This window comes from Streptomyces spiroverticillatus, assembly GCA_014650415.1.
GTDB classification, from domain to species: Bacteria; Actinomycetota; Actinomycetes; order Streptomycetales; family Streptomycetaceae; genus Streptomyces; species Streptomyces spiroverticillatus.
Window position 1 is genome coordinate 630,310 of record BMUX01000002.1, and the last position, 112,099, is coordinate 742,408.

Sequence of the window (112,099 nt, forward strand, 5' to 3'; positions counted from 1 at the left end):
AGGGTGCGTACGCGCTGAAGCCGGAGGAGGGCAGCGCCGCCGAGCAGGCCGCCGCCCTGCTGCCCGACTCGCGGGTCACCGCCGCCTTCCACCACCTGTCCGCCGTACTGCTCCAGGACCCGGCGGTCGAGGAGATCGACACCGACGTGATGGTGCTGGGCGAGGCGCGCGCCGACACCGACCTGGTGCAGGCGCTGGCCGGCCGCATCCCCGGCATGCGCGGCATCTTCGCGGGCCGCCTGCGCAATGCCCACCAGGTGGAGTCGCTGGTCGCCAACCTGATCTCGGTCAACCGCCGCTACAAGGCGCACGCCGGTCTGCGCGTGACCGACGTGTCGTGACCGATCGCGTCGTGACCGATCGCGTCGTGACCGATCGCGTCGTGACCGATCGCGTCGTGACCGACGTCTCGTGACCGACGTCTCGTGACCGACGTCTCGTGACCGACGTATAGCGCGATCCGGGCATGGGGGACACTGGACGGGTCCGACGAGGACCACGCGTCTTCGTCCGCCGTCCGTCCTGACAGGAGTCGTCCCCCATGCCCCGCCTCGCTCTGTACGCCCTGGTCGTCTGCGCCCTCTCGGTCGTCGCCGCCGTGGTCTCCTTCGTCGAGGGCAACCTGCTCGGGATCGTGTGGATCCTGCTCGCGGGCGTCTCCTCGAACATCGCCTGGTACTACCTGCGCAAGGCCAAGGTCGAGAAGGAAGCCGCAGCCGCCTAGGGCACCGTTCAGGGCGCTGTGCAGACCGGGGCGTCGGCCCGCCAGAACTCGAACAGCTCGCGGCCGCAGGCGGCCTCCAGGTCGTGCACGCCCAGGCCGCCGGTGATCGTGTAGATCAGGTCGAAGAAGACCCGGTTCACCTCCGGCACCCACAGCAGGGCGAAGACGAAGAGCAGGCCGAAGGGCGCGTACGGCTCGATCTGGCGACGGATCTTGTACGAGAGCCAGGGCTCCAGCACCCCGTACCCGTCGAGACCGGGGACCGGCAGGAAGTTGAGCAGCGCCGCCGAGACCTGGAGCAGGGCCAGGAAGGCCAGTGCGTACCGGAAGGGCGTCGGGACGCCGTCCAGTGCGCCCAGCCAGAACGGCGCGGTGCACACGATCGCGAAGAGTACGTTCGTCAGCGGCCCCGCCGCCGAGATCAGGCTGTGCTTCCAGCGGCCCTGGATGCGGCCCCGCTCGATGAAGACCGCCCCGCCGGGCAGGCCGATGCCGCCCATGATCACGAAGATCAGCGGGAGCACGATGCTCAGCACGACGTGCGTGTACTTGAGCGGGTTGAGGGTGAGGTAGCCCTTCGCGCCGATGGTGATGTCCCCGCTGTGCAGGGCGGTGCGGGCGTGCGCGTACTCGTGCAGGCACAGGGAGACGATCCAGGCCGCCACGACGAACAGGAACACGGCGAAGCCGGTGGAGGACGCGAACCCCGTCCAGACGGCCCAGCCGGAGACCGCCATGACGGCGACGATGCCGAGGAAGACCGGGGAGATGCGGCGGTCGCGGCGGCTGATGGCGGTGGTCATGGGGCTCCCAATGGGGCGAGGGGGGCGTGGTGCGGGGCGTCGACCGTACCCGTGCACGGGGTAGAACGCCCGGAACCGGGGCGGGGGTTCCCCACCGGCCCCCTCCCCGCACCGCTGAAGGGGAACGGACGAGCCCGCGGCAAGGGCTTTGGCCCAGGGGCCGCTAAATGGAGTTGCCTCGGGCATTCCGGGCGCGGAACATGGCACCTCGTGTCCCGAAAGCTCTCCTCCCTCCTCCCTGATCTCTCCCCCTGGCGTTCCTCGGCCGATTTCCGGCTGTTGTGGGTGCAGGGGATCGTCGCCTTCTTCGGCAGTTCCATGGCCCTGGTCGCCATGCCGCTCCAGATCGCCCACCTCACCGACTCGCCGCTGGCCGTCGGTGCCATCGGGGCCGTCGAGCTGGTGCCGCTGATCGTCTTCGGGCTGTACGGAGGGGCACTGGCCGACGCCGTCGACCGCAAGCGGATCATCCTGCTGACCGAGGTCGGGCTCGGGGTGCTGGCCGTGGTGCTCCTGGTCAACGCGCTGCTGCCGGAGCCGATGCTGTGGCCGCTGTACGTCGTCGCGGCGGGCGTCGCCGCGCTGTCCGGGCTCCAGCGGCCCGCCCTCGACTCCCTGATGGCCCGCATCGTCCCGCACGACCAGCTCACCGCCGCCGCCGCGCTCAACGCACTGCGCTGGCAGATCGGAGCCATCGCGGGCCCGGCGCTCGCCGGTGTCGTCGTCGCCTATGCCGGGACCCCGACCGCGTACTCCGTCACCGTCGTCGGCTTCGCCACGTCCGTGCTGATGTGCCTGCGGCTCTCCCCCGCGCCCGCGACGAAGGACGCCCAGAAGCCGTCCCTGCGCGGCATAGCGGAAGGTGCGCGCTACGCCTGGAGCAAGCCGGTCCTGCTGGGTACGTACGGGATAGACCTGGCGGCGATGTTCCTCGCCTTCCCGACCGCGATCTTCCCCTTCCTCGCGAAGGACCTGGACGCCGAGTGGGCACTCGGCCTGATGTACGCGGCCATGCCGGTCGGCGCCTGCGTCGTCGGTCTGACCAGCGGCTGGGCATCCAAGGTGCGCCGGCACGGGCGGATGGTCGTGCTGGGCGCCCTGGGCTGGGGCCTGGCGATGGGCGCGGCCGGGCTGACCAGCAACATCTGGCTGGTGCTGCTGTGCATCGCGGTCGCGGGCGGCGGCGACATGATCAGCGGTCTGGGCCGCTCCACCATCTGGAACCAGACCATCCCGGAGGAGCTGCGCGGCCGTCTCGCCGGCATCGAGATCCTCTCGTACAGCTGCGGCCCCCAGCTCGGCCAGGTCCGCGCGGGTGCCGTCGCGAGCTGGACGGGCGTGCGGGGCGCGGTGTGGAGCGGCGGCGCGGCGTGCGTGGTGGCGGTGGGGCTGCTGGCGGCCGTACTGCCGAAGCTCATGTCGTACGACGCGGAGACGGATGAGGATGCGGTGCGGCGGCGGGCGCAGCGGGAGGCGGAGGCGGAGGGGGCCTCGGAGGGGGCTGTGGCGGCGGCTTAGGGAGGGGGCAGGGTGCGGCTCCGCCGGGGGCCGCCCCCTTGCCCGCCCGTTCCGCCCCCGGGGGGCGGCCCCGCCGCCCAAGGGGGCTACGGGGCTGCGCCGCCCAAGGGGGCTACGGGGGCTGCGGGGGCCAGGGGCTCAGCTCTCCGGGGTGCTCGCGGAGCCCCCCTTGTCGTGCCACTTCGGGTCGTTCTCCCACTCCAGGTTGCGCTCGCGGGCGGTCTCCATCGCGTGCTGGGCCTCCTCGCGGGTCGAGTAGGGGCCGAAGCGGTCCTTGGAGGGGCACTGGGGGCCCTCCTCGACGGTCTTGTGCTCCAGGCAGTAGAACCACTCGCCGGGCTTGCCGGTGGTGCGGCGCTTGAACAGGGCCATGACCTTGTACTCCTCGCTTCGGTGCGCGGCGTTCGCGCGCTTGTTTCTGCCGCCATAGTGCCCCCGGAGCGCTGACTACACTCGTCCGCATGTCTGGCCAGTCGCTGCTCGTACCAGGCGAGCTCTCTCCCGTCCGTTCCGTCCCCGGCAACATCCGGCGCCCCGAGTACGTCGGGAAACCCGCGCCGACCCCGTACACAGGGCCCGAGGTCCAGGACTCCGACACGATCGAGCGGATGCGCATCGCGGGCCGCATCGCCGCGCAGGCGATGGAGGAGGCCGCCAAGCACATCGCGCCCGGCGTGACCACCGACGAGCTCGACCGGGTCGCGCACGAGTTCATGCTCGACCACGGGGCGTACCCCTCGACCCTCGGCTACCGGGGCTTCCCCAAGTCGCTGTGCAGCTCGGTCAACGAGGTCATCTGCCACGGCATCCCCGACTCGACCGTCCTCAACGACGGCGACATCGTGAACCTCGACGTGACCGCGTACCTCAACGGCGTGCACGGCGACAACAACGCCACCTACCTCTGCGGCGACGTCGACGAGGAGTCGAAGCTGCTGGTGGAGCGCACCCGCGAGTCCCTCAACCGGGCCATCAAGGCGGTCAAGCCGGGCCGCCAGATCAATGTCATCGGCCGGGTCATCGAGTCGTACGCCAAGCGCTTCGGCTACGGCGTCGTACGGGACTTCACCGGCCACGGCATCTCGACGTCCTTCCACTCCGGCCTGATCGTGCCGCACTACGACAGCCCGCACGCGACGACGGTCATGCAGCCCGGCATGACGTTCACGATCGAGCCGATGCTCACGCTCGGCACGCACGAGTACGACATGTGGGAGGACGGCTGGACGGTCGTCACCAAGGACCGCAAGCGCACCGCCCAGTTCGAGCACACGCTGGTGGTGACGGAGACCGGCGCGGACATCCTCACGCTGCCCTGACCGCTGATCAGCACGGCGGATTTTTTACCGACAGGACGTCGGGAACCGGTTGACTTAGGTAAGCCTAAGCGGCGAAGATCGGTGGTGGCGGGTGCCATCGCTGCCACCACCGTTCTTTCATCCCGTCCCATCTGTCCCCGGAGGTCCGCTTTGGACACCCCCTTCTCCACCCAGATCCGTGTCGCCTCGCACGAGCAGCACACGGAGGCGGAGACCTCGACGTTCATGAGCGACCTCCTCGGCGGCAAGCTCGGCGTGGACGCGTACACGCGCTACACCGAGCAGCTGTGGTTCGTCTACAAGGCCCTTGAGGACGCGGCCCCTTCGCTGGCCGCCGACCCGGTCGCGGGCCCCTTCATACAGCCCGAGCTGATGCGCGTCGCCGAGCTGGAGCGCGACCTGGCGCACCTGCGCGGCGAGAACTGGCGGGACGGCCTCGTCGCCCTCCCCGCCACAGCCGCATACGCGGCACGTGTCACCGAGTGCGCGGCCACCTGGCCCGGGGGTTACGTCGCCCACCACTACACCCGCTACCTCGGCGACCTCTCCGGCGGCCAGATCATCCGCGACAAGGCGGAGAAGACCTGGGGCTTCGAGCGCAAGGGCGACGGCGTGCGCTTCTACGTCTTCGAGGGCGTCTCCAACCCGGCCGCGTTCAAGCGCAACTACCGGGAGCTGCTCGACACCATCGCGGCGGACGAGCTGGAGAAGAAGCGCATCATCGAGGAGTGCAAGAAGGCCTTCGACTTCAACGGGGCGGTCTTCCGTGAGCTGGGTGGCGAATTCCCGCTCAGCGCCTGATTTTTGACAGTACGTCAGTGAAGGGGCCCGCGCCGGGACGGTGCGGGCCCCTTCCGCTTCCCGTTACGGGTGTTCGGCGAAGCGGACCCGGCCGCCCAGCTCGACGATGCCGTCCGGGCCGGGGGCGGTGAGGAGCTGGGAGCCCTTCCCCTGGGTGATGTTGAGGGCGCGGCCGAGCGCGGCGGCGAGCTGGAGGGCGGCGGCGCCGGTCGCCTCGTCCTCGTCGATGCCGTCCCCGCGCCGGGGGAACCCCCGGGCCCGTACCCGCCCGGCGGCCTCGTCCTCCCAGGCCCAGGCGTACAGCCACCCCTCGCCGGGCGGCGGCACGGGCAGCGCGTCGACCTCGGCGGGGGTGGCGTACTGCCGGAGGGTGCGGGGCGGGGCCCAGTCGGCGCGGGCGGTGATCCAGGTGAACTCGCCGTCCTGGCGGGCGAAGACGTCCCCGACGGGCAGCTCCAGGACCTCGATGTCGAGGAGCCAGGCGGCGCCGACGACGGGGTACCCGGCGAAGGGGAGGCGGGTGGAGGGCGTGTAGATGTCGAGGACACCGCGCTCGGGGTCGTCGACGAACACGGTCTCGCTGAGGCCGAGTTCCCGGGCGAGGGCCTGGCGGGCCGCGGGGTCGGGGTGGGTGCGGGGGGCGTCCCGCACGACGCCGAGGGTATTGCCGTGGCGCCCGGCGGGGTCGCAGAAGACGCGGAGGAGGTCGAGGGTGTTCACGGGGGCATTGTGCCGGGCCCCTGCGCGGGGCGCGGGTGGGGTCCCGTGCGGGGTGCGGGCCCCCGTGCGGGGTGCGGGCCCCCGTGCGGGGTGCGGGCCCCCGTGCGGGGTGCGGGCCCCCGTGCGGGGTGCGGGCCCCCGTGCGGGGTGCGGGCCCCCGTGCGGGGTGCGGGCCCCCGTGCGGGGTGCGGGCCCCCGTGCGGGGTGCGGGCCCCCGTGCGGGGTGCGGGCCCCCGTGCGGGGTGCGGGCCCCCGTGCGGGGTGCGGGCCCCCGTGCGGGGTGCGGGCCCCCGTGCGGGGTGCGGGCCCCCGTGCGGGGTGCGGGCCCCCGTGCGGGGTGCGGGCCCCCGTGCGGGGTGCGGGCCCCCGTGCGGGGTGCGGGCCCCCGTGCGGGGTGCGGGCCCCCGTGCGGGGTGCGGGCCCCCGTGCGGGGTGCGGGCCCCCGTGCGGGGTGCGGGCCCCCGTGCGGGGTGCGGGCCCCCGTGCGGGGTGCGGGCCCCCGTGCGGGGTGCGGGCCCCCGTGCGGGGTGCGGGCCCCCGTGCGGGGTGCGGGCCCCCGTGCGGGGTGCGGGCCCCCGTGCGGGGTGCGGGCCCCCGTGCGGGGTGCGGGCCCCCGTGCGGGGTGCGGGCCCCCGTGCGGGGTGCGGGCCCCCGTGCGGGGTGCGGGCCCCCGTGCGGGGTGCGGGCCCCCGTGCGGGGTGCGGGTCGGGTGTTGGTTGCGGTTCCTGCCGGGGGCGCTGCCCCCGGGCCCCCGGTTTCGCCCCGGCCCCGCCCCTTCACCTAAACCCGCGGGGCTGTGAACGGTTCCGTGCGGGTGCGTCGTGGTTGCTCGCGCAGTTCCCCGCGCCCCTGAAAGGCGCGCCGGAAAGCCTGTAGGGCCGCGTCCCGGAGGGAAGGCGCGGCCCTACAGGGTCAGGGGGACCCGGGGATCAGGCCCCGTGGGCCGACTTGCGGCGGGCCGCGAAGACCACCGCACCGCCCGCCACCGCCAACGCCCCCGCCGCACCCAGCAGCGCGCCCGTCGGCGTCGACGACCCGGTCGCCGCCAGGTTGCCCGCGGTGGCCGCACCGCCGACCGAGCCGGCCGACCCGGCCGAGGCGCCGCCCGTCGTGTCCGCACCGCCGACGGAGCCCGCACCACCCGTGGTGCCCGCGCCGCCACCGGTCGTGCCGCCCTCACCGCCGGTGGTGCCCGTACCGCCCGAACCCCCCGGCTCCGGCAGCTGCGCGTCCTTGTCCACCGAGACCGCCACCGTCAGCGGAGCCATCTGCTCCCCCGCCGGGTACATCCCGCCGAACGCCTTCGACCCGTCCGCCGTCAGCTTCGCCGGGACCCCGGCCAGCTTGACGACGCCGTCGACCACGTCCAGCTTGCCCCGGGGCGACAGCTCGGCGATGGTCAGGGCCTTGTACTCGACCGCCTTGCCGGGCTTGTTGTCGGCGGTGCGCTCCTTGGTCGCGACGTCCGCGACCAGGCCCGCCCTGCCGCCCTTCACCTCCACCTTGAAGGCCGAGAAGCTGAGGTCGAGCGCGTAGACGCCGTTCGTCTCGTGGCCCACGAAGCGGATCTTGCCGTCGAAGGCGGCGGAGAGGTCCTGCTTCTCGGCGTCGAAGGCGCCCTTGCCCTTCGGGAAGCGGAACCCGCTGCCGGCCTTGGCCGCACCGCCGGAGAGTTCGGCCTTGCCGTGCGCGATGGGGCCGTTGACGTACTTCAGGAAGCGCTCGTGGACGCCCCAGTCGAGGTTGCCGTCCACGATGGCGCCCTTGACGTCCTCGACCGGCGGCTTCGGGTCGGGCTCGGGGTCCGGCTTCGGGTCCGGGTCGGGCTTCACACCCGGGTCCGGGTCCGGCTTGGGGTCGGGCTTCGGATCCGGCTTGGGGTCCGGCTTCGGGTCGGGCTTGGGGTCCGGGTCCGGCTTCGGGTCCGGCTTGGGATCCGGCTTCGGCTGACCCGTCGGCACCGTCAGCGTCGCCGCGTCGAAGGCCTGCTTCGGGTCGTACATCTTGTTGAAGGCGGCACTGCCCGCCTCCGTCAGCGCGGCCGGCATGTCCTTGAAGACCATGGCGTCCTTGCCCGCGGCGGGCGGCACCATCGTCAGCGTGACCAGCTCGACGTCGTTGCTCACGACCGGCTTGCCGTCCATCGCGGTCGACTTCACGTCGGCGGAGATCGTGCCGCCGGTGCGGGTCGTCTTCACCTTGAGGTCCGACAGCGTGAGGTCCAGCTTGCCGCCGTGCCCGGTGAAGCGGACCGCACCCTCGAGGGTGGTGGTGCTGGCGTGCGTGACCGTGTCGTACGCGGTCCTGCCGCCTCCGAAGGTGAACGCCCCGTTGCCCGCGGCCTGCTTGGCGCCGCCGGAGACCTCGACCTTGCCCTGGGCGATGGGCCCGGTGACGTAGGTGCGGAACTTGGTGAACACGCCCCAGTCCAGGGTCGCGCCCACGATCGGGTCGGCGGCCGGAGCGGCCGCGGTGTCGGCCGCGACGGCGGGGAGGGCGAAGGCGGTGGCGCCGACGGCTGCGGCCGTCGCGACGGCTGCGGCCAGGGTGATGCGGCGGCGGGTGGCTGCCATGGTCGGGGGACTCCTGTCAGACGGATCAGACGGAAAGGAACAGCAGGGAACGGGGGGTTACACGTGCAGGGGGAGAAAGGGGGGAGGCGCGGGCGTCAGCCCTGCGTGCCGCTCCCCCGCCTGCGGACCACGAAGAACGCGGCCCCGGCCAGCACCAGGACGCCCGCGCCGACGGCGGCGTACAGCACGGTGTTCGAGGAAGAGGAGTCGGAGGCCGCGACGGTCTTCGGCTCCGCTGAGGTCTTCTTGTCCGCCGCCGGTGCGGGCGTGGCGGAGGACTTGGTGTCACTGCCCAGGTCGGGCAGCGCGGGCAGCTTCGCCTTGTCGTCGACGGCCACGGCGAGGGACACCGGGTCCATCTCGGTGCCCGCCTTGTACATCGAGCCGAACGCCTTCGCGCCGCCCTCGGTGAGCGTGGCCGGGACCTCGGTCAGGTTGACCAGGCCGTCCTTGGCGTCCAGGGACATGGCCTGGAAGGTGACGAGCGGGACGGCGGTGCTCCGCACGTCCTTCTTCGTCGCCGGGTCCTTGCTCGTGACGTCCGCGACGAGGGTGCCCTTGCCGTCGGCGACCTTCACGCCCACCTTGGCGAGGGTCAGGTCCAGGTGCGCGCCGGAGAAGCGGACGCTGCCCGCGAAGTTCGCGTCGAGGGTCTTCTTCCCGCTGTCGTACGCACCCTTGCCCTGCGGGAAGCGGAACAGCGCCCCGCCGTCCAGCGCGCCCTCGGCGAGGTCCCACTTGCCCTTGGAGATCGGGCCGGTGACGTACTCGCGGAAGGTCCGCCGCACACCCCAGTCCACGGCCGCGTCCCGGATGTCCCCGGAGTCCCCGGCCTCGGGCTTCTTGGCGTCCGGTGCCTTCTCGGGCTGCTTCTGCGAAGCCGGAGCCGGGGCCTTCTCCTCGGACTTCGCGCCCGCCGCCACGTCCGCCGACAGGCTGACCGGGTCGAGCCGCGTGCCGGCCGTGTAATACCCGGCGAAGGCGCTCGCGCCCTGCGAAGTCAGCGTCGCGGGAACGTTGTTGAGGGCGACCGGGCTGCCGCCGCCCTTCATGTTGACGCCGCCGACAGCAAGCGAGGCGAGCGCGATCTGGCGGGAGCGGGTCACCTTGCCGGTGCCCTTGGCCTTGCTCGTCACGTCGGCGAAGAGCGTTCCCGTACCGCCGGATATGCGGACGGTGGGGCGGCTGATCACCAGGTCGAGGTCGTACGAGCCGTCCGGCTTCTGGTGGCCGGTGAAGCGCACCCCGCCGGAGAAGCCGGAGTTGAGGGCCCCGCTGTCCGGGTCGTACGAGCCGCTCGCGGAGTGGAAGCGGAACTGGCTGCCGCCGACGGTCGCGGCGCCGCCCTGGAGCGTGAAGGCGCCCTTGGCGATGGGCCCGGTGACGTAACTCTGGAAGGAGGACTTGATCCCCCAGTCGAGCCTGCCGCCCTGAACGGTGCGCGGTGCCGCGTGGGCGGCCGAGGCCGGGAGCAGTGCTCCCAGTACGGCCGCGACGAGCACGACGGCGTACGCGCGGGCCGGTCTGGACGACCGGGCCGGTCTGGACGGCAGCATGAGGGATCCCTCCGAGGTCTGGCGAGCAAGGTAAGGCTAACCTAAGCTATGCCTGACCTCGTCCGGAACCCATGGGCCCCTCCCGAAGGGCCGGACCAGCGAAACTCCCCCGCCACACCGGCCACTTCGGCCGCCCGGAAACGAACAGGACGGTGCGCTCCGTGCGAACGCCAGCCGTGTCCCCGCACTCCTCACGCCTGGCAGGTGCACTGGTCGCCGTGCTCGCCCTCGCCGTCGCCGCCACGGGTTGCGGCGGTACGACGACGAGCGCGCCCCCCGCGGGAAGCGGCGCGAAGACCAAGGCCGAACAGACCCCCGACCGCGTCGAACCCCTCGCCGCCACCCCGAAGCCGGCCCTCCCGGCGACGGTCGCCTCCGCCGACGGCAAGGAGGTGAAGGTCACGTCCGCCGACCGGATCGTCCCGCTCACCGGCAGCCTCAACGAGATCGTCTTCACCCTCGGCCTCGGCAAGCAGGTCGTCGCCCGCGACATCACCGCCACCTTCGAACAGGCCGAGCACCTCCCGGTGGTGACACGTGCTCACGACGTGTCGGCGGAAAGCGTGCTCTCGCTGAGGCCCACCGTCGTCCTCGCGGACACCACGACCGGCCCGGTGGAGGCCGTCGACCAGATCCGCGACGCGGGCATCCCGCTGGTCGTGGTGAACCCGGCGAAGGAACTCGCCGACGTCGACAAGCGCATCGACGCGGTGGCCGCCGCCCTGGGCGTGAAGCCGGCCGGCGAGGAGCTGAAGAAGCGAACGCAGGCCCGCCTGGCCGCCGTCCAGAAGGACATCCCGAAGCCCGCCGACGGCAAGAAGCCCCGCGTGACCTTCCTCTACCTGCGCGGCTCGGCCTCGGTCTACCTGCTGGGCGGGCGGGACTCCGGGGCGAGTTCGCTGCTGGAGGCGGCGGGCGCGATCGACGCGGGCAAGGACTCGGGCCTGGCCAAGGACTTCACCGCGATCACCAGCGAGGCGCTGGTGAAGGCCGCCCCCGACGCGATCCTCGTCATGTCCAAGGGCCTCGAATCCGTCAACGGCGTGGACGGCCTCCTCAAGGTCCCGGGCGTCGCCGAGACCCCGGCGGGCCTGGACCGCCGCATCGTCTCCGTCCCCGACGGCGTGCTGCTCAACTACGGCCCCCGCACGGACCAGGTCCTGAAGTCCCTGGTCGACCAGCTCTACCCCAAGGACAAGTGACCCGGTGACCGCAACGACAACCTCCGGCACGGAGCGGGCGGACACCACCGCCCCGGCCGCCGGGCCCCCCGCGAAGGGCCGCCGCGGCACCACCTTCACCCTCACCACCGGGCTCGCCGTCGCCCTCTTCGTCCTCGCCCTCGTCTCGGCCGGGCTCGGGACGTACCACATCTCGCCCGGCGACGTCCTGGCCTCCGTGCAGCACCGGATCGGGCTCGGCGGCGCACCGCTGGACCGGGTCGGCGAGAGCGTGCTGTGGAACATCCGGCTGCCCCGCGTCGTCCTCGCCCTCCTCGTCGGCGGCTCGCTCGGCTGCGCGGGCGCGCTCATGCAGGGCGTGTTCGGCAACCCCCTGGCGGAGCCCGGCGTCATCGGCATCTCCGCCGGTGCGGCGGTCGGCGCGGTGGCGTCGATCGCGCTGGGGCTGAGCTTCTTCGGGAACTGGACGGTGACCTTCTGCGCGTTCGTCGCGGGCCTGGGCACCGTGCTGCTCGTGTACGTCCTGTCCCGGTCGGGCGGCAAGACCGAAGTGGTCACGCTGATCCTCACCGGCATCGCGGTGAACGCCTTCGCCGGTGCGCTGATCGGCCTCGCCATCTTCTTCGCGGACAACGCGCAGATCACCCAGATCACCTTCTGGCAGCTCGGCTCCCTCGCCCAGGCCACCTGGCCCAAGGTCCTCGCCGTCCTCCCCTGCGCCCTGCTCGGCCTGCTCGTCGCCCCCTTCTACGCCCGCAAGCTGGACCTCCTCGCCCTCGGCGAGCGCCCGGCCCGCCACCTGGGCGTGGACGTCGAGAAGATGCGGATGGCGCTGGTGCTGGTGGTGGCGCTGCTGACCGCCGCCGCCGTGGCCGTCGCCGGCATCATCACCTTCGTCGGGCTGCTCGTCCCGCACCTGCTGCGCATGGCCAACGGCCCCGGCCACCGCTTCCTGGTCCCCGGCAGCGCACTGGGCGGCGCGATCGTCCTGCTCGCGGGCGACCTCGCGGCCCGTACGGTCGCCAACCCGGCCGAACTCCCCCTCGGCGTCCTCACCGCCCTCTTCGGCAGCCCGTTCTTCTTCTGGCTCCTGCGCCGGACCCGTCGCAAGCAAGGTGGTTGGGCATGAGCGCCTGGAAGTCGCTGTTCTCGTCCGGGCGTTCGCGCACGCTCCCCGCTCCCCTGCCCCCGGGCGCCGCCGCGATCGAGGTGTCCGGACTGCACGTACGCCTCGGCGGGCGCGAGGTGCTGGCCGGGATCGACCTGACCGCCCGCGCCGGTGAGGTCCTCGCCCTCGTCGGGCCCAACGGGGCGGGCAAGTCCACCCTGCTGGCCGCCGTCGCCGCCGACCTGGCCGCGACGGAAGGGACGGTACGCATCGACGGGCGTCCGGTCGGCGAGTGGACCGCCCCCGAGCTGGCCGTGCGCCGGTCCGTGCTTCCGCAGTCGGCCGCGCTGTCGTTCCCGTTCCCGGTCGAGGACGTCGTACGGATGGGCCGTGCGCCCTGGGCGGGCACCCCGCAGGAGGACGAGGACGACCTCGCCGTGGCCGGGGCCATGGCCGCCACCGAGGTCACCGCGTTCGGGCCGCGCCCCTTCAGTGCGCTGTCCGGCGGCGAGCGGGCCCGGGTCGCGCTGGCCCGCGTACTGGCCCAGCGCGCACCCGTACTCCTCCTCGACGAACCGACCGCCGCCCTCGACCTGCGCCACCAGGAACTGGTCCTGCGGATCTGCCGGGAGCGGGCGGCGGCCGGGGACGCGGTCGTGGTCGTACTCCACGACCTGGGGCTCGCGGCGGCGTACGCGGACCGGGCGGCCGTGCTGCACGGCGGGCGGATCGCCGCCTGCGGCCCGCCCGCCGAGGTGTTCGGCGAGGAGCTGCTCTCCCGGGTCTACCGGCAGCCGGTCGAGGTGCTCCCGCACCCGCACACGGGCACCCCGCTGGTGATCCCCAGGAGGACCGCACTCACGACGATTTGACCTCCTCTTGACCCGGCGACGGGGCGGCCATGGGACTCCCGTGACCGCCCCGTATTCATGGGGCGAAGGTGAGATCTGAATCACTGCACGGGCGGCGATCGGAGGAGTAAGGGGCGCTTAACTTAGGTAAGCCTCAGTAGACCTGTGGGCCTCGTAGATCTTTCACCCCGCGTGGAGTCCCCTTATGCGTCCCCTCCGTCTCACCGTCGTGACCGCGGCCGCCGCCGCGACCGTCCTGGCCGCCATGACCGGCTGCACCCAGAAGAGCAAAGACATGAAGGGCGACGGGGGCAGCGGCGCGATCCAGGTCGTCGCCAAGGACGACTCCTGCGAGGTGTCGAAGAAGGAGTTCCCGGCCGGCAAGATCGAACTGGCCGTGGAGAACAAGGGCTCCAAGGTCACCGAGGTGTACGTCCTGTTCCCCGACGACCGCATCGTCACCGAGCGCGAGAACATCGGCCCCGGCACCAAGGCCGACCTCACCGCCGAGATCAAGGCCGGTTCGTACGAGATCGCCTGCAAGCCCGGCATGAAGGGCGACGGCATCCGCCAGAAGATCACCGTGACCGGCGGCGGCGCGGCCGCCCAGCGCAGCCCGGAGAAGGACACCGCGGTCGCCGCGTACCGCACCTACGTGCGCGAGCAGGCCGAGCAGACCCTTCCCAAGGCGCAGGTGTTCGCCGACGCGGTGAAGGCGGGCGACCTGGAGGCCGCGAAGAAGGCGTACGCGCCCTCGCGCATCGGCTGGGAGCGCACGGAGCCGGTCGCCGAGTCGTTCGGCGACATCGACCCGATGGTCGACCTGCGCGAGGACGGCGTCGAGGAGTCCGGCAAGCCGTGGACCGGCTGGCACCGCCTGGAGAAGGCGCTGTGGCAGGACAAGAAGATCGGCGACGAGGAGAAGAAGCTCGCCGACACCCTGATGAAGGACCTCAACACCTGGGTGAAGAAGGTCGGCACCGCCGAGATCACCCCCTCCTCCATGGCCAACGGCGCCAAGGAACTCCTCGACGAGGTCGCCACCGGCAAGGTCACCGGTGAGGAGGAGCGCTACAGCCACACCGACCTGGTCGACTTCAAGGCGAACGTCGAGGGCGCGGAGAAGGCGTACACGCTGCTCAAGCCGATCACCTCGAAGACCGACCCGAAGCTGACGGAGTCCCTCGACAAGCAGTTCGCCGCGCTGAACAAGCTGCTCGACAAGCACCGCCCGAACACCTCCTCGTACGAGTTCACCTCCTACGACAAGGTCTCCAAGGCGGACCGCAAGGAGCTCTCGGACGGCGTGAACGCGCTCGCGGAGCCGCTGTCGAAGCTCGCGGCCGCAGTCACCAAGTGAGCGGCCGCAGTCACCAGGCAACACGTGCGGAAGAAGGCGGTCCGATGACCGAAGAAGTCAACTCCCCCTCCCCGTCCCGTCGTTCGGTGATCGGCTGGGGCGGGGTCGGGCTCGCACTCGGCGCCGCCGCGGCGGGCGGGACCGCCGTCGTGCTGACCCGCTCCACCGACGAGGACGCCCCGGAGACCGCCGCGTCCGGCGGTGCGGCCGTGCCCTTCCACGGCCCGCACCAGGCGGGGATCGCCACGGCCGTCCCGGACCGGCTGCACTTCGCCGCGTTCGACGTGACGACCAAGGACCGGGCGGAGCTCGTCCAGTTGCTGAAGGACTGGACGGCGGCGGCCGCCCGGCTGACGGCCGGCCACGCGGTCGGCGAGGGCGCGTACGGCGGCCAGCCGGAGGCCCCGCCGGACGACACCGGCGAGGCGCTCGGCCTCAAGCCGTCGCGGCTCACGCTGACGATCGGCTTCGGGCCGTCCCTCTTCGACGGCCGCTTCGGGCTGAAGGACAAGCGGCCGGCGGCCCTGGTCGACCTGCCGAAGTTCCCCGGCGACAACCTGGATGCGGCGCGCAGCGGCGGCGACCTGTGCGTGCAGGCGTGCGCCGACGACCCCCAGGTCGCCGTCCACGCCATCCGCAACCTGGCCCGCATCGGCTTCGGCAAGGTCGCCGTGCGCTGGTCGCAGCTGGGCTTCGGCAAGACGTCCTCGACGACGCCGGACGCGCAGACCCCTCGTAACCTCTTCGGTTTCAAGGACGGCACCCGCAACATCGCGGGCACCGACGACGCCTCGCTCGACAAGCACGTGTGGGCGTCGGAGAAGGACGGGGCGGCCTGGATGGCGGGCGGCTCCTACCTGGTGGCCCGGCGCATCCGGATGAACATCGAGACCTGGGACCGCACCTCGCTCCAGGAGCAGGAGGACGTCTTCGGCCGCGACAAGGGCGAGGGTGCGGCGGTCGGCAAGTCCAAGGAGCACGACGAGCCCCTGCTGAAGGCGATGCTGCCGACCTCGCACGTGCGCCTGGCCCACCCGGACTCCAACTCCGGGGCGCGGATGCTGCGCCGGGGCTACTCCTTCACCGACGGCACGGACGGCCTCGGCCGCCTCGACGCCGGACTGTTCTTCCTGGCCTACCAGCGCGACGCACGGGACGCCTTCATCCCCGTACAGCGCAATCTGGCGCGCTCCGACGCGCTCAACGAATACATCCAGCACGTGGGTTCGGCGCATTTCGCCGTCCCGCCGGGCGTCCGGGACAAGGACGACTGGTGGGGCCGGGCGCTGTTCTCGTAGAGCTTCACCGAAGGGATGCGACGTGTTCGCGAACTACCTGACCGGCCTGCGCGAGGGGCTCGAAGCCAGCCTCGTCGTCTGCATCCTGGTCGCCTACCTGGTCAAGACCGGCCGCCGGGACGCCCTGAAGCCGGTGTGGACCGGCATCGGGATCGCGGTGCTGCTCGCGCTGGGCTTCGGTGCAGCGCTCACCTACGGGTCGCAGGAGCTGACCTTCGAGGCGCAGGAGGCGCTCGGCGGTTCGCTGTCGATCGTCGCGGTGGGCCTGGTGTCGTGGATGGTGTTCTGGATGCGGCGCACCGCCCGGCACCTGAAGGCCGAGCTGACCGGCAAGCTCGACGCGGCCCTCCAGATGGGCACGTTCGCGCTGGTCGCGACGGCGTTCCTGGCGGTGGGCCGGGAGGGTCTGGAGACCGCGCTGTTCGTGTGGTCGTCGGTACGGGCGCTGAGCGACGGCACCCACGGGCCGCTGATCGGCGTGTCCCTGGGCCTGGCCACGGCGGTGGCGCTGGGCTGGCTGTTCTACAAGGGTGCGGTACGGATCAACCTGGCCAAGTTCTTCACCTGGACCGGTGCGATGCTGCTGGTCGTCGCGGCGGGCGTGCTCGCGTACGGCGTCCACGACCTCCAGGAGGCCCGCTTCCTGGGCGGCCTGTCGAACAAGGCCTTCGACGTCAGCGAGCAGATCCCGCCGGACAGCTGGTACGGCACCCTCCTCAAGGGCGTCTTCAACTTCCAGCCGGACCCCACCGTCCTCCAGGTCACGGTGTGGGCGCTGTACCTGATCCCCATGCTCGTCCTCTTCTTCGCCCCGGTAGGGTTCCGGTCGTCGGTGACGGCCGGGAGCACGGGGACGCAGAGGGCATCGGATGACAACGCGCACGCAGGGACCGCGGCTTCGGCGGGGACTTCGGCGGAGCCTGGCCGCGCTGGCGGCGGCGACCGCGCTGACGCTGACGGCGAGCGGGTGCGTGACGGTGCACGGCGAGCTGGAGATCGTACCGACGGCGACGAAGGCTGAGGCCGCGCGGGCGCTGAAGGACTTCACGGACGCCTACAACAAGGCGGACAAGGCGTACGACCCGGCCGCCGTCGCCGGCCGGGTCACCGGCGCACTCGCCGCCATCAACCAGGGCGGCCTGAAGGCCCGTCAGAAGCAGCACCCCGACGGCAACTCCTCCTTCACTCCACTGGAGTTGACGGACGCCCGCTTCCTCATACCCCAGAAGGCGGGCTGGCCGCGCTGGTTCGCGGTGGACGCCGACAGCAACCGGGACACCGACAACGGCGGCCGGGGCGACTCGCGCTGGCTGCTGGTGTTCGTGCGCGGCGGGGCGAACCAACTCTGGGAAGCCTCCCACCTGTTGACGGTGCGCACGGGCGAGGTCCCCGAATTCGCCGTCGACGGCAAGGGGTTCGTGAAGCCGGTCACCGACGACGACCCCGCACTCGCGGTGGCCCCCCGCCGGCTGAGCGCCGACTACGCCTCGTACCTCCAGAACAAGGGCAGGCCCCCGGTGTTCGCCCCCGGGCAGGACACCACGCTGTGGCTGGCGCAGCGCACGCGGGCCTCGCAGCGGGTGGGGCGGTCGATGCAGTACCTCGACCAGGAGCTGGTCACGGACGCGTACGCGCCGGTGGGGCTGGCGACGAAGGACGGCGGGGCGCTCGTCTTCTTCGCCTCCCGGCACTTCGAGAAGCAGACGGCGGCACCTGGCGTGCCGCTGCTGGACATCAACCCGGACGTGCGGGCGCTGATGACGGGCACGCCGAAGACCGCGCTGATGAAGGAGCGGGTCTCCAGCCAGGTGGCGCTGGTGCCGAAGAAGGGTGCGGGGACGGTGCGGGTGCAGTCGCGGGTGCAGGGGCTGGTGGCGGCGACGGGGTCGTAGTTCCCCAGCGGGGGCTCAGCGGCCGATCGGCCAGGCCACCGCATGCGGGTCGGTGTCCGCGCCCGCCTCGTCGGCCGCGGCGGCGTACCGGGCGCAGGCGTCGGTGAGGGTCTCCAGGAGGGTCAACGGGTCGGGCAGGCCGTGCTCAAGGCCGCGCACCCAGTGCACGTCCAGCTCGCCGGGCAGCTTCGCGGGCGGTACGAGGACGTAGCTGCCCCGGCAGTGCCAGCGCAGGCCCGGATGCTCGTCCATGGTCTCCGGATGGCAGTCCAGCTCGCAGGGCCACCACTCGTCCTCGTCCTCGGGGGTGCCCCGGGTCGCGGTGAAGAACAGCATGCGGGCGTCCGCATCGCTTCCGCCCTCCCCGAACACGGCGACCGGTCCGACCTCGATCCCGGCGTCGACCAGCCGCTCCAGCGCCTCGACGCCCGCGTCCAGCGGCACGTCCAGGACGTCGTGGACCATCCCCGTCGCGGTGATGAAGTTGGCCTGCGGCTGGGCGGTGGCCCAGCGCTCGACCTGGGCGCGGTCGGTGGTCGACTGCGTCTGCCAGGCGAAGGAGACGGGATGCCGGGCCGGAGTCGGACACCCGACCCGCTCGCACGAACACCGGTACCCGTTCGGATACGCGGCCGGGGCGAGCGGCAGTCCGGCCCCGGCGGCAGCGCGCAGCAGCGCGAGCCGCTCGGCGGCGGGGTCCTGGGCCCCGGCCGACCTGCCCTGGGCGCGGCGGCGCAGCCACTGGGCGATCCGGCCGCCGCCCGCTCCGGCCTTCGCACCGGTATTGCTGCCGCTGTTGAACTCCGCGCCCATCTGGCTCCTCACCCTCACGCCTCGGCCCCCGGGGACCCCACCATGCTCGCACCATCCTGCGCCCCGGGTGGCCGGTGTCCGCATCCGGGGTCGCCGGGACGGGTGCTGAGGGGGATCTCAGCGGGGTTTCACCGGGGCTCCAGGCCCTTGAGCGCGTAGTCGACGAGCCGGTCCGCGTACGCATGCGTCAGCGGCCCGGTCCGCATCAGCCAGCGCCCCGAGAGCGGCCCGGTGAACATCTCCACGGCGGTGTCGAGGTCCAGGTCGGCCCGCACTTCGCCGCGCTCGCGGGAGGCGGCGAGCCGGTCCACGTACAACTGCAACGACGGCCGGAGCAGTCGCTCCACGTACTGCGCGCACAACGCCGCGTCCACGACGCCCTCGGCGGTGAGGGCGCGGGTGGGGATGTCGTACGTGGGGTCGACGAGTTCGTCGACGGTCGCGCGCAGGACGAAGCGGAGATCTGCGGCGAGGTCGCCGGTGTCGGGGATGGCGGCCCCGACCTCGCCGACGGCCGCGGCAGCCTGATCGGCGAGGTCGGAGTAGGCGTCCAGCAGGACGGCGGCCTTGGAACTCCACCACCGGTAGATGGTCTGCTTGCCGACCCCGGCCCGGGCGGCGATCCCCTCGATGGTGGTCTTCTGGTACCCCACCTCTCCGACGAGCGCGAGCGCAGCATCAAAAATGGCCCGCCGGGACCGCTCACTGCGGCGGGAGGAGTCGGGGGTCTTGGTGGTTTCCATCCCCCCAACCTATCCACAACCGAGACGATACGAACCGTCTCCAGGCAGGCTGATGTGCCGCCCGAAGGGCAGGCACTCCAGGGGCGCCGGGAACTGCGCGAGCAACCAAAAAACAAGCCGCGCGGCGAGCGCTTTAGGTGAAGGGGCGGGGCCGGGGCGAAACCGGGGGCCCGGGGGCAGCGCCCCCGGCCTGAACCGCAACCACCCCCCGACGGCACCCACAATGCCCCCACCCCACCCCCCACGAACCACCCTTTCGGTGCACAGCGCCCGGGGCCCGCCAGGCCCCACCATGGCACCAGCAACACCCGCCCGCCCGCCCTCCGCAAAGGAGCCCTCATTGACCCCACGCACCCGTGACGCAGCGCCCCGCCGCTACCTGATGTGCCCCCCGGAGCACTTCAGGGTCACGTACTCCATCAACCCCTGGATGGACCCCGCCAAGCCCGTCGAACTCCCCCTGGCCCTCGCCCAGTGGGAGGACCTGCGCGACCGCTACCTCTCCCTGGGCCACACCGTGGAACTGCTCACCCCCCGCCCGGGCCTCCCCGACATGGTCTTCGCCGCGAACGGTGCGACCGTGGTCGACGGCCGCGTCCTGGGCGCCCGTTTCGCCTACGCCGAGCGCACCCCGGAGGCGGAGGCCCACCGCGAGTGGTTCGCCGCCCACGACTTCCCGGAGATCCACGAGCCCGAGCACGTCAACGAGGGCGAGGGCGACTTCGCCGTCACGTCCTCCTGGATCCTGGCCGGCCGCGGCTTCCGTTCCACGTCCGCCGCCCACGACGAGGCGCAGGAGTTCTTCGGCCGCCCGGTCGTCGGCCTGGACCTGGTCGACCCCCGCTACTACCACCTGGACACGGCGCTCGCCGTCCTCGACGACCGCACCGACGAGGTCATGTACTACCCCGGTGCCTTCTCGCCGGGCAGCCGGGCCGTCCTGGCCCGGCTGTTCCCGGACGCGCTGATCGCACAGGAGCCGGACGCGGCGGCCCTCGGCCTCAACGCGGTCAGCGACGGCCGCCACGTCCTCCTGCCCCAGGCCGCGCAGGGCCTCTTCGAACCCCTGAGGGCCCGCGGCTTCGACCCCATCGGCATGGACCTCGGCGAACTCCTCAAGGGCGGCGGCAGCGTGAAGTGCTGCACGCAGGAGCTGCGCCCCTAGCCCCTCTGCTCCGAGTCCGACGGGGGCGGCCACGCGTCGCCCCAGTCGGCGTCCCGCGCGGCCCGGTACAGCTCCCCGTGCCGCTTCTTCGACACGTTCTCGTGCACGAGCCCGAGCCGCCCCGAATCGCCCTCCGGCCGGCACAGCTCCAGCATGACGAGGCCCTTGCGGATCTGCGGCTTGCGCACCACGCGCCCGTCCGCCGGTGCCGCCTCCACCACGTCCGGCCGCACGGCCACCACGTACGCGAACTTCTCGTCCTCGTACGGCAGCGAGCCCCCCTTCACCTTCCGGTGCAGCGACGAACGACTGACCCGCGCCGAGAAGTGGCACCAGTTCGTCGCGTCGCCCGCGACCGGGCAGGGCCCGCTGTCCGGGCACGGCGCGGCGATCCGCATCCCGGCCGCCACCAGCCGCTCCCGCGCCGCGAGGATCCGCCGGTAGCCGTCCGGAGTCCCCGGCTCGACGAGCACGACGGCCCCCCGCGCAGCCTGCACCACCTGGTCGACCAGGGTGTCCCGATCCCCCTCGGTCAGCTCCTTCAGCACGTACGACACCGTGACGAGATCACTGCTCTCGACCGTGAGCGCCGCTCCGATACGAGAGCGCTGCCACCGCACGGTCTTCAGCGCGGGTACCCCCGACGCCTCCGCCAGCTCCCGTCCCAGCGCCAGCGCGGGCTCCGCCCAGTCGAGCACGGTGCTCGTCTGCGTCCCCCACGCCTCACTCACCGCCCAGCTGGCCGCACCCGTCCCGCCGCCCACATCCACATGCGTGCCCGGCACCCACCGAGGGGCGGCCTCCCGCAACGCGTCGAGCGCGGACCGTACCGCTTCGAAAGTGGCGGGCATCCGGTACGCCGCATAGGCGGCCACATCCGATCGGTCCCGCAGCACGGGCGCGTCGGTCGGGGTCGTCCCCCGGTAGTTCGCGATCAGCCGGTCGACCGCCTGGGTCGCCTGCTTGGGCGGCAGCCCGTCGAGCACCCCGGCGAGGGCGGCGCGCAGAACATCCGGAAGGGAGAGGGAGTCGTTCACCGGAAAAGTGTAGGGGCCAAAAAGGGACGCGGAGGGACGTGAGGGAACTGCTGCGCATCCAGGGGCAGTTGCATACGCTGACAACCGTTGACCGTTTCTGAAGGCCGCGTGGCGGTTCGTGCGTACGGGGATGAGCGCGCCCCGCGCCGCCACCGCGCGGCGCGCACGGATGCCGGGGGGTATGGGGATGGGGCAGCGCATCGGAATCGTACGGATGGCGCTCGTGGCCGGGGCGGGAGTGCTGGCCCTGCTGCTCCTCCTGGCCATGTGCGGCGGGGGCGGCAAGGACCAGAACTCGGGCGCCGAGAAGGCCGGGGGCACGGCGTCGGCGGCCCCGAAGCGCAAGGCGGCCCCGGAGCTGCCGCGCCTGGCCACCCCGGAGACGTACGACACCACACGCGGCTGGCGGATCACCGGCGGCTCGGCGGAGTACGCGATCTCCCAGGAGCCGGCGCTGGTCGCGCACGTCGAACGCGTCGGCGGCGACCGCTTCGCCGTCCGCGCCTACGACGCCCGCACCGGCAAGCAGGCGTGGGCGGGCAAGCCGTGGCGGCCGCTGTCCGACCCGGCGCACTTCCCCCGGCTGCTCGCCCTCCAGGACGGCGACGACCGCTTCTTCGTGACCTGGTCGTACGGCAAGGTCAGCGGCCCGGACGCGCTGTCGACCGGGGACTCGGTGGTCGCCCTGGACGTGTACGACGCCCGGGGCGGCGCCCAGCGCCACGTCGACCTGCCCTGGCAGGGCGTCCCGGTGGTCTCGGCGACCGGCCCCGACCTCCTGGTCACGGACGGCGCGGCCACCGCCACCACCGTCGACCCGCAGACCGGCCGCGCCTCCGCCCTCTCCCCGGGGGACCTCGCGCCGCCCAAGGGCTGCAAGAACTGCCGCTCCAAGACGGAGGTGCGCGGTCTGACCCCGAAGGGGCTGCTGGTCAGCGGCATCAAGGAGTTCTGGGTGCGCGGCGGCTGGTACAGCGCGAAGGTCGCCCCGCGCGGCACGGCCCCCGCCTCCGGCATCCCGACCTCGCTCACCCCCTCGGGGCACGTGCTGGCCAAGTGGCAGAAGACGAAGCCGGACGCCTGGGACCGCTGGGCGGTGCACGACGCGGCGACCGGCAAGGTCCTCGCCACGGCCGACTGCCGCAAGCCCGCCATCGAGCCCGGCACCTACCCGCAGGCCGTCGCCTCCCCGTCCGGCGACTACCTGGTCGCCGGGAACCTGGCCTTCGACCTGCGCCAACCGGCCCCGAAGGGCGCGAAGACGGGCCACTGCTTCCAGGAACGCGAGGGCGCCAAGCCGGTCACCCTCACCTCGGTCACCGACCAGGGCGTCGCGTACGGGACCACCTCCACCACCTCCGGCGGCGGCACCCCGGTCGCACTCCCCCTCGCGACGGCCACCCCCACCGCGCTCCCCGACACCACGCTCCTGCCGGACGCCGAGGTGGCGAACATCGGCCTGTTCCGCACCACCGACCGCCAGGACCGCCCTCAGCTCATCGGGTACACCCGGCGCTGAACCCCTGGCGCTCGGCCCCCAATTCCTCCACCCTGAACGGATGTTGCTGCCGCGCGCACACGAGCAAGCCGAGCTGGTCGAAGTCGTCCGCATCACCCCGGACGCGAACGATCCGCTCCCCAAGACCATGGCCGGCGAGGAAACGGCCCTCTGGGAGGCAGCCGAGGCCCAGTCGGCCTTCGCCCTGATCGCCGCCCTCCCAGGCAGCCAGCCCGGCCAGACCTTCCTGCCCGGCTGGGGCCTGCGCGCCCACGGCCCGAAGGGACTCCTCTTCGAGATCGCCTTCTCGTACGACTGCCACGCGGCGCGGGTCTGGGGCCCCTCCGTCCCCCACAAACAGGAGGGCATCTACCCCTTCGACCCGTCCAGCCCCCAGGCCGTACAGCTCCTGACCCTGCTCCGGGGCGACTCCTAGCGCACCTTCAGGGGCGCGGGGCTGTTTCGTGTGCGGCTCCGCCGCGCGGGCGCGAGCACCCCCCGCCCCAGCCGCGCTACACGTCCGCCGACCGCTTCCACGGCCTGCACAGGCCGAGGAAGAGTCCCCCCGCCAGCACCGCACAAGCGACCTGCACGACGGCCATCGGCACCGCCGTGTCCTCCCCCGCGATCCCCACCAGCGGCGAGGCCACCGCCCCGACCAGGAACGACGACGTACCGAGCAGGGCCGAAGCCGACCCGGCCGCGTGCGGCGTCCGCATCAGGGCCTGGGTGTTCGTACTCGGCATGATGAGACCCATCGCCGACATCAGTACGAAGAGCCCGGCCGCGACCGGCCACAGCCCGACCTTGCCGAACACCCCGGACGTCATGAGCAGCAGCGCCACCGCCGCCGCCAGGACGATCACCAGCCCGACCGCGAGCACCTTGTCCAGCCGGACCCGTCCGACCAGCAGCTTCCCGTTGACCTGGCCCACGACGATGAGCCCCACGGAGTTCACGCCGAACAGCAGGCTGAAGGTCTGCGGCGAAGCCCCGTAGATCTCCTGCACCACGAAGGGCGAGGCGGAGATGTAGGCGAAGAGCACCGCGAAGGCGAGCCCGCCGGTCAGCATGTACCCGGTGAAGATCCGGTCCGCCAGCAGCCCCTTCATGGTCCGCAGCGCCGCACCCACTCCGCCCGTGTGCCGGCGCTCCGGCGGCAGCGTCTCGTGCAGCCACTTCCACACCACGAGCGTGAGCACCACACCCACACCCGTCAGGACGTAGAAGACACCCCGCCAGTCGGTGATCCGGAGCACCTGCCCGCCGATCACGGGTGCGATCACGGGGGCCACCCCGGAGATCAGCATCAGCGTCGCGAAGAACCTCGCCATCTCGACGCCGTCGTACAGGTCGCGGACCACCGCCCGCGCGATGACGATGCCCGCCGCACCGGCGAGCCCCTGGAGCAGCCGGAAGGCGACCAGCATCTCGACGTTCGGCGCCACCGCACACATCGCGGTCGCGAGGACGTACACGAGCATGCCGATGAGCAGCGGACGCCGCCGCCCCAGTTTGTCGCTGAGCGGCCCGACGACGAGCTGCCCGAGCGCCATGCCGGCCAGGCACGCGGTGAGCGTGAGCTGCACGGTCGCGGCGGGCGACTTCAGGGCGTCGGTGACCTCGGGCAGGGCGGGGAGGTACATGTCCATGGACAGCGGCGGCAGCGCGGTGAGCCCGCCGAGCACGAGCGTGACGAGCAGACTGGTCCGGCGGACACCGGCGGAAGCGGCGGGCGCGGACTCGGCGGGCACGGAGACACCAGCGGCACCCGGAACCCCGGCCCCCGCCGTGGCCGCGGTGGCCGACTCGACCGCCGCCGTCACCTCCGCGCCCGCCGAGGGTATGTGGTCCTGTCCCGCTGCTCCCGCAGCCTTGGAGCCGCTGTCCGGCATCATCACTCCGATTCCGCTGAATTTCGTTGAATCCCGACCTATGCTCTCAGCTCGTCCGGAGTGATCGGAACAAGCGTTCGCCGCAGGTGGCACGGGAGCAGCCCGCGCCGGAACGAGAGGCAGAGCCCATGCAGACCACGGACGCACCCGTCCGCTGGGGAATCCTGGCCACCGGCGACATCGCCTCGGCGTTCACGGCGGAGCTGAAGAAGATGCCGGACGCGCGGGTCGCCGCCGTCGCCTCCCGCACCGCGGAACGCGCGAAGGCCTTCGCCGACCGCTTCGACATACCGAAGGCGTACGGGAGCTGGGCGGAGCTGGCGGCCGACGACGAGATCGACGTCGTGTACGTCGCGGCTCCGCACTCCGCCCACCGCGCGGCGGCCGGCCTGTGCCTGGAGGCGGGCCGCGCCGTCCTCTGCGAGAAGTCCTTCACCCTGAACGCCACCGAAGCGTCCGAGCTGATCGCCCTCGCCCGCACCCACGACCGCTTCCTGATGGAGGCCATGTGGATGTACTGCAACCCGCTGGTCCAGCGCCTGGCCGCCCTGGTCCGCGACGACGCGATCGGCGAGGTCCGCACGATCCACGCGGACTTCGGCCTGCCCGGCCCGTTCGACCCGACCCACCGCCTGCGCGACCCCGCCCAGGGCGGCGGCGCACTCCTGGACCTGGGCGTCTACCCGGTGTCCTTCGCCCACCTCCTCCTCGGCGAGCCCACCGACGTACAGGCCCATGCCCTCCTCTCCCCCGAGGGCGTCGACCTCAACACCGCAATCCTCCTCGGCTGGCAGGACCGGGGCGCCCTGGCCACCCTGACCTGCTCGGTCACGGCGGGCACCCCGGTCACCGCGTCCGTCACCGGCACGAAGGGCCGCATCGACGTCCCGCACGGCTTCTTCTACCCGGAGCGCTTCACCCTCCACCGGCACGGCCAGGACCCGGAGGAGTTCGTCGCCGCCCCCGACGCCCCGCACGACAGCCTGCGCCACGAGGCGGCGGAGGTGATGCGCTGCCTGCGCACGGGCGCGAAGGAGTCCCCGCTGGTGCCGCTCGACGGGAGCCTGGCGGTGATGCGGACGCTCGACGCGGTGCGAGGCCGCATCGGCGTCCGCTACCCCCACGAGCCCTAGACCGGCTTCAGCCCCGGATTCCCGGCCTCCGTCACCAGCGACGCCACGGTGCTGACCGGCGCCCCGGGCGTCGTCACCGCCGCGACGGTCCGGAAGTCGGCCCGCGCCTGCTTCTCGTCAAGGGAGACCAGCGCATACCCGCGCCGCCCGTTGTAGTGCTTCATGTGCGGGTTGGCGCCGGTCATCCGCTCCCAGTCGGCGGGCTTGTCGGCGCCGTCCTTGCCGCTCGCTATCGACGTGGTGACGATCTCGGTCCCCAGGGTCCGCGACGCCGGATCCCGGAAGTCCTTCTTGATGTCCAGCCCGTACGAGACGTGGACGTCGCCCGTGAGGACGAGCAGGTTCTTCACCCCCGCCGACTCGACTCCGGCCAGCACCCGGTCCCGCGAGGCGGGGTAGCCGTCCCACGAGTCCATGCTCAGCTTGAAGTCAGGAGTCGTACGACTGCGCCTCTCGGCGAAGGTCACCTGCTGCGGCACGACATTCCACACGGGCCTCGGCCCGCCCGGATTCCGCCAGCCGTCGATGAGCCACCGCTCCTGCGCGGCGCCGGTCATGGTCCTGGCGGGGTTCTCCGACTCGGGGCCGGGCGACTGCCACCCGTCCCCGTACGCCTGGTCCGACCGGTACTGCCGCGTGTCCAGGATGTCGAACTGCGCGAGCCGCCCGAACCGCAGCCTCCGGTAGAGCCGCATGTCGGGGCCGGTGGGCTTCTGCGGGGCGCGCAGCGGCTGGTTCTCCCAGTACGCGCGGTAGGCGGCGGCCCGCCGCAGCAGGAATTCCTCCGGCGGAACGTCGTTCTCGGGCGTCCCGCCCGCGTAGTTGTTCTCCGTCTCGTGGTCGTCCCACGTCACCACGAACGGGTGCGCCGCATGCGCGGCCCGCAGATCGGGGTCGCTCTTGTAGAGGGCGTACCGCAGCCGGTAGTCCTCCAGCGTGACCGTCTCCCGGTTGAAGTGCGCGGGCAGCCGCCGGTCGGTGTACTTCCGCTCCCCGCCGACCGCGTTCACCGCGTACTCGTACAGATAGTCCCCGAGATGGAAGACGACATCGACGTCCTCCGCCGCAAGATGCCGGTACGCGGTGAAGTAGCCGTCGTGGTACGCCTGGCAGGACACAACACCCATCCGCAGGGCGGCAGTTCGGGCATGCGTCCCGGGCGCGGTCCGGGTCCGCCCCACCGGGCTGAGCCACTTCCCCGCCCGGAACCGGTAGTAGAAGACCCGCCCCTCTCCGAGCCCCTCGACCTCCACGTGCACGCTGTGCTGAAACTCCGGATGCGCGACGGCACTCCCCCGCCGCACCACCCTCCGGAACCTCTCGTCGCCCGCGACCTCCCACTCCACCCGCACCCGCTGCTTGGGCAGCCCGCTGTCGCTCTCGTACGGTCTGGGAGCCAGCCGCGTCCACAGCAGGACGGAGCCGGGGCGGGGGTCGCCGGAGGCCACGCCCAGCGTGAAGGGGTCCTCGGCGATGCGCCGGGCGTCGAAGTCGGCGGCGTGGGCCTGGGGGAGGTTGGTCGCGAAGGCGAGGGTCGCGGCGGCACCGGCGACGGTCAGGAAACGGCGGCGGCCGTGCGTCAAGTGGCGTGCGGCGGCGCGGAGTTCGGGCGCGTGGGCCTGTACGGGGCTCGTCATGCGTGGCACTCCAGCGCCCCGGAGCGACCCCTTCTTGTCGCGTACACGTCCACCACATGACGGACAGATGAGTTCCTGTGCGTCGCAGGTGACTACCCTCCCTGCCCATGAGACTTCAGAAGATCGCGGTGGTGACAGGAGCGGGCTCGGGCATCGGCCGGGCGGTGGCGGTGGAGCTGGCGGCGTCCGGCTGGTCGGTCGCCCTCGCGGGCCGCCGCGCGGAGCCCCTCGCGGAGACGGCGGAACGGGCGGGCGGCGACACCCTCCCCGTCCCCACGGACGTGTCCGACCCGGACTCCGTCACGGCCCTCTTCGCCACGGTCCAGGACCACTACGGCCGCCTGGACCTGCTCTTCAACAACGCGGGCACCTTCGGCCCCGGCGGCACCCCGACCGAGGAACTCTCCCACGCCGACTGGCAGTCAGTCGTCGACGTCAACCTCACGGGCGCCTTCCTCTGCGCCCAGGCGGCCTACCGCCTGATGAAGTCGCAGTCCCCCCGGGGCGGCCGGATCATCAACAACGGCTCCATCTCCGCCCACGCCCCCCGCCCGCACTCGATCGCCTACACGACCACCAAGCACGCGATGACGGGCCTGACCAAGTCCCTCTCCCTGGACGGCCGTCCGTACGACATCGCGGTGGGCCAGATCGACATCGGCAACGCGGCGACGGACATGACCGCACGCATGCAGACCGGAATCCTCCAGGCCAACGGCTCCCTCGCCGTCGAACCCGTCATGAACGTCACGGACGTGGCCCGCACGGTCCGCCACATGGCGGAGCTCCCCCTGGAGGCCAACATCCCCTTCGCCACGATCATGGCGACGAACATGCCGTACGTCGGCCGGGGCTGACGCATCCCGTCCCCGGGCAGGGGTACGACTACGCCTGCCCGGTCTCGAACCGCGTGACCTTTCCCCCGTCCACGACGAACCGCCAGGCGGTCCGCATGGTCCCCCACGTGTCGTTCCGGTAGTCCACGACGAGGGCAAGACCTCCGTCCCCCTCCGACACCACATCCATGTGCCCACCGGACGAGAAGATCTCCTTCTCCGTCCACTCGGCGACGTCCCGCTCACTCCCGTCGTCGGACATGGTCACGCCGGGCGCGAGCAGCGCCTGGAACGCACCCTTGTCCCCGTCGTTCACGGCGGTGACGAACGCCCGCACGACGGGCTCACTGAGCTGCTCAACGGCTACGGCCATGACCCTGCTCTCCTCACTCGCCCAGGACCACTCCCGGGCCTCCCACCCTGCCCCGCCCCCACCCCCGACGCATCCCGGGCCCGGCGCATCAGGGGCGCGGGGCTGTATCGATTTGCGGCTCCGCCGCGTGGGCGCAAAACCCCAGCCACCCACCCAGCCGCGCGGCCAAGCGCTTTAGGTGAAGGATGGGGTCTCCCCTGCTCGAACGAAGTTGAGAGCTTGGGGAAGGGACCGGGGCGAAAACACCCCGGCACGGGCGCACACCCGAAGAAGGGGCCCTCGAAACGGGCCAGGGAGGCACGGCGCACCCCGGCACCGGACCTACCTGCCGCCAGGCAGGAGGGGCAGACGAGCCGGCCTGTACGCCGGGTTCTGTCACCCGGCCGCCTCGCGGCAGCCGGGGAGACGGCCATCCATCTAGGACCGGCGTTGCCGCCGGCCTCGTGCGGTCTACCCGCGAACATCGGGCGAGCAGCCCTCAAGCGTCCGCGCAGGACCGTCTCCGACGGTCCCTCTTGACCTTGCTCCGGGTGGGGTTTACCTAGCCGCCTGAGTCACCCCAGGCGCTGGTGGTCTCTTACACCACCGTTTCACCCTTACCGAGGGCCTTGCGGCCCCAGGCGGTCTGCTTTCTGTGGCACTGTCCCGCGGGTCACCCCGGGTGGCCGTTAGCCACCACCCTGCTCTGTGGAGCCCGGACGTTCCTCGGGAGCCCCCGAAGGGACCCACGCGGCCGCCCGGCCGACTCGTCTGCCGTGCCGACCATGCTACCCGGCGGGGCGGGGCGGTCGGGGCCGGGCGGCGGTCAGTCGAAGTCGGCAGTGCCCAGGTCGAAGGAGAAGGGGGCGGGGAGGGGGAGGGGCTTGCCGAAAGGGCGGGTGTCAATCTGGAGGTAGTCGTTGCCCTTGGGGTCACTGAAGAGCGTCACAGAGGACTTCCCCCGGTCGATCAGCAGGTACAGGGGAATACCTGCCCTCGCGTAAGCAATGCGCTTGGTCTCACGGTCGGTCCGGGGCCTGCCCGACGTGACTTCCGCAACCATGGCCACGCGATCCGAGGGCATCCACCACTCCGCGCCCCGGTACAGCCTCAGCTCCCTGGGGGCGAAGGTGAGGTCGGGGATGACGTGCTCGTCCGGCAGGGTGCCGTCGCTGGGGAGCTTGAGCCCTTTGTTCCCGGAGAACTGCATCTTCGTACGGGAGTGCAGGATCACCTGCTCGACGATCAGCCCGATGTAGTCCTCGTGATCCCCGTCCGGCGGCGGTGTCACAACGATCTCCCCTTCGATCAGCTCCGCCCGGAAGCCCTCCGGCGTCTCCAGCGCCAGGAAGCCCTCCAGCAGGACATCCGCCTGTGTGAGCAGTTCTTGCGGCATGGCAGTCATGTCGCTTCCCTTCCTCGGTCGCTCGCCAGGCTGGGGCATCGGGGGACCCGCCGTCCTTGAGAGGGGGTGGACTGTCCCTCGATCGTGGCACAGCGGATCGTTCCCGCGCTGCGGTACGCACCGAGCCGATCACGCTTGACCTTGCCGCAGCGTCAAGGTTTCTACTGGTCGTATGAACAAGGGCATGCGGATCGGGGAGATCGCCGCGCTCGTCGGGGTGACCCCGCGGGCGGTGCGGCACTACCACCACGTCGGGCTGCTGGCCGAGCCCGTACGGCGGGCGAACGGCTACCGCCAGTACGGCCTGCGGGACGCCGTCGTGCTGGCCCGGATCCGGCGGCTGACCGAGCTGGGCCTCGGCCTGGACGAGGTGCGGGACGTCGCACGGGACGACGCCGGGCGTGAACTGGTGGAAGTGCTGGGCGAGTTGGACGCCGACCTGGCCCGCCAGGAGGCGGAGATCCGGGCCCGGCGCAAGCGGATCGGCGGGCTGCTGGCGCAGGCGGAGGCCGGGGAGCTGACCGAGGAGGGGCTCGTGTCGGACGAGCTGGGTGCGCTGCTGAAGGAGCTTCCGGTGTTCTCCGGCGGCATGGCGGCCAAGGACCGCGAGATCCTCACGCTGCTGGAGACCGCGGCGCCCGACGAGGCGCGGGGCGAGCTGCTGGGGGCGATGCGGGACGCGTTCGTGTCGACTCCGGGGGCGGCGGAGCGGGTCCGGGAGGTGTACGCGCTGCTGGACGAGCTGGTGGACGCGCAGGCCGGGGATCCGCGGGTGGAGGAGGCCGCGAAGGCGCTGGCCGCGTGCATCCCGGACGGGCTGTGGGAGCCGGGGGCGGTCCCGGATGCGGGCCAACCCTTCCTCCAGGCGTTCTTCGCGGAGTTCTCCCCCGCCCAGTCCGAGGCCGTACTGCGGGCCATGCACATCGTCGAAGAGCGGGAGGGGTCATGAAGAAGGTGGTCAGGGGGGTCGCGTACGCCGTGCTCCCGGGGGAGGTCGCGCTGCTGGTCTGCCTGCTGGCGGGCGTGCGGGTGCCCGGGTACGTACTGCTGGCGGCCGAGGTGCTGGTGCTGTCGGTCGTCGCCGCCGAGCTGTTCCTCTTCGTACGGCTGAGGAAGCAGGGTCTTTCGGCGCGCGAGGCCGTGGCGGAGCTGGTGCCGGAGCCCGTGCGGCGGATGCTCGGGCACGAGCTGCGGGTGATGGCATCGCTCGGGCGGTGGGTGGCGCGGCGGCGGCACGGGGTGGGGCCGGGGGATCTCGCCTTCAGCCATGCGAAGGCGCAGGCGGCGCTGCTGTACGGGTTCACGTTCGTGTGCGTGGTGGAGACCGTGGGGCTGCATGTCCTGCTGGCGGGGCTGCCGGTCGTGCAGGCGGTCTTCCTGGTCCTGGACGTCTACACGGTCGTCCTGATCCTCGGCCTGCACGCCGCCGCCGTGACCCGCCCGCACGTCGTCCGGGCGGACGGCGGCCTGCGGATCCGCTCCGGGGCGCACGTGGACCTGGCGATCGGGGCCGGGCAGATCGAGTCCGTACGGTACGACCTGCGGCTGAACCCCGGGCAGGCCGGGGACGACGCGCTGGAGCTGGCGGTGGCCTCGCAGACCTCCGTCACCGTACGGCTGAAGGAGCCGGTGGAGGCGGTGTCGCTGCTGGGGAAGCGGCGGCCGGTGACGACCGTGCACTTCCACGCGGACGACGCGCGGGCGCTGGTCGCGGCGGTCTCCTCGCTCAGACCGGCTGGAACAGCACCTTCGCCGAGCCCGGGTCTGCCTGCGTCAGCCTGACCCGGATGCGCTCGCCGAGCGGCAGATTGCCGCCGCCCTCGACGCGGGCGATGACGGCGAGGTCGGCACTGTCCAACTGGACGGTGCCGACGGTCGGTTCACGGTCCTTGACGTCCACGACGTGCGCGTCGAAGAGCTCGCCGACGCGGTCCCTGAGCAGTGCCGCCTCGACGATGTCGACGCACTCCCGCTCGACGGTGTTCTGCCGCCGGGTGCCCTCCGCCATCTCCTTGGGCAGCTCGGGCAGCGCGGCCATGACCCACTCCGGGGGCTCCTGTCCCGCCACGGCGGACAGGCACAGCTCGCCCGCGTACCGGTCGACGAGGCGGCGCAGGGGTGCGGTGCAGTGGGTGTACGGGGCAGCCACGGCGGCGTGCAGGGCCTGCTCGGGCTCCTGGCCGCCGGTGAACACCGTGTACCCGGCGCCCCGCAGCAGGGACGTGCACTCCTGGAGGAAGGCGGCGTGGGCGGGGTTCGCCGGGTCGAGACGGCGGACGACGTCGGCGTACGAGGTGTGGTGCGGCCAGTCGATGCGCAGGGCGCGCGCGGTGCGGCGCAGGCGGGCGACGGCGCCGTCGGGGGCGGCGGGGAGGGTGCGCAGGATGCCGTTGCCGGCCTTCGTCATCAGCTCGGCGGCGGCCATTCCGGTGAGGAGGGAGATCTGGGCGTTCCAGCCGTCGGCGGGGAGCGGGGTGCGGTAGGCCAGGCGGTACGCGCCGTCGGCGAGGGCGATCTCCTGCTCGGGGACGTTGAGGGAGATGCCGCCGCGGGCCCGCTCCTGCTCCTCGCGGAGCCGCCCGATGTCGCGGAGGAGGGCGAGGGGCTCCTCGGCCGTCCCGTTGTCGATCTGCCGCTGTACGCCCTCGTAGTCGAGCTTGGCGCGGCTGCGGACGAGGGCGCGGCGGACGTCGGTGGCGACGGCCCCGCCGTCGGCGTCGAGGTCGATGCGCCAGAGGAGGGCCGGGCAGGTCTGGTCGGGGAGGAGGCTGGCGGCGCCCTCCGAGAGCAGCTGCGGGTGCAGGGGCACCTTCTCGTCGGGGAAGTACAGGGTCGTCACCCGGCGGTGGGCCTCGGTGTCGAGGGCCCCGCCGGGGGCGACGAACGCCGCCACGTCCGCGATGGCGTAGTGCACGCGGAAGCCGCCGCCCTCCCTTCTGGCCAGATGCATGGCCTGGTCCAGATCGGTGGAGGTGGGCGGGTCGATGGTGAAGAGGGGGATGTCGGTGGCGTCGTACGGGTCCGGGGGGAGGCGGGGCGCACGGGCGGCCCGCTCGGCCTCGGCCATGACGTCGGCCGGGAAGACCCCCGGGTCGGCGGGGACGTCCAGGCTCTCCCGCAGCGCGCGGAAGGCGTCGCGGAGGGGGGCGGCGTCGGCGGTGCCGGTCATGTGGATATGGCGGCGGGGCATGGGTCGAGCGTAGGGCCCTTCGGCCCGTCTCGCAGGGGGCGAGGGGCGTGACCCCGTCGTGGGCACCGGGCCCCGCCCCGGGGTGGGTCCGCAACCCACTACCGTTGGCTGGTCCGCGCCGGACGCCCCGCCCGCCCCTCCCTCCGAAGGAGACCCCGTGCTCGTCCTCCTCCCGCCCTCCGAAGGCAAGGCCGCCTCCGGCCGCGGTGCCCCCCTCAAGCCCGACACCCTGTCCCTGCCCGGCCTGGCCCCCGCCAGGAAGGCCGTGCTGGACGAGCTGGTCGAGCTGTGCCGGGGCGACGAGGACAAGGCCCGCGAGGTCCTCGGGCTGAGCGAGGGCCTGCGCGGGGAGGTGGCGAAGAACGCCGAGCTGCCCACCGCCGGCACCCGCCCGGCCGGCGAGATCTACACCGGCGTGCTGTACGACGCCCTCGGCCTGGCCACCCTGGACGCCGCCGCCCGCAAGCGCGCCCGCCAGTGGCTGCTGGTGTTCTCGGGGCTGTGGGGCGCGGTGGGCGTCGGCGACCGCATTCCCTCGTACCGCTGCTCGATGGGCGTGAAGCTCCCGGGCCTGGGCGCGCTCGGTGCGTACTGGCGGCCCGCGATGGCGGAGGTCATGCCGGAGGCGGCCGGGAACGGCCTGGTCCTGGACCTGCGTTCGTCCGCGTACGCCGCCGCCTGGAAGCCGCAGGGCGAGGTGGCGGGCCGCACCGCCACCGTCCGCGTGCTGCACGCGCAGCTGGTCGACGGCGTCGAGAAGCGCTCGGTCGTCAGCCACTTCAACAAGGCCACGAAGGGCCGGATCGTACGGGACCTGCTGGTGGCCGGTGCCGCCCCGGCGAACCCCGCCGAGCTGGTGGAGGCCCTGCGCGACCTCGGCCACGTCGTGGAGGCGACGGAACCCGCGAAGGCCGGGAAGCCGTGGGCCCTGGACGTGGTGGTCCGCCAGATCCACTGAAAGCCCGTATCCGCTGAAAGCCCGTATCCACTGAATGCAAGGAGGGGAAGGGCCCTCACCCTTCGGAGCACCGGGTCGATGCGCGTAGAGTGGACAGGTTGCAATACGCCAGAAACAATCCCGACCCCCTCCAGAGGAACCCCGTGCCCAGCTCTTTGCGCGACATCCTGACCTCCGTTTCGCAGGGGCAGTACCCGGCGCCCGACGGCCGCACCGTCGTGGTCCCCCAGCCGAGCCCCCGCGACGCGGGCGTCCTCGCGTTCACGGCACACTCGGTGATCTTCTCGGACCAGGACCCGGAGTGGATCAGGGAGACGCTGGAGCAGTCCTGCCCCGACCCCTTCTCCGCCTCCCTGCACCCGGCGTTCCTGGCCGCGCTGATGGCGCGGACCGGGCGGCGGATGGACACCGTGGGCTCGCTCACCCTGGCCCCCGCCCTGCCGGGCCCGCCCCCGCTGGAGCTGACGGAGATCGAGGACCCGGACCACCCCCGGGTGGCCCGCGCCCGCAAGTACCGCGACGACGTGCGGGTCTGGTCGTCCGAGGGCGGCGGCATCCTGGTCCTCGGCCGGGGTCTGGCCGGGCGCTGGGAGACGGCGATCGAGGTGGACGAGGAGTCCCGGCACCGGGGTCTGGGCCGGGCGCTGGCGGAGTCGGCGCGGCACCTGATCCCGCTGGGCGAGGTCGTCTGGTCCCAGCAGGCGCCGGGCAACGCCCGCAGCGTCCGCGCCTTCCAGGCCGCGGGCTACCGCCCGGTGGGCGCGGAGGCGCTGCTCATCGCGGCGTAAGGCCCGCAAGGCCCACACCGCACGGGCGTTGCATTCTCCGCAACGCTCGTTGCGCACAGCACCCCACCCCCGGCAGGATGCCCCCATGGCTTCCTCCGTGCTCGACCTTGCCCCCGTCGTCCCCGTCGTCGTCCTGGACGACGCCGCCGACGCCGTTCCGCTCGCCCGTGCCCTCGTCGCCGGCGGGCTGCCCGCCATCGAGGTCACCCTGCGCACGCCCGCCGCGCTCGACGCGATACGGGCCGTCGCCGACGGGGTGCCGGACGCGGTGGTCGGGGCCGGGACCGTGCTGAACCCCGCCCAGGTCGCCGACTCCGTCGCGGCCGGGGCGCGGTTCCTGGTCAGCCCGGGGTGGACGGACACGCTCCTGGAGGCCATGCAGAAGTCCGGCCTGCCCTTCCTGCCGGGCGTCTCCACCACCTCCGAGGTCGTCGCCCTCCTCGAACGCGGCGTCACCGAGATGAAGTTCTTCCCGGCCGAGGCCGCCGGAGGCACCCCGTACCTGAAGTCGCTCTCCGCGCCCCTCCCCCAGGCCCGGTTCTGCCCGACCGGCGGGATCTCCCTCGCCTCCGCGCCCTCCTACCTCGCCCTCCCCAACGTCGGCTGCGTGGGCGGGACGTGGATGCTTCCGGCCGACGCGATCCGGGACAAGGACTGGGGGCGCGTCGAGGCCCTGGCCCGCGAGGCCGCCGCCCTCCGCTGAGCACGAACGGGAGCGCGAAGGGGCCCCCGGTGCTCGCAGCACCGGGGGCCCCTCACTCGTACCAGCGGAATCAGCGCAGGTGCGACGTGTCGTTCAGCAGCCGCACGGACGCGTTGCCGTCCCCGTAGTACGCGACCGCCGACAGCGAGGCCGCCGACAGCTCCATCTTGAAGAGCGACTCCGGGGGCGCGCCCAGCGCGAGGCGGACGAGGGTCTTGACCGGGGTGACGTGGGTGACGACCAGGACGGTCTTGCCCGCGTACTCCTTCACCAGCCGCTCGCGCGCAGCCTCGACCCGCTCGGCCACGGCCGCGAAGCTCTCGCCGCCGCCGGTCGGAGCGGCGTCGGGGGACGCCAGCCAGTCGTCCAGGTCCTCCGCGTACCGCTGCCTGACCTCGGCGAACGTCAGCCCTTCCCAGGCGCCGAAGTCCGTCTCGCGCAGGTCCTTCTCGATGCGTACGGGAAGACCCAGCCGGGAGGCCACGGCGTCGGCGGTCTCGCGGCAGCGGGTCAGCGGGGAGCTGACGACCGCCTGGATCGTGCCGCGCGCGGCGAGCGAGGCGGCGACCGCCTCCGCCTGCTTGCGGCCGACGGCGGAGAGCTCGGGGTCGGAGCCGCCGCTGCCGGAGAAGCGCTTCTCGGGAGTGAGCAGCGTCTCGCCGTGCCGGAGCAGGACGAGGGTGGCGGGCGCACCGAGGTCGGCGGACGGACCCCAGCCGACGGACGGGGTCTTCTCCTGCGAAGCCTGTGACGGCATCTCGAAGAGGCCGTCGTCCGCAGCGGGCTTGCGGGCTCCCGCGAGCGCCGCCCGCGCCTTCGCCGCACCGGCGGTCGCGTCGCCCACCACACGAGGAGCGGCGGGCGCGTCCAGGGCGGCCGTGGAGCCGGACGGCTCCCACTGCTTGCCCTTCTTGCCCGCGTCCATCGCCTCGTTGGCGAGCCGGTCGGCGTGCTTGTTCTTCTCGCGCGGGATCCACTCGTACCGGACCTGGGCGCGCGGGAAGACCGTCGCCGCCTCGGCGGCCAGCGGCTTCATGTCCGGGTGCTTGATCTTCCAGCGGCCCGACATCTGCTCGACGACGAGCTTGGAGTCCATGCGTACGTGGACCTGCGCGTCCGGGAAGAGCCCGCGGGCGGCCCGCAGGCCGGCGATCAGGCCCTTGTACTCGGCGACGTTGTTGGTGGCGACGCCGATGTACTCGGCGGCCTCCGCGAGGGTCTCGCCGGTGTCCGGGTCGAGGACGACCGCACCGTATCCGGCGGGCCCCGGGTTGCCCCGGGAGCCTCCGTCGGCCTCGACGACGACAGTGCGCGCCATCGGGCCTAGATCCCCGAGTCCGACGTACGGACCAGGATGCGGCGGCAGTTCTCGCAGCGCAGCACCGTGTCGGGGGCCGCGGCGCGGACCTCGTTGACCTCGGTGATGTTCAGCTCCAGCTGGCAGCCCTCGCAGCGGCGCTGGTACAGGCGGGCCGCGCCGACGCCGCCGGACTGGGTGCGCAGCTTCTCGTACAGCTTGACCAGGTCGGCCGGGACGGAGCCGACGACGACCTCGCGCTCCTTGGAGACCGTGGCGACCTCGCCGTCGATCTCGGTGAAGGCGGCGTCGCGGCGCGCGGTGGCGTCGTCGACCTTGCCCTGCACCGCGCCGACGCGCTCGGTCAGCTCGGCGGCGCGCTCCTGCGCGGACTCGCGGCGCTCCATGACCTCCAGGACGACGTCCTCCAGGTCGCCCTGGCGCTTGGCCAGCGAGACGATCTCCTTCTGGAGGTTCTCCAAGTCCTTGGGCGAGGTGATCGCCCCGGAGTCCAGGCGCTGCTGGTCGCGGGTGGCGCGCTGGCGGACCTGGTCGACGTCCTGCTCGGCCTTGGTCTGCTCGCGGGCGGTGTCGCTCTCCTCGGTCTGCGCGGCGACCAGCAGGTCGCGGAGCTGGGTGAGGTCCTTGGTGAGCGACTCGATCTCGGCGTGCTCGGGCAGCGACTTGCGCTTGTGGGCGAGCTGCGACAGCCGTACGTCGAGGGCCTGGACGTCGAGAAGTCGGATCTGGTCGGCGGGCGCGGCGTTCAGTTGGGGGCTCCAGGAGAAGAGAAGTGGGATGTCCAGGGGTCGGTGACCGTGGCCGAGACGTGCACCCGCAGGTGCCAGCCCTCGCGGTCGGAAATCGCTTCGAGCTGCGCGGCGGCCTGCTCGCACCAGGGCCACTCGGTGGCCCAGTGCGCGGCGTCGAACAGCGCGGGAGTCGGGGCCGTCTCACGTGCTTCGGAGACGGGGTGGTGGCGCAGGTCGGCGGTCAGGAACGCGTCCGCACCGGCCGCTCTGACCTGCGCGAAGAGGCTGTCGCCCGAGCCGCCGGAGACGGCGACCGTACGAACGGTGGCGTCCGGGTCGCCCGCGAAGCGGATGCCCTGCGCGGTGGCGGGCAGCGACTTGGCGGCGTGCGCGGCGAACTCTCGCACCGTCATCGGGTGGTCCAGCTCGCACAGCCGCCCCAGGCCGCGACGCCCGTGCGGATCGCTCGGATCCGGTACGAGGGGGCCGGTGACCCGGAGGTCCAGGGCGGCGGCGAGCGCGTCGGAGACACCCGGGTCGGCGGTGTCGGCGTTGGTGTGCGCGACGTGCAGGGCGACGTCGTTCCTGATCAGGGTGTGCACGACGCGGCCCTTGAAGTGGCCGGCCGCGACCGTCGTCGTACCGCGCAGATAGAGCGGGTGGTGGGTGACGATCAGGTCCGCCCCGATGCGCAGGGCCTCGTCGGCGATCTCCTGCACGGGGTCGACGGCGAACAGGACCCGGTTCACCTCGGTGTCCGGATCGCCACAGACCGTACCGACGGCGTCCCAGCTCTCGGCCCGCTCGGGGGGCCAGAGGGCGTCGAGCGCGGCGATGACTTCAGACAGACGGGGCACGCCACAAGGCTACCTGGCGTACGTGCCGCGTCAGCCGGTCGGCCGGTTCCGGGGGGCCGTGAGCACAGTGCTCCGCGCGATACCGGTCGAACGACCGGACGGCCACCCGTATGTGTGAAGAGAGGTGACTCGTGTTGTCCGGCGATAAATCGGAAAACTAGCGTCGCCGACGAAGCCCCCGGAGAGGACGCACGAGGACGGATCCGGAGGGGACGGAGGGGACGGAGCCCATGACAGCCTTGGCCATCGAGACCGCCTCACAGGGCGGTGCGGCGCACCGCAGCGGGTTCGTGATCGCCTCGGACGGTTCGTACGCGGCACGGCTGGCCGGGGGCGGGGAGGCGTGGTACCCGGAGCGCTGGACGCTGGACGGGCCCGAGCCGTACGCGGTGCCGCTGCCCGCGGACCAGCCCGAGGAGCCCGGCACGGAGGTGCTGCCGCTGGCGGACGGGCGGGTGCTGATCCACCGGGAGGTGGCGGGACGGCACATCTTCTCGCTGCTGTACCCGACGGGGCCGAAGACCGGTGAACTGGCCCTGGGGGCGGTGGAGTTCGCGGGTCCGATGCGGCTGCTGCCGCCCGCGCCGGGCGGTTCCCGTGCGTACGCGCTGGCCGTCGGCCCCGAGGCGACGGCGGTGTGGCTGGTGGCGGGCGGCGCGTTCGGGCCCGAGCACGTGGCGCAGGTGCCGGGGCGGTGCGCGGGCGGGGTCTGGCTGGACCGGGCCGGGCGGATGCTGGCCCTGGACCGGGAGGCGCCGGGCGGCGGGGTGGTGAAGGCGGTCTCGGTCGACCTGGAGCGGGGCGGCGAGGTGACCCCGCTGCTCCAGATCGCCGAGCACAGCAACGACCGGCTGCTGCTGGCCGACCCCGACAGCGGGCTGATCGTCATCCGCTCGGACGCGCCGGGCGAGGACCGGCTCGGGTGGGGGGTGCTGGGGAGCACCCGCCCGGTGCGCTTTCCGGAGTGCCTGCGGCTGGAGGACTGCGTGCTGACGCCCTTCGCGGCGCAGCCCGGCCAGGTGCTGATGCCGGAGGCGTGTGCGGTGGCGGTACGGATCGACCGTGCGCCGGGGGCGGCGGGGCCGGTGCCGGGGAGCTGGGTGGGGGTGTGGCGTCCGGCGGACCGCAGGCTCTACCAACTGGCCCCGCCCGGCGGGTGGTTGGCGGGGGCGGGGCTGTGGACCCGGGAGGGGGTGCTGCGGCTGCCGTTCACGACGGGGGCGGTGCCGTGCGGGGTGGCGGAGGTGGGGGTGCCGGTGGAGCCGGAAGCTGCTGCTCCGGAGGTGGAGGCACAGGCCCCGCCCGAGGAGGCTCCGGCGGCGGCGCCGTGGCGGCCGGTGCCGTTGCAGCAGGCGTCGCTGACGGGGCGGATGCACCGGGTCGGGGTGCGGGTGAAGCGGGAGGCGGAAGTGGCCCCTCCGGAGCCGGAGGACGCGGTGCCGTCGGTGCCGTCGGTGCTGGGGCCGATCACGCGGGTGGTACGTCCGGCGGGTGCGCCCGGTGGGGGGTCCGGGGCCGAGCCGGTGGATCCGTCGGCGGCGCGGGAGGCGGTACCGCCGTCCGTGCACGCGGCGGCGCCGACGATGGTGCGGGCGGCGACGCAGGTGCGGGTGCCGGTGGTGGCCGTGGGGCCCCCGAGCGGGGCCGCGGAGGACGATTAGACTCGCGGGCCCGGGGCAGGGGCTGCACCGGTGTACGTGTAAGCGATGTAGTGACGGGGTGACTTCCCACATGCCCATGCCCATGCCTGAAGCCCAGACCGAGACGCCTGCCGCGCAGGGGGCCGGCAAGCACCGGGGCGGTGCGGCCCAGTCCGAGGAACCGACGGTCCCGGCCCAGGGCCGCCACCGCCGGGACCCGGGCGCGGGGGGCCAAGAGGACTGAGCGGGCTGTTGGTGGGTTGCTGTTCCCGACGGGGCTACGCCCCTTGCCCCCTGCACGGCTCCGCCGCGCGTCCTCAAACGCCGGACGGGCTGAGATGCCTGGCCCCCCCCGCCCCCTTATCCCCGCTTGAGGGACAGGACCTCCGCCGCGCCGAAGGTCTCCCCCTCCGGCCGCTCGCCGAAGTAGCCGGAGAGGGCCTCGTCCAGCTCCTCGTACGAGAAGACCCCCTTCGACGTGTCGAACTTCGCCGCGACCTTCGGCCGCTCGACCACCGCCACCATCCCCCCGTGCACCACCAGCACCTGCCCGTTCACCCGCCCCGCCGCAGGCGACGCCAGGTAGCCGACCAGGGGGGCCACGTGCTCGGGCGCGAGGGAGTCGAGTTCGCCGGGGCCCGCCGCCTCCCCGAAGCCCGCGAAGACGTCCTCCGTCATCCGCGTCCGCGCCCGCGGGCAGATCGCGTTCGCCGTCACCCCGTACTTCCGCAGTGCCAGCGCCGTCGACGTCGTCAGCCCGACCACGCCGCCCTTCGCCGCCGCGTAGTTCGGCTGGCCGGCCGACCCGGCCAGGAAGGCCTCCGACGACGTGTTGACGATCCGGCCGTAGACCGGCGCGCCCGCCGCCTTCGACCTCTCCCGCCAGTGGACGGACGCGAAGTGGGTGGTGTTGAAGTGGCCCTTGAGGTGGACGCGGATGACCGAGTCCCACTCCTCCTCGCTCATCGAGAAGATCATCCGGTCGCGGAGGATGCCCGCGTTGTTGACCAGGACGTCGAGCTTGCCGAACTCCCGGACGGCCAGTTCCACCAGCCCACGCGCCTGTTCGTAGTCGGCGACGTCGCCGAGGTGGGCGACGGCCCTGCCGCCCGCCGCCCGGATCTCCGCGACGACCTCCTCCGCCGGGCCGGCGGACGCGGCTCCCGAGCCGTCCCTGCCCGGCTGGCCGAAGTCGTTGACGACGACGCTCGCGCCGAGGCGGGCGAGTTCGAGGGCCTCGGCACGGCCGAGTCCCCGGCCCGCGCCGGTGACGATCGCGGACAGCCCTTCGAGGGGCAGAGAAGGCATCCCACAACTCCCTTGCTCAGACGGTCGGTTCAGAGGGTGATGGAGGTACGGAGGGCGACGCCCGTCCGCATCTGGTCCAGCGCCTCGTTGATCTCGGCCAGCGGCACCCGGTGCGTGATCATGCTCTCCAGGTCGATGCGGCCGGCCCGCCACAGCGCGATGGCCCGCTCGTACGACCGCAGGACGTCCCCGCCCCCGTACATCGACGGCAGGATCCGCTTCTCGTCGAAGAACAGCTCGAACATGTTGACCTGGAAGAAGTCGTCCATCGCGCCCGCCCCGACGATGCACAGCGTGCCGCCGCGCCGGGTCGCCCCGTAGGCGGTGCGGGCGGTGGCGGACTTGCCGACGACCTCGAAGACGTAGTCGAAGCCCTCGCCGGAGGTCAGGCGCTGCTTGGAGTCGTCGAGTTCGTCGGGCGCCACCGCCTCCGTCGCACCGAACTTCAGGGCGGCTTCGCGGCGCGAGGCCACCGGGTCCACGGCGACGATCTCGGCCGCGCCCTGCACCCGGGCACCCTGGATCGCGGAGATGCCCACCCCGCCGCAGCCGATCACGGCGACCGACGAACCCGCCTGCACCTGGGCCGTGTTGATGGCCGCACCGAGGCCCGTCGTGACGCCGCAGCCGATCAGTGCGGCGATCTCGAAGGGGACGTCGTCGGGGATCGGGACCGCACATCCGGCACCGACCACGACCTCCTCGGTGAAGGTGCCGGTGCCCGCGAAGCCGAAGAGGTCGCCGCCGGGGCGCTTGAAGTTCGGGGTGCCCGCGTTCATGAAGCCCGCGAGGCAGAGGTGGGTCTGACCGCGCTTGCAGGAGGGGCAGGTGCCGCAGGCGGGGAGCCAGCAGACCAGGACCCGGTCGCCGGCCGACAGACCCTCTACGCCGTCGCCGACGTCCACGATCTCGCCCGCGCCCTCGTGGCCGGGGATGAACGGGGCGGGCTGCGGCAGCACGCCGTTCATCGCGGAGACGTCCGAGTGGCACAGCCCGGTGGCCCGCACCCGGATCTTGACCTTGCCGGGGCCGAAGCCCACCGCTTCGACGTCGTCGAGGACTTCGAGCTTGTCCTGGCCTATCTCGTGCAGTACGGCTGCGCGCATGTCACAACTCCCCTCGGAGGGCGGTCAGTTCATGAGCGGTTCATGGGTGGGTGATGGGTGGTCATGCGTGGTCGACCACGGTGTCCGCGAGCACCGGCGCGTCGTCGCGCTCCGCCGCCGTCACCGTCACCTGGGTGCGGCCGTCGCCGGTCCACATCCGGATGCGCAGGGTCTCGCCGGGGAAGACCACCCCGGCGAAGCGGGTGGCGTACGAGGTCACCCGGGTCACGTCGCCGCCGAGGACCGTGTCCACGACGGCCTTCAGGGTCATGCCGTACGTGCACAGGCCGTGCAGGATGGGCTTGTCGAAGCCCGCCAGCTTCGCGAAGTCGGGGTCGGCGTGCAGGGGGTTCCAGTCGCCGGAGAGGCGGTAGAGGAGGGCCTGCTCCTCGCGGATGGGGCGGGTGACGGTGAAATCCGGCTCACGGGAGGGGACTTCGAGGCGGACGGAGGGGCCGCGGTCGCCGCCGAAGCCGCCCTCGCCGCGGACGAAGATGGAGGAGTCGTTGGTCCAGAGGGGTCCGTCCGCGTCGGCGGCGACGGAGCGCAGGACGATGACCGCCGCCTTGCCCTTGTCGTACACGGCCTCGACGGTGGAGGTGAGAGTGGCGTCGCCCTCGGTGGGGATCGGACGGTGCAGGGTCACGGTCTGGCCGCCGTGCAGGACGGCGGCCAGGTCCACCTCGATGCCGGGGGCCGCGAGGCCGCCCATCATCGCCATGCCCGCGCCCGCGACGGTGGCGAAGCTCGGGAGGACGTGGAGTTTGCTCTCCAGGGTGTAGCGGAGTTCGGCGGGGTCGGTGGCGGGGACGCCGGCGCCGAGGCCGAGGTGGTAGAGCTGGACGTCCTTGTGGCCCCAGACGGCCTTTCCGGTCCGGGGGTCGGCGGCGAGGGCCTTCGCAACGTCGATCGGCATGGGGCGGGGCTCCTGTCGCTTCGGGGCGGGGGCGCTTTCGGGGGTTCCGGGGGCTTTCGGGGGCTCCCGGGGAGGCCCCGACGTGGCCGTCCGCACCGTCGGACACGCCGGGGCCGTGCGGGGTCGGCCTTGTGGTCGCGGTCCACTTCTAGAACGCGTTCTAGGCCGATGGGCCCCATGTATAGCGCACGGGGCGGCACTTGTGAACCCACGAGGTGACGTACCGTCAGGTTTACGGGGTCCCCCCGTGCCCGGTGTCCTCTGCTTGCTGCGGCGGGGGTCGCTTGTGCCGCACGCGGCACCCCAATTGCCTGCGGCGCTTTGCCCCAGCCCCGCCCCTTCACCTAAACCCGCGGGGCTGAGTGGGTTCGTGCGAGGGTGTTGTGGTCTCTGTCCTGTGCGGGTGCGTCGTGGCTGGTCGCGCAGTTCCCCGCGCCCCTGGATGGATGCCCTCCGGGCACCATCCCCCCGCCTGGCGGCGAAGCCGCCCCCCCCTTCCCTTCCCCTAGCCCCCTTGGGCGGCGGGGCCGCCCCCCGGGGGCGGGACGGGCGGGCAAGGGGGCGGCCCGCCCGATACCGGGCCACCCCGGTCCCGGCCCCTGCCCGCACCCCCCGGTACCGGCCAAGCCCCACCGGCCCCCGACCCACCCCGTGACATTTGTCCCTGCCAAGTCCGTACAAGCGGCGCTACAGGTCAACTCCCCTCCCCCGTAGCGTCATTTGCATGACGAAGACCACCCCGCCCGGACCCGCCGTCCGGTTCGATGCCGCCACCAAAGCCTTCGGGGCCGTTCGGGCCGTCGACGGGCTCGATCTGGAGTTGAAGCCGGGCCAGACCACCGCCCTCCTCGGCCGCAACGGGGCCGGGAAGTCCACCACCATCGGGCTCCTGCTCGGGCTGGACCAGCCCGACACCGGGTCCGTCCGGCTCTTCGGCGGGGCTCCGGCCCGGGCCGTGCAAGCGGGGCGGGTCGGCGCCATGCTGCAGGACGGGCGGCCCATTCCCCGGGTCACCGTGCGGGAGTTGGTGGGGTTCGTGGCGAAGACGTATCCGCGGGCCATGCCACTGGACGAGGCACTCGACCTCGCCGGGATCGGCGAGTTCGGGGCGCGGCGGGCCGACCGGCTGTCCGGCGGGCAGATCCAGCGGGTGCGGTTCGCCATCGCGTTGGTCGGGGATCCGGATCTGGTGGTGCTGGACGAGCCGACGGCCGCGCTCGACGTCGAGGCGCGGCGGGCACTGTGGGATTCGATGCGGCGGTTCGCCGCCCGCGGCAAGACGGTGCTGTTCTCCACGCACTACCTCACCGAGGCCGACGAGAACGCCTCCCGCATCGTCGTCATCGACCGCGGCCGCATCGTCGCCGACGGCAGCGGGGACCAGTTGCGCCGTGCGGCGGGCGGGAATCTCGTGTCGTTCGACCTGGCGGGGCGGCCGAGTGAAGGGCTGTCCCTGCTGCCGGGCGTCACCGAGGTCGAGATCCGCGGGGACCGGGCCCGGCTCCGTACGGACGACTCGGACGCGACCGTCGTCGCACTGGCCCAGCGGAACGCCGTACGCGGGCTCGAAGTCGCCCCCGCCACCCTGGAGGACGCCTTCCTCCGGCTCACCGACCCCGACGCCCGCCCCGCCGCCGCTCGCATGGAGGAGAACGTCTGATGGCACTCGTACTCGACTATGTCGCCCTGGAGACCCGGCGCACCCTGCGCGACACCGGGTTCGTCATCTTCGGCATCGGGATGCCCGTGCTGATGTATCTGCTGTTCACGAACATCGGCGGCGGCGCCGACAGCGAGTGGAAGACCGCTTCCATGATCGGTATGGCTACGTACGGCGCGCTCGGTGCCGCGCTCTCCGCCGGCACCGGCGTCGCCGAGGACAAATCGCTCGGCTGGCTGCGGCAGTTGCGGATCACGCCCATGACGCCGGCGCAGGTCGTCGTCGGGCGGGCGCTGACCGCCTCGGTCGTCGTGCTGCCCGCGATCCTCGCGGTCCTGGCCGTGGGAGGGCTGATCAACGGGGTGAGCATGGCCGTATGGCAGTGGGCAGTGGTGGTGCTGTTGTTGTGGTTCGGTTCGTTGCCGTTCACCTTGCTCGGGATCGGCAACGGGTACCGGTTGTCCGCGCAGAGCACGGGGGTCGTGAACGTGGGGTGCAACCTCGGGTTCTCGATTCTCGGTGGGCTGTGGTTCCCGATGCAGTTCTTCCCCGGGTGGATCCAGGGGATCGGTACGTACACGCCGACCCGGGCCGTCTCCGAGCTGGGCACCGCCCTCGGGCGCGGCGAGGCGCCCGGCGTGCTCGCGGTCGTGGTGCTGCTCGGGTGGCTGCTGATCTTCGGCTCGTACGCTGTCGTCTCGTACCGGAAGGCCGCGCGCACCGCATAGCGGGGCGACGGAGTCCGCAGGGTCTGAGGAAGGTGCGACCGTGCCGCTGATCGACAAGAGCTGGAAGGCCGACTGGCCCGCCCGGCGCGCCGAATGGCGGGCCAAGAAGAAGCGGGGCGAGATGGGTCCCGAGCACATGGGCCCGCCCAACGGCTTCTCCATGCTGCCGTGGCTGCTGATGGGGATGGGGGCTTTCTCCAACCTCATCAAGGGCGAGACCGACAATCCGTGGGTCGGCGCCATCTGCCTGCTGACCTTCAACTCCCTTTACATCTATGTGGTGTTGCGGGCCTTCCACAAGAGGTCGCGGGAGGCGACGAGCACCAAGGTCGCACTGGCCGGGCTCGGGGCGATCACCGCGTTCATGTCGGTCATGTACGGCGGGCCGTGGCTCCTGTTCTGGATGCTGACGGGGCTCGCCACCGGCGCGATGATCCGGGGGCCCAAGGTCGGCAAGGTCATGCTCGCACTGGCAGTGCTGGCGGGTGTGATCGCCGGGTGGCGGGACGGCTGGGGCGCCATCAACATCGCGTACGGGACCCTGATCTCGGGCCTCGTCACTTCCGCCATCCTCACCCTCTCCGAAACGGTCAAGGAACTCCGCTCCACCCGGCAGGAGTTGGCCCGTACCGCCGTCGAGAAGGAGCGGCTGCGTTTCTCCCGGGACCTGCACGACCTGCTCGGGCACACCCTGTCGGTGATCGTCGTGAAGTCCGAGGCGGCCCGGCGGCTCGCCCCGCGCGACCTGGACGCCGCGCTCGCCCAGGTCTCCGACATCGAGTCCGTGGGCCGCCAGGCGCTCACCGAGATCCGCGAGGCCGTCACCGGGTACCGCGAGGGCAGCCTGACGACCGAACTGGACGGCGCCCGCTCGGCGTTGTCGGCCGTCGGCATCGAGCCGGTGGTGCGCCAGTCGGGCCCGCCGCTGGAGCCGCAGGCCGAGGCGCTGCTGGGGTGGGTGGTGCGGGAGGCCGTCACCAATGTCGTACGGCACAGCCAGGGCGCGGCCCGGTGCACGATCGCGGTGGAGGGCAACGAGGAACGCGTACGCCTGGAGGTCTCGGACGACGGGCGGGAGGCGGCGGACGGTGCCGCACCGGGCGGGAACGGCCTCAAGGGGCTCACGGAGCGTCTCGCATCGGCGGGCGGCAGCCTCACGGCAGGCCCCGGGCCGCGCGGGGGCTTCGTGGTGCGGGCAGAACTCCCGGTGGAGGCACGCGAGTTGAGCCCGTCCTGACGCTCAGACCTGACGCTCGGCCCTGACGCTCAGTCCTGACGCTCAGTCCTGCCGGCCGCGCGGCCTCGCCCGTACGTGCATCCGCTCGCCCTGGCTCCCGAAGAGACTGAGCACCTCGACGGGGGCCTTGCCGGTGCTGCCGAACCAGTGCGGCAGCCGGGTGTCGAACTCGGCCGCCTCGCCCGCTTCGAGCACCAGGTCCCGGTCGCCGAGGACGAGGCGCAGCCGCCCGGAGAGGACGTACAGCCACTCGTACCCCTCGTGAGTACGGGCCTCCGGGGTGCTGCGGGTGGTCGGCAGGATCATCTTGTACGCCTGGAGGGGGCCGGTGCCGTGGGTCAGCGGCAGCACGGTCGAGCCGTGCACGTGCCGGGGCTTGATGCGGACCCGGGGGTCGCCGACCTCGGGGGCGCCGACGAGGTCGTCCAGCGGGACCTGGTGGGCCTGCGAGATGGGCAGCAGCAGCTCCAGGCTGGGGCGGCGCTGCCCGGACTCCAGCCGGGAGAGGGTGCTGGTGGAGATCCCGGTGGCCTCGGAGAGCGCGGCGAGGGTCATCCCCCGGGCGGCCCGCAGGCGCTGGAGCCGGGGGCCGACGTCGGACAGCGCCTGGGCGATGGCGGGCGAGTGCTCCATGCCCCTCATTGCACCGTGGCGTCCCGGCCCCGGCAAGATCTGTTGCCGTTCCCGGGAAAAGCAGCCCGCTCCCGGGAAGGCAGCCCGTTCCCCGGAAAGCCGCCCTGCCCTCCGTCCGGGGCGGCCCCGCCATACCCTGACCCCGTGACCGACACCCACCGCCGCCCCGCCAAGTCCATCCGCATCCTTCTCGCCGAAGACCAGGGCATGATGCGCGGCGCCCTCGCGCTCCTCCTCGGTCTTGAGGAGGACATGGAGGTCGTCGCCCAGGTCGCCGCCGGCGACCGCATCGTCAGCACCGCCCTGGAGGCCCGCCCCGACGTCGCCCTCCTGGACATCGAGCTGCCCGGCATGAGCGGCCTCGACGCCGCCGCCCTCCTGCGCGAGGAGGTCCCGGACTGCCGGGTGCTGATCCTGACCACCTTCGGGCGGCCCGGCTATCTGCGTCGGGCGATGGAGGCCGGAGCCTCGGGGTTCCTGGTCAAGGACGGGCCCGTGGAGGAGCTGGCCGAGGCCGTCCGCCGCATCCTCACCGGCGAGACCGTTATCGACCCGGCCCTCGCCGCGGCCGCCCTCAGTTCCGGGCCGAGCCCGCTGACGCCGCGCGAGCGGGACGTCCTCAACGCCGCCGTCGACGGCGCGACCGTCGCGGACATCGCCGCGAAGGTGCACCTGTCGGAGTCGACCGTACGGAACTACCTGTCCTCCGCCATCGGCAAGACCGGCACCCGCAACCGCATGGAGGCCGTCCGCTCCGCCCGCCAGCAGGGCTGGCTCTAGCCTCCGGGCCGACACTAGCCTCCGGGTCGGCTCTAGCCTCCGGCCTTGGCGGTGCTGGCCGCCTCCTCGGCGACCGACGCCACCACCGGCTCCCCGGTGGCCTTCCTCGGCCCCCTCGGCAGCCACACCAGCATCAGCAGCACCCCGAACAGCAGCACCCCCGTCCCCGTCCGGAACGCCAGCGCGTACCCGGCGGTCAGCGCCTCGGGGCCCGTCCCTCCCCCGGTCCGCGACGCGGCGACCGTGGAGAGGACGGCGAGCCCCAGCGCCCCGCCCATCGTCCGGGAGGTGTTGATCAGGCCGGAGACCAGGCCCGCGTCCCCGGGCGCGGCACCGGAGGTGGCCAGGGCGGCGAGCGGCGTGGAGGCCAGACCCGCACCCAGCATCATCAGGATGCCGGGGCCCAGGATGGCCGTCGCGTACGAACCGTCCGCGCTCATCGTCGACTGCCAGCCGTACCCGGTGGCGGCGATCAGCGTGCCGAGGGCCGCCAGGTTCCGCGCCCCGACGCGGGCCATCAGGCGCGGGGCCAGCTTGGAGCCGGTGACGATGGCCAGGGAACTGGGCACCAGGGCGAGGCCCGCCCCGAGCGGCGTGTATCCCAGCACGTTCTGGGCGTACAGCGTCATGAAGAACCACATGCAGAACATCGCGGAGCCGTTGACGAACATCGCCGCGTTCGCCGCCGACACCGACCGCACCCTGAAGAGCTTCAGCGGCATCAGCGGGGCCTTGGCCCGCGCCTCCACCAGCAGGAAGAGGCCGATCAGCAGCAGTCCGCCCGCCAGCGGGACGAGGGTGGCCGCCGCCGTCCAGCCCTCGGCCTCCGTCTGCACGATGCCGTACGCGAGGGTGGCGAGCCCCGCCGTGACCAGCACCGCTCCCGGCAGGTCGAGGCGGCGGCCGGCCCGCGAGTGGCTCTCGGTGAGCCAGAAGAAGGCCCCGACCAGGACCAGCGCGCCGATCGGCACGTTGATCAGGAGCACCCAGCGCCAGGACAGCGAGTCCGTCAGCAGGCCGCCGACGAAGCCGCCCGCTGCGCCGCCGCCCGCGCCCACCGCCGACCAGGTGCCGATCGCCCGGGTACGGGCCGCACCCTCCGGCACCGCCGAGGTCAGGATGGTCAGCGTGGCCGGGGCCAGCACCGCGGCCCCCAGTCCCTGCACGGCCCGCGCGGCCAGCAGCTGCCACCCCTCCTGGGCGAGCCCGCCCGCCAGCGAGGCGGCGGTGAAGACCCCGAGCCCGACGAGGAAGGTCAGCTTCCGCCCGAAGATGTCGGCGGCCCGCCCGCCCAGCAGCATGAACCCGGCGAAGGCGATCGAGTAGGCGTTGACCACCCACTGCAAGCCCCCGGCGGTCATGCCGAGGTCGGCGCGCATGGACGGCAGCGCCACGTTCACGACGGACACGTCGAGGACGACCAGGAACTGTCCGGCACAGGCCGCCAGCACGACCGCCCAGGTACGGACGGGGCGCTGCGGGGTCGAAGATATTCGGGGAACTGCGGGGTCGGCGGGCGCGCCGGAGGAACGGTGGACCATGCCTGTCATGGTCGCAGGTGCCGCGTGCCCCGTACATCCGCGATACGGAGCACACCCCGCAGCCGGAGGACCTAGGACTTCCGGAGCAGGGTCACGACGGCCGCCCCGCCGAGCCCGATGTTGTGCGCGAGCCCCACCCGTGCGCCCTCCACCTGCCGCGCCCCCGCCTGCCCGCGAAGCTGCCAGGTCAGCTCGGCGGCCTGGGCGAGGCCGGTCGCGCCCAGCGGGTGCCCCTTGGAGATCAGCCCGCCGGACGGGTTGACCACCCAGCGCCCCCCGTACGTCGTCGCGCCGGACTCCACGAGCTTGCCGGACGCCCCGTCGGGGCACATGCCCAGCGCTTCGTACGTCAGCAGCTCGTTCACGGAGAAGCAGTCGTGCAGCTCGATCACGTCGACGTCCTCGATGCCGAGCCCGGCCGTCTCGTACGCCTGCCCGGCGGCGGCCCGCGACATGGGCTTGCCGACGACGTCGATGCAGGACCCGGAGGCGAAGGACTCCTCGGTGTCGGTGGTCATGGCCTGCCCGGCGATCTCGACGGCCTTGTCGTGCAGCCCGTGCTGGACGACGAACCGCTCCGAGACGACGACGGCCGCCGCCGCCCCGTCCGAGGTCGGCGAGCACTGGAGCTTGGTCAGCGGCCGGTGGATGGTCTTCGCCGCGAGGACCTCCTCGACGGTGTACGGGTCCTGGAACTGGGCGTACGGGTTGTTCACCGAGTGCCGGTGGTTCTTCGCCCCGACGGCCGCGAGCTGCGCCTCGGTAGTGCCGTACCGCTCCATGTGCTCGCGGGCGGCGTTGCCGAAGATCTGGGCGGTGGGCGGGGTCATCTCGAAGCCGTGCCGGGCGGCCATGACGCCGTAGTGCCGGGCCACGGGTGAGGTCTTGAAGTCACCGCCGTCGCTCCCGCCGCCCAGCGCCCCGCGCTTCATCTTCTCGAAGCCGAGCGCGAGCACGCAGTCCGCGAGGCCGCCCTCGACGAACTGCCGGGCCATCATCAGGGCGGTCGCCCCGGTCGCACAGTTGTTGTTGACGTTGTAGACAGGAACTCCGCTCAATCCCAGCTCGTAGACGGCCCGTTGACCGGCCGTGGACGCCTGGAAGCAGTACCCGACGGGCACCTGCTGCACCTGCCCGTACGCGACCGAGGCGTCCGCGAGGGCCGCCCCGCCCGCCTCCTTGACCATGTCCCAGTACTGCCAGTCCTTCGACTCCGGCTTCTCGAACTTGGTCATCCCGACACCGACGATGTACGCCTTCATGAAACGTGTCCTCTTCCTAGTCCCGTGGCAGGCCGAGGATGCGCTCGGCGACGACGTTCAGCTGGACCTGGGTGGTGCCGCCCGCGATGGTCAGGCACCGCGACATCAGGAACCCGTGCACGGCCCGCTCCCCGGCGCCCTCCCTCAACGCCCCTTCCGGGCCGAGGAGTTCGAGCGCCAGCTCGGTGATCTTCTGCTGGTGCGGGGTCTGCACGAGCTTGCGCACGCTGGCCCCCGCCCCGGCCTCCAGCCCGTCGACCTGCTGGAGGGTGGTCCGCAGCCCGATGCAGGCGAGGGCGTGCGCCTCGGCGGCGAGGGCCCCGACGCGGGCGCGGGTCGCGCCGTCGAGGTCGGCGGCGCGGGTGATCAGGGCTTCGAGTCCGGTGTCGAAGGCGACCTGGTCGGCCATGTGCACGCGCTCGTTCCCGAGGGTGTTGCGGGCGACCTTCCAGCCGCCGGTCTCCTCCCCCACCAGGGCGTTCGCCGGGAGGACCGCATCATCGAAGTACACCTCGTTGAAGAGCGAGTCCCCGGTGATCTCCTTGAGCGGACGGATGTCGATCCCGTCCGTGTTCTTCATGTCGACCACGAAGTACCCGAGCCCCTGATGCTTGGTCGGGGCGTCCGGGTCGGTGCGGGCGAGGAGAATCCCGTAGTCGGCCCACTGGGCGGCGGACGTCCACACCTTCTGCCCGCTGATCCGCCAGCGGCCGTCCTCGGTACGCTCGGCACGCGTCCGGAGCGAGGCGAGGTCGGAGCCCGCGTCCGGCTCCGAGAAGAGCTGACACCACATCAACTCCCCCCGCAGTGTTGGCAGTACGAACCGCTCCTTCTGCTCGTCCGCCCCGTACGCGATGAGCGAGGGCACGACCCACGTCGAGATCCCGAGCGCGCTGAGGGCGACTCCCGCCTCCTTCAACTCCCGCTGCACGGCGAGCTGTTGCACGGGGCCTGCGCCCAGTCCGTACGGCACGGGAAGGTGCGGGGCGGCGTACCCGGTCGGCGCGAGTGCCCGGCGGGCCGCACCCGGGTCGAGCCCGCGCGCCTGCTCGACGACCTCCCTCGCCTGCCGCCGGTATGTCTCGGCCTCGGCCGGGAGTTCCATGCGCAGCTCGCGCCGGGCCCCGGCGGCGGCCAGCCGCACGGCACGCAGCCGGTGCCCGTCGCCCGCGCCGAGCAACTGCCGGGCGACGAGGGCGCGGCGGAGGTGGAGGTGGGCGTCGTGCTCCCAGGTGAAGCCGATGCCGCCGAGGATCTGGATGCAGTCCTTGGCGCAGGAGAAGGCGGCGTCGAGGGCGGTCGCGGCGGCGAGGGCGGCGGCGAGGCCGCGTACGTCCGGGGCTTCGTCGACGGCGTTCGCCGCGTCCCACACCAGCGCCCGCGCCTGCTCGACCCGTACCAGCATGTCGGCACACAGATGCTTGACCGCCTGGAACTGCCCGATCGGCCGCCCGAACTGCTCGCGCACCTTGGCGTACGCGGTGGCGGTGTCGAGGGCCCACCCGGCGGTGCCGCAGGCGTCGGCGGCGTACAGGATCGCGGCGAGGTCGCTCACGAGGGCGGTGGTCAGGCCGAGTTGGCGGTCGCCGGGGACGAGGGTGTTGCGGGCGACGACTTCCCCGGTCGGCCGGGTGGGGTCGGCGGAGGTGTGCGTACGTATCTCCAGGTCACCGGCGTCGACGGCCAGCCACACCGTCCCGTGGGCGGCTTCGGCGGCGAGCAGGACGAGGTCGATGCCGGGGGCGGCGCCAAGGACGGGCGGGGCGGTGCCGTCGAGGAGGTACCCGCCGTCCACGGCGACGGCGGTGAGGCTGCCGGGGGCGGTGGCCGCGGCGGCGACGGGGTGCCCGGCGGCGAGCCCGCCCTTTCCACCCCTGACCAGCAGGTCCGCTGCGAGCACGCTCGGCAGGAAGGGGCCGGGGAGGGCGGCCCGGCCGGTCTCCTCCAGGACGACGGCGAGGTCGAGGAGGCTTCCGCCGCCGCCCTCCGGGAGGTGCACGTCCAGGAGGCCCATGGCGGCGGCCCCGTCCCAGTACGGCGGCCGGCCGCCGCCCCCGTCCTCGCCGTCCAGGATCTTCCGTACGTCCTGCGGGGACGCCACCCGTGCGACCCAGCCGCGTACTGCTTCGGCCAACTCGCGGTGTTCGCGTGTGATTCCGATGCCCATGGCGGTGCAGAGTAGAACACGTTCCATTCTGACGGAAGGTCAGACGAGGGTCGGGATTGCTCCCGGGCGGGCTCCGTCCGCACCGCCCCCGGTACCGGGGTGTGTTCGCCCCAGCCCCGCCCCTTCACCTGAACTCGCGAGGCCTGGTGGTGGGTTGCTGCCCGGGTACCCCATCGACGGGCTGATTCGCAGCCCCGCCAGGGACGCGGGGAACTGCGCGCCCAGCCACCCACCCAAGCCGCACGGAAACCCTCAATTGCCCCGCGGGTTTAGGTGAAGGGGCGGGGCTGGGGCGAAACGGGGCCCGGGGGGCAGCGCTCCCGGAGTGAACAGCAGCCCCCTCGTATCGGTAAGGACCTCCCCGTCCCCGGAGAGGCACCCCAGGAGGAGCCCGACCCGCTCAAGGTCCCCGCCATCGAGCTCCCCCGGAGGCCCTCCTGCACCAGGTCCGCCTCATGGGCCTGCCGACCCCCGCCCGCTGGGACGACCCGCACTGGCCGTACGCCCCGAGCTAGGGGCCCGCTCCCCGCGCCCCCGACCCCGTACGGCACCATGACCCCAGTCCGACCCACCCTGCCCCCCCCCAGGAGAGCCATGAGCGCCGCCGCCCCCAAGCCCGACATCCTCGCCGCCTTCGAGGCCGCCAAGGGGTTCATGCCGGTCGGGGAAGGGCTCGCCCTGTACGCCGCAGCGGCCGAGGCGGCGCAGCGGCTCCGCCTCCCCCTCCTCGAAGTCGGGACGTACTGCGGGCGCTCGACCCTCCTCCTCGCCGACGCCGCCCGCGAGGCCGGTGTCACTGCCGTCACCGTCGACCACCACCGGGGCAGCGAGGAGCAGCAGCCGGGGTGGGAGTACCACGACCCGACGGTCGTGGACCCGGAGGTGGGCGTCATGGACACGCTGCCGACCTTCCGGCGCACCCTGCACAAGGCGGGGCTGGAGGAGCACGTCGTCGCGCTCGTCGGGAAGTCGCCCCGGGCCGCCCGGCTCTGGGGCACCCCGCTGGCCCTGGTCTTCATCGACGGCGGGCACACCGACGAGCACGCGAACGGGGACTACGAGGGGTGGGCCCCGCACGTCGCGCCCGAGGGGCTGCTCGTCATCCACGACGTCTTCCCGGACCCGGCCGACGGCGGCCAGGCCCCGTACCGCGTGCACCAGCGGGCCCTCACGTCCGGCGCGTTCACGGAGGTCTCGGTGACCGACTCCCTGCGCGTCCTGCGGCGTACCGGCCCGGGGATCTGAGCGTCCCGCATAGCATCGCCCTGTGTCGTACGACGGTCAGTTCCCCCACGCAGACCCGCCCGAGCCCGAATACCGGGAGCCCCCGCGCCGAGGGCGCGGCACCGCGCTCATCGTGGCCGCCGCCCTGGTGCCCACCGCTCTGGCGGGGTGGCTCGTCTGGCAGGCGATGAGCGGGCCCGGGGACGAGCCGCCCCCGAAGGTGCTTCCCCTGCCGAGCCAGAGCACGCAGAACACGGCGTCCGCGGCAGGGGGCAGCAGCCCCGCCCCGCCGGTGACGTCCACCACGCCCTCGGCCCCCGCGAGGACCACCACCGCGCCCGACCCCGACCCCAAGCCCGGCACCGGTCCCCTCGCCGGCCGGGTCGTCGTCGTCGACCCCGGGCACAACCCCGGGAATTTCCGGCACACTCGCGAAATCAATCGCCAGGTGAACATCGGAACGAACAGCAAGGAATGCGACACCACGGGTACGGCGAGCAATGCCGGTTACACCGAGGCGGAATTCACACTCGATGTTTCGCGCCGTCTGAAAACGCTTCTCGAAAAGCAGGGCGCAACCGTCAAATTCACCCAGAACGCCGACCGCCCGTACGGGCCCTGTGTCGACGAACGCGCCCGTATCGGCAACGCCGCGAAGGCCGACGCCGTGCTGTCCATCCATGCGGACGGGTCCTCGTCCGGCAATCGCGGCTTCCATGTGATCCTGCCCGCACGGGTGAAATCCGGGGCCGCGGACACCTCTTCGATCGTCGGTCCTTCGCGCACCCTGGGCGAGGCGATCGTCGGCAACTTCGTCCGGGAGACCGGGGACGCGCCCGCCAACTACCTTGACGCGCCCAATGGTTTGGTGGTCCGCCGGGACCTCGGCGGGCTCAACCTGTCGACCGTGCCGAAGGTCTTCATCGAGTGCGGAAACATGCGCGACCGCAAGGACATCGCCCTGATGACCGACCCCGCCTGGCGGCAGAAGGCCGCCCGGGGCATGGCCGAGGGCATCAGCGCCTTCCTGCGGGGGTAGGGCACTCCGGCGGCCGGTGCGGGGGGCAGGTTACCGACCGGCAACGAAGGGGACGGCCCCATCGGCCGGACGATACATTCATCCGTACGATGGGGAACCGCCCCGAGCCGCCCCTGAGCCCAGCGCCGAGTCCACGCGTGATCCGCGTTGCACCGACGCCGCGACAACTGCTCCGATACCGCCCCGATAAACCCCGAAGTAGACGACTGACAAAGGACTTTAAGTGAACATCCGCTCTCTCACACGAGGCGATGGGGTGGTGATCGCAGCAGCGGTGGTGCTGTTCATCGCCTCGTTCCTCAACCTGTACTCCGTCGAGACCAGGTGCGTCGGCAACTACTGCCCGCCGTCCGTCAGCGTCAATGCCTGGGAAGTGCTTCCCTCGCTGATGACCATCTACCTCGGGGGCATCATCGCCGCGGCGCTGATCGTCATCGCCCGCGGCCTGCCGGGGCAGCGCAAGGTCGCCGGGATCGAGCTCGGGCAGTTCGGCGTCGCGCTGGCCATCTTCGCGGCCTGGTCGGCGTTCTGGACGATCGTCGACGGCGGCCGCAGCGGTCCGGGCATGATCATCGGCCTGATCGGCGCCCTGGCCCTGGCGGCGGGCGCGGTCGCGTCCCCGCTGGTCCCCGCGCTGAAGGCCCCGCTGATGAGCGCCCCGAAGCCGACCGTCGCGGGCCAGCCGTACGGCGCCCAGCCCGGCACCGGTTACGGCTACCCGGGCGGCCAGCAGCAGTCGTACGGCGGCCAGCCCGCCACCGGCGGCTACGGCTACCCGGCCGGCGCCCAGGACCCGCAGGCCGCCGCCGCGCAGGCGCAGCCCTCGCAGGGCGGGCAGGCCCCGGCCGCCGCCGACGCGTCGGGCTTCGCGCCGTTCTGGTTCGCCGTTCCGGTGGCGCGCCCGCTGTACCCGGAGGACGGCTCGCCGACCCCGATCGCGGAACTGGCCCCCGGCACCTGGTACTTGGCCGTGGACCAGCGCGGTCCGGGCCTGATCGCCCAGACCCAGGACGGCCGTCGCGGCCTGCTCCAGGACACCACGGGCATCCAGCGCGGCTGACGTACGCGCACTCTTCAGCGGCCCCCGCCTCACACCGAGGCGGGGGCCGCTGCCGTGTCCGGGCCGCTGCCTGGCCGCTGCCGTGTCCGGGCCGCTGCCTGGCCGCCGCCGCGCCCGGGCCGCTGCCTTGTCCGGGCCGGTCCGCGACCGTACAGTCTGCGTGTCTGACTGTGTGTCAGTTACGTCAACGGGAGGTCCCGGCATGCGACTTGGCCTTGCGCTCGGTTACTGGGGGCGCGGCCCCGACCCCGGTCACCTGGCGCTCGTGCAGGAGGCGGAGCGGCTGGGGTACGACTCGGTGTGGACGTCGGAGGCATGGGGCTCGGACGCGTTCACCCCGCTGACCTGGTACGCGGCGCACACCACCCGGATCCGGCTGGGCACCGCGATCGTGCAGATGGCGGCCCGCACCCCGACCGCGACGGCCATGCACGCACTGACCCTGGACCATCTGTCGGGCGGGCGGATGATGCTCGGGCTCGGACTGTCCGGACCGCAGGTGGTGGAGGGCTGGTACGGCCGCCCCTTCCCCCGCAGCCCGCTGACGGCCACCCGGGAGTACGTCGACGTGGTGCGCCAGGTGCTGCGCCGCGAGGCCCCGGTGGAACTGGCCGGGCGCTTCCACGCGCATCCGTACCGGGGCGCGGACGGCGCCGGCATCGGCAAGCCGCTGAAGCCGATCGTGCACCCGCTCCGCGCCGACCTGCCGGTCCTGCTCGGCGCGGAGGGCCCGAAGAACATCGAGCAGACCACCCGCATCGCGGACGGCTGGCTGCCGCTGTACTGGTCGCCGATGCGTCCGGATGTCTATCAACTGCCTTCCCTGCCAAGGGATTTCATGGTGGCTCCCATGGCTCGCGCGCACGTCTGCGACGACGTCTCCGAGGGGCTGTTGCCGGTGAAGGCGATGCTCGGCTTCTACATCGGCGGCATGGGGCATGCCGCGAAGAACTTCCACGCCGACCTGATGGCCCGCATGGGGTACGAGGAGGAGGCCCGCCGCATCCAGGAGCTGTTCCTCGCCGGGCGCAAGCAGGAGGCGGTGCTGGCCGTTCCGGACGCCTTCGCGGACGAGATCTCGCTGGTCGGCCCGCGTGCCCGGATCGCGGAACGCCTGGAGCTGTGGCGCAAGGGCCCGGTGACGGACCTCCTGGTCACGTCCCCGGACCCGCACACGCTGAGGGTGCTGGCGGGGCTGAATGCGTGAGGGCTAGCGTGCGACCCGGTCCTCGGGCCGGCCGGGAAGCTGCCCCGGGAGCTGGGCCGGGGTGCCGCCCTTGGCCAGCTCGCCCGCCGACGGCACCTTGTCGGTGACCTCCGCGCCCGCCCCCTTGCCCGCGTCCTTCACATTCCCGATGACCTTCTCGAAGAGCCCGATCTCGCCCGCGCCGACACTGCCCGCCGCCAGCTTGGAGCCGAGGCCCTTGAGGGACTCGATGCCGTCGGAGAGCGGGGCGACCGCCTTGGACAGCAGCGGGTCGCCCTTGGCGTTGTTCACCGCCGCCTTCAGCCTGTTGTACGTGAAGGCTCCCGCGAGACCGGCCTTGACCAGCGCGAACTTCCGCCCGTCCGCACCGCTCTGGAACTTGCCCGCCTTGAAGGGCTTCACGATCCACTGGTACGCGGCCCCCGCCGCCAGCGACGCGTTGGCGACGAAACGGGTCTTGGCCAGCTTCTGCTTCTCGAACTCGGTGGTGGGAGAGGCCGTGGCGTTCGCCGACGAGGACGCGTTCGCCGCACTGCCCTTGTCCTTGTCGTTGCAGGCCGCCAGCGGCATCACCAGCGCGCAGGTCAGCGGCACCGCGACGAGCGCGCGGCGGGCAGGGGTGGCGGTGAGGACGTTACGGGGCACGGCGGGCCTCCCGGGGCCGGTGACGACGACAGCACTTCCCCGCAGCGTCACCCGCACCCCGTGCACCCACCACCAGGGCAGGGCCATCCGGGTTTGACGCGGTCCTTATAGGCAACATGTTCGGCATGCCGACACGCACGCGCACCGGAAATCCTGCCGCGACGCTGATCGCCGTCGTCGCGGACATCGCCGCCCTGATCCTGGGCCTGTGGATCCTGTTCTACCTACTGGACGCCAACCAGGGGAACGCGCTGGTCGGCTTCATCAAGGACGCCGCGCACTTCCTGGCGGGCTGGTCGTACGACCTGTTCACGTTCGACGAGGAGTGGGCGCGCGTGGTGGCGGGCTACGGTCTGCCCGCCGTCGTCTACCTCTTCGTGGGCCACGCCATCGCGGGCGCGGTACGCCGCAGCTGACGCACCCCGCCCCCGTACGGACTCAGCAGCAGTCCGGGTCAAGACCCAGCGGCAGCCGCTCGCCGCTGAACACCGCGCAGGTGGCCTCGTCGCCGCCGAGGGCGGCCACGGCGAGCAGCAGGGAGCCCGCCGTCCAGGTGGTCAGCTCCTGCGGCCAGATCGCTTTGTCCTCGAAGACGTAGCCCGTCCAGTACAGGCCGCTGCCGTCGTCGGCGCGCAGGTGCTGGACGGACTGGAGGATCTCCAGGGCCCGGTCCGACTCCCCCATCGCCCAGAGCGCCAGGGCGAGTTCGCAGCTCTCGCCGCCCGTGACCCACGGGTTGGGGAGCACGCAGCGCACCCCGAGGCCGGGCACGACGAAGTCGTCCCACTGGGCCTCGATGCGTTCCTTGGCGGCGGTACCGGTGAGGGCTCCGGCGAGTACCGGGTAGTACCAGTCCATCGAGTAGCGGTTCTTGTCGAGGAAGCGCTCGGGGTGGGACTGGATGGCGTGCCGGAGCGCGCCGACCGCCAACTCCCAGTCGGGCTGCGGCTCTTCGCGCTGCTCGGCGATGGCGAGGGCGCAGCGCAGCGCCTGGTGGATGGACGAACTGCCGGTCAGGAGCGCGTCGTTGACGGGTGACCCGTCCTCCTCCCGCTTCCAGCCGATCTCGCCGCCGGGCTGCTGGAGTCCGAGAACGAACTCCACGGCCGCGTACACGGCGGGCCACATCCGGTCGACGAACGCGTCGTCGCCGGTGGCGAGGTAGTGGTGCCAGACGCCCACCGCGATGTAGGCACAGAAGTTGGTCTCGCGGGAGCGGTCGGTGGCCTGCGTGTGGTCGCCGTCGTGGTACGCCGCGTACCAGGAGCCGTCCGGGTTCTGGTGGCGGGCCAGCCACTCGTACGCGCGGGCGGCGGCCTCGTGCTCGCCGGCCGCGTCGAGCGCCATGGCGGCCTCGGTGTGGTCCCACGGGTCGAGGTGGTGGCCGCGGAACCACGGTATGGCGCCGTCCGCGCGCTGCACGGCGAGTATTCCGGCGACGGTCTCCCTGGCCTGATCGTCCGTCAGGACGCCTTCCAGGACGAGGTGTTCGGTGTACCCGGGGCTCGTCACTTGGTGTCCGTACCGGACGCGGCCGCGCCGACGGGAAGGTGCGGCTTGGTGGCGTACGCGACGAAGCTCTTGCCGATGACCGGGTTGAGGGCCTGCTCGGCGACCTTGGTGAGCAGGGGCTTCTTCATGATGTCCCAGACCAGGAGCTTGTGGTACGCCTTGACCGGCAGCGCCTTGTCGTTGTCGACGCCAAAAGCGCACTTGAGCCACCAGTACGGCGAGTGCAGGGCGTGCGCGTGGTGCTGGCCGTACGGCTTGAGCCCGGCCTCCCGCATCTTGCCGAGCAGCTCGTCGGCCTTGTAGATGCGGATGTGCCCGCCCTCGACCTCGTGGTACGCGTCGGAGAGCGCCCAGCAGACCTTCTCGGGCCCGTAGCGCGGCACGGTGACGGCGATGCGCCCGCCGGGCTTCAGCACACGCACCATCTCGGCGAGCACGCCCTTGTCGTCCGGGATGTGCTCCATGACCTCGCTGATGATCACGACGTCGAAGGAGGCGTCCGGGAAGGGGAGGTTGAGTGCGTCGCCCTCCATGGCGGTGGCGGTGGCGCCCTCCGGGGCCTCACCGGCCTCCTTCATGGCGGCGAACCACTTGGCGACCTCGCGGATCTCCTCGCCGTTCTGGTCGAGGGCCACCACCTGGGCGCCGCGCCGGTAGCACTCGAAGGCGTGCCGGCCTGCGCCGCAGCCCAGGTCGAGGACGCGGTCGCCCGGGGCGAGCGGGAAGCGGGAGAAGTCCACGGTCAGCACGGGTGCTCAGCTTTCGTCCGGCGGCAGGTAAAACGGTGTGAACGGTCTTGCATACGTCAAGTGCCTTGCGGCGCCTACGACTTGGGCGCGCGGGCCTGGGCCGCGATGGCTGCGCGGTAGCGCTCGGCGGTGCCGATGGCGGCCTGCGTCCAGGTGAACTTCGCCAGCACGCGGGCGCGCCCGGCGGCGCCGAGCCGGGTGCGGAGGTCGGCGTCGCCCAGCAGCCGGGACAGCTGCCCGGCGAGGGCGTCCGGGTCGCCCGGCGGGACGGCGAGACAGGTCTCCCCGTCCGGTCCCGCGACCTCGGGGATGGCCCCGCCGGTGGTCGCGACGAGCGGGGTGCCGGTGGCCATGGCCTCGGCCGCCGGAAGCGAGAACCCTTCGTACAGGGAGGGCACGCAGGCCACCTGGGCGCTGCGTACGAGGTCGACGAGCTCCGCGTCGCTGATGCCCTTCACGAACTCGACGGCGTGCCCGAGCCCGTACCGCTCGATGGCCTGGGCGACGGGCCCGTCCTCGGCGCGCTTGCCGACGACGACGAGGTGGGCGTCGGGCCGCTCGGAACGCAGCTTGGCGAGCGCCTCGACGAGATACACGAGCCCCTTGAGCGGGACGTCGGCACTGGACGTGGTCACGATCCGCCCGGGAACCTCCGGCACGGTCGCATCCGGCGACCACAGGTCCGTATCAGCCCCGATGTGCACCACATGAATCCGGTCGCGGCGCACCCCGAGGTGCTCGACGATCTCGGCCTGGGAGGACCCGGAGACGGTGAGGACGGAGGGCAGGCGGCGGGCGACACGTTTCTGCATGCGCGTGAACCCGTACCAGCGGCGCACGGAGGCCCGCTTGAGCCGCCCCTCGGCGGCATCGAGATCGAGCTGCCGGTCCACGGTGATCGGGTGATGAATCGTCGTCACGAGCGGCGCGCCGAGATCCCCGAGCAGCCCGTACCCGAGCGTCTGGTTGTCGTGCACGACGTCGAACTCGCCCTTGCGGCCTGCCAGATGACGCTTGGCCCGCAGCGAGAAGGTGAGCGGCTCGGGAAACCCGCCGGTCCGCATGGTCGCGAACTCGACCGCGTCGACCCAGTCCCGGAACTCGTCGCGCCCCGGCGTACGGAAGGGGTCGGGGCTGCGGTAAAGATCGAGGCTCGGCAGCTCGGTCAGCGGAACCCCGCCGTCCAGCACGGGGTACGGCTGCGCGCCCAGCACTTCCACGCTGTGCCCGAGCCGCGCCAGCTCGCGCGACAGGTGACGTACGTACACGCCCTGCCCGCCGCAGAACGGGTTCCCCTTGTACGAGAGCAGCGCGATCCTCAGCGGCCGGTCACTCCCGGCGCTCGCGGCACTGGTGTCGACCCCGGCACGGGGGCCCGCCTGTACGGCCTCAGCGGTCACTCTCGGCCCCCTTCTTGACGCACTTCCGCCGGAGCGTAGCCGCTGGCGCTAATCTAGAACAAGTTCCAGTGTTGATCGAACACGGAGCTTTGAATCTACCGGCAGGACGGAGCGGCGTAAGGTCCGGATCAGGTGATTCGCGCCACGACGCACAGCACGACTCAGCACGACTCAGCAGGGCACTGGGTACGACACGGGGACACGGGGTCAGATGAAAGCGGAAGCCAGAACCACGGCCGCAGCGGGAACCGGTGCCGGCACCGGCAGCACTCGGGGCGCCGCCACCCCCGGCCCCCGGGGCGCCGCCACCCCGGGCACCCCTCCCCTCACGGAGCGCCAGGAGGCCCGCCGCCGCCGCATCCTGCACGCGAGCGCACAGCTGGCGAGCCGGGGCGGCTTCGACGCGGTCCAGATGCGCGAGGTGGCCGAGGCCGCCGAGGTCGCCCTCGGCACCCTCTACCGCTACTTCCCCTCCAAGATCCACCTCCTGGTCGCCACCATGCAGGACCAGCTGAGTCACCTCCACACCACGCTCCGCAAGCGCCCCCCGGCGACGTCCTCCCCCTCCGAACGCGTCGCGGAAACCCTGATGCGCGCCTTCCGCGCCCTCCAGCGCGAACCGAACCTCGCCGACGCGATGGTCCGCGCCCTGACCTTCGCCGACCGCTCGGTGAGCCCCGAAGTCGACACGGTCTCCCGCCAGACCACGGCGATCATCCTCGACGCGATGGGCCTGAACGCCCCGACCGACCGCCCCACCCCCGAACAGCTCTCGGCGGTCCGCGTGATCGAACACACCTGGCACTCGGCCCTGATCACCTGGCTCTCGGGCCGGGCCTCGATCGCCCAGGTCAAGATCGACATCGAAACGGTCTGCCGCTTGATCGACCTGACGTCGGAGGAGGGGTGAGAAAGTCCGGTTTCAGCGGACGCCCCACGCTTCCTGCGGAATACAGTCGTCCACGGTGAAGGCCCACCCCTCGGGGTTCGCGAACATCGCGCGCGTCACGAGGACGTCGCCCGCACGCTGGGTTGCCGGGATGAACCCCTGGTCCACCGGAAATACGTCCCCCTGCACAGAGAACCCGAAGCCCAGGTCGCGCGCCTCCACGTAGTCCAGGAACTCGGCCGTCAACTGCGACGGCACCCGGCCGATCAGTTTGATCCCCTCCCAAGTGACCTGCGGGCCGCCCCGCCCGTCGACGGTGACGCAGGTCAGCCCCTCGGCGTCGAGGTGATCGACGAAGTAGGCCGTGACGTCCGGCTCGCCTCCGCGCTCGGCCGACTTGCGGAACGTGACCTTTCCCTTGATGTGGCCGCGCTGCACCTCAGCCTCGCAGGCGAATCCCGCAGCCGCCATGACAGCCAGGGCCTCCGGCTCACGCATCCCGAACCGCAGCGGCCCCACGCGCTCGAACGGCACGTACCCCCACTGCTCCCGCTCGACCTCCGCCACAACGGGCCACAGGTCGTCCCATCCCTCGCTCATCCCACCCTCTCCGCCACCCGGCACCCCACGTCCGGACGAACCGGCGACCAACCCTAGGCAGCCCTCCCTGCCGCATGCGGGGCAGGGAGGGGCGGGCGGGGAGAGCTCGTGCAGCGGAACCCCTACTCCTCCGGCGGAAACACCGCCTCCCCCGACTCCCGCAGCGCGATCGCGATCGCCTCCACCGGGCAGCCCTCCGCCGCCGCCAGTACGTCCTCGTCCGCGTCCACCGTGGACGCGACCGGGTGGGACTGGCGGGCGGAGTCCAGGCGGAAGGCGGACGGGGCCGTGTTCACGCACATGCCGGAGCCGATGCACACTCCCCGGTCCACCTCGACCTGCCAGCGGTCGCCCATCGTGGTCACGCTCCCTCGTGGCCGGCGGGGAGGTGGATCATCTTGTGCTCCAGGTATTCGCCGTAGCCCTCGGGGCCGAACTCGCGGCCCAGGCCGGAGTTCTTGTAGCCGCCGAACGGGCCCATCATGTCCATGCTGAAGGTGTTCACGGAGTAGGTGCCGGTGCGGACCGAGCGGGCGACTTCGATGCCGCGCTCGACGTCCGCCGTCCAGACGCTGCCGCTCAGGCCGTACTCGGAGTCGTTGGCGATGCGGATCGCGTCGGATTCGTTCTCGTACGGGAGGAGGCAGATCACCGGGCCGAAGATCTCCTCGCGGGCGATCCGCATGGAGTTGTCGACCCCGCCGAAGAGGGTCGGCTCGACGTACCAGCCGCGTTGCTGGGAGGCGGGGCGGCCGCCGCCCGCGAGGATCTTCGCGCCCTCCTCCTGGCCGATGCGGATGTAGTCGAGGGAGCGCTGCTGCTGGCGGCGGGCGACCAGGGGGCCGACCTCGGTCGCCGGGTCCATCGGGTCGCCGACCTTGAGGGCGTTGGCCGCCGCCGCGAAGGCTTCCGCGAATTCGTCGTAGCGGGAGGCGGGGGCCAGGATCCGGGTCTGGGCGACGCACGCCTGGCCGTTGAGCATCCAGGAGAAGGGGACCAGGCCCGCGACCGTCGTGGCCAGGTCGGCGTCTTCGAGGAGCACGGCGGCCGACTTGCCGCCCAGTTCCAGCGTCACGCGGGTGAGATTGCGCGAGGCGACCTCCATCACGCGCTTGCCCGCCGCGACCGAACCGGTGAAGGACACCTTGTCGACGTCCGGGTGCCCGACCAGGTACTCGCTGACCTCCCGGTCCGCCGGGATGATCGAGAGGACGCCCTCGGGCAGGCCCGCCTCCGTGCAGATCTCGGCGAGGAGGTAGGAGTCGAGGGGCGTTTCCGGCGAGACCTTCAGGACGACCGTGCAGCCGGCGAGCAGGGCGGGAGCGAGCTTGGCGGCGGCCGTGAACTGGGGGACGTTCCAGGGGACCACCGCCGCCACGACGCCGACGGGCTCGCGGCGGATGAGCAGATTGCCGAGCACCCCGGTGCGGGCCGTCTCGAACGGCACCTCCTGCGCGACCTTGATCGCCGAGTCCCACACCATCATCGCGGCGAGCGCCTGCATCATCACGCTCGCGGTGTACGGGGTGCCGTTCTCCGAGGAGATGACGCGGGCGATCTCCTCGTGGCGGACCGCTATGGCGTCCTTGATGCGGGTGACGACGGCGATCCGCTCGTCGAGCGTCTTACGGGGCCACTCGCCCGTGTCGAAGGCCTCGCGGGCGGCGGCGACCGCGCGGTCCACGTCGGCGCGGTCGGCGTGCGGGACGCGGCCGATCACCTGCTCGGTGTGCGGGGAGACCACTTCGATGACGTCGTCGCCGTGGGGGTCGGTCAACTGCCCTGCGATGAAGAGCTGTTGGTGTTCCACGAGTTCGGTCATTGCTGCTGCCTCCCGCGAGTTACGGCCCGGTGCGCGCCAGTTGCTGACGCCCTATCAGCTTCCTTCCCCGAACTGATACCAGTTCTAGTTCGTACGGGGAAGGGGTGCGACCCTGCCGCCCCGGGCGAGCGGGGCGAGGGCGAGGAGGAAGCACAGGCCGCCCAGGGCGAGGAAGTTGAGGTCGAGGGCCATCAGCACGGTACCGAGGGCGAGAGCGCCGGCCATGAACGCCCGGGTCCGCACCGGGAGCGCGGTGAGCGCGGCCAGGCCGATCACGCCGAGGAAGAAGAGCGGCGGGACCACCCCGTACACGACGGGCTCCACCCCCGGCACCTCCTTGACCCGCTGGAAGATCTCGACCATCCCGGCACGGTCGTCCGCCAGGAGCCCGGCCGCCAGGTCGACGACGGCCTGCACGGCGGTGGCGAACAGCCCCACCAGGCCGACGGCGAGCGCGACGACGGCCGGGACGCGGCGGCCCTCCGGGGCCAGTCCGCGCAGGTGCAGCATCACAGGAACGAAGAGCAACACCCCGACCAGCATGGCGAGATGGCCCGCCGTCCACCCGGCGCTCGGCGTGCCGCGCTCGCTGAGCAGCCGGATGACGCCGTACGCGCCGAGGGCGACGGGCCCGGCGACGAAGGCAGTCCGAGTGAGGGAGAACGTGGGGGTGGGGGTGGCGTACGTCGTGTTCGTCATGACCTGAATCCTGTCCGTGTACGGTCAGCCCGCCCATCGGGGAGAACCAGGGGCCGCCCCCGACAACACCCCGGTTCCGTCTAGGGGTTGAACCCCCACCCCCACTGGAACCGGTTCTAGTTATAGTGACGGCGAGGCAAGTCCCGCACCGCACAGGACAGTTGGGGGAGCCATGACGGAGCACACGCACCGCAGGGGCGACGGCACGGACACACCCGCCACCATCGACCACGGCGGCGGCGTCTGGAGCATCAAGGTCCCGATCCCCGACAACCCCCTGGGCCACACCCTCGTCCACCTCCTGGACACCGACCGGGGCCCGGTCCTCATCGACACCGGCTGGGACGACCCCGCCTCCTGGTCCGCCCTCACCACCGGCCTCGCCTCCCTCGGCGTACGCATCGAGGACATCCACGGCGTCCTCATCACCCACCACCACCCCGACCACCACGGCCTCTCCGGGCAGGTCCGGGAGGCGTCCGGGGCGTGGATCGCGATGCACGCCGCCGACGCGGAGGTGGTCCGCCGCACCCGCAGCGCCGAACCCGGCGTCTGGCTCGACTACCTGACCGCCAAACTCGCCTCCGCCGGCGCCCCGCCCGACCACCTCGCCCCCCTCCTCGCCGCCCGCGACTCCGGCCGGATGCGCACCCTCCCGGGCCTCGACGCCGCCCTCCCCGACCGCGAGATCACCCCCGGCGACCTGCTCCCCCTCGCGGGCCGCACCCTGCGCGCGATCTGGACCCCCGGCCACACCCCGGGACACGTCTGCCTCCACCTGGAGGAACAGCACCCGGGCAACCTCCCCGGCCGGGGCCGCCTCTTCTCCGGCGACCACCTGCTCCCCGGCATCACCCCCCACATCGGCCTGTACGAGGACCCCGACGACACCACCGTCACCGACCCCCTCGGCGACTACCTCTCCTCCCTCGAACGCATCGCGGCCCTCGACGCCGCCGAAGTCCTCCCCGCCCACCAGCACGCCTTCACCACCCCGGCCGCACGTGTCACCGAACTCCTCGCCCACCACGCGGCCCGCCTCACCGACCTCCGTACGCTCCTGGCCACCCCCCTCACCCCCTGGCAGCTCGCCGAACGCATGGAGTGGAACCGCCCGTGGGACCAGATCCCCTACGGCTCCCGCAACATCGCGGTCTCCGAGGCGGAGGCCCACCTGCGCCGCCTGGTGAAACTGGGCCACGCGGAGGCAGTGGAGGACACGGACCCGGTGACGTACGCGGCGCTGTGAGCAGCGGGCCCCACCAGCCGCCCCCACGGGCGGGCCCGCGCCGGGTGGGGTACCCGTCGGTAGAATGCCCCGCATGATCCCCCTTCACCTTCGTCGTGGCGTCGCCGCGCTCGCCGTCAGCGTCGTCGCCGGTGCGGTGGCCGCGCCGGTCGCCCTCGCTGCTCCGACCCCGTCGCCCGCCGCGCTCCCCTCCGGGCTGTACGGGACGAAGGACCCGAAGTTCGACGGCGTCTTCCGGCAGTCGCTGGCGCTCACCGCACAGCGCAGCCTCGGGGTGCAGCCCGCGGCCAAGGCCGTCGACTGGCTGGTGGGGCAGCAGTGCGCGGACGGCGCCTTCGCCGCCTTCCGGCCCGACGCGAGCAAGGACTGCACGCCCAAGGACATGCGGGACACCAACGCCACCGCCACCGCCGTGCAGGCGCTGAAGGCCGTGGGCGGGCAGGACGCCGCCGTGAAGAAGGCCGTCGGCTGGCTGAAGTCCGTACAGAACGCCGACGGCGGCTGGCCCTACATGCCCGGCACGCCCTCCGACGCCAACTCGACGGCGCTGGTGACCGGTGCGCTGACGGACGCCGGGGAGAAGGCGGACGCGCTGAAGGGGAAGGAAGGCCGGACGCCGCTCAACAAGCTGCTCGACTTCCAGTCCGGCTGCACCGGCAAGGCCGAGGACCTGGGCTCCTTCGCCTTCCAGCCCGACAAGGCCGGAAAGCTCTTCCCGAGCGCGGACGCCACCGCCGCCGTGGTGACGGCCGCCGCCGGTCGGGGCGGGCCGGTCATCGACGTACCGAAGGACAAGGACAAGCCGGTCGAGGCCGCGCCCGGGTGCAAGCAGGGCATGGCGGACGCCAAGGCCGCCGCCGCCGGCGGGTCCGACTACCTCTCGCGGCTGCTGGACAAGAACGGCGGGCACCTGATGTCCGCCCCACTGCCCGGCACCGAGGCCAAGCCCGACGTCGGCAACACCGCCGACGCCGTCGTGGCGCTCGCCGCCGACGGGCACAAGACCGCCGCGAAGAAGGCCGCCGACTGGCTGGCGAAGAACTCCGCCGCCTGGGCGAAGGAGAACGGCCCGGCCGCCTACGCCCAGCTCGTCTTCGCCGCGCACGCCACCGGCATGAATCCCGAGGACTTCGGCGGGGCCAACCTCGTCGAACAGCTCAATGCGACCGGGCCCGCGCCGCAGGTGAAGAAGGACGCGGACGCCGCGGACAAGGAGAAGAAGAGCGACGACGAGGGCGGGTCGTCGACGACCTGGCTGATCGTCGGTGTCGCGTTCGTCGCCAGCATGGGTGCGGGCATCCTGATCAGCGGGCGCAACAAGAACAAGAACCTGTGAGCCGCCGGTCCGCGCGCGGCTTCCTGCTCGCCCTCGTCGTCGCCGCGCTCGGGGCATTCGTGCCGCCCGCCGCCCAGGCCGCCGACGGGAGCGGGTACCGGTACTGGTCGTTCTGGGAGCGGGACGGTTCCCAGTGGGTGTACGCCCAGCAGGGCTCCGCCACCACGCGCCCGGCCGACGGCGCCGTCCAGGGATTCCGCTTCTCCGTGAGCCAGGACTCCCAGGACTCCGCCAAGCCGCGCGGGGCCGCCGACTTCAAGGCCGCCTGCGCGACGACCCCGGCCAAGGAGGGCACCAAGCGGATCGCCCTCGTGCTGGACTTCGGGACGCCGGAGGACGCTCCCCAGGGGGAGACTCCGCCTGCGGGCAGGACCGTATGTGCGCAGGTCGCAGAGGATGCGACGACCGCCGAAGCGCTGGCCGAGGCCGCCAGGCCGCTGCGGTACAACAGCTCGGCCCTGCTGTGCGCCATCGGCGGATACCCGAAGGCCGGGTGCGCCGAGCAGGTGTCGGGTACGGGCAAGGAGAGCAAGACTCCGGCCCCCGCCACCTCGGATTCCGTTTCCGGGCAGTCCGGGCAGGAGGACGGCGGGGGCGGTCCGTCCGCCGGGCTGATCGTCGGGGCCGCCGCCGTACTGCTGCTCGGCGGGGCCGCCGTGTGGCAGGCCCGCCGCCGCCGGGGATGAGCACCACCGCAGGCCGCACGACGCTGCGCGCACCCGCCGCCGGCCGCAGCAACGCCCTGCACGCCGGCGCCTGGTGGCTGTGGGCCCTCGGGCTCGCCGCCGCCGCGTCCCGGACGACCAATCCGCTGCTGCTCGGGCTGCTGGTGGGGGTCGCGGGGTACGTCGTCGCCGCGCGCCGGACGGATGCGCCGTGGGCGCGCTCGTACGGGGCGTTCGTGAAGCTGGGGCTGGCGGTGCTGGTGATCCGGCTGGCGTTCTCGGTGTTCCTCGGGTCGCCGATTCCGGGGCAGCATGTGTTGTTCCAGCTGCCGGAGGTTCCGCTTCCGGAGTGGGCGAAGGGGGTGCGGCTCGGGGGCAAGGTCACCGCCGAGCAGCTCGTCTTCGCCCTGTACGACGGGCTGAAGCTGGCCACGTTGTTGATCTGCGTGGGTGCGGCGAACGCGCTGGCCAATCCTGCGCGGCTGCTGAAGTCGCTGCCCGGTGCGCTGTACGAGGCGGGGGTGGCCGTCGTGGTCGCGATGACCTTCGCGCCGAACATGGTCGCCGATGTCGTACGGCTGAGGACGGCGCGGCGGTTGCGGGGGCGGCCGACGGGCGGGGTCAAGGCGATCGTCCAGATCGGGCTGCCCGTGCTGGAGGGGGCGTTGGAGCGGTCGGTGGCGCTGGCCGCTTCGATGGATGCGCGAGGGTACGGGCGTACGGCTCACGTGCCTGCGCGCGTACGGCACTTCACCACTGTCCTGACGCTCGGCGGGCTGCTCGGCGTGTGTGCCGGGACGTACGGGCTGCTCGCGGCGGAGGGGGCCGGGTACGGGGTGCCGGTGCTGGTGATCGGGCTGGCCGCCGCGATGGGCGGGCTGCGGCTCGGGGGGCGGCGCAGTGTCCGTACGCGGTACCGGCCGGATCGGTGGGGGGTGCGGGCGTGGGTGGTTGCCGGGTCGGGGGTGGTGGTTGCGGGGCTCATGGTGTGGGCGGGTTCGTACGATGCGGGGGCGTTGCATCCGGGGGTCGTGCCGCTGGTGGCCCCGGAGTTCCCGCTCTGGCCCGCCCTGTCAATCCTGGTCGGCTTGCTGCCGGCGGTTGTGGCGCCGGTGCCCGTGGGTGGCGTACGGGGTGGGAAGTGAACCCGTTCGTGAAGGGGCCCCGTGCGGGTGTGACCGTTGCCGCCTTCGGCGGGAGGGCCCCAGCCCCGCCCCTTCACCTAAACCCGCGGGGCAATGGGGACCGTTCCCGTGCGGGTGAGTGGGTGGTTGCTCGCGCAGTTCCCCGCGCCCCTGACGGGGCGCCCCTGAACTCCCTCAAGGAAACGTGAAGTGATCCGGTTCGAGAATGTCTCCGTTCGGTATGACGGGGCCGAGAAGCACACCCTCAGCGGCATCGACCTGACGATCCCCGAGGGTGAGCTCGTGCTGCTCGTCGGGCCGTCCGGGGTGGGGAAGTCGACGCTGCTCGGGGCCGTGTCCGGGCTCGTTCCGCACTTCACCGGGGGGACGCTCACCGGGCGGGTCACCGTCGACGGCCGGGACACCCGCACCCACAAGCCGCGCGAGCTGGCCGACGTGGTGGGGACGGTCGGGCAGGACCCGTTGTCGCACTTCGTGACCGACACCGTCGAGGACGAACTCGCGTACGGGATGGAGTCGCTCGGCATCGCCCCGGACGTGATGCGGCGGCGGGTCGAGGAGACCCTTGATCTGCTCGGGCTCGCCGATCTGCGGGACCGGGCGATCTCCACCCTGTCCGGCGGGCAGCAGCAGCGGGTGGCGATCGGGTCGGTGCTCACCACGCATCCCAAGGTGCTCGTGCTGGACGAGCCGACGTCCGCGCTGGACCCGGCCGCCGCCGAGGAAGTCCTGGCCGTGCTGCAGCGGCTGGTGCACGACCTCGGGACGACCGTGCTGATGGCCGAGCACCGGCTGGAGCGGGTCGTGCAGTACGCGGACCAGGTGCTGCTGCTGCCCGGGCCCGGGCAGGCCCCGGTGCTGGGCGAGCCCGCCGACGTCATGGCCCAGTCCCCCGTGCACCCGCCCGTCGTGGGGCTCGGGCGGCTGGCCGGGTGGTCGCCGCTGCCGTTGTCCGTACGGGACGCGCGCCGCCGGGCCGCCGGGCTGCGGGCCGGGCTTGCGGACCGTACGCCGGAAGAAGTGGAAGCACCTCCGGCCGCCGCGCCCGTCGCCGAGGCCGAGCGGCTGTCGCTGCGGCGCGGGCGCATCGAGGCGCTGCGGGACGTGTCCCTGGCGGTGCGGCCCGGCGAGACCGTCGCGCTGATGGGGCGGAACGGGGCCGGGAAGTCGACCCTGCTGAACGCGCTGGTCGGCATGCAAACCCCGTCCGGCGGCCGCGTCACCGTCGGCGGGAGGACCCCGGCGAAGACCGCGCCGAAGGAGATGGTGCGGCGCGTGGGACTCGTACCGCAGGAACCACGGGACCTGCTGTACGCCGACACGGTCGCCGCCGAGTGCGCGGCCGCCGACCACGACGCCGGGGCCGAAAGCGGAACCTGCCGGGCCCTGGTCAGCGCGCTGCTGCCCGGGGTGCCGGACGACACGCACCCCCGGGACCTGTCGGAGGGGCAGCGGCTCGCCCTGGCGCTGGCGCTCGTACTGACCGGGAAGCCGCCGCTGCTGCTGCTCGACGAGCCGACGCGCGGTCTTGACTACGCGGCCAAGGCCCGGCTGGTCACGATCCTGCGGGGGCTGGCGGCCGAGGGGCACGCGCTGGTGCTGGCCACGCACGACGTGGAGCTGGCGGCCGAGCTGGCGCACCGGGTGGTGATCCTCGCCGACGGGGAGGTCGTCGCGGACGGGCCAACGCCCGAGGTCGTCGTCTCCTCGCCGTCCTTCGCGCCGCAGGTGGCGAAGATCCTGGCGCCGCAGAAATGGCTGACCGTGGCGCAGGTGCGGGACGCGCTGTCCGGGGAGAGCACGCCGTGAGCCGGCCCGTGCGCCTGGGGCCGAAGTCCGTGGCCGCGCTCGTCCTGGTCAGCCTGGTCGGGGTGATCGCCTTCGGGTGGCCGCTGCTCGCCGACTCGGCGGCCGGACTCGCGCACTCCAAGGACGCCCCGTGGCTGTTCGCGGCGCTGCTGCCGCTGCTGGTCGGGGTGGTCGTGGCCACGATCTCCGACTCGGGGATGGACGCGAAGGCCGTCGCGATGCTCGGGGTGCTGGCCGCCGTCGGGGCGGCGCTGCGGCCGCTGGGGGCGGGGACGGCGGGCCTGGAGCCCATGTTCTTCCTGATGGTGCTCAGCGGGAGGGTGCTCGGGCCGGGCTTCGGTTTTGTGCTGGGCTCGGTGACGATCTTCGCGTCGGCGCTGCTCACGGGCGGGGTCGGGCCGTGGATGCCGTTCCAGATGCTGGCGATGGGCTGGTTCACGATGGGCGCGGGGCTGCTGCCGGGGTGGCAGCGGCTGCGCGGGGTCGGGGAGGTGGTGATGCTCGCGGCGTACGGGGCGGTGGCCGCCTTCTTCTACGGGACGGTGATGAACCTCCAGGGGTGGACGTACATCGGTGGCCTGTCCACGGGTGTCTCCTTCGTGCCGGGCGACCCCGTGCACGAGAACCTCGTGCGCTTCCTCGCGTACTGCCTGGCCACCTCGGTCGGCTGGGACCTGGGGCGGGCGGTGCTGACGGTGGTGCTCACGCTGGCGGTCGGGCCGACGCTGCTGAAGGCGCTGCGGCGGGCGACGCGGAGGGCGGCTTTCGAGGCGCCGGTCGCGTTCGAGGACGTACGGGAAGAGCCCTCGAAGTCGTAGTCGGGCGGCGACCCTGGGTGCATTTCGAGGACCCCTCGGTGTGAAGCGGCCCATAGGACCTTGGTCCTCAACTATCGGGACTCGTAGCTTTCACGCGCCTCTTATGACCCCCTTTGCACCCCTAGTGAGCTGCACATTCCTTGATTCCACAGGGTGGGGCAGTTCTGCCCGGCGCACCACGTCCACTAGTACCCGGGGTGTTTGCCACGCCCGCCGGCGGCTGCTTCATTGGTGGAGCCGCAGGACGCCGGACGGCTGATCGCCTCACCGCCCGCCGCCGCGTCCCTTCCCCGTCGACCTCCGGTCCGGTGTGTGCGGCTTTCTTGTCCCCGACGTTAGGTTCCTACGTGTCGTTCGCCTTCATCAGCCGTTTCTCCGCCCGCCAGAAGTCCGCCGTCGTCGGCGCCACCGCCCTGCTGGGCGCTGCGGGCGCGGTCCTCGGTTCGGCTTCCGGAGCAGCGGCTGCGCCGTCGTCCGCCCAGGACACGGCCCGGCAGATGATGCCCGCCGCGCAGTTCCAGTGCTTCAGCAACATCGTGGCCCACGAGTCCGGCTGGAACCACCACGCGACCAACGCCTCCTCCGGGGCGTACGGCCTGGTCCAGGCGCTGCCCGCGTCGAAGATGGCTTCCGCGGGCGCGGACTGGAAGGAAAACCCGAAGACCCAGATCAAGTGGGGTCTCGACTACATGAACTCCCGCTACGGCAGCCCGTGCGGCGCCTGGAACTTCTGGCAGCAGAACCACTGGTACTGAGCCCTAGTCCAGTGCGTTGAACCACCGCGCGATCTGCGGCGCGGACTTCTTGAAGGCCCCGAAGTGGTCGACCTCCCCCTGGTCGAGCACCGGGGCCTTCTTGCCGTTCGCGGCCAGGTCGGCGGCACAGGCGCGGGCGTTCCCGATGGGTACGTCGGTGTCGCCGGCGGAGGTGTAGAGGCGGGTCGGGACGCGGGGCTTCCAGTCGCAGGTGCCGTCGTTGGCCTCGATCGCCTTCAGGAGCCTGCCGCTGGGGCGGCGCATCTTCTCGTAGAACTCGGGGGTGAGGAGTTCCTTGACGCTGCCGGGGAGTGCCTTGGCGACGTCCTCCTCGGTGTGGCGGGAGTCGAAGAGCTGCTCGACGACCTTCGCGTACGGCTGCCGGAAGACCTCGGCGGGGTCCTGGTAGAAGTGGTGGATCTTGTTCTGGGCGGTGAGGAAGTACGAGGTGTAGAAGAGGCCACTCATGGGGTTGACCCGGCCGTCGTACAGGGCGGGGATCTCAGTGCCGGACAGGTCGTAGGGGCCTGCGACGGGGGCCAGCGCCTTGAGGTCGCCGGTCCTGGACAGCTCGCGGCCGACGGCCATGGCGACCTGGCCGCCCTGCGAGAACCCGGTCGCGTACACGCCGCGTGCGAGGTGCTTGCCGAGGCGGCCGGCGGCCTGGCGGGAGGCGCTCAGCATGTCGACGGTCGCGGTGACGGCGGACGCGGTGTCCATGTACGGGTGGGTGCCGGGCCCCTTGCCGAGGCCGAGGTAGTCGGGGGCGGCGACGGCCCGGCCCGTACCGGCGTAGAAGTACGGGGAGAGCTTGCCGAAGTCCTCGGCGACGGACGGCGCGTAGTCGCGGTGGACCATGGTGCCGTGGGTGTCGGAGACCAGGGAGAGCTTCCTCCCGGTGTCCTTGGGGAGCACGAGGAGGCCGCTGGCGGTGGTGGGGACGCCCTGCGGGGTGATGGTGCGGTAGATCAGGCGGTACGCGGTGACGCCGTGCCGGACCTGCTCGGGGGCGAGCCCGCCCCGGGTGACGAAGGCCCGGACCTGGTCGCGGGTGAGGTCGGCTACGGGGGTGACGGAGATCAGGGTGCCGCGGACGGGGTGCTGGGCCTGTTGGGTCGGGGCCGGGGCTTTCGCAGTGGCCGCGAGGGCCGGGGCGGCGGTGAGGCCGACGAGGGTGGCGACGGTGAGGGCGGCGGCGACGGTGCGTGTCTGCTTCATGCCTCGACGGTAGGTTCGCGGGGCACCGCCTCACCATGCGTTCCACCCCCGTCCCGGGGGTGTACTTGACGACACCACCGGGCGGGGGAACTCCCTTACGCCTGACTGGACATGACGTACCGTCACAGCCTCTGGATGATCGTCCCGGTGGCGAGCGCGCCGCCCGCGCACATGGTGATGAGGGCGAACTCCTTGTCCCGGCGCTCCAGTTCGTGGAGGGCCGTGGTGATCATCCGGGCCCCCGTAGCTCCCACCGGATGCCCCAGCGCGATGGCCCCGCCGTTGACGTTGACCTTCTCCAGGTCCTGCTCGAAGACCTGACCCCAGCTCAACACCACCGAGGCGAAAGCCTCGTTGATCTCGACCAGGTCGATGTCCCGCAGCGACATCCCGGCCTTGCCGAGGACCGCGCGGGTCGCGTCGATGGGGCCGTCGAGGTGGTAGTGCGGGTCGGATCCGACCAGCGCCTGGGCGACGATACGGGCACGGGCCTTCAGCTTGAGGGCGCGGGCCATCCGCTTGGACGCCCACATGATCGCGGAGGCGCCGTCGGATATCTGGGAGGAGTTCCCGGCGGTGTGCACGGCGGTCGGCATGACGGGCTTCAGCCTGCCGAGGGCCTCCATGGAGGTGTCGCGCAGGCCCTCGTCGCGGTCCACGAGCCGCCACATGCCCTGCCCCGCGGCCTGCTCCTCCTCGTTCGTCGGCACCTGCACGGCGAAGGTCTCCCGCTTGAAGCGCTCCTCCGCCCAGGCGGTGGCGGCCCGCTCCTGGGAGAGCAGCCCGAGGGAGTCGACGCGCTCACGGGTCAGGCCCCGGTTGCGGGCGATGCGCTCGGCGGCCTCGAACTGGTTGGGCAGGTCCACGTTCCACTCGTCGGGGAACGGCTTTCCCGGGCCGTGCTTGGAGCCACTGCCGAGGGGGACGCGGCTCATGGCCTCGACGCCGCAGCCGATGCCGATGTCGATGACCCCGGCGGCGATCATGTTCGCGACCATGTGGTTGGCCTGCTGGGAGGAGCCGCACTGGCAGTCGACGGTGGTCGCGGCCGTCTCGTACGGCAGCCCCATGGCGAGCCAGGCGTTGCGCGTCGGGTTCATGGACTGCTCGCCGGCGTGGGTGACGGTGCCCCCGACGACCTGCTCGACGCAGTCGGCGTGGATGCCGGTGCGGGCGAGGAGCTCGCGGTAGGTCTCGCCCAGGAGGTAGGCGGGGTGCAGATTGGCGAGCGCTCCCCCGCGTTTGCCGATGGGGGTGCGTACGGCTTCGACGATGACGGGTTCCGCGGCCATGAGCTCGTCCTCTTCTCACCAGAATTAGTACGCGTTCTAGTTCTTGGGCAAGTCTCATGAACAACGGCCCGACTGCGCAAGGGTCTTGCCACTTGTAGAACTCGTTACTACCTTGCGAGCCACTTCTGATGGGCCGTCAGGTGTATGTCAGTGAGAGGGAGTTGCCGATGACCTGCCCCGTGCATTCCGGAGGGTCCGACCTTCCCGAAGGGTTCGACTTCACCGACCCCGACGTCCTGCAGTCCGCCGTCCCGCTCCCCGAGTTCGCGGCGATGCGGCAGGTCTCGCCGGTGTGGTGGTGCGCCCAGCGGCGCGGCATCTCGGGGTTCGACGACGAGGGGTACTGGGCGGTGACCCGGCACGAGGACGTCAAGTACGTCTCGACGCACCCCGAGCTGTTCTCCTCCAACACCAACACCGCCGTGGTCCGCTTCAACGAGCACATCGAGCGGGACGCGATCGAGGCCCAGAAGCTGATCATGCTGAACATGGACCCGCCGGAGCACACCCGGGTCCGGCAGATCGTCCAGCGCGGCTTCACCCCGCGCGCCATCCGCTCGCTGGAGGACACCCTCCGGGACCGTGCAGGCAAGATCGTCGAGGCGGCGGTCGCCGAGGCCCAGAAGGGCGACGGCACCTTCGACTTCGTCACGAACGTCGCGGTCGAGCTTCCCCTCCAGGCCATCGCCGAGCTGATCGGGGTGCCCCAGGAGGACCGCAGCAAGATCTTCGACTGGTCGAACAAGATGGTGGCGTACGACGACCCCGAGTACGCGATCACCGAGGAGGTCGGCGCGGAGTCGGCGATGGAGCTGATCTCGTACGCGATGAACCTGGCGGTGGCGCGCAAGGAGTGTCCGGCCAAGGACATCGTCTCGCAGCTGGTCGCGGCGGAGGACGAGGGCAACCTCGGCTCGGACGAGTTCGGCTTCTTCGTGATCCTGCTGGCCGTGGCCGGCAACGAGACCACCCGCAACGCGATCAGCCACGGGATGCACGCCTTCCTCACCCACCCCGAGCAGTGGGAGCTGTACAAGCGGGAGCGCCCGAAGACGGCCGCCGAGGAGATCGTGCGCTGGGCGACGCCCGTGGTGTCCTTCCAGCGGACGGCGACGCAGGACCTGGAGCTGGGCGGGCAGCAGATCAAGGCGGGCGACCGCGTCGGCATCTTCTACTCCTCCGCCAACCACGACCCCGAGGTCTTCGAGAACCCCGGCGACTTCGACATCACCCGCGACCCCAACCCCCACCTGGGCTTCGGCGGGGGCGGCCCGCACTTCTGCCTCGGCAAGTCGCTGGCCGTGATGGAGATCGACCTGATCTTCAACGCGCTGGCCGACGCGCTGCCGGACCTGCGGCTGGCGGGGGATCCGAGGCGGCTGAGGTCGGCGTGGATCAACGGGATCAAGGAGCTGCGGGTGGCGGCTTCTTGAGGCTGCCGGGGCTGGGGGCTGAGACCTCTTGCAGTCGCCGGGAGCTGGGGGGCGCGACCTCTTGAAGAAGTCCGCCTGCACTGATTCAGTCGATCCGATCTTTCGGGTCGACTGAATCAGTGGAGACATGAGCACCGGAGAACAGAATCAGCAGAAACCCGCGGCGGAGCTGAAGGTCACCGACCGGACCCGCCACCGCCGCCTGCGCGACCAGGGCAGCACCCTCGCCGCCGACCTCGACGCGGTCCTGCGGGCCGGGTTCGTCTGCCACCTCGCCGTGGTCGTCGACGGCACCCCGATGGCGGTGCCCACGGTGTACGGGGTCGACGTCGCGGCCCGCACCCTCTACGTGCACGGCTCGGTGGCGAGCCGGAGCCTGGTGCAGGCGCCGGAGGCCACCGTCTGCGTCACCGTCACGCACGTCGACGGCCTCGTACTGGCCCGCTCCGTCTTCGAGCACGGCCTCAACTACCGCTCCGCGATGGTCTACGGCGTCCCACGCCTGATCACCCACCGCTCGGACCCCGAGGCGCTCCTGCACGGGCTGCGCGTGCTCTCCGAGCAGAGCGCTCCCGGCCAGTGGGAGTACGCCCGCCGCCCCAGCCCCAAGGAACTCGCGGCCACCTCGCTGCTCGCCCTCCCCCTGGACGAGGCGTCGGTGAAGATCGCCGCGGGTCCGCCGGAGGACGGCGACGGGCCGGACGCGGAACTCGGCCTGTGGGCCGGGACGATCCCGATGCGTACCGCCTACGGGGCTCCGGAGCCGGATCCCGCACTGCCCGGTGACGTACCCCTGCCAGGGCACATCGCGGCGATGAGTTCCGTGCATTCCGCACATTTTCTGCGACCTACGTCACATCACGTCGACTGATCCGGGACCTTCGGAAAGGGCGTTTGACCAGGTGAAAGCGGGTATACGCGCTTCCGGGTGATCAACTCCGCACTAAGTGCAAAGGGCAACTAAACGTTTATGGTCTGTTTTGGGTCGCCTCGCACCATGAGGCGGCCCCTGTCCATTCCCACGTCACTTGTCCGGGAATGCGACCGCTGTCCATCACCAGAAAGCGCAGGCGAGAGAGCTCGTGTCGACGTCCGTTCCCGTCGCACCCCGGTCAGAGTCCCTGTCCCAGGGCAAGGCCTCCGAAACTCCCGTGGCCGTCACCGTCACCGACCCGGCCCAGGTGAAGCGGGCCGTGAAGGCCGCGGCCCTCGGCAACGCCATGGAGTGGTTCGACTTCGGCGTCTACAGCTACATCGCGGTGACCCTCGGCAAGGTCTTCTTCCCGAGCGACAACCCGACCGCGCAGACGCTGTCGACCTTCGGCGCGTTCGCCGCGGCCTTCCTGGTGCGGCCCATCGGCGGCATGGTCTTCGGGCCGCTCGGCGACCGCATCGGCCGGCAGAAGATCCTCGCCATCACCATGATCATGATGGCGACGGCGACCTTCTGCATCGGTCTGATCCCGTCCTTCGCGACGATCGGCATGTGGGCCCCCGCGCTGCTCTTCCTGGCCCGGCTCGTGCAGGGCTTCTCCACCGGTGGTGAGTACGGCGGCGCGTCCACCTTCATCGCCGAGTACTCCCCCGACAAGAAGCGCGGCTTCCTGGGCAGCTGGCTGGAGTTCGGCACCCTCGTCGGCTACATCTGCGGCGCCGGACTGGTCACCCTGATGACGGCCCTCCTCAGCACGCCGGACCTGGAGTCCTGGGGCTGGCGCATTCCGTTCCTGGTGGCGGGTCCGATGGGCATCATCGGCCTGTACCTGCGGCTGAAGCTGGAGGAGACGCCGGCCTTCGCGGCGCAGGCGGCAGAGGCCGCCAAGGCGGAGAAGCGGGCCAAGCAGGCCGCGAAGGCATCGAAGCCCTCTGCGGCAGCGAAGGCTTCGAAGCCTTCGCTGAAGGAGACCGTCGTCGGTCAGTGGCGGACGATGCTGCTCTGCATCGGCCTGGTGCTCGTCTTCAACGTCACCAACTACATGCTGCTGTCGTACATGCCGACGTACCTCACCGAGCAGCTCAAGTACGACCCCACGCACGGCCTGCTGATCATCCTGTGCGTGATGGCGTTCATGATGTGCGTCCAGCCGTTCGCGGGCATGCTCAGCGACCGCTGGGGCCGCCGCCCGATCATCGCCGTCGGCTGCGCGGGCTTCCTGGTCCTCTCCGTCCCGGCGCTGCTGCTGATCCGCGAGGGCAGCCTGCTGGCGATCATCCCGGGTCTGCTGGTGCTCGGCCTGCTCCAGGTCTGCTTCACCGCCGCCATGCCGTCGACGCTGCCGGCCCTCTTCCCGACGAAGACCCGGTACGGCTCGCTGTCGATCGGCTTCAACATCTCGGTGTCGCTGTTCGGCGGTACGACGCCGCTGTTCGTGGCCGCGCTGATCGGGTGGACCGGGAACCTGATGATGCCCGCGTACTACATGATGGCCGCGGCCGTCATCGGCGGCATCGCCGTCTTCTTCATGTCGGAGAGCGCCCGCCGCCCGCTGCCGGGGTCGGCTCCGGCGGTGGAATCGGAGGAGGAGGCCGCGCAGATCCGCGCCGCCTCCGGATCCGCTGCCGCGTAGAACCTCAGCTCCGGCTTCCGTGTACGCCTGTGGCCCCCCACCATCCGCTCGGTGGGGGGCCACAGCCGTCTCCACCCCTCTTCCCCAGCCCCCTTGGGCGGCGGGGCCGCCCCCCGGGGGGGCGGAACGGGCGGGCAAGGGGGCGGCCCGCCCGATCCGGGCCCACCCCGGCACCGGCCCCTGCCCGCACCTCCAACGCCGGACAGCGGAGCCGCTCGGCCCGAGCGAGCTCTCAGTGCGGCACCCGTCGGTAGCTGCTGCCGTCCTTCGGGCGGGCCAGGAAGCCGCCCTCCACCAAGTAGCGGCGCAGCGCCGAGCAGTCCTCGTGGACCGTGCGGATCGCGTCGTTGACCTCGCGCTCCGTGTAGTCGCGGTCCTCCTCGAAGAGGGTGCGGGTCAGGTGGGCGAGCAGTTCCTCCCGCCGGCCCGGCTTGCGCGGCACGGAGGTGAGCCGCCCGTCCCTGAAGAACGCCTCGACACCTTGACCAGCCACGCGCCCGCTCCCGTCGTACGACAACCGAAGTTCCCGTTCTAGCCCTTCGGCGCCCCTTCCTGCCAGGCAATAAACAGCGGCAGCTCCCCGGCCCCGTCCAGCACGACCACCCCGAAAGGCCGGTCGAAGCGGACCCACTCCATACGGATCCGCCGGGGCGGTGCCGCCCCGGCGGGGGCCATCAGCACCGCGGTCACCGCAGCCGCCTCCACCCCCTCCTCGCGCACCTTGAGCAGCGCCTCCTGCACCACCCGCGACACCGCGAGCGGTTCGGGGGACATGCCGGAGAAGTCGGCGTCCTCGCCGGTGGCACGGTGCACGCCGAGCTCGGCCAGGCGGTCGGTGACCTCGTCGGTCGTACGCAGTTCCATGCGCGGCAGCGCGATGCTCACCGCGTCGGCGGCGAGCGGGACGCGCGCCGCCTGCCCCGCCCATCCCGCGGGCAGCACCTCCCGGGGTCCGGCCCCCTCCTCCCCGAGCAGGAACCTCACCCGCACCGGGGCACCGCCCCGCTCCGAGCGCGTGCGCAGTTCGACCACGCGGGTCGCGCCCACGTCCCAGACGTCGGCCAGGGACACCTCCTGGTGCATGACCATCACCTCGTGGCGCACTCCGGCCGCGTCCGTGAAGTCCCGGACGTCGGTGTCCGACTCCTCGAAGGGGTACCGCCAAGGCGCCTTCAGGGCCAGGGCGTTGACCACGGCCAGCAGGGTGTCGTCCCCGAGACGCACCGGAAGTTCCTCGATCATGCCCCCGGTCGCCTCCCGCACCCAGGCGTCGATCGCCGCCTGGTCGAGGTTCCCGAGCGCGATCTGTGGCAGTGCCTCCTTGAACGCCCGGTACAGCGGCACCCGGCTCCAGACGCAGGTCGCCACTTCGAGGGCGTCGGTCCCCTCCAGCGCCCGGGCCACCGCCCCGACCGCCCCGGCGGCCTCCTTCCCCGACACCCCGAGCAGCGCCTCCAGTTCCTCGGCGGTCTCCCCTCCCGCCCCGGCGGCGACGACCCCGAGCGCCAGCCACAGCCCCGCCGGGGACCGTACGAAGTCGCCGTCGCCCAGCCCTCCGCCGGGCCCGCTCGCGACCACGTCCAGCCAGCGCTCCGTCAAGCGCCCGATGTCCGTATGCCCATCCGTGTTCGAGCTCGTCATGCCGCGTTCCCCTCCAGCACCGCGGCCGTCGCCCGTGCGAAGCCGTCCACGTTGTCGGTCATCACGTTGTGCCCGCAGTCCGGCACGGCGATCACCTCGACCCCGGCGGCCGTCAGTTCCTCGCCGCCGCGGAAGTCCACGTCGTCCTCCGGCAGCAGATAGCCGCGCGGGATCTTCAGGTCGAGCAGCAGGTCGCGCATCATCGGTTCGCTGCCCCGGGTGAGGCCGACCGCGCTGCGGTGCAGCGCCCGGGGCCCGCAGGTCTTCATCGTCGACCACCAGGTCTCCCCGGCGGTGGCCCGCAGCGCGTCCCAGCCGGTGGCGAGGAACTCCTCCTCCCCGTACGCGGCGATGCCGCCGCTGCCCGGCGCACCCTTCACCGGGGTGATCGCGTCCAGGTTGGCGTGCACCAGCACCAGCTTCGACACCAGTTCCGGCCACCGGTCGGCCAGGACCAGCGCCACCGAGCCGCCCATGCTGTGCGCGACGACCTCGGCCCCGAACACCCCGGCCGCCTCCAACAGCCGTGCCAGCGCCCCCGCGTGAGCCTCCAGGCTGTAGTCGAAGTCGTCCGGCCGGTCGCTCACCCCGAACCCCAGCAGGTCCACCAGCAGCGACCGCCGCCCGGCCAGCGCCGGGTGCGAGGCCCCCTCGACGAACATGCCCGAGATCCCGCCCAGCCCGTGCACGTACACCCGGCAGGGCTCCTCGCCCGGCAGCTCCACCCACCGCATCCGGTCCCCGCCGGACGTCACGACCGCTTCCCGCACAACCCGCCCCCGCTCCCAGAGATCACTTGTCCCAGACGGTAACCCCCGCCACTGACAACGCTCCGGGGAACCCGATCTCCCCACCCCGCGTCCCAGGGCACACCGCACGACCCGCGTTCCGCCCCCCGGAGGCCACCATGCGCACGTCGAGCACCGGACGAACAACCCAACTGGTCGCGTTATCGGCCCTGTTGGCGCTCACCGCCTGCGGCACCGAGACCCTCTCCGCCGAGTCGCCCCCCGCGGACTGGGCCCCGCGCATGCGCGCCGTCGCCAAGGCGTGGGAGGGGTCGGCGGCGCTGACCGCCATGCAGCGGGGCTTCCACCCGCTGGCGCGTTTCCGCACGACCGTGCCCCCGGGCGGACTTCGCTCGGCGGCCGACAGGACGGCACACCTCAAAGGCGCGTACGTCGTCGCGGGCGAACTGCCGGACACCCGCCCCCAACCCAGGGCCACCTGGCCCGACGGCACCACCCGCAAGGCGGCGACCCTGACCGCACGCGAGGCGGTCGAGTTCCTCGGCGAGGGCTCCAACGACCCCGACGGCGGCCACACCCTGAAGGTGACCGGCGCCCGCCTCGGCACGACCGAGGTGGCCACGAGCCGGGGCCCGACCCGCGTCCCCGCCTGGCTGTTCACCGTCGCGGGGTACGACGCCCCGTTCACCTATCCGGCGCTGGCCGCCCCGACGTTCCCCGACTCCCCGATCGCGCCCCTGCCGCGCCTGTACGGTGCGGACGCGGCGGCGACCGGAGGCCCCGGCTCCGTCACGGTCGAGGGCCGCACCCTCACCGTGACGGTCACGCACGGCAGTTGCACCGGCCCGAGCGCGGTGAAGGCCCTGGAGTCCGGCGACACGGTCGTCCTCGCGGTCTCCGTCCTGCCCCGGAAGCGGCCGCGCGGCCCCGACGAGGGCTGCGACCTGGCCCTCCGCCACAGCCGCGCCACCGTGGAACTCGCCCGCCCGGTCGGCGACCGCATCCTCCTGGAGGCACAGCAGGGCATCCCCGTCCAGCAGTCCCTGGACTGAGCCCTCACCGTCCGTTGTCGGACCCGTACGGCAGGATGGAACGCATGAGCATCGTGAAGATCAACGCACTGACCGTGCCCGCCGAGCAGCGGGAGGTCCTGGAGAAGCGGTTCGCGTCGCGGGCCGGGACCGTGGACAGCTCCGACGGCTTCGAGTGGTTCGAGCTGCTGCGCCCGGTGGAGGGGACCGACCAGTATCTGGTCTACACGCGCTGGCGGGACGAGGAGTCCTTCAAGGCGTGGATGGAGGGGCCGATGAAGCAGGCGCACCAGGGCGGCGGAGAAGGCGGCGAGCGTCCCAGGCCCGCCGCCTCCGGCTCCACGGTGTGGTCGTTCGAGGTGGTCCAGCAGACCGGCCCGAAGACCGCGCAGGACGACTAGATCCGGAGCAGCCGCTCCGTCACCTCGCGGTACTTGCGCAGGGCGACCCGCAGTTCCTCGGTCTCCGCCTGGCGGTCCTCGGCCTCCCAGGCGACGCGAAGCGAACGGCGGTGCTCGGCGAGGGTCTCGGTGAGGTGCCGGGCGGTCTCCTCCAGGACGTGGTCGGCCTCCTCGACCGCACGGCGCGGTTCGTCCACGAAGTGGTTGACCGCCTGCTGGAGGCGCAGCCCCAGCTTGTCGCGCTCACCGTGCGGCAGGAGCTGGGCGCCCGGCTGCCCCGCCTCGTGACCGGTGTCCCGGCCGCCGGTCAGGTGAGCGCCAGTGGCCCGGTCGCCGGCCAGGTGAGCGCCGGTCTCCCGACCGCCGCCGGCCACGTGCTCCGAGGTGCTGCCCACGGGCCGATGCCCGACACCCGTCGAACGGTCGACACCCGCCCCGCGCTCGGTACCCGCCCCACGCTCGGTACCCGCCCCACGCTCGGCACCCGCCGCCCAGCCCGGGTCCGCCGCATGCGCCGGGTCCTGCGCCGGCGCCGGCGGCAGATGCTGCTCGCGGCCCGGTACGTGCCCGGCGCCCGCGGCCTCCGCGCTCTCCCCCGGCGGCCTGCGCAGCGGGCCCACGTCCGGGGAGGCACCCGCGCCCGACACTCCGAAGTCCCGTGCGGTGCGCTTCTGCTGCTCCGCCTGCACGGGGTCGTGCAGTGCGTCCGGTTCGGCGTCGACGCCGCGTGCGGAGGGCGTCGACCTCCCGTGTGCGGACGGGTCCTTGCCGCGTCCCTGCGGTGCGTCGGCGGGCCGGTCGTTTCCGGGTTCGTACGTCATGTCAGACTCCACTCCCCTTGGCCTTGGTGGGCCGGCCCGTCGGGCGCGGCCGGTGCGAACCGTGCTCGTCGTGTCCGGTGCTGTGCCCGGAGCCGTGGCCGACGCGGTCGGTGACCAGCGCCTCGAACAGTTCCCGGGCCTCGACCAGGGCCTCGCGCATTTCTTCGGTGCCGCCCTCGCCGCGCGCTGCCCGGCCCACCCGGCGGAAGCCGTCCAGGTGCTTGCCGTGGTGCACGGACAGGGCGTCCATCTGCTCCTGCTCGCCTTGCGGGTAGCCGCGTTCGAGGGCGACCCGGGAGACCAGACCGTGCGCCTCGGCGACCGCCTTCGGCGGGGAGTCGACGAACTGCTCCTGGACCCCGGCCCACAGGGCCACGTAACTCTCGTGCTGCTCCCGGCTCAGCTCGCGCGGCCGGAAGTCGCCGTACCGCTTGACGCGCTCGCCGAGCTCCTGCTCGGCGGCCTTCGTGTCGCCCTGGTGGCGGGCCAGGACCCGGTCGTACTCGGGGCCGAAACGGCTCTTCAGTGACTTGCCGCCGCCGACACGGCCCCGCCCGGGACCGAGGAAGACGACGGCCGCCGCGACGGCGATCACGACCACCACGATCAGCACAATGATCAGGACTGTGGACATGCTCTGCCTTTCCAGTGCGTGTGGCTCTTGGGGCTTGCGGCTCCGGGCGTTCGGCTCTCGGGGCACGCGGTGTCGGGCCTCTCGCCCACCGGGTAGCCCGTAATCCGTTGGCCAAACGGTCGCCGGCTCGGGTACAGAGATGCGATGACCTGGATCATCACCACCGAGCACCCGCGCACCCCGGACGCCACCACTCTGCGCCGCGACTACTACGACGAGGTCGCGAGCCGCTACTGGAACCGGCCCGCGACGCAGGCGGAGATCGACGAGGGGCTGACCGACGACGGCACGGAGCTGCTGGTCCCGCCGACGGGCACCTTCGTCGTAGGCCGGTACGAAGGGAAGCCGTCGGCGTGTGCCGGGCTGGTCCTCCTGGAGCCCGAAGTGGGCGAGCTGACAAGGGTGTTCGTACGTCCCGAGGCGCGCGGCACGGGCGCGGGCGGCCTGCTGCTCGCGGCCGTGGAGAGGACGGCGCGCGCGTACGGCGTGCGGCGCATTCAGCTCGACACCCGGGGCGACCTCGTCGAGGCGCGCGGCCTGTACGCCAAACACGGCTACCGGGAGGTCGAGGCCCTCAACTCCAAGCAGTACGCGGAGCATTGGTTCGTGAAGGACCTGACCCCCGAAGCCCCCTAGGCCCCCGAAGCCCCCGGGACCTCCGCATCCTGATCCCCCGTCAGCCGCCCTTGCGCACCTGCGCCAGCCCCGTCGGCTGTTCCGCGTCCGACCCGCACAGCTCGCCGCTCAACTCCTCGACGATCTCGCTGAGTTCGTCGCGCCGCTCGGGCACCCACCAGTCCCCGAGGAGTTCCGCGAGGGACTCCTCGCGGGCCACGGCGAGCCGGTCGGCGGCCTCCGCGCCCTTCTCGGTGAGCACCAGCGCCATGCCCTCGCGCCGGGCCAGGCCGCGTTCCTCGACCTGCCGCGCCCCTTCCCGTACGACCTCGGGCGGTACGGTTCCGCGCTCGGCCAGCATCGCGGGCTGCACCAGGCCGTTCTTGCGCATGCGCAGCAGCAGCCAGCTCGCCACCGGCAGGTGGTCGTACCCGGCGCGCGCGGTGATGCGTTCGTACGCGGCCCTGCGGCCGTCCCGGGTGCCCAGCACGGACAGCGCCCGCGCCACCTCCTCCCGCGAGGTGCGCTCGACGGGGTTGGGGGCGAGGGTCTGCGAGGCCTCGGGGGCGGTGACGGAGCCGCGCAGCCGGTCCTCCTTGAGGAACCAGGCCAGCACGAAGGCGAGGAGGCCGACCGGGGCGGCGTACAGGAAGACGTCGGTGATGGCGGAGGAGTACGCGTTCAGCGCCTCGGGCCGCAGGGCGGCGGGCAGTTGGGAGATGGCGCGCGGGTCGGACTCCAGCCGGGCGGCGTCCAGCCCGGGCGGCAGTCGCTGTCCGGCGAGGGCGGCGGCGAGCTTCTCGTCGAGGCGTCCGGTGAAGATGGTGCCGAAGATCGCGACGCCGAAGGAGGCTCCGATCGAGCGGAAGAAGGTGGCGCCGGAGGTGGCGACGCCCAGGTCCTCGTACGGCACGGCGTTCTGCACGATGAGCACCAGCACCTGCATGACCAGGCCGAGTCCCGCACCGAAGACGAAGAAGCACAGGCTCATCTGCCAGGTGCTGCTGGTGGGCGTGAGCTGGTGCAGCAGGACCAGGCCGATCGTGGTGACGGCGGTGCCGACCACGGGGAACACCTTCCACCGGCCGGTGCGGCTGACGACCTGCCCGGAGCCGGTGGTGGAGATCAGCATGCCGAGCACCATCGGCAGCATGTACACGCCGGACATGGTCGGCGTCACGCCCCGGACGACCTGGAGGAAGGTCGGCAGGTAGGTCATCGCGCCGAACATCGCGAAGCCGACCACGAAGCTGATGACGGAGCTGAGCACGAAGGTCCGTACGGTGAACAGCCGCGGCGGAAGCACCGGCTCCGCCGCCCTCCGCTCGACCGCCACGAACGCGACGAGCAGCACCACGCCCAGCACCGCAAGCCCGATGATCTGCGCCGATCCCCACGCCCAGGTGGTGCCGCCGAGGGAGGCGATGAGGACGAGGCAGGTGGCGAGGGAGGCGATGAGGAAGGTGCCGAGGTAGTCGATGCGGTGCTTGGTGGTGCGTACGGGGATGTGCAGCGCGGCCGAGATGACGAGGAGCGCGACGATGCCGACGGGCAGGTTGATGTAGAAGACCCAGCGCCAGCTCAGGTGCTCGGTGAAGACGCCGCCCAGCAGCGGCCCGAGCACGCTCGTCGTACCGAAGACGGCCCCGAACAGGCCCTGGTACTTGCCGCGTTCGCGCGGCGGCACGATGTCGCCGACGATCGCCATGGCCAGCACCATCAGCCCGCCGCCGCCGAGGCCCTGGAGGGCGCGGAAGGCGATCAGCTCGGGCATGTTCTGCGCGATGCCGCACAGCGCGGACCCGACCAGGAAGATCACGATGGCGGTCTGGAACAGCTTCTTGCGCCCGTACTGGTCGCCGAGCTTGCCCCAGAGCGGTGTCGCGGCCGTCGCCGCCAGCATGTACGCGGTCACGACCCACGACAGGTGGTCCATGCCGCCGAGGTCGCTGACGATCGTCGGCAGCGCGGTGGACACGATGGTCTGGTCGAGGGCGGCGAGCAGCATGCCGAGCAGCAGCGCGCCGATCGACACGAGCACGGCCCGCTGGGACAGGTCCGCACCGGGCAGGTCGGTTCCCTCGTCGGTGCGGGCGGCGTCCCCGCCGGGCGTGGCCGGTACGGGCCAGTCGGCCCTCTGCTGATTCTCCTGAGCCATATCCCCATCCTGGTCGTTCTGTACGGATATGGCCTGCCGAGAGAGGGCCGCCGGAGGCCCTGGGCATTGGGTCGCGCGGCGGGGGTCTGCATAATCGCTGGCAGTTCGAGGGAGGGGACCTCATGGAAAACGGACACCTATGTCCTGAATTCGGTACGGAACGGGCAGCACCGGACGAAAGCAGACCCGGCGCGGGTGCCGCGTCCTGCGACTGCGCCCGCCGCGCCACGGAAGCCCATCACGCGGAACGCACGGCCCAGGCGGCGGACGCGGAGGACTTCAATCCGCTCCGCATCCGCCCGTATGTGAACCTCTCGGAGCCCTCCGAGACCGCCGCGCAGCACACCCCGGCCCCCCTGCCCCCGCACCGCCCCGTCGAGCCGCCGCTCGCCCCGGCCGAGCAGACCATGCCGCTGCGCCCGGTGCCGCCCGCCGAACCGGACGGGCCCACGCAGCCCGCACCCCGCGCCCGCCGCCGGGGCCCGATCCTGCTCACCGCCGCCGCGACCCTCGCCGTGCTGGCCGGCACCGCCTTCGCCGTCGGCGTCTTCGACCCGGCCCCCGAGGACACCCGCGCCCTCCCGGGCGGCATCTCGACCACCCCCACCTCGGTGACGGAGGCGACCCCCTCCCCGACCCCGTCCCGCACAGCCTCGGCCACCGCCGCCCCGACCCGCAAGACCCTCCCCACCCCCACCCGCGCCTCGCGCTCGGCCGCTCCCACCCGGAAGGCGACGACCGCCCCGCCGAAGCAGCCGAAGCCCCCGGAGCCGACCCCGACGCAGAACACCCCCGAGCCCCCGGAGCCGCCCGAGAGCGAGTCCCCCACGGGCACCCTGGCCCAGGGCTCCACGGGCCCGGAGGTGACCGAGCTCCAGGACCGCCTCAGCCAGCTCGGGCTCTACAGCGGTCCGGCCGACGGGCGCTACACGGGCCGGGTCACCCAGTCCGTCTCGCGGTTCCAGGAGTACATGCGCATCGAGGACGAGCCGGAGGGCGTGTACGGGCCGAGGACCCGGGAGGCGCTGGAGGGCTGGACGAACGAGCCCTGATCGGGTCACATCCACCCCGGGGTGACAGAACCGCCCACGGTTTTGTACCGTAGAAGAACAAAGTGGTTCCGTCCATGAACCCCTGACCGGTGGACGGAACCACTTGTTCCTTTTGCCCGCACACCACGCGCACGCCGTGCCCGCACCCACGAGGTGCAGACCGCACCCACCCGGTGCAGACCGCGCCCCCACCCGAGCGCCCCAGGAGTTCCCTCATGCCGCACACCACTGTCCTGCCCTTCAAGGCCCTCCTGCTGGACATGGACGGCACCCTCGTCAACTCCGACGCCGTGGTCGAGCGCTGCTGGCGGGAGTGGGCGGTCGAGCACGGGCTGGACCCGGCCGAGGCGCTCAAGGTCGTGCACGGCCGCCAGGGCTACGCCACCATGGCGGTCCTCCTGCCGGACCGCCCGATGGAGCAGAACCACGCGGACAACAAGGTCATGCTGGCCAAGGAGACCGCCGACACCGACGGCGTGGTCCCGGTCGGCGGCGCCCCCGCCTTCATGGCCGCCATCGCCGGCGTGCCGCACGCCCTGGTCACCTCCGCCGACGAGAAGCTGGCGCAGGCCCGCATGGGCGCCGCCGCCCTGCCGATGCCGGTCACCCGGGTCACCGCCGAGCTGGTCGGCGCGAGCAAGCCGGACCCGGAGGGCTTCCTCAAGGGCGCGGCCGAGCTGGGCTTCGACCCGGCGGACTGCATCGTCTTCGAGGACTCGGGCGCGGGCATCCAGGCAGGTCAGGCCGCCGGAATGCGCGTGCTGGGCGTCGGCCCGCGCGCGGCCGAGCACGGCCCGACCGCCGTCGTCGCCGACCTGACCCAGGTCCGTGTCGTCACCGAGGCGGACGGCTCGACGTCCCTGCACGTCACGGTCTGAACCGTCTGAGACACCGCTGCTTGACGAGGAAGGGGGCGGCCCGCATCACTGCGGGCCGCCCCCTTCCTCGTACGCCTGGCGAAAGCCGCTCAGCCCGCGATCGCCTCGTACAGGCTGAAGCCCGCGAGCGCCAGCATCAGGCAGGCGGCGACCTTGGTGATGAGCCGCAGCGGCACCCGCTTCATCAGCGCCTGCCCGCCGACGATGCCCAGGCCCGCGACGGCCCACAGGGCGAGGACGGCGCCGATGCCGACCGAGACCGGGTTGTCGTAGCGGGCGGCGAGGGTGGCGGTCATGATCTGCGTGATGTCGCCGAACTCGGCGACCAGGATGAGCATGAAGCCCGCCCCGGAGACCTTCCAGAAGGACTGGTTCTCGGGCGGCTTGATCTCTTCGTCGTCGTCGCTCTTCTTCAGCAGGAGCACCAGCGCTCCCACCAGGAACAGCACGCCCACCACCGTGTTCACGATCCAGGACGGCAGCAGGGTGAGCACGCTGCCCGCCGCGATGGCGATGCAGACGTGCACGAGGAAGGCGGCGGCGACGCCCGCGAAGACGTAACTGGCCTTGTACCGGGTGCCGAGCATGAGCCCGGCGAGGGCCGTCTTGTCGGGGAGTTCGGCCAGGAACACGGTCCCGAAGGTGATGGCCATGACGGTGAAACTGATCATGGGATGGGGCTTTCCTCAATCGGTCGGGCTGCCCGTACCGAGAGACCTGCCTGTTTCCGGGGTCGCTTCGGCACGGCAGCGTCGTTGACACACAACAAACACTGCGGCCGAAGGTCTCGCTGGCCGACACGGCGACGGTGGATCGCCGGATGCCTGCCTCCGGGCGCCGGCTGAGCGAACTCAGCAGTATGTCGACGGTCCGGCGAAGAGCTACTCCCCTTCATGCTCGTACAAGGGTACGGGATGAACTCCCCGGCATGTCCGACGCCGGCCGGCCCGGCCTCAGTCCCGGTGCAGCCGCCCCCGCGCCACCAGCTCCAGCACCCCCGCGACCGCCACCGCCTGCACCGCGAGCAGCGCCACCAGCACGAAGAGCTGCACCGCCCCGGCCATCACCGGCGACGCCCCGCCCAGCAGCATCCCCACGAACGCCCCCGGCAGCGTGACCAGCCCCACCGTCCGCGTCTGGTCCAGACCCGGCAGCAGCGCGTCGGATGCGGCGGGCCTGGCCACCTCCAGGCGGGCCTCCCGGTCCGGCAGTCCGATCGCGAGTCCCGCCTCCACTTCGCCGCGCCGGGTCGTCAGCTCGTCCAGCGCGCGCCGCCCGCCCAGCACGGTCGCGGTGAGCGCGCCGCCGATGAGGATGCCGGTCACCGGGATCAGCGCGATGCCCTGCGGCGGGACGAGCCCGGTGAGCAGCAGGGCCAGCACCACGGGGGCGACTCCGGCGGCGATGGGCGCGGCCGCCCACCACCAGGTGCCGTTGCGGGTGATCCGGCGTCCGGCGGTACGGGTGGCCACCACGTACATCAGCAGCAGGAACGCGCACAGCAGCCAGCCCGAGCGGGCCACCCAGCCGATCACGAGGGCGACCACGGCGAGCTGCACGGCGGCCCGCACCCCGGCGAGCGCGAAGGCCCGGCCCCGGGCGCGGGTGCCGTCGCCCGAGAGGCGGGCCCAGGCGACGACGGTGACCGCGAGGGCGAGGAGCACGGCGAGCACCGCGCCGAGGGTGGCGTTGACGGGCAGGAGGGTGGGGGCGTCCTGCGCGATCACGGAGGGCGCGGTCACGAAGGGGGCGGTCACGGGCCCACCCTAGGCAGGCCCCAACCCCGCACAAGTGAACGAGCGGTGTCGGATCGTCAGATTCCGTGAACAGTCCCGAACTCCTTGATATGACGTGACCATGCCGTCAGCCTGTTACCTGGTGCACGCCTCCCGGAAACCCGGCGTCGCCACGATGGCCGGGCCGCGCGGGAGTTGACGGGACGCGTGGCTCAACTTCCCCCCACGTCTCGGGAGTTCACATGTCACGCCATGCCGCAGCGCCCTCCGCGAAGTTCTACGCGCGTCGCATAGCCGTCGGCGCGAGCGCCGCCGCCCTCGCCGCGACCGGCCTGCTCACCACCGCCCCCAGCGCGCTCGCCTCGCCGCCCCCGCCGGTCGACGCGGGCACCGCCCGCACCTATCTGGCCCAGCTCACGGTCGCGGCCGAGGGCAGTTCCGACGGCTACAGCCGGGAGAAGTTCCCGCACTGGATCACCCAGGAAGGGGCCTGCAACACCCGCGAGGTGGTCCTCAAGCGCGACGGCAAGGACGTCCAGCAGGACGCCAAGTGCGCTGCGGTGAAGGGCAGTTGGTACTCCGAGTACGACGGGGCCACCTGGACGGCCGCCTCCGACCTGGACATCGACCACATGGTGCCGCTCGCCGAGGCCTGGCGTTCGGGGGCGAAGAGCTGGACCACCGCCGACCGGCAGGCCTTCGCCAACGACCTCACCCGCCCGCAGCTCATCGCGGTCACCGACAACGTGAACCAGGCCAAGGGCGACAAGGACCCGGCCAAGTGGCTGCCGTCGCGGGCCGCGTACAAGTGCACGTACGTCCAGATGTGGGTGCACGTGAAGCACCACTGGAAGCTGACCGTCGACCAGGCGGAGAAGACGGCGCTGGAGGGCGTCCTCAAGAACTGCTGACCCTGCTCACGCACTGCTGACCCCGCTCGGGCACCGCCGCCCCGCACGTCACCGCGCGTCAACCGCACTTTGACGCGCGGAACTTCCCCGCTCCCCTCCGTCGTTCCGTACCGTACGGGGCCGTGGCCCCGCACGGGGGACGACGGAGGAGGACACACATGACCCGGCTGCGCCTGGGACCGGTGCTGAGGTACGTCGACTGGGAGCGCGGGGACACCGCGACCGTCTGGGTGGAGACCGACCGGCCCTGCACGGCCGAGGTGGCCTGCGAGGGCGGCGGCGGGGGAAGCGCGCGGACCTTCCAGATATCCGGGCACCACTACGCGCTGATCCCGGTGACGGGCCTGCGCCCGGGCACGTCGACACCGTACGAGGTGCTGCTCGGCGGCGACCGGGTGTGGCCGCTGCCCGACTCGGGCTTCCCGCCGAGCACCATCAACACCCCTGCCCCCGGGGCGGATTCGGCCCGGCTCACCTTCGGTTCGTGCCGGTGGGCGGCCCCGGCCGAGGGCGAGAAGGACCCGGCGGGCCCGGACGCGCTGGACACCCTCGCCGCCCGCCTCGCCGACCACCCGGACGGCACGCACACCGAGCGCCCGGACTACCTCCTCCTGCTGGGCGACCAGGTGTACGCGGACGAGATATCCAAGGCCACCCGCCGCTGGCTGGCCACCCGCCGCGACCTGCGCGAGCCGCCGGGCGTGGAGGTCGCGGACTACGAGGAGTACACCCACCTCTACTACGAGTCCTGGCTCGACCCGGAGGTCCGCTGGCTGCTGTCCACGGTCCCCACCTGCATGATCTTCGACGACCACGACGTCATCGACGACTGGAACACCAGCGCCTCCTGGGTCGCCGACATGCGGGCCACCCCGTGGTGGCGCGAGCGCATCCTCAGCGGGCTGATGTCGTACTGGGTCTACCAGCACCTGGGCAACCTCTCCCCCGCCGAGCTGGCCGCCGACGAGATCTACGCCCGGGTGCGCGCCGTCCCGGACGGCACGAACGTGCTGCGGGAGTTCACCGCCCGTGCCGACCAGGACCCGGCGTCGGTGCGCTGGAGCTACCGGCGCGACTTCGGGAACGTACGGCTGCTGATGGTGGACACCAGGGCGGCGCGCGTCCTGAAGGAGGGCGCGCGGGCGATGCTCGACGAGGACGAGGCGCGCTGGCTCGCCGACCAGGCACTGGACGACTCGCGCCCGTACGACCACCTCCTGATCGGCACCTCGCTGCCGTGGCTGCTGCCGCCGCTGATCCACGACGCGGAGGGGTGGAACGCGGCGCTGGCGTCGGGGGTCAAGGGCCCCCGGTGGGCGCGGTTCGCGGAGGATCTGCGCAGGCGCTCGGACCTGGAGCACTGGGCGGCCTTCCCCGCCTCCTTCGAGCGGATGGCGCGGCTGATCGCGGAGGCGGGCAGCGGCCCGGCGGCCCCGGCGACGGTGTGCGTGCTGTCGGGGGACGTGCACCACGCGTACGTCGCCGAGCCGACCGCGTGGCCCGACGACACGCGCCCGGACACCGCGAAGGTGTTCCAGCTGACGTGCTCGCCGGTGCACAACGGCATCCCGTCCTCGATCAAGCTGGGGTTCCGGTTCGGGTGGAGCGGCACCGGCCGGCGGCTCGGGCGGCGGCTCGCCCGGCACGGGGGCATCGGCCGCCCGCTGCTGCGCTGGCGGCGCACGGGCGGCCCCTGGTTCGGCAACCAGCTGATGACGCTGACGCTGCGCGGGCGCTCGGCCCAGCTCCGGCTCGACCAGGCCCGACAGGTCCGGACGGGGGGCACGGCGGAAAGGATCAAGGGGCACAGCAAGACGGGCGCGCGACTCGTGACGGCGATGACCACAAATCTGACACAGGAATGACACAAAGGGGCCAACAGGCGTAAGAGAAAGGCCACTTGGGGGCGAATTCCGGCCACAACTGGAATGTTGAACTTGCAAGCACAGTGAGGCTTACCTAACCTCCTGGGCATCGCAGGTCTCTTCGGGCTGCGTCCCCACCCGGCCTCCCCCAAGGCCGCCACCGAAGGAGTCCCCCGCTCATGACCGCACCTTCCGCACCGGCCCCTCGGGCATCCCTGGCCGCACACCTCACCGGGTACCGGCCGTACGCGCTCGCCGCGTTCCGCTTCGTCACCGGGCTGCTCTTCGCCTGCCACGGCGCCGCCTCCCTCTTCGGCGTCCTCGGCGGCGCGGGCGGCACCGGGGCCACCGCCCAGGCGGGCGCCTGGCCGAGCTGGTACGCGGCCGTCATCCAGCTCGCCGGCGGGGCACTGGTCGCGCTCGGCCTCTTCACCCGGACCTCGGCGCTGATCGCCTCGGGCTCGATGGCGTACGCGTACTTCGTCGTCCACCAGCCGGAGGCACTGTGGCCGATGCAGAACGGCGGCGAACTGTCGGCCCTCTTCTGCTGGACGCTCCTGCTGCTGGTCTTCACCGGGCCCGGCGCACTGGCCGTGGACGGACTGCTGGCCGCGCGGCGCGGTACGACGGCGTCGGCGGCGCATGAGGAGCGGCAGGTGACGGCGACCGCCTGAGCCGCGCGAGGGGCGTTCGGACCGATCCCGCTCGACGGTCCGAACGCCCCTCTTTCTTCAGCGCCGCTGACGTGACGTCACTTCACACCGGTCGTGAAGTCGCCGAACGGCACCGTGAAGCAGCCGACGCGCTCGCCCGCGCCGCCCTGCTCGCGGTGCAGGATCACCGAGTTCGCGGCTCCCTTGGGCAGGCCCCAGGTGTGGTGCGCGCTCATCTCGGCGTTGCCGTCCTTGTCGGTGGTGAAGTCCAGCCACACCTCGTTGTCGGGGTTGACCAGCTTCGGGTCCTTGACGTGCTGGTAATGCATGCCGGCGGCCTTCGGGTCGACGCCGCAGGCCTTCTCGTGGACGTGCATGCCGAAGGCGTGGTTCGGCTTCAGCCCCTTCACCTTCACGGTGACCGTGGTCTCCTTGCCGCTGACCTTCTGCTGGACATGTATCCAGCCCCCGGCGGGCACCAGCTGCGCGTCGTACGACACCGCTCCCGGCGGTACGAACGCGGAGGCGGGGGCGAAGCGCCCCTCGACGGTGAGGCCCTTGCCGTCGCCGCCCGCGGCCGTGTCCTGGGCGTACGCCGCGGCGGCCGACCCCGCGAGGAGGAGGGCGGCGGCCCCGCCGACGACCCGTACGGCACGCTTCTGCGTCCGGCTGCGACCTGTCATGGTGACTCCTTCGAGTAGCCCCCCTGCCCTTGCTCCCGCCCCGCTCGCCTCCCCCGCACCACACTCCGCGCGCCCCCTCGGTGCGTCGCACGGGAGGCGGCAATCGGGTGAACGGGAGGGCGCTCAGATGTGCCCCGGCGAGCTTCCGGCGGGGCTTTGCGTGCAGAGTGAAGTGATCTGCCCAACACCACCCGTACCGGGCGCAAATCCCGCTCCCACCAGGCGTAAGGTGGACCGCTGTTAAGCCGCCCCTGCCGCTCCCCATGCGACGTCGCGGCGTGGTTCCTGGCCGGGGAGTTCGCAGTGCTGGAGAGTCTGGGGTCGCTGACCTCGGGTCCATGGATATACGCGGTGATCGGCGTCTCGATCGTCCTCGACGTCTTCGTCCCGATCATGCCGAGCGGCGTCCTGCTGATCACCGCCGCCACCGCTGCCGCAGCGGGCGCGACCAACGCCTCCGCGAACGTCCCCGACGGCTTCGCGCAGGACCTGCCGGACCTGCTCCTGCTGGCCGCGTGCGCGGCCACCGCCTCCCTGCTCGGCGACTTCGCCGCCTACCGCCTGGCCTGGCGCGGCGGCGAACGCCTGGACCGGGCGATCTCCCGCTCGCGCCGCCTGACCGCCGCGCAGGAACGTCTCGGCAGTGCGCTCAGCCGGGGCGGCGGCATCCTGGTCGTCGTGGCCCGGTTCGCCCCCGCCGGGCGCTCCGTCGTCTCCCTCGGCGCGGGCGCGGCGCACCGCAGGCCGAAGGAATTCGTCCCGTGGTCGGCGCTGGCGGGCATCACCTGGGCGCTGTACAGCGTGGCGCTCGGCTACTTCGGCGGGCAGTGGCTGGGCGCCAGCTGGCTGAGCACGGCCGTCTCCGTCCTCGCCCTCGCCATCGCGGGCACCCTGGCGGCCTACGTGGTCCGCCGCCCGCGCACCTCCAGCCCGGCGAGCAACGCGGCCGTGGCGGCGGCGACGTCCTCCACGGCCTGATCGAACACCTCCTTGTTGTGCGCGGCGGGGGCACGGAACCCGGAGATCTTCCGCACGTACTGCAACGCGGCGGCGGCGATCTCCTCGGACGTGGCCTCTTCGGGGATGGCAGGCGGACGAAGCGTCTTAATGCTGCGGCACATGCTCCTCACGCTACCGCCGCCCACTGACAACGCCCCTCGCCCCCTTGCGCGGCACCGCTTCCACCGAGCCCCCTTGGGCGGCGGGGCCGCCCCCCAGGGGCGGAACGGGCGGGCAAGGGGGCGGCCCGCCCGATCCGGGCCCACCCCGCCACCGGCCCTCTCGCCACCGGCCCGCCCCACCGCCGCACCATCGGGTGATCTTGCTCCGCTACCGGGCCCCGCCCGGCCCCGTACCGCTACGGCTGGAACGTTCCCCGCGAAGGGAGCAGCCGCAGGGAGCAGCCGCCTACTCGGAGTGCTGGGCGAAGGAGGGCCACTTGCCCTCGGCGAACTGCACGCCCCAGTAGTAGGGGTTCACCTCCGCCAGCGTCCGCGCCTCCCAGCGCGTCGGGTCGGCCGGGTGCGGGACCGCCACCTCGACCCCCGGCCCCCACAGCGCGAGCCGCTCCTGGCAGATCCCGCACGGCGGCAGGATCAGCACACGGGACAGCTCGTCGTCCCGGCACACACAGACCGAGGCGACGACCGTGCGGTCCTGCGTGTACGCCTGGATGAAGGCGCCGGTCTCCTGGCAGAGGGTCACCCCGCCGTTCATGTTGTCCAGGCCGACGCTGGTGAGGATGCCGCCGTCGGCCAGCCGCACGGCGGCGGCCCCGCCGGGTTCACCGGCCGGCCAGCGCCGGTTCATCTGGTCCAGCGCGGCGTCCACGAGTTCCTGATCAAGAGGCATGCGCCGCATTCTGGCCCAGGAAGAGCCAGGGGCGGAACGGAAGAAGGCCCGGCTCCCGGTTCTTCGCCGGGGGGCGGGCCTTCGTCATGTCCTGGGACTGGTGGGCGCGGACGGTTTCGAACCGCCGACATCCGCCTTGTAAGGGCGGCGCTCTACCCCTGAGCTACGCGCCCGGGCATGAGGCAACAGCGTACATGGCCCCAGGGGCTGCTCCGCAAACCAGATCCCGGGCAGGCGCTGGTCACAGGCGGAGTGCGGGGGTTACCCCCACCCCCGATCCGGTGGGCGGCCGGATCGCAGGGGGTGGGGCCGGGCTCCTACGGTGAAGACACATCGACCGTACGCAGCAGGGGACCCCACATCATGGCAGCCACGACCCGCACACTCCTCGCCCTCGGCGGAGCCGCTCTCGTCGCCCTGGCCGTCACCGGGTGCGGCAGCGCCGACGCCTCGGACGCGCCCGTGGAGAAGAAGTCGTTCGCGTTCAGCGGCAAGGCGCTGACGATCTCCGCCGACAACTCCCTCCTCACCCTGGTGCCCGCCGACGTGAAGCAGATCGAGGTGGAGCGGCAGGTCGACGGCTGGGTGATGTTCGGCAGCGGCCCCGACCCCGTGTGGGAGCTGACCGGCGACACGCTCAAGCTGAAGGTCGAGTGCACCGGCATCAGCGCCGAGTGCTCGGCCCGGCACTCCGTGAAGATCCCGCGCGGCACCGCCGTCACCGTCGACAACGACAACGGCCGCGTCGAGGCCACCGGCTTCACCACCGACCTGAAGGTGAAGTCCGACAACGGCGAGATCGACCTGAAGAACATGAGCGGAAAGCTCGACCTGGAGAGCGACAACGGGTGGATCTCCGGCGCGGACATCTCCGCCAAGAACGTCACCGCGAAGTCCGACAACGGCGAGGTCAAGCTCGCCTTCACCGCCGTGCCCGACCTCGTCGACGGCCGCAGCAACAACGGGGCCGTCCGCCTCACCCTGCCGAAGGCCGCCTACCAGGTGGACGCCAGGAGCAACAACGGCCACGTCCGGGCCGACGTCGAGAAGGCCGACAACAGCACCCACGTCGTCAAGGCCCGCAGCGACAACGGCGAAGTCACGCTCCAAAGCGCGAACTAACCGGCCCGTGTGTTCGTCCTTACCTGGTGGGAGAATGAACCAGCCAGGCGGACACGGTACGGGAGAGGGATGTGACGGCGACAGACGCGCAGCCGCAGACGCAGCGAGTACGCCGTCGGGCACGGCCCCCCGCCCGGAAGGCCTCGGGTGCCCGTGACGCGGTGGCGCTGATGCTGCTGCCGGTGGCGCTGCTGCCCCTCGCCGCCGCCTCCTTCGCCGGGGGCGGCACCCGCCGTTGGTTCGGCGGGCGCAGCGAGAGTGCGCGGGCGGACGCGCTGGCCGCGAAGGACGCCGCCGCCGCTGCCTTCTACGAGCTGGACACTGCCCAGCGCGACCTGCGGATCTCGATCGAGACGATCACCGCGGTGGACAGTTCGCCGGGCGCCCGGCGCACCGCCGAGCAGTTCGCCTCACTGGGGCAGCGCATCGACGAGGTCAGCCACACCTACATCACCGCGGTCGACGCCCATGATCTGGAGCGCGACGACCTGGACGCGGGCGACGCCGCCAAGGCGCGGGCCGAGCTGGGCCGGGCCAAGGACGATCTCGTACGGGTCAAGGGCGAGCTGGACCGCTTCTCGCAGAGCCTCACCCCACTGCTCGACAAGGCCGAGACGCAGCTCGCCCGGCTGGCGCCCGCCGTGGAGCGGGCCCGGCAGTCCCTGCTCGGCGCGAGCAACGCACTGGACGCGGTACGGGACGCGGGGCTGCGCGCCGACGACCTGGCGGCACGGCTGGCCGCACTGGGCCCCGAGCTGACCCGCCTCAACCAGGGCGCCGGGCAGCACGGCGTGCCGGAGACCCTGGAGCGGGCCGAGAAGGTGCAGCGGGAGGCGGAGGCGGTACGGGTCGAGGCGGCGGGTCTGCCGCAGCGTGCGGCGGAGATCGACCGCCGGCTGGTGTCGCTGCGGACCCGCGCCCAGGCACTGACCACCCGGGCCGGGAAGGTCGATCCCGTACTGAGCGAGCTGCGGCGCAGATTCGCGGCGGCGTGCTGGCAGGACCTCCAGCAGGTCCCCACGCAGGCGGCGGAGAGCGTACGGCTGGCGGAGCAGCGGCTGAAGGAGGCCGGGAAGGCGCGCGCGGAGCAGCGGTGGCCGGACGCCACCTCGCTGATCAGCACGGCGCGGGCGCTGCTGAACGACACGGACGAGGCGGTGTCGGCCGCCGGTGACCGGCTGCAGCGCCTCAACGCGGTCTCCAAGGACCCGCAGGTGGAGATCCAGCGCACCCGTTTCGCGATCCGCGACGCGCAGCGCCTGGCGATGGCGGGCCGCAACACCCCCGACCCGCGCCACGCCCGCCCGCTGGACGACGCGGTCGCCCGCCTGGACCGGGCGATCGCCGCTCTGGAGGGCCGCCACCCCGACTACTGGCACTTCCTCACGGAGACCGAGGCGGTCCGCTCAGCGGTCTCCCGCGTCGTCTCCGCCATCCGCGAGGAACGCGGCGCAGCGGCGGGCTGAGCCCCTGAAAGGGGCGCGGGGAACTGCGCAAAACACCAGCCACAACCCACCCGCACGCCCCCCTCCCAGCCCCGCAGGGTTACGGGAAGGGGCGGCTAGGGGAGAAACCCGCCCCGGCACCGGGTGCCCGCGAACCACCCTCAGCCGCAGCACCCGCCCCCGCAGCAGCCCCCGCCACCGCCACCACCGGCGGGCGCAGCGCTGGTCCCCCCGACGGCCACGGCCGACAGGAGCTTGACCGTGTCCGTGTGCCCCTCCGGGCAGGACGCGGGGTCGGAGGACTCCGCCATCGGCCGGTTCAGCTCGAAGGTGGTGTCACAGGGGCGGCAGCGGTACTCGTAACGAGGCATGGGCCCAGACTATGCGGGCCCACGCGGGCCCCCTCACCTCCTGCGGGCCAACGTCACCCCGTCCGCGATCCCCAGCATCACGCTCTCCGTCCGCCCGTCCTGCCCCACGTGCTCGTTGAACTCCCGGATCGCCGCCGCGCTCCCCGTCGCCCCCGCGTCCACCACTCCCCCGTGGAAGAGCACGTTGTCCACGACGATCAGCGCGCTCGGCCGCATCCTGGGCACCAACTCCTCCCAGTACGCGATGTATTGGGGCTTGTCGGCGTCCAGGTAGGCGAGGTCGATGTGCGGCGTGGCAGGCATTGTCCGCAGGGTCTCCAGTGCGTCGCCCAGTCGCAGCTCCACCCGGTCGGCGACCCCCGCCTTCTCCCAGGCCTCGCGCCCGTACGCCGTCCACTCCTCGGAGACGTCGCAGGTGATCAGCCGCCCGTCCTCGGGGAGCGCCTGCGCCATCGCCAGCGCCGAGAAGCCGGTGAAGGTGCCCACCTCCACCACGTGCCGCGCGCCCGTCAGCCGTACCAGGAAGGCCAGCAGCGGGGCCTGTTCGGCGGCCGACTGCATGCCCGCCGACTCCGGGAAGCGCTCCCAGGTCACCTCGACCAGTTCCCGCTGCACCGCGTCCAGCGGCGGATTGTGCGCCAGGACGTAGTCGTACAGCTCGTCCGTGATCTTCGTCGTGTTGCCCTTGGTCATCGGCCCACTCCTCAACCCATCGGCGTACGGATCGCATTTCAGTCTGCCTTCAGGGCAGCCGATCTAGCGTGGACTTCATGGTCGCAAGCGCAGCAGCACTCCCCGCCCCCTCCTGGATCACCGGGCTCATGGACAGCCTGGGAGCCCCCGGTGCGGGCCTCGCCATCGCCCTGGAGAACCTGTTCCCGCCCATCCCCAGCGAGGTGATCCTGCCGCTGGCGGGGTTCGCGGCGGGCGCCGGGCGGATGGATCTGTGGGCGGTGCTGCTGTGGACGACGCTCGGCTCGGTCGTCGGGGCGTTCGCGCTGTACGGGGTCGGGGCGCTGCTGGGGCGCGAGCGCACCGTCGCGCTCGCGGCGAAGATCCCGCTCCTGAAGGTCTCCGACATCGAGAAGACCGAGGCGTGGTTCGCCAAGCACGGGACGAAGGCGGTGCTGTTCGGACGGATGATCCCCGTCTTCCGCAGCCTCATCTCCGTCCCGGCCGGCGTGGAACGCATGCCGCTGCCCGTCTTCCTCGGGCTGACCACGCTCGGCAGCGCGGTCTGGAACGCGCTGTTCGTGATGGCCGGTTTCCTGCTCGGCGACAACTGGGAGCAGGTCGCGGGCTATGTGTCCGTGTACTCCAAGGTGGTGCTGGGTGTGGCCGCCGTCGCGGTCGTCGCCTTCGTGGTCGTACGGGTCAGGAAGGGCCGGAAGCCGAGGAGGCACCGGAAGCCGCGGACCCCGGAGAAGGAGCCGACGCTGCGATGAAGCGGCGCAGGATCTCCTCGCCCGCCGCCACGCCCTTCTCCTCAAGTGCCGTGACGTGCGGGGCGGTCCAGCCCTCGTCGGCGAGTTCGCCGTGGCCGGGGCGCCAGCCCCGGTCGGCGGCGCTGAGCAGGTCGGCGTCGAGGAGGGAGTCACCCGCGGCCAGGGTCAGCCGGGCGCCGGTGCGCCGGGCGACCTCGCGCACGGCGGCGCTCTTGGTGAGCGGGGCGGGGACGACGTAGATCTTGCGGCCCTGGAGGGAGACCGTCCAGCCGCGCTCGCCCGCCCAGCCGGCCAGTTCCTTCAGCCAGCCGCCGGGGAGCAGGGAGCGGTCCACCACGAGGTAGGCGAAGAGGTCTTCGGCGACCCGGTCCTTGAGCAGCCAGGCGGGGTCGGCGGTGCGGGCCAGGTGGGCGCGGATCTCGGCGAGCGGGGCGCACTCGTCGGCGAGGCGGGCGGTGACCCGCTCGTGCCAGTCGGGGTCGGAGACGCCGTTGACGAGGATGTGCCCGCCATTGGTGCAGATCGCGAACTCCGGCGTGGGCACGGGGAGTTGGATGCGCCGGTACTGCTTGCGGGTGCGGGTCGTGGTGGGCACGAAGAGCGCCCGGTCGGCCAGCTCCGGGAGCAGTCCGGCGGCGGTCTCGGTGACGTACGAGAGCGGCTTGCCCTCGTGGATCTCCACGCACAGCAGGCGCGGCGCCCGGTTGTCGGGGCCGCGCAGGCCGAGGGCGGCGGCGGAGTAGATGAGGGTGCGGTCGAGGTCGCTGGCGACCAACACGGGTGCGGGGGTGCTCACTTGGCGTCCACCGCCTTGCCGTCGGCGCCGGTCGCGCCGCGTGTGAAGCGGGGGTGGATCAGGCCCATGCAGGTGTACGGCAGGTCCTCGACCTCCTCCACCGGCACTCCGCGCTGCTCGGCGAGCAGGCGGATGTGCTTCAGGTCCGCGTCGGCGCCTCTCTTGGCGAGGATCTTCCAGGGGACGCGGCGCAGCAGGACCCGGGTGGTCTCGCCGACGCCCGGCTTGACGAGGTTCACGTCGTGGATGCCGTACTCCTCACTGATCCGCGTCACCGCCGCCCAGCCCTCCCAGGTGGGGGTGCGGTCCTGGCCCTGGAGGGCCTTGGCCTGGGCCACCGCGCCCTCGGCGACGTCGCCGAAGCGGGCGGTGATCGCGTCCAGGAAGTCGTTCGAGACGTCGGCGTCGGCCAGTTCGCGGTAGAACTTGCCGCCGTGGAAGTCGTTCGGCCCGACCAGGTCGGCGCGCAGCACCGTACGCGAAATCAGCCCGGAGACCGTGGAGTTGAGGCATGCGGAGGGGATCAGGAAGTCCTCGCGGGTGCCGTAGGTCCGCACGCAGGAGCCGGGGTCGGCGAGGACCGCGATCTCCGGGTCGAAGCCGCCGAGCGTGCTCTCGGTGCCGGTCGCGGTGTGGAACTCCTCGACGGCGGCGGCGAGTTCGCGGGTGATGGCGCCCTTGCCGGTCCAGCCGTCGACGAAGACGACGTCGGCGGGGTCGTGGTGGGCGGCCAGCCAGCGCAGGGCGTTGGCGTCGATGCCGCGGCCCCGGACGATGGAGACGGCGTAGTGCGGCAGGTCGAGGCCGTGCCGGTACTGCGCCCAGCGCCGCATCAGTACGCCGACGGGCGTGCCCGCACGGGCCAGCGAGACCAGCACGGGACGCGGCGAGCGCTCCGTGAGCACGGTCTCGGTGACGACACCGACCGCCTGCGCGATCCGGTCGGCGGACTCCGCCAGGGCGGCCCGGAACAGCTCCTGGTACTCCTGCGTGGGCTGGTACTCGACCGGCAGCGACTCGGCGTAGTGCGCGCCGCCCGCCTGGATGGCCTCCTCGCGCTCCTCGGTGGGGGCCTCAAGACTCACGTCCGAGAGGTCCTGGAGCAGCCAGCCGACCTCGTCGGGCGCGTAGGAGGAGAAGGCGGGACCACGGAGGGGTTCGGGCAGCACGGAGTTCTCCTGCGCAGGGGGGACGTACGAGGGGACGACCGCCAGCAGTACGCGGTCGGCATGCGGGGCGAGGCGGGACAACAAGCCGCCGGGGGCGTGGAGTCGGGGCGTGTCGGCGGTCGAGTCGACCACCGCGAGGACGGTGTCGAAGCCCGCGCCCGCGACGTTGTAGGCGTAGCGCTCGCCGGGGCCGTCGGCCGGGTCGTCGTGGGCGGGGAAGACCAGGCGGGTGCGTATCGCGTAGCCGGGGTCGTCGACGGCGAGGACCGGGGAGCGGGTGGTGGTGGAGTACCGGACGTCGACGCCCGCTTCCTCCAGAGCCGTGCCGATCCGCAGCGGCGCGTACATCAACTCCTCGAAGCCCAGGACGAGTACGCGCCCGGGCGCGTCCCCGAGCGCCTCGGCGACCCGCTTGCCCATGCCGGGCAGGGCGGCCTCCAGCGCCTCGCGGTGCGCGGCGGTGAAGCCGTGCCGCCCGCCGTCGGGTATCCCCTCGGGCCAGTCGAGTTCCACGCGAATGGCGTCGGGGGCGCCGGACGTGGGCACCCGGGTGGCCTGGGCCTCCTCCCGCTCGACCAGGCGCTGCCCCTTCTCCAGCACCCCTTCGGGCAGCCGTACGGTGCCCGAGGCGCGGGCGATCAGATCGACGCGGGCCCCGAGTTCGGCGGCGAAGGCGTCCAGGCGGGCCCGGTCGGCAGGGGTGCGCATGTCGACCAGGGCGACGACGACGTAACGCGAACGCGGGTGGCGGGCGTGCAGGTCACGGATGGTGTTGAGGACCGTGTTGCCGGTGGAGAACTCGTCGTCGACGAGCACCAACGGGCCGCCCCCGGCGAGCAGTCGGGGGTCAGAGGGCAGGAGCAGGTGGGAAGTGGCGTGGGAGTGCGACTCCTCGAAGCCGCCCGCCGCGGCGACCCCGGCGACCGGGCGCCGGGTGGAGTGCAGGTACGGGGCGAGCGCCAGGCCGTCGGCGACCGAGTGGCCGAGACCGGTGGCGGTCTCCGCGTAGCCGAGGACGACGGCCCGGGACGCCTCCGCGTCACCGAGAAGGGCGCGCACCTCGCGGCCGAGGGCGAGCCCGGCACCGTACACGAGGGAAGGTTTCTGCGGGACGTGCTTGCCGAGCACGTTCGACACGAGCAGGTGCGCCCGCTTGGGGTTGCGCCGCAGGGCGAGCCCGAGCAGGTCGTGCAACGACTCGGGGCCGCAGGCGTCCCCCGGCACCAGTTCCACGCCGAGGCGTTCCGCCACCCAACTGCCCGACCACACCACGTCGTTGTTCCCGCTTCCGCTCGTCACGTCCGTATCCCGCCTGTCATTCCTGGAGTCCCGCGAGACCCGCCGCGAGCAGTTCCACGAAGCCCACGTCCTCCCCCGCCACGCCGAACACCTCGGCCCGCAGCAGGGTGCGCTCCGCCCAGGCGCGGTGCGGCTTCACCTCGTTCATCTTGTTCGTGTACGCCGAGCGCAGGACCCCGCCGCCGCCCCGCTCGGGGCGCAGGATGTCGCGGGCGTCGCCGTACTCCTCGTGGCTGACCACGGACAGCGCATGCACGGGCAGGACGTGCGAGGGGTGGATGCAGGTCTTGCCCTGGAGGCCGTTGGCCCGGTCCAGGCCGATCTCCCGGAGGAGCCCGTCCAGGTCGTGCTCGATGAGCGCGGTGCGCAGCTCCTCCGCTTCCCCCTCCAGGAAGGGGCTGCGGCGCAGCTGCGGCTTGAACATGCGCTCCTGGACCTTGAAGTACTCCCACACCGGCCCGGTGATGGTGAACCCGGTGCCGTCGGAGCGGCCGAGGGTGTTGACCACGTCGCCGATGACGGAGGCGACGATCTGGACGTCGTACGCCGTCATGTCGGGCGCCCGGCGCAGTCCGTACGCGGAGCAGAAGTCGGTGACGCCGAGCCGCAGCGCGAGCACGCGGTCGCGGTACTTGTCGACGGTGCGGGCGATTCCGGCGAGGGTCTCGGTGCGGGTCTCCAGGTGGAGCAGCTCCGGGGACTCCAGGACGGGCATCGCGAAGAGGCGCCGTCCGCTCGCCGCCTCGGCGGCCGTGAGCGCCTCCAGGAACGGAACACCACGTTCCTCGGTGAACTTCGGAAGTACGAATCCGGACAGCAGCGACGCGGCGTCGCCGAGCCGGTGCACCAGGTCGGGTATCTGCTCCGGTTCGCGCACCCGGACGAAGAGCAGCGGGGTCTCGCCGCCCTGCCCGGCGAGCTCGGTGAGCCGGCGGACGAGGTTCTCCTCGGCGGCCTCGACGTCGCCGTCGGCTATCGAATCCTCCAGGCAGAGGACCATGGAGACCACTCCGCGCCCGGCCTGCTTGCGGATGTCGGCGGCGAGCCGGGGACGGGTCGCCGGGCTGTAGAGGGTCGCCCCGAGGGCGGCGGCGAGCACCGGCGCAGGCGAGTCCGCGTCGAAGGCGGCGGGCTCCCGGTGGAAGAGGCCCGCCCGCACCGCCGCAGGGATATGCCCGAAATGACGCATCTGAGTACCCCCGAGCTGGCGTGTGGAACGTCGGACATGTGGCCGGTAATAGTACGTAGGGGCGGGGGTCCGCAGTTCCCGCCTTGCGTGAATTCCAGGTAACTCGCAGGTCTCGGCCCCACCCCCGACCGTACGGGAACGGGCCCCCACGTTGTCCGCACGGGCTGCGGGAAGGCAGGATGACCGGCATGACGCACGCCATGCTGAAGGGCGCGAACGTACCCCTCGACGCGACGGCCGTAAGGGCCGTGCTCCGGTGGACCCCCGGGCCCGGCATCCCCAATGTGGACGCCTCGGCCCTCGTGGTGGGCGCCGACGGGCGCGTGCGCAGCGACGAGGACTTCGTCTTCTACAACTACGTACGCCACCCCTCGGGCTTCGTGCGCAAGCTGCCGATGAAGCGGGTGCCCGAGGGCTCCACCGACACCATCGTGGCGGACCTCACCTCGCTGGACCGCAGCGTCGACCGGGTGGTGATCGCCGCCTCGCTCGACGGGGAGGCCTTCGAGGGGGCCACCTTCGCGCACGTCCGCGACCTGTGCATCCTGCTGTACGACGCGACGGCGGCCGGTGCCGAGCCGCTCGCGATGTTCGACGTGAAGCCGGAGACCGGCGAGGAGACCGCCGTGATCTGCGGCGAGGTCTACCGGCGCGGGGACGGCTGGAAGTTCCGCGCGGTGGGCCAGGGCTACCCGACCGGGCTGGTCGGGCTCGCCACCCAGTTCGGCGTCTCGGTCGACGAGAGCGAGAGCCCCGACATCCCGGAGCCCTCCTCCGGCCCCGCCTCCCCGGCGAGCGCACCCCCGGTCCCCGCCCCCGCCCAGGAGCCCGTCACCCAGGCGGTCCCCCCGACCGCCGCCCCCGGGCAGCCCTACCCGCAGCCCCCGGCGCAGCCCGCCTACGGCTATCCGCACGCTGCCCCGCCCCCGCCGCAGGGCCAGCCGGCCTACGGCTACCCGCAGCCCGCGTCCAACCAGCCCGCGTACGGCTACCCCCAGCCGGCGGCCGCCGCCGCGCACGCCCCGGACCCGAACTTCCGGCTGCCGCCGATGGGGCCGCAGTTCATCCGGGGCTGAGAGGCCCGGGACGCGAAACGGCGGCGGGGCCGCCCGGTGATCCACCGGGCGGCCCCGCCGCCGTACGTACGACACCGGCAGCGCCCACCGCACGAGGGCATCCGCCTGTNCCGTACGTACGACACCGGCAGCGCCCACCGCACGAGGGCATCCGCCTGTCCGGCCGCTCAGCGCCTCAGCGCCTCAGCGCCTCAGCGCCTCAGCGCCTCAGCCGATGATCCACCCCGCTGCCTCCATGAGGAAGACCGCCGCCTCCTCGTCCGAGTCGGCCTGGTTGTTCGCGTCCACGTCCCGTGCCGGAGGCGTGGTCTTCGTCGCCGCATCGGAGGACCTGACCGTCTGCACCGCGGCGTCCTGGCCCTGCTTGAGGGCCTCGGGCGTCTTGGCGACCGCAAGCTGGGTGATCCGGTTGGCCGCCTCCGCCACCTTCGCCGCCGCCTGCGCCGCGGCGACCGCGGTGGTGGCCGCCTGGGCCTCCTGGTAGAAGCGCACCGCGTCCGCCCGCGCCGCATCGGCCGCGGCCGTGTTCGGCGGGTCGACGAAGTAGTGCAGCGTCCGGGCCCGGAAGTCGGCGCTCAGCGCGCGCTTCTTGTGGCAGTCGAGCGCCTTCGCCTCCTCGTCCGTCTCGTCGGCCGGCGTGCACAGCCACGGCGCGGCGTCCCCGAAGGCGACCCGCTCCACCGCGACCGCGTGAGCGGGCAGCGCCGCCGCACCCATCGCCAGCCCGGCCACCGCGGCCAGCGCCGCCGCCCGCACTCCGCCTCGTACCACCGTTCGCTTCAGCACCTCGCACCACATCCCTCTTCTGAGAATCTCCCCGGACCGCTGCGCGCTCCGGGCTACGGTTCCCGCCCCACGTCAAGATCAGTTTCGGCACAGGCCGCGCCGCACTGCACGCCCACCGCGTCCACCCGGTGTCGGCGGGGCGCGTGTCCCCGCCGCCGCTACGTCAGGTCTCGGCGGCACAGCGCCCGCTCCGCCTCCCCGGGGTCCTGCGGAATCCGCAGCGCGGTCCGTGCCCGGGCCCCGGTCAGGTTCGCCCAGAGCCGCCCGGCCGTGAGCGGCTCGCGCACCGCGGCCAGCAGCTCCGCGGGGCCGGGACAGGCCAGCGCCCGCCGCCCGGCGGCCACCGCGTCCCGTACGGAGTCCTGGTAGTTCTCGGCGTACGAACCGGGCACCGCGTAGTCGGCCATCAGCCACTCCCCCGACAGGGACTTCTCGTGGCCGGGCCGCCCGCGCTCCCCCATCTCCAGGTGCGAGGCGAGCGGCGAGGTGAGCCCGAGGGTGTCGACCGCGTGCCCGTCCAGCGGTACGAGTGCGCCGATGCTGCCCGCGTTCTGCCCCGACACCACCAGGTCGGTGCCGTGCTTCGGCAGCAGTTCGGTGCGCCCGTACAGCCAGGCCGCGTCCCCCCGGAAGAGCAGCGCGCGCGCCGGGCCGACGCCCTTGGCCCGCAGGTCCAGGGCCTCGCGCAGGGTGGGCGACGCCTTGTCGAGGGCCACGACGAACGGTTCCCCGTCCAGCGGGCGCTCGGTCGCGGTCGCCGCCGACCACCACAGGCGTTCGTCGGTGACCCCGCCGGGCCCGTAGCCGCCCCCGTACGAAGGACGCCACACCAGCGCGCTCAGCACCGCCCACACTCCGACCAGCGCGAGCGTCACCAGCATCGCGACGCGCGCCCGCGAGGCCCGGGCCGGCAGCGGCACCACCGTCACCGGCAGCACCAGCAGGAAGACCGCGGGCAGCAGCAGCCGGGCGTGCATGAAGTCGCCGCCCACCACCACGACGTATCCGGCACTCAGCAGCCCCGCCCCGAACGCGGTGCGCCGCAGCGTCTGCCGCGCCCGCGCCCGCACCCCCCTGACCTGGCCCGCGACCTGCGTCGTGCGGCCCGCGCGCCCCTCGTGGTGCACCACACCCACCGCGAAGGCCACCACGAGCAGCACCCCGACCAGGCCGAGCCAGTAGCTGCGCTCCAGGTCGACGACGTACCCGATGCCGCGGAGCACCTCGCTGGCCAGGCCCTCCTTGGCGACGGCACTGTTGGGCACGAGCATCCCGTAGTACGCCATGCGGAAGATCTCGTACGTCACGGGAAGCGCGAGCGCGCACAATCCCGGCCGCCAGGCGCGCCGCCACGGCACATCGGCCAGCGACCGCAGCACCAGCAGCAGACACCCGGAAACCAGGGCCAGTTCGGGACGGACCAGCGGGCCGAGCCCCAGGAGCGCGGCCGGCAAGCCCAGCCGCACCCCCGTGGCCCGCTCCGGGAGCCCGGCGACCAGTGCCGTCAGCGCCCACCAGCACCACCCGAGCCACGCCATCACCAGCGAGATCTCCAGCCCCGAGGTGGTGAAGTCCCAGAACGGCGGCAGCACCGCCACCACCAGGCACCCGGCGGGCAGCACCCGCACGGGCACCCCGCGCGCGGGCCCGTCGTCCGTCCCCGTTCCCAGGCCCACCAGCCGGACCGTGCCCAGGCACCCGAGCAGCAGCCCGAGCGGGGCGAGCAGCAGCCCGGCCAGCAGCGCCGCGTCCTCGGGCGCGAGGCCCGACACCCACGACAGGGCGGCCAGCAGCCAGGCCCAGGCGGGCGAGGTGACCGACTCGACCCGTTCGCCCGCGTTGAACACGGGACCGTTCCCGGCCAGGATCTGCCGAACCGTGCGTACGACGATGAGGCCGTCGTCGGACATCCAGCGCCGCTGGAAGCCCATGAGCAGCAGCAGGGCAGGGGCCGTCAGCAGGGCGACCGCACGCAGCACGCGGGTGCCCCGCGGTCCCGGACCTGCCGCGACGGCCGCGCGGACGGCGCCGGCCGCGCGGGCCGGTGCCGGGATCCGGGCGGTCCTGGGCGCGGCGGCGTCCGGGCCGGGAACGAGGGTGGCGACGGGTTTGGACACTTAGCCGTCCCTGTCCACCAACCGTGCGACGGCCTGGACGATCCGCTCGCTGGCGTGCCCGTCGCCGTACGGGGACGGGGTGACGGCGAGCCGGGCGTGCAGACCGGTGTCGGCGAGCATCGCGTCGGCCGCCTTGCCCAACTGCCTGCCGGGCTGCACCAGTTGGGCAAAGCCTGCCTGGATGGCCTCGGGCCGCTCGGTGGAGTTGCGCACGACCAGCAGCGGCTTCTTGAGCACCGTGCACTCCTCCTGCACGCCACCGGAGTCGGAGACCAGCAGACGGGCGTGGCGGGCCAGCGACAGGAACTGCCGGTGGTCGACCGGGTCAACGGTGTGCAGCCGGTCCAGCGCGTCGCCGAGCCCGGCCCGCAGGGCGGCGCCCCGGGTGCGCGGGTGCAGCGGCATCAGCACCGGAAGCGGGAATTTGGCGAGCTCGGTGAGGATGGAGCGCAGCCGGTCCGCGTCGTCGGTGTTCTCCGGGCGGTGGATGGTGGCCAGCGCGTACGAGTCGGCCTGCAGGCCCACGTGCTCCAGGAACCGCAGCGAGTCCTCGACGGGCGGCAGCGAGAGCTGGACGGCCTCGACGATGGTGTTGCCGGTCAGCTCGATGCGGTGCGGGTCGACGCCCTCGCCGAGCAGGTTGTTCATGGCGGTGGCGGTGGGCGCGCAGTGCAGGTCGGTGACGGTGCCCGCGACCCGGCGGTTGATCTCCTCGGGCATGTTCCGGTCGT

General features: G+C 72.4%; 108 protein-coding genes, 1 tRNA gene, 1 other RNA gene and 1 pseudogene (2 of these 111 running past the window's edge). 57 read left to right on the top strand and 54 right to left on the bottom strand.

What is annotated here, in order from left to right; all coding sequences use genetic code 11:
• Both npdG and IE269_RS07120 read left to right on the top strand, forming a co-directional pair.
• Nucleotides 1–341, top strand: the 3' portion of a protein-coding gene (npdG, locus tag IE269_RS07115) for an NADPH-dependent F420 reductase (protein ID WP_189821871.1). The gene continues 382 nt to the left of window position 1, outside the view; only the last 341 of its 723 coding nucleotides appear in the window; its start codon lies beyond the left edge, outside the window; the stop codon is at nt 339–341.
• Between the two features lie 200 nt (nt 342–541).
• Nucleotides 542–724 carry a hypothetical protein gene (locus tag IE269_RS07120; protein WP_189821872.1) on the top strand — a complete coding sequence of 61 codons (183 nt, stop codon included), beginning with the start codon at nt 542–544 and terminating at the stop codon, nt 722–724.
• Nucleotides 725–732: 8 nt separating this feature from the next.
• Here the strand turns inward: IE269_RS07120 and IE269_RS07125 are convergent, their stop codons facing one another.
• A complete protein-coding gene (locus IE269_RS07125) occupies nt 733–1,527 on the bottom strand; it encodes a site-2 protease family protein (protein ID WP_189821873.1) in 795 nt (264 codons plus the stop codon).
• A 210-nt stretch (nt 1,528–1,737) separates the two neighbouring features.
• On the opposite strand from IE269_RS07125, the gene IE269_RS07130 reads away from it, so the two are divergent.
• Nucleotides 1,738–3,045 (top strand): MFS transporter, encoded by a 1,308-nt coding sequence (locus tag IE269_RS07130; protein ID WP_189821874.1) that lies wholly within the window; start codon nt 1,738–1,740, stop codon nt 3,043–3,045.
• 138 nt (nt 3,046–3,183) lie between these two features.
• On the opposite strand, the gene IE269_RS07135 is transcribed toward IE269_RS07130, so the two are convergent.
• Nucleotides 3,184–3,417: a hypothetical protein gene (locus tag IE269_RS07135; protein WP_189821875.1), complete on the bottom strand. Its 234-nt coding sequence runs from the start codon at nt 3,415–3,417 to the stop codon at nt 3,184–3,186.
• An 89-nt stretch (nt 3,418–3,506) separates the two neighbouring features.
• Between IE269_RS07135 and map the strand changes: the two genes are divergently transcribed.
• Nucleotides 3,507–4,364 carry a type I methionyl aminopeptidase gene (gene map, locus IE269_RS07140; protein WP_189821876.1) on the top strand — a complete coding sequence of 286 codons (858 nt, stop codon included), beginning with the start codon at nt 3,507–3,509 and terminating at the stop codon, nt 4,362–4,364.
• A 150-nt stretch (nt 4,365–4,514) separates the two neighbouring features.
• A complete protein-coding gene (locus tag IE269_RS07145; RefSeq protein WP_189821877.1) occupies nt 4,515–5,165 on the top strand; it encodes a biliverdin-producing heme oxygenase in 651 nt (216 codons plus the stop codon).
• 63 nt (nt 5,166–5,228) lie between these two features.
• On the opposite strand, the gene IE269_RS07150 is transcribed toward IE269_RS07145, so the two are convergent.
• From IE269_RS07150 to IE269_RS07160, 3 genes are all read right to left on the bottom strand, one after another.
• Nucleotides 5,229–5,885, bottom strand: a complete 657-nt coding sequence (locus IE269_RS07150; protein WP_189821878.1) for a PhzF family phenazine biosynthesis protein — start codon at nt 5,883–5,885, stop codon at nt 5,229–5,231.
• Nucleotides 5,886–6,814: 929 nt separating this feature from the next.
• Nucleotides 6,815–8,458: an HtaA domain-containing protein gene (locus tag IE269_RS07155; protein ID WP_189821879.1), complete on the bottom strand. Its 1,644-nt coding sequence runs from the start codon at nt 8,456–8,458 to the stop codon at nt 6,815–6,817.
• Between the two features lie 95 nt (nt 8,459–8,553).
• Complete coding sequence (locus IE269_RS07160; RefSeq protein WP_189821880.1) at nt 8,554–10,014, bottom strand: HtaA domain-containing protein; 1,461 nt, start codon at nt 10,012–10,014, stop codon at nt 8,554–8,556.
• Between the two features lie 161 nt (nt 10,015–10,175).
• Here IE269_RS07160 and IE269_RS07165 point away from each other — a divergent pair, with 161 nt between their 5' ends.
• The 7 genes from IE269_RS07165 to IE269_RS07195 all read left to right on the top strand — a co-directional run bounded on the left by IE269_RS07165 (nt 10,176) and on the right by IE269_RS07195 (nt 17,704).
• Nucleotides 10,176–11,216 (top strand): heme/hemin ABC transporter substrate-binding protein, encoded by a 1,041-nt coding sequence (locus IE269_RS07165; protein WP_229898281.1) that lies wholly within the window; start codon nt 10,176–10,178, stop codon nt 11,214–11,216.
• A 4-nt stretch (nt 11,217–11,220) separates the two neighbouring features.
• Nucleotides 11,221–12,324, top strand: a complete 1,104-nt coding sequence (locus IE269_RS07170; RefSeq protein WP_189821882.1) for a FecCD family ABC transporter permease — start codon at nt 11,221–11,223, stop codon at nt 12,322–12,324.
• Entirely contained in the window at nt 12,321–13,175 is an 855-nt protein-coding gene (locus tag IE269_RS07175; protein WP_189821883.1) for a heme ABC transporter ATP-binding protein, read from the top strand. The genes IE269_RS07170 and IE269_RS07175 overlap by 4 nt, the downstream gene beginning before the upstream one ends.
• Nucleotides 13,176–13,359: 184 nt before the next feature.
• A complete protein-coding gene (gene efeO / locus IE269_RS07180) occupies nt 13,360–14,514 on the top strand; it encodes an iron uptake system protein EfeO (protein ID WP_189821884.1) in 1,155 nt (384 codons plus the stop codon).
• 44 nt (nt 14,515–14,558) lie between these two features.
• On the top strand, nt 14,559–15,812 hold the full coding sequence (efeB, locus tag IE269_RS07185) for an iron uptake transporter deferrochelatase/peroxidase subunit (RefSeq protein ID WP_189821885.1): 1,254 nt from the start codon (nt 14,559–14,561) through the stop codon (nt 15,810–15,812).
• 22 nt (nt 15,813–15,834) lie between these two features.
• Nucleotides 15,835–16,833 carry an iron uptake transporter permease EfeU gene (gene efeU / locus IE269_RS07190; RefSeq protein WP_189821886.1) on the top strand — a complete coding sequence of 333 codons (999 nt, stop codon included), beginning with the start codon at nt 15,835–15,837 and terminating at the stop codon, nt 16,831–16,833.
• Nucleotides 16,784–17,704 carry an SCO2278 family lipoprotein gene (locus IE269_RS07195; protein ID WP_229898282.1) on the top strand — a complete coding sequence of 307 codons (921 nt, stop codon included), beginning with the start codon at nt 16,784–16,786 and terminating at the stop codon, nt 17,702–17,704. Before efeU ends, IE269_RS07195 begins: the two co-directional genes overlap by 50 nt.
• 15 nt (nt 17,705–17,719) lie before the next feature.
• Here IE269_RS07195 and IE269_RS07200 read toward each other — a convergent pair whose 3' ends face one another.
• Both IE269_RS07200 and IE269_RS07205 read right to left on the bottom strand, forming a co-directional pair.
• The gene (locus IE269_RS07200) at nt 17,720–18,517 is read right to left on the bottom strand and encodes a bifunctional DNA primase/polymerase (RefSeq protein ID WP_189822099.1); all 798 of its coding nucleotides are present in this window, start codon (nt 18,515–18,517) and stop codon (nt 17,720–17,722) included.
• Between the two features lie 128 nt (nt 18,518–18,645).
• A complete protein-coding gene (locus IE269_RS07205) occupies nt 18,646–19,260 on the bottom strand; it encodes a TetR/AcrR family transcriptional regulator (RefSeq protein WP_189821887.1) in 615 nt (204 codons plus the stop codon).
• A gap of 292 nt (nt 19,261–19,552) precedes the next feature.
• On the opposite strand from IE269_RS07205, the gene ddaH reads away from it, so the two are divergent.
• On the top strand, nt 19,553–20,425 hold the full coding sequence (gene ddaH / locus IE269_RS07210) for a dimethylargininase (RefSeq protein WP_189821888.1): 873 nt from the start codon (nt 19,553–19,555) through the stop codon (nt 20,423–20,425).
• Here ddaH and IE269_RS07215 read toward each other — a convergent pair.
• On the bottom strand, nt 20,422–21,462 hold the full coding sequence (locus tag IE269_RS07215) for a small ribosomal subunit Rsm22 family protein (protein WP_229898283.1): 1,041 nt from the start codon (nt 21,460–21,462) through the stop codon (nt 20,422–20,424). The two genes, ddaH and IE269_RS07215, sit on opposite strands and share 4 nt — an antisense overlap.
• A 187-nt stretch (nt 21,463–21,649) precedes the next feature.
• On the opposite strand from IE269_RS07215, the gene IE269_RS07220 reads away from it, so the two are divergent.
• Together IE269_RS07220 and IE269_RS07225 are read left to right on the top strand one after the other, a co-directional pair.
• Complete coding sequence (locus tag IE269_RS07220; protein WP_229898284.1) at nt 21,650–22,981, top strand: hypothetical protein; 1,332 nt, start codon at nt 21,650–21,652, stop codon at nt 22,979–22,981.
• A gap of 40 nt (nt 22,982–23,021) precedes the next feature.
• A complete protein-coding gene (locus IE269_RS07225; protein ID WP_189821890.1) occupies nt 23,022–23,396 on the top strand; it encodes a hypothetical protein in 375 nt (124 codons plus the stop codon).
• Nucleotides 23,397–23,472: 76 nt separating this feature from the next.
• Here the strand turns inward: IE269_RS07225 and IE269_RS07230 are convergent, their stop codons facing one another.
• Nucleotides 23,473–24,855, bottom strand: a complete 1,383-nt coding sequence (locus tag IE269_RS07230) for a Bcr/CflA family multidrug efflux MFS transporter (RefSeq protein ID WP_189822101.1) — start codon at nt 24,853–24,855, stop codon at nt 23,473–23,475.
• Between the two features lie 128 nt (nt 24,856–24,983).
• Here IE269_RS07230 and IE269_RS07235 point away from each other — a divergent pair, with 128 nt between their 5' ends.
• On the top strand, nt 24,984–25,988 hold the full coding sequence (locus tag IE269_RS07235; RefSeq protein WP_189821891.1) for a Gfo/Idh/MocA family protein: 1,005 nt from the start codon (nt 24,984–24,986) through the stop codon (nt 25,986–25,988).
• Here IE269_RS07235 and IE269_RS07240 read toward each other — a convergent pair.
• Nucleotides 25,985–27,625: an alkaline phosphatase D family protein gene (locus IE269_RS07240; protein WP_189821892.1), complete on the bottom strand. Its 1,641-nt coding sequence runs from the start codon at nt 27,623–27,625 to the stop codon at nt 25,985–25,987. The two genes, IE269_RS07235 and IE269_RS07240, sit on opposite strands and share 4 nt — an antisense overlap.
• A 107-nt stretch (nt 27,626–27,732) precedes the next feature.
• Here IE269_RS07240 and IE269_RS07245 point away from each other — a divergent pair, with 107 nt between their 5' ends.
• On the top strand, nt 27,733–28,482 hold the full coding sequence (locus IE269_RS07245) for an SDR family oxidoreductase (protein ID WP_189821893.1): 750 nt from the start codon (nt 27,733–27,735) through the stop codon (nt 28,480–28,482).
• Nucleotides 28,483–28,510: 28 nt separating this feature from the next.
• On the opposite strand, the gene IE269_RS07250 is transcribed toward IE269_RS07245, so the two are convergent.
• The 3 genes from IE269_RS07250 to IE269_RS07260 form a co-directional block, all read right to left on the bottom strand.
• Nucleotides 28,511–28,834, bottom strand: coding sequence for a nuclear transport factor 2-like protein (locus IE269_RS07250; protein ID WP_189821894.1), 324 nt, complete (start codon nt 28,832–28,834; stop codon nt 28,511–28,513).
• A gap of 345 nt (nt 28,835–29,179) precedes the next feature.
• Nucleotides 29,180–29,583, bottom strand: an RNA gene (gene rnpB / locus IE269_RS07255) — RNase P RNA component class A.
• 56 nt (nt 29,584–29,639) lie between these two features.
• Nucleotides 29,640–30,218, bottom strand: coding sequence for a Uma2 family endonuclease (locus IE269_RS07260; protein ID WP_189821895.1), 579 nt, complete (start codon nt 30,216–30,218; stop codon nt 29,640–29,642).
• Between the two features lie 184 nt (nt 30,219–30,402).
• Between IE269_RS07260 and IE269_RS07265 the strand changes: the two genes are divergently transcribed.
• Together IE269_RS07265 and IE269_RS07270 are read left to right on the top strand one after the other, a co-directional pair.
• Complete coding sequence (locus tag IE269_RS07265) at nt 30,403–31,167, top strand: helix-turn-helix domain-containing protein (protein WP_189822102.1); 765 nt, start codon at nt 30,403–30,405, stop codon at nt 31,165–31,167.
• Nucleotides 31,164–32,000 (top strand): hypothetical protein, encoded by an 837-nt coding sequence (locus IE269_RS07270; protein WP_189821896.1) that lies wholly within the window; start codon nt 31,164–31,166, stop codon nt 31,998–32,000. The genes IE269_RS07265 and IE269_RS07270 overlap by 4 nt, the downstream gene beginning before the upstream one ends.
• Here the strand turns inward: IE269_RS07270 and IE269_RS07275 are convergent.
• Nucleotides 31,945–33,408: an RNB domain-containing ribonuclease gene (locus IE269_RS07275; protein WP_189821897.1), complete on the bottom strand. Its 1,464-nt coding sequence runs from the start codon at nt 33,406–33,408 to the stop codon at nt 31,945–31,947. The genes IE269_RS07270 and IE269_RS07275 overlap by 56 nt on opposite strands.
• Before the next feature lie 157 nt (nt 33,409–33,565).
• Here IE269_RS07275 and yaaA point away from each other — a divergent pair, with 157 nt between their 5' ends.
• The 3 genes from yaaA to eda all read left to right on the top strand — a co-directional run bounded on the left by yaaA (nt 33,566) and on the right by eda (nt 35,857).
• Nucleotides 33,566–34,366 (top strand): peroxide stress protein YaaA, encoded by an 801-nt coding sequence (gene yaaA / locus IE269_RS07280; RefSeq protein ID WP_189821898.1) that lies wholly within the window; start codon nt 33,566–33,568, stop codon nt 34,364–34,366.
• A 143-nt stretch (nt 34,367–34,509) separates the two neighbouring features.
• Nucleotides 34,510–35,154 carry a GNAT family N-acetyltransferase gene (locus IE269_RS07285; protein WP_189821899.1) on the top strand — a complete coding sequence of 215 codons (645 nt, stop codon included), beginning with the start codon at nt 34,510–34,512 and terminating at the stop codon, nt 35,152–35,154.
• 85 nt (nt 35,155–35,239) lie between these two features.
• On the top strand, nt 35,240–35,857 hold the full coding sequence (eda, locus tag IE269_RS07290) for a bifunctional 4-hydroxy-2-oxoglutarate aldolase/2-dehydro-3-deoxy-phosphogluconate aldolase (protein WP_189821900.1): 618 nt from the start codon (nt 35,240–35,242) through the stop codon (nt 35,855–35,857).
• 70 nt (nt 35,858–35,927) lie between these two features.
• Here eda and IE269_RS07295 read toward each other — a convergent pair whose 3' ends face one another.
• From IE269_RS07295 to IE269_RS07305, 3 genes are read right to left on the bottom strand one after another with little or no spacing between them, the layout of a single operon-like run.
• Nucleotides 35,928–37,175, bottom strand: a complete 1,248-nt coding sequence (locus IE269_RS07295; protein ID WP_189821901.1) for a bifunctional RNase H/acid phosphatase — start codon at nt 37,173–37,175, stop codon at nt 35,928–35,930.
• Between the two features lie 5 nt (nt 37,176–37,180).
• Nucleotides 37,181–37,924, bottom strand: a complete 744-nt coding sequence (locus IE269_RS07300; protein WP_229898301.1) for a zinc ribbon domain-containing protein — start codon at nt 37,922–37,924, stop codon at nt 37,181–37,183.
• On the bottom strand, nt 37,921–38,763 hold the full coding sequence (locus IE269_RS07305; RefSeq protein WP_189821902.1) for a Nif3-like dinuclear metal center hexameric protein: 843 nt from the start codon (nt 38,761–38,763) through the stop codon (nt 37,921–37,923). The genes IE269_RS07300 and IE269_RS07305 overlap by 4 nt, the downstream gene beginning before the upstream one ends.
• Before the next feature lie 230 nt (nt 38,764–38,993).
• On the opposite strand from IE269_RS07305, the pseudogene IE269_RS07310 reads away from it, so the two are divergent.
• Nucleotides 38,994–40,142: pseudogene (locus tag IE269_RS07310) on the top strand (hypothetical protein); the annotation flags it as partial.
• A gap of 364 nt (nt 40,143–40,506) precedes the next feature.
• Nucleotides 40,507–40,647: a hypothetical protein gene (locus tag IE269_RS07315; protein ID WP_189821903.1), complete on the top strand. Its 141-nt coding sequence runs from the start codon at nt 40,507–40,509 to the stop codon at nt 40,645–40,647.
• A 116-nt stretch (nt 40,648–40,763) separates the two neighbouring features.
• On the opposite strand, the gene IE269_RS07320 is transcribed toward IE269_RS07315, so the two are convergent.
• From IE269_RS07320 to IE269_RS07330, 3 genes are all read right to left on the bottom strand, one after another.
• Entirely contained in the window at nt 40,764–41,711 is a 948-nt protein-coding gene (locus IE269_RS07320) for a 3-oxoacyl-ACP reductase (protein ID WP_189821904.1), read from the bottom strand.
• Nucleotides 41,712–41,740: 29 nt separating this feature from the next.
• Nucleotides 41,741–42,817, bottom strand: a complete 1,077-nt coding sequence (locus IE269_RS07325; RefSeq protein WP_189821905.1) for a Zn-dependent alcohol dehydrogenase — start codon at nt 42,815–42,817, stop codon at nt 41,741–41,743.
• A gap of 61 nt (nt 42,818–42,878) precedes the next feature.
• Nucleotides 42,879–43,733, bottom strand: coding sequence for a MaoC/PaaZ C-terminal domain-containing protein (locus IE269_RS07330; RefSeq protein WP_189821906.1), 855 nt, complete (start codon nt 43,731–43,733; stop codon nt 42,879–42,881).
• Between the two features lie 724 nt (nt 43,734–44,457).
• On the opposite strand from IE269_RS07330, the gene IE269_RS07335 reads away from it, so the two are divergent.
• Genes IE269_RS07335 through IE269_RS07345 form a run of 3 tightly spaced genes read left to right on the top strand, consistent with a single transcriptional unit; the run spans nt 44,458 to nt 47,358 of the window.
• Entirely contained in the window at nt 44,458–45,393 is a 936-nt protein-coding gene (locus IE269_RS07335; RefSeq protein WP_189821907.1) for an ABC transporter ATP-binding protein, read from the top strand.
• Nucleotides 45,393–46,121, top strand: coding sequence for an ABC transporter permease (locus IE269_RS07340; protein WP_189821908.1), 729 nt, complete (start codon nt 45,393–45,395; stop codon nt 46,119–46,121). The genes IE269_RS07335 and IE269_RS07340 overlap by 1 nt, the downstream gene beginning before the upstream one ends.
• 40 nt (nt 46,122–46,161) lie before the next feature.
• The gene (locus IE269_RS07345) at nt 46,162–47,358 is read left to right on the top strand and encodes a sensor histidine kinase (protein WP_438817637.1); all 1,197 of its coding nucleotides are present in this window, start codon (nt 46,162–46,164) and stop codon (nt 47,356–47,358) included.
• Between the two features lie 42 nt (nt 47,359–47,400).
• On the opposite strand, the gene IE269_RS07350 is transcribed toward IE269_RS07345, so the two are convergent.
• On the bottom strand, nt 47,401–47,991 hold the full coding sequence (locus IE269_RS07350; protein WP_189821909.1) for a helix-turn-helix domain-containing protein: 591 nt from the start codon (nt 47,989–47,991) through the stop codon (nt 47,401–47,403).
• 144 nt (nt 47,992–48,135) lie between these two features.
• On the opposite strand from IE269_RS07350, the gene IE269_RS07355 reads away from it, so the two are divergent.
• Complete coding sequence (locus tag IE269_RS07355) at nt 48,136–48,771, top strand: response regulator transcription factor (RefSeq protein WP_189821910.1); 636 nt, start codon at nt 48,136–48,138, stop codon at nt 48,769–48,771.
• Nucleotides 48,772–48,803: 32 nt separating this feature from the next.
• On the opposite strand, the gene IE269_RS07360 is transcribed toward IE269_RS07355, so the two are convergent.
• From IE269_RS07360 to IE269_RS07370, 3 genes are all read right to left on the bottom strand, one after another.
• Nucleotides 48,804–50,321, bottom strand: a complete 1,518-nt coding sequence (locus IE269_RS07360) for an MFS transporter (protein WP_438817638.1) — start codon at nt 50,319–50,321, stop codon at nt 48,804–48,806.
• A 62-nt stretch (nt 50,322–50,383) separates the two neighbouring features.
• Complete coding sequence (locus IE269_RS07365; RefSeq protein ID WP_189821912.1) at nt 50,384–51,574, bottom strand: lipid-transfer protein; 1,191 nt, start codon at nt 51,572–51,574, stop codon at nt 50,384–50,386.
• A 16-nt stretch (nt 51,575–51,590) separates the two neighbouring features.
• Complete coding sequence (locus IE269_RS07370) at nt 51,591–53,741, bottom strand: acyl-CoA dehydrogenase family protein (protein ID WP_189821913.1); 2,151 nt, start codon at nt 53,739–53,741, stop codon at nt 51,591–51,593.
• Nucleotides 53,742–54,335: 594 nt separating this feature from the next.
• Here IE269_RS07370 and IE269_RS07375 point away from each other — a divergent pair.
• The 4 genes from IE269_RS07375 to IE269_RS07390 all read left to right on the top strand — a co-directional run bounded on the left by IE269_RS07375 (nt 54,336) and on the right by IE269_RS07390 (nt 58,271).
• The gene (locus IE269_RS07375) at nt 54,336–54,986 is read left to right on the top strand and encodes a class I SAM-dependent methyltransferase (protein ID WP_189821914.1); all 651 of its coding nucleotides are present in this window, start codon (nt 54,336–54,338) and stop codon (nt 54,984–54,986) included.
• 22 nt (nt 54,987–55,008) lie between these two features.
• Nucleotides 55,009–56,004 carry an N-acetylmuramoyl-L-alanine amidase gene (locus tag IE269_RS07380; protein WP_189821915.1) on the top strand — a complete coding sequence of 332 codons (996 nt, stop codon included), beginning with the start codon at nt 55,009–55,011 and terminating at the stop codon, nt 56,002–56,004.
• Nucleotides 56,005–56,227: 223 nt separating this feature from the next.
• The gene (locus IE269_RS07385) at nt 56,228–57,064 is read left to right on the top strand and encodes a hypothetical protein (RefSeq protein WP_189821916.1); all 837 of its coding nucleotides are present in this window, start codon (nt 56,228–56,230) and stop codon (nt 57,062–57,064) included.
• A 202-nt stretch (nt 57,065–57,266) separates the two neighbouring features.
• A complete protein-coding gene (locus IE269_RS07390; RefSeq protein ID WP_189821917.1) occupies nt 57,267–58,271 on the top strand; it encodes an LLM class F420-dependent oxidoreductase in 1,005 nt (334 codons plus the stop codon).
• Nucleotides 58,272–58,274: 3 nt separating this feature from the next.
• On the opposite strand, the gene IE269_RS07395 is transcribed toward IE269_RS07390, so the two are convergent.
• A complete protein-coding gene (locus IE269_RS07395) occupies nt 58,275–58,916 on the bottom strand; it encodes a hypothetical protein (RefSeq protein WP_189822105.1) in 642 nt (213 codons plus the stop codon).
• 125 nt (nt 58,917–59,041) lie between these two features.
• Between IE269_RS07395 and IE269_RS07400 the strand changes: the two genes are divergently transcribed.
• On the top strand, nt 59,042–59,332 hold the full coding sequence (locus IE269_RS07400; RefSeq protein WP_189821918.1) for a hypothetical protein: 291 nt from the start codon (nt 59,042–59,044) through the stop codon (nt 59,330–59,332).
• Nucleotides 59,333–59,354: 22 nt separating this feature from the next.
• Here IE269_RS07400 and IE269_RS07405 read toward each other — a convergent pair whose 3' ends face one another.
• From IE269_RS07405 to IE269_RS07415, 3 genes are all read right to left on the bottom strand, one after another.
• Nucleotides 59,355–60,428 carry a prenyltransferase gene (locus IE269_RS07405; RefSeq protein ID WP_189821919.1) on the bottom strand — a complete coding sequence of 358 codons (1,074 nt, stop codon included), beginning with the start codon at nt 60,426–60,428 and terminating at the stop codon, nt 59,355–59,357.
• On the bottom strand, nt 60,425–61,177 hold the full coding sequence (locus IE269_RS07410) for a class I SAM-dependent methyltransferase (protein ID WP_189821920.1): 753 nt from the start codon (nt 61,175–61,177) through the stop codon (nt 60,425–60,427). The genes IE269_RS07405 and IE269_RS07410 overlap by 4 nt, the downstream gene beginning before the upstream one ends.
• Nucleotides 61,178–61,251: 74 nt before the next feature.
• Complete coding sequence (locus tag IE269_RS07415; RefSeq protein WP_189821921.1) at nt 61,252–62,577, bottom strand: glycosyltransferase family 4 protein; 1,326 nt, start codon at nt 62,575–62,577, stop codon at nt 61,252–61,254.
• A gap of 211 nt (nt 62,578–62,788) precedes the next feature.
• Between IE269_RS07415 and IE269_RS07420 the strand changes: the two genes are divergently transcribed.
• Nucleotides 62,789–63,487, top strand: coding sequence for a TetR family transcriptional regulator (locus IE269_RS07420; protein WP_189821922.1), 699 nt, complete (start codon nt 62,789–62,791; stop codon nt 63,485–63,487).
• Between the two features lie 12 nt (nt 63,488–63,499).
• Here the strand turns inward: IE269_RS07420 and IE269_RS07425 are convergent, their stop codons facing one another.
• The 4 genes from IE269_RS07425 to IE269_RS07440 form a co-directional block, all read right to left on the bottom strand.
• A complete protein-coding gene (locus tag IE269_RS07425) occupies nt 63,500–64,066 on the bottom strand; it encodes a hypothetical protein (protein ID WP_189821923.1) in 567 nt (188 codons plus the stop codon).
• Nucleotides 64,067–64,188: 122 nt separating this feature from the next.
• Nucleotides 64,189–64,422: a ferredoxin gene (locus tag IE269_RS07430; RefSeq protein ID WP_189822106.1), complete on the bottom strand. Its 234-nt coding sequence runs from the start codon at nt 64,420–64,422 to the stop codon at nt 64,189–64,191.
• Between the two features lie 5 nt (nt 64,423–64,427).
• Nucleotides 64,428–65,888 (bottom strand): aldehyde dehydrogenase, encoded by a 1,461-nt coding sequence (locus IE269_RS07435; RefSeq protein ID WP_189821924.1) that lies wholly within the window; start codon nt 65,886–65,888, stop codon nt 64,428–64,430.
• 84 nt (nt 65,889–65,972) lie between these two features.
• A complete protein-coding gene (locus tag IE269_RS07440) occupies nt 65,973–66,587 on the bottom strand; it encodes a hypothetical protein (RefSeq protein WP_189821925.1) in 615 nt (204 codons plus the stop codon).
• 172 nt (nt 66,588–66,759) lie between these two features.
• On the opposite strand from IE269_RS07440, the gene IE269_RS07445 reads away from it, so the two are divergent.
• From IE269_RS07445 to IE269_RS07475, 7 genes are all read left to right on the top strand, one after another.
• Nucleotides 66,760–67,836: an MBL fold metallo-hydrolase gene (locus IE269_RS07445; RefSeq protein ID WP_189821926.1), complete on the top strand. Its 1,077-nt coding sequence runs from the start codon at nt 66,760–66,762 to the stop codon at nt 67,834–67,836.
• A 73-nt stretch (nt 67,837–67,909) separates the two neighbouring features.
• Nucleotides 67,910–69,172, top strand: a complete 1,263-nt coding sequence (locus IE269_RS07450; protein ID WP_189821927.1) for a prenyltransferase/squalene oxidase repeat-containing protein — start codon at nt 67,910–67,912, stop codon at nt 69,170–69,172.
• On the top strand, nt 69,169–69,858 hold the full coding sequence (locus IE269_RS07455) for an SCO2322 family protein (protein WP_189821928.1): 690 nt from the start codon (nt 69,169–69,171) through the stop codon (nt 69,856–69,858). The genes IE269_RS07450 and IE269_RS07455 overlap by 4 nt, the downstream gene beginning before the upstream one ends.
• On the top strand, nt 69,855–70,982 hold the full coding sequence (locus IE269_RS07460) for an energy-coupling factor transporter transmembrane component T (protein ID WP_189821929.1): 1,128 nt from the start codon (nt 69,855–69,857) through the stop codon (nt 70,980–70,982). Before IE269_RS07455 ends, IE269_RS07460 begins: the two co-directional genes overlap by 4 nt.
• 189 nt (nt 70,983–71,171) lie before the next feature.
• Nucleotides 71,172–72,791: an ABC transporter ATP-binding protein gene (locus IE269_RS07465; protein ID WP_189821930.1), complete on the top strand. Its 1,620-nt coding sequence runs from the start codon at nt 71,172–71,174 to the stop codon at nt 72,789–72,791.
• The gene (locus IE269_RS07470; RefSeq protein ID WP_189821931.1) at nt 72,737–73,609 is read left to right on the top strand and encodes an ECF transporter S component; all 873 of its coding nucleotides are present in this window, start codon (nt 72,737–72,739) and stop codon (nt 73,607–73,609) included. Before IE269_RS07465 ends, IE269_RS07470 begins: the two co-directional genes overlap by 55 nt.
• 347 nt (nt 73,610–73,956) lie before the next feature.
• Nucleotides 73,957–74,364: an aggregation-promoting factor C-terminal-like domain-containing protein gene (locus IE269_RS07475; protein ID WP_189821932.1), complete on the top strand. Its 408-nt coding sequence runs from the start codon at nt 73,957–73,959 to the stop codon at nt 74,362–74,364.
• Between the two features lie 3 nt (nt 74,365–74,367).
• Here the strand turns inward: IE269_RS07475 and IE269_RS07480 are convergent, their stop codons facing one another.
• Entirely contained in the window at nt 74,368–75,582 is a 1,215-nt protein-coding gene (locus tag IE269_RS07480) for an alpha/beta hydrolase family protein (protein ID WP_189821933.1), read from the bottom strand.
• 122 nt (nt 75,583–75,704) lie between these two features.
• Entirely contained in the window at nt 75,705–76,874 is a 1,170-nt protein-coding gene (locus IE269_RS07485) for a steroid 3-ketoacyl-CoA thiolase (RefSeq protein ID WP_189821934.1), read from the bottom strand.
• A gap of 167 nt (nt 76,875–77,041) precedes the next feature.
• On the opposite strand from IE269_RS07485, the gene IE269_RS07490 reads away from it, so the two are divergent.
• The 3 genes from IE269_RS07490 (at nt 77,042) to proP (ending at nt 80,874) form a co-directional block, all read left to right on the top strand.
• Entirely contained in the window at nt 77,042–78,307 is a 1,266-nt protein-coding gene (locus tag IE269_RS07490; RefSeq protein ID WP_189821935.1) for a cytochrome P450, read from the top strand.
• Nucleotides 78,308–78,434: 127 nt separating this feature from the next.
• The gene (locus IE269_RS07495) at nt 78,435–79,178 is read left to right on the top strand and encodes a pyridoxamine 5'-phosphate oxidase family protein (RefSeq protein WP_189821936.1); all 744 of its coding nucleotides are present in this window, start codon (nt 78,435–78,437) and stop codon (nt 79,176–79,178) included.
• Nucleotides 79,179–79,428: 250 nt separating this feature from the next.
• A complete protein-coding gene (gene proP, locus IE269_RS07500) occupies nt 79,429–80,874 on the top strand; it encodes a glycine betaine/L-proline transporter ProP (RefSeq protein ID WP_229898305.1) in 1,446 nt (481 codons plus the stop codon).
• A gap of 232 nt (nt 80,875–81,106) precedes the next feature.
• Here proP and IE269_RS07505 read toward each other — a convergent pair whose 3' ends face one another.
• Genes IE269_RS07505 through IE269_RS07515 form a run of 3 tightly spaced genes read right to left on the bottom strand, consistent with a single transcriptional unit; the run spans nt 81,107 to nt 83,285 of the window.
• Complete coding sequence (locus tag IE269_RS07505; RefSeq protein WP_189821938.1) at nt 81,107–81,367, bottom strand: DUF2087 domain-containing protein; 261 nt, start codon at nt 81,365–81,367, stop codon at nt 81,107–81,109.
• Between the two features lie 38 nt (nt 81,368–81,405).
• Complete coding sequence (locus IE269_RS07510; protein WP_189821939.1) at nt 81,406–82,515, bottom strand: serpin family protein; 1,110 nt, start codon at nt 82,513–82,515, stop codon at nt 81,406–81,408.
• A complete protein-coding gene (locus IE269_RS07515) occupies nt 82,512–83,285 on the bottom strand; it encodes an alpha/beta fold hydrolase (protein ID WP_189821940.1) in 774 nt (257 codons plus the stop codon). The genes IE269_RS07510 and IE269_RS07515 overlap by 4 nt, the downstream gene beginning before the upstream one ends.
• Nucleotides 83,286–83,422: 137 nt before the next feature.
• Between IE269_RS07515 and IE269_RS07520 the strand changes: the two genes are divergently transcribed.
• On the top strand, nt 83,423–84,316 hold the full coding sequence (locus IE269_RS07520) for a hypothetical protein (RefSeq protein WP_189821941.1): 894 nt from the start codon (nt 83,423–83,425) through the stop codon (nt 84,314–84,316).
• A gap of 44 nt (nt 84,317–84,360) precedes the next feature.
• Entirely contained in the window at nt 84,361–84,696 is a 336-nt protein-coding gene (locus IE269_RS07525; RefSeq protein ID WP_189821942.1) for an antibiotic biosynthesis monooxygenase family protein, read from the top strand.
• Here IE269_RS07525 and IE269_RS07530 read toward each other — a convergent pair.
• On the bottom strand, nt 84,693–85,517 hold the full coding sequence (locus IE269_RS07530; RefSeq protein ID WP_189821943.1) for a hypothetical protein: 825 nt from the start codon (nt 85,515–85,517) through the stop codon (nt 84,693–84,695). The two genes, IE269_RS07525 and IE269_RS07530, sit on opposite strands and share 4 nt — an antisense overlap.
• A gap of 1 nt (nt 85,518) precedes the next feature.
• Nucleotides 85,519–86,151 (bottom strand): hypothetical protein, encoded by a 633-nt coding sequence (locus tag IE269_RS07535; protein WP_229898286.1) that lies wholly within the window; start codon nt 86,149–86,151, stop codon nt 85,519–85,521.
• Nucleotides 86,152–86,295: 144 nt separating this feature from the next.
• Here IE269_RS07535 and IE269_RS07540 point away from each other — a divergent pair, with 144 nt between their 5' ends.
• The gene (locus IE269_RS07540) at nt 86,296–86,787 is read left to right on the top strand and encodes a GNAT family N-acetyltransferase (protein WP_189821944.1); all 492 of its coding nucleotides are present in this window, start codon (nt 86,296–86,298) and stop codon (nt 86,785–86,787) included.
• Nucleotides 86,788–86,827: 40 nt separating this feature from the next.
• On the opposite strand, the gene IE269_RS07545 is transcribed toward IE269_RS07540, so the two are convergent.
• A complete protein-coding gene (locus IE269_RS07545) occupies nt 86,828–88,924 on the bottom strand; it encodes an MDR family MFS transporter (protein ID WP_189821945.1) in 2,097 nt (698 codons plus the stop codon).
• 122 nt (nt 88,925–89,046) lie between these two features.
• Here IE269_RS07545 and IE269_RS07550 point away from each other — a divergent pair, with 122 nt between their 5' ends.
• Complete coding sequence (locus tag IE269_RS07550) at nt 89,047–89,976, top strand: peptidoglycan-binding domain-containing protein (protein ID WP_189821946.1); 930 nt, start codon at nt 89,047–89,049, stop codon at nt 89,974–89,976.
• 215 nt (nt 89,977–90,191) lie between these two features.
• Nucleotides 90,192–90,854 carry an HAD-IA family hydrolase gene (locus IE269_RS07555; protein WP_189821947.1) on the top strand — a complete coding sequence of 221 codons (663 nt, stop codon included), beginning with the start codon at nt 90,192–90,194 and terminating at the stop codon, nt 90,852–90,854.
• A gap of 89 nt (nt 90,855–90,943) precedes the next feature.
• On the opposite strand, the gene IE269_RS07560 is transcribed toward IE269_RS07555, so the two are convergent.
• Together IE269_RS07560 and IE269_RS07565 are read right to left on the bottom strand one after the other, a co-directional pair.
• On the bottom strand, nt 90,944–91,525 hold the full coding sequence (locus tag IE269_RS07560) for a TMEM165/GDT1 family protein (RefSeq protein ID WP_189821948.1): 582 nt from the start codon (nt 91,523–91,525) through the stop codon (nt 90,944–90,946).
• A 282-nt stretch (nt 91,526–91,807) separates the two neighbouring features.
• Complete coding sequence (locus IE269_RS07565) at nt 91,808–92,611, bottom strand: ABC transporter permease (RefSeq protein WP_229898287.1); 804 nt, start codon at nt 92,609–92,611, stop codon at nt 91,808–91,810.
• 221 nt (nt 92,612–92,832) lie between these two features.
• Here IE269_RS07565 and IE269_RS07570 point away from each other — a divergent pair, with 221 nt between their 5' ends.
• The 3 genes from IE269_RS07570 to IE269_RS07580 all read left to right on the top strand — a co-directional run bounded on the left by IE269_RS07570 (nt 92,833) and on the right by IE269_RS07580 (nt 96,040).
• Nucleotides 92,833–93,501: an HNH endonuclease family protein gene (locus tag IE269_RS07570; RefSeq protein WP_189821949.1), complete on the top strand. Its 669-nt coding sequence runs from the start codon at nt 92,833–92,835 to the stop codon at nt 93,499–93,501.
• A gap of 158 nt (nt 93,502–93,659) precedes the next feature.
• Nucleotides 93,660–95,366 carry an alkaline phosphatase D family protein gene (locus IE269_RS07575; protein WP_189821950.1) on the top strand — a complete coding sequence of 569 codons (1,707 nt, stop codon included), beginning with the start codon at nt 93,660–93,662 and terminating at the stop codon, nt 95,364–95,366.
• A gap of 179 nt (nt 95,367–95,545) precedes the next feature.
• Nucleotides 95,546–96,040 (top strand): DoxX family protein, encoded by a 495-nt coding sequence (locus IE269_RS07580; RefSeq protein ID WP_189821951.1) that lies wholly within the window; start codon nt 95,546–95,548, stop codon nt 96,038–96,040.
• A 77-nt stretch (nt 96,041–96,117) separates the two neighbouring features.
• Here IE269_RS07580 and IE269_RS07585 read toward each other — a convergent pair whose 3' ends face one another.
• Nucleotides 96,118–96,702: a superoxide dismutase family protein gene (locus tag IE269_RS07585; protein ID WP_189821952.1), complete on the bottom strand. Its 585-nt coding sequence runs from the start codon at nt 96,700–96,702 to the stop codon at nt 96,118–96,120.
• Between the two features lie 303 nt (nt 96,703–97,005).
• Between IE269_RS07585 and IE269_RS07590 the strand changes: the two genes are divergently transcribed.
• A complete protein-coding gene (locus IE269_RS07590; protein WP_189821953.1) occupies nt 97,006–97,680 on the top strand; it encodes a DedA family protein in 675 nt (224 codons plus the stop codon).
• Here the strand turns inward: IE269_RS07590 and IE269_RS07595 are convergent.
• The 3 genes from IE269_RS07595 to IE269_RS07605 form a co-directional block, all read right to left on the bottom strand.
• A complete protein-coding gene (locus IE269_RS07595) occupies nt 97,602–97,823 on the bottom strand; it encodes a DUF2277 domain-containing protein (RefSeq protein ID WP_189821954.1) in 222 nt (73 codons plus the stop codon). The two genes, IE269_RS07590 and IE269_RS07595, sit on opposite strands and share 79 nt — an antisense overlap.
• A 286-nt stretch (nt 97,824–98,109) precedes the next feature.
• Nucleotides 98,110–98,553 (bottom strand): cytidine deaminase, encoded by a 444-nt coding sequence (locus IE269_RS07600; protein WP_189821955.1) that lies wholly within the window; start codon nt 98,551–98,553, stop codon nt 98,110–98,112.
• A gap of 98 nt (nt 98,554–98,651) precedes the next feature.
• Nucleotides 98,652–98,726: transfer RNA gene (locus tag IE269_RS07605), tRNA-Val, on the bottom strand.
• Between the two features lie 190 nt (nt 98,727–98,916).
• On the opposite strand from IE269_RS07605, the gene IE269_RS07610 reads away from it, so the two are divergent.
• Complete coding sequence (locus IE269_RS07610; protein WP_189821956.1) at nt 98,917–99,675, top strand: DUF4097 family beta strand repeat-containing protein; 759 nt, start codon at nt 98,917–98,919, stop codon at nt 99,673–99,675.
• Nucleotides 99,676–99,746: 71 nt separating this feature from the next.
• Nucleotides 99,747–101,141 carry a hypothetical protein gene (locus tag IE269_RS07615; RefSeq protein WP_189821957.1) on the top strand — a complete coding sequence of 465 codons (1,395 nt, stop codon included), beginning with the start codon at nt 99,747–99,749 and terminating at the stop codon, nt 101,139–101,141.
• A gap of 140 nt (nt 101,142–101,281) precedes the next feature.
• Here the strand turns inward: IE269_RS07615 and IE269_RS07620 are convergent, their stop codons facing one another.
• Nucleotides 101,282–101,491, bottom strand: coding sequence for an FmdB family zinc ribbon protein (locus IE269_RS07620; RefSeq protein ID WP_189821958.1), 210 nt, complete (start codon nt 101,489–101,491; stop codon nt 101,282–101,284).
• 33 nt (nt 101,492–101,524) lie between these two features.
• Nucleotides 101,525–102,184: an O-methyltransferase gene (locus IE269_RS07625; protein WP_189821959.1), complete on the bottom strand. Its 660-nt coding sequence runs from the start codon at nt 102,182–102,184 to the stop codon at nt 101,525–101,527.
• 77 nt (nt 102,185–102,261) lie between these two features.
• Here IE269_RS07625 and IE269_RS07630 point away from each other — a divergent pair, with 77 nt between their 5' ends.
• Nucleotides 102,262–102,936 carry a DedA family protein gene (locus IE269_RS07630; protein WP_189821960.1) on the top strand — a complete coding sequence of 225 codons (675 nt, stop codon included), beginning with the start codon at nt 102,262–102,264 and terminating at the stop codon, nt 102,934–102,936.
• On the opposite strand, the gene IE269_RS07635 is transcribed toward IE269_RS07630, so the two are convergent.
• From IE269_RS07635 to IE269_RS07645, 3 genes are read right to left on the bottom strand one after another with little or no spacing between them, the layout of a single operon-like run.
• Nucleotides 102,866–103,732 carry an HAD family hydrolase gene (locus tag IE269_RS07635; protein ID WP_189821961.1) on the bottom strand — a complete coding sequence of 289 codons (867 nt, stop codon included), beginning with the start codon at nt 103,730–103,732 and terminating at the stop codon, nt 102,866–102,868. The two genes, IE269_RS07630 and IE269_RS07635, sit on opposite strands and share 71 nt — an antisense overlap.
• Nucleotides 103,729–106,200 (bottom strand): phosphoribosyltransferase, encoded by a 2,472-nt coding sequence (locus IE269_RS07640; RefSeq protein ID WP_229898288.1) that lies wholly within the window; start codon nt 106,198–106,200, stop codon nt 103,729–103,731. The genes IE269_RS07635 and IE269_RS07640 overlap by 4 nt, the downstream gene beginning before the upstream one ends.
• Before the next feature lie 16 nt (nt 106,201–106,216).
• Nucleotides 106,217–107,389 carry an HpcH/HpaI aldolase/citrate lyase family protein gene (locus IE269_RS07645; protein ID WP_189821962.1) on the bottom strand — a complete coding sequence of 391 codons (1,173 nt, stop codon included), beginning with the start codon at nt 107,387–107,389 and terminating at the stop codon, nt 106,217–106,219.
• Nucleotides 107,390–107,577: 188 nt separating this feature from the next.
• Between IE269_RS07645 and IE269_RS07650 the strand changes: the two genes are divergently transcribed.
• Nucleotides 107,578–108,465, top strand: a complete 888-nt coding sequence (locus IE269_RS07650) for a TerD family protein (protein ID WP_189821963.1) — start codon at nt 107,578–107,580, stop codon at nt 108,463–108,465.
• Nucleotides 108,466–108,672: 207 nt separating this feature from the next.
• On the opposite strand, the gene IE269_RS07655 is transcribed toward IE269_RS07650, so the two are convergent.
• From IE269_RS07655 to wecB, 3 genes are all read right to left on the bottom strand, one after another.
• Nucleotides 108,673–109,251, bottom strand: a complete 579-nt coding sequence (locus IE269_RS07655; RefSeq protein WP_189821964.1) for a hypothetical protein — start codon at nt 109,249–109,251, stop codon at nt 108,673–108,675.
• Between the two features lie 158 nt (nt 109,252–109,409).
• Nucleotides 109,410–111,368, bottom strand: a complete 1,959-nt coding sequence (locus tag IE269_RS07660) for an arabinofuranosyltransferase AftB family protein (protein ID WP_189821965.1) — start codon at nt 111,366–111,368, stop codon at nt 109,410–109,412.
• On the bottom strand, nt 111,369–112,099 hold the 3' portion of the coding sequence (wecB, locus tag IE269_RS07665; protein ID WP_229898289.1) for a non-hydrolyzing UDP-N-acetylglucosamine 2-epimerase. The gene runs 397 nt beyond the window's last position; 731 of the gene's 1,128 nt are visible here — the last part of the coding sequence; the start codon falls outside the window, past its right edge; its stop codon occupies nt 111,369–111,371.

Coding starts and splice junctions, on each gene's coding strand:
- IE269_RS07445 (WP_189821926.1), top strand. CDS start 66,760: ATGACGGAGCACACGCACCGCAGGGGCGACGGCACGGACACACCCGCC.
- IE269_RS07240 (WP_189821892.1), bottom strand. CDS start 27,625: ATGACGAGCCCCGTACAGGCCCACGCGCCCGAACTCCGCGCCGCCGCA.
- IE269_RS07400 (WP_189821918.1), top strand. CDS start 59,042: ATGCCGACACGCACGCGCACCGGAAATCCTGCCGCGACGCTGATCGCC.
- IE269_RS07360 (WP_438817638.1), bottom strand. CDS start 50,321: ATGACAGGCATGGTCCACCGTTCCTCCGGCGCGCCCGCCGACCCCGCA.
- IE269_RS07575 (WP_189821950.1), top strand. CDS start 93,660: ATGACCCGGCTGCGCCTGGGACCGGTGCTGAGGTACGTCGACTGGGAG.
- IE269_RS07250 (WP_189821894.1), bottom strand. CDS start 28,834: ATGGCCGTAGCCGTTGAGCAGCTCAGTGAGCCCGTCGTGCGGGCGTTC.
- IE269_RS07275 (WP_189821897.1), bottom strand. CDS start 33,408: ATGCCCCGCCGCCATATCCACATGACCGGCACCGCCGACGCCGCCCCC.
- IE269_RS07620 (WP_189821958.1), bottom strand. CDS start 101,491: ATGCCTCGTTACGAGTACCGCTGCCGCCCCTGTGACACCACCTTCGAG.
- IE269_RS07485 (WP_189821934.1), bottom strand. CDS start 76,874: ATGGCCGCGGAACCCGTCATCGTCGAAGCCGTACGCACCCCCATCGGC.
- IE269_RS07340 (WP_189821908.1), top strand. CDS start 45,393: ATGGCACTCGTACTCGACTATGTCGCCCTGGAGACCCGGCGCACCCTG.
- map (WP_189821876.1), top strand. CDS start 3,507: ATGTCTGGCCAGTCGCTGCTCGTACCAGGCGAGCTCTCTCCCGTCCGT.
- IE269_RS07120 (WP_189821872.1), top strand. CDS start 542: ATGCCCCGCCTCGCTCTGTACGCCCTGGTCGTCTGCGCCCTCTCGGTC.
- IE269_RS07225 (WP_189821890.1), top strand. CDS start 23,022: ATGTTGCTGCCGCGCGCACACGAGCAAGCCGAGCTGGTCGAAGTCGTC.
- IE269_RS07490 (WP_189821935.1), top strand. CDS start 77,042: ATGACCTGCCCCGTGCATTCCGGAGGGTCCGACCTTCCCGAAGGGTTC.
- IE269_RS07335 (WP_189821907.1), top strand. CDS start 44,458: ATGACGAAGACCACCCCGCCCGGACCCGCCGTCCGGTTCGATGCCGCC.
- IE269_RS07520 (WP_189821941.1), top strand. CDS start 83,423: ATGCGCACGTCGAGCACCGGACGAACAACCCAACTGGTCGCGTTATCG.
- IE269_RS07645 (WP_189821962.1), bottom strand. CDS start 107,389: ATGCGTCATTTCGGGCATATCCCTGCGGCGGTGCGGGCGGGCCTCTTC.
- IE269_RS07510 (WP_189821939.1), bottom strand. CDS start 82,515: ATGACGAGCTCGAACACGGATGGGCATACGGACATCGGGCGCTTGACG.
- IE269_RS07495 (WP_189821936.1), top strand. CDS start 78,435: ATGAGCACCGGAGAACAGAATCAGCAGAAACCCGCGGCGGAGCTGAAG.
- IE269_RS07650 (WP_189821963.1), top strand. CDS start 107,578: ATGACGCACGCCATGCTGAAGGGCGCGAACGTACCCCTCGACGCGACG.
- IE269_RS07555 (WP_189821947.1), top strand. CDS start 90,192: ATGCCGCACACCACTGTCCTGCCCTTCAAGGCCCTCCTGCTGGACATG.
- ddaH (WP_189821888.1), top strand. CDS start 19,553: ATGGCACCAGCAACACCCGCCCGCCCGCCCTCCGCAAAGGAGCCCTCA.
- IE269_RS07530 (WP_189821943.1), bottom strand. CDS start 85,517: ATGACGTACGAACCCGGAAACGACCGGCCCGCCGACGCACCGCAGGGA.
- IE269_RS07525 (WP_189821942.1), top strand. CDS start 84,361: ATGAGCATCGTGAAGATCAACGCACTGACCGTGCCCGCCGAGCAGCGG.
- IE269_RS07370 (WP_189821913.1), bottom strand. CDS start 53,741: ATGGGCATCGGAATCACACGCGAACACCGCGAGTTGGCCGAAGCAGTA.
- IE269_RS07570 (WP_189821949.1), top strand. CDS start 92,833: ATGTCACGCCATGCCGCAGCGCCCTCCGCGAAGTTCTACGCGCGTCGC.
- IE269_RS07245 (WP_189821893.1), top strand. CDS start 27,733: ATGAGACTTCAGAAGATCGCGGTGGTGACAGGAGCGGGCTCGGGCATC.
- IE269_RS07235 (WP_189821891.1), top strand. CDS start 24,984: ATGCAGACCACGGACGCACCCGTCCGCTGGGGAATCCTGGCCACCGGC.
- IE269_RS07560 (WP_189821948.1), bottom strand. CDS start 91,525: ATGATCAGTTTCACCGTCATGGCCATCACCTTCGGGACCGTGTTCCTG.
- eda (WP_189821900.1), top strand. CDS start 35,240: ATGGCTTCCTCCGTGCTCGACCTTGCCCCCGTCGTCCCCGTCGTCGTC.
- IE269_RS07435 (WP_189821924.1), bottom strand. CDS start 65,888: ATGACCGAACTCGTGGAACACCAACAGCTCTTCATCGCAGGGCAGTTG.
- IE269_RS07430 (WP_189822106.1), bottom strand. CDS start 64,422: ATGGGCGACCGCTGGCAGGTCGAGGTGGACCGGGGAGTGTGCATCGGC.
- IE269_RS07580 (WP_189821951.1), top strand. CDS start 95,546: ATGACCGCACCTTCCGCACCGGCCCCTCGGGCATCCCTGGCCGCACAC.
- IE269_RS07155 (WP_189821879.1), bottom strand. CDS start 8,458: ATGGCAGCCACCCGCCGCCGCATCACCCTGGCCGCAGCCGTCGCGACG.
- IE269_RS07325 (WP_189821905.1), bottom strand. CDS start 42,817: ATGCGCGCAGCCGTACTGCACGAGATAGGCCAGGACAAGCTCGAAGTC.
- IE269_RS07350 (WP_189821909.1), bottom strand. CDS start 47,991: ATGGAGCACTCGCCCGCCATCGCCCAGGCGCTGTCCGACGTCGGCCCC.
- IE269_RS07610 (WP_189821956.1), top strand. CDS start 98,917: ATGGCAGCCACGACCCGCACACTCCTCGCCCTCGGCGGAGCCGCTCTC.
- IE269_RS07470 (WP_189821931.1), top strand. CDS start 72,737: ATGGCTGACCGTGGCGCAGGTGCGGGACGCGCTGTCCGGGGAGAGCAC.
- IE269_RS07260 (WP_189821895.1), bottom strand. CDS start 30,218: ATGACTGCCATGCCGCAAGAACTGCTCACACAGGCGGATGTCCTGCTG.
- IE269_RS07600 (WP_189821955.1), bottom strand. CDS start 98,553: ATGCCTCTTGATCAGGAACTCGTGGACGCCGCGCTGGACCAGATGAAC.
- IE269_RS07160 (WP_189821880.1), bottom strand. CDS start 10,014: ATGCTGCCGTCCAGACCGGCCCGGTCGTCCAGACCGGCCCGCGCGTAC.
- IE269_RS07550 (WP_189821946.1), top strand. CDS start 89,047: ATGGAAAACGGACACCTATGTCCTGAATTCGGTACGGAACGGGCAGCA.
- IE269_RS07450 (WP_189821927.1), top strand. CDS start 67,910: ATGATCCCCCTTCACCTTCGTCGTGGCGTCGCCGCGCTCGCCGTCAGC.
- IE269_RS07545 (WP_189821945.1), bottom strand. CDS start 88,924: ATGGCTCAGGAGAATCAGCAGAGGGCCGACTGGCCCGTACCGGCCACG.
- IE269_RS07365 (WP_189821912.1), bottom strand. CDS start 51,574: ATGAAGGCGTACATCGTCGGTGTCGGGATGACCAAGTTCGAGAAGCCG.
- IE269_RS07135 (WP_189821875.1), bottom strand. CDS start 3,417: ATGGCCCTGTTCAAGCGCCGCACCACCGGCAAGCCCGGCGAGTGGTTC.
- IE269_RS07270 (WP_189821896.1), top strand. CDS start 31,164: ATGAAGAAGGTGGTCAGGGGGGTCGCGTACGCCGTGCTCCCGGGGGAG.
- efeB (WP_189821885.1), top strand. CDS start 14,559: ATGACCGAAGAAGTCAACTCCCCCTCCCCGTCCCGTCGTTCGGTGATC.
- IE269_RS07595 (WP_189821954.1), bottom strand. CDS start 97,823: ATGTGCCGCAGCATTAAGACGCTTCGTCCGCCTGCCATCCCCGAAGAG.
- IE269_RS07480 (WP_189821933.1), bottom strand. CDS start 75,582: ATGAAGCAGACACGCACCGTCGCCGCCGCCCTCACCGTCGCCACCCTC.
- IE269_RS07320 (WP_189821904.1), bottom strand. CDS start 41,711: ATGCCTTCTCTGCCCCTCGAAGGGCTGTCCGCGATCGTCACCGGCGCG.
- IE269_RS07200 (WP_189822099.1), bottom strand. CDS start 18,517: ATGGGCGCGGAGTTCAACAGCGGCAGCAATACCGGTGCGAAGGCCGGA.
- IE269_RS07585 (WP_189821952.1), bottom strand. CDS start 96,702: ATGACAGGTCGCAGCCGGACGCAGAAGCGTGCCGTACGGGTCGTCGGC.
- efeO (WP_189821884.1), top strand. CDS start 13,360: ATGCGTCCCCTCCGTCTCACCGTCGTGACCGCGGCCGCCGCCGCGACC.
- IE269_RS07220 (WP_229898284.1), top strand. CDS start 21,650: ATGGGGCAGCGCATCGGAATCGTACGGATGGCGCTCGTGGCCGGGGCG.
- IE269_RS07390 (WP_189821917.1), top strand. CDS start 57,267: ATGCGACTTGGCCTTGCGCTCGGTTACTGGGGGCGCGGCCCCGACCCC.
- IE269_RS07420 (WP_189821922.1), top strand. CDS start 62,789: ATGAAAGCGGAAGCCAGAACCACGGCCGCAGCGGGAACCGGTGCCGGC.
- IE269_RS07535 (WP_229898286.1), bottom strand. CDS start 86,151: ATGTCCACAGTCCTGATCATTGTGCTGATCGTGGTGGTCGTGATCGCC.
- IE269_RS07330 (WP_189821906.1), bottom strand. CDS start 43,733: ATGCCGATCGACGTTGCGAAGGCCCTCGCCGCCGACCCCCGGACCGGA.
- IE269_RS07265 (WP_189822102.1), top strand. CDS start 30,403: ATGCGGATCGGGGAGATCGCCGCGCTCGTCGGGGTGACCCCGCGGGCG.
- IE269_RS07315 (WP_189821903.1), top strand. CDS start 40,507: ATGCCTGAAGCCCAGACCGAGACGCCTGCCGCGCAGGGGGCCGGCAAG.
- IE269_RS07295 (WP_189821901.1), bottom strand. CDS start 37,175: ATGGCGCGCACTGTCGTCGTCGAGGCCGACGGAGGCTCCCGGGGCAAC.
- IE269_RS07230 (WP_189822101.1), bottom strand. CDS start 24,855: ATGCCGGACAGCGGCTCCAAGGCTGCGGGAGCAGCGGGACAGGACCAC.
- IE269_RS07425 (WP_189821923.1), bottom strand. CDS start 64,066: ATGAGCGAGGGATGGGACGACCTGTGGCCCGTTGTGGCGGAGGTCGAG.
- IE269_RS07125 (WP_189821873.1), bottom strand. CDS start 1,527: ATGACCACCGCCATCAGCCGCCGCGACCGCCGCATCTCCCCGGTCTTC.
- IE269_RS07540 (WP_189821944.1), top strand. CDS start 86,296: ATGACCTGGATCATCACCACCGAGCACCCGCGCACCCCGGACGCCACC.
- IE269_RS07205 (WP_189821887.1), bottom strand. CDS start 19,260: ATGGAAACCACCAAGACCCCCGACTCCTCCCGCCGCAGTGAGCGGTCC.
- IE269_RS07625 (WP_189821959.1), bottom strand. CDS start 102,184: ATGACCAAGGGCAACACGACGAAGATCACGGACGAGCTGTACGACTAC.
- IE269_RS07440 (WP_189821925.1), bottom strand. CDS start 66,587: ATGACGAACACGACGTACGCCACCCCCACCCCCACGTTCTCCCTCACT.
- IE269_RS07460 (WP_189821929.1), top strand. CDS start 69,855: ATGAGCACCACCGCAGGCCGCACGACGCTGCGCGCACCCGCCGCCGGC.
- IE269_RS07375 (WP_189821914.1), top strand. CDS start 54,336: ATGAGCGCCGCCGCCCCCAAGCCCGACATCCTCGCCGCCTTCGAGGCC.
- IE269_RS07175 (WP_189821883.1), top strand. CDS start 12,321: ATGAGCGCCTGGAAGTCGCTGTTCTCGTCCGGGCGTTCGCGCACGCTC.
- IE269_RS07630 (WP_189821960.1), top strand. CDS start 102,262: ATGGTCGCAAGCGCAGCAGCACTCCCCGCCCCCTCCTGGATCACCGGG.